96 protein-coding genes and 1 pseudogene are annotated in these 101,324 nt (G+C 59.4%); 46 read left to right on the forward strand and 51 right to left on the reverse strand.

Features of this window, described 5'->3' with window-relative positions:
• Positions 1–122 precede the first annotated feature (122 nt).
• The 5 genes from EFD56_RS25565 to hemP are packed head-to-tail and all read right to left on the reverse strand — an operon-like array spanning position 123 to position 4,250.
• Complete coding sequence (locus EFD56_RS25565) at positions 123–917, reverse strand: heme ABC transporter ATP-binding protein (RefSeq protein WP_037140936.1); 795 nt, start codon at positions 915–917, stop codon at positions 123–125.
• Positions 918–940: 23 nt separating this feature from the next.
• Positions 941–2,053, reverse strand: coding sequence for a FecCD family ABC transporter permease (locus EFD56_RS25570; protein ID WP_126906628.1), 1,113 nt, complete (start codon positions 2,051–2,053; stop codon positions 941–943).
• A 2-nt stretch (positions 2,054–2,055) separates the two neighbouring features.
• On the reverse strand, positions 2,056–2,985 hold the full coding sequence (locus tag EFD56_RS25575; protein ID WP_126906629.1) for a heme/hemin ABC transporter substrate-binding protein: 930 nt from the start codon (positions 2,983–2,985) through the stop codon (positions 2,056–2,058).
• 11 nt (positions 2,986–2,996) lie between these two features.
• Positions 2,997–4,046: a hemin-degrading factor gene (locus EFD56_RS25580; RefSeq protein ID WP_126906630.1), complete on the reverse strand. Its 1,050-nt coding sequence runs from the start codon at positions 4,044–4,046 to the stop codon at positions 2,997–2,999.
• A gap of 21 nt (positions 4,047–4,067) precedes the next feature.
• Positions 4,068–4,250: a hemin uptake protein HemP gene (hemP, locus tag EFD56_RS25585; RefSeq protein ID WP_010008382.1), complete on the reverse strand. Its 183-nt coding sequence runs from the start codon at positions 4,248–4,250 to the stop codon at positions 4,068–4,070.
• Between the two features lie 178 nt (positions 4,251–4,428).
• Here hemP and EFD56_RS25590 point away from each other — a divergent pair, with 178 nt between their 5' ends.
• From EFD56_RS25590 to hmuQ, 5 genes are all read left to right on the forward strand, one after another.
• Positions 4,429–4,854 (forward strand): hypothetical protein, encoded by a 426-nt coding sequence (locus tag EFD56_RS25590; protein WP_126906631.1) that lies wholly within the window; start codon positions 4,429–4,431, stop codon positions 4,852–4,854.
• A 57-nt stretch (positions 4,855–4,911) separates the two neighbouring features.
• Positions 4,912–6,195 carry a cell envelope integrity protein TolA gene (gene tolA, locus EFD56_RS25595; protein WP_126906632.1) on the forward strand — a complete coding sequence of 428 codons (1,284 nt, stop codon included), beginning with the start codon at positions 4,912–4,914 and terminating at the stop codon, positions 6,193–6,195.
• Positions 6,196–6,303: 108 nt separating this feature from the next.
• On the forward strand, positions 6,304–6,711 hold the full coding sequence (locus EFD56_RS25600; RefSeq protein WP_126906633.1) for a DUF2325 domain-containing protein: 408 nt from the start codon (positions 6,304–6,306) through the stop codon (positions 6,709–6,711).
• A complete protein-coding gene (locus EFD56_RS25605) occupies positions 6,708–6,980 on the forward strand; it encodes a hypothetical protein (RefSeq protein WP_126906634.1) in 273 nt (90 codons plus the stop codon). Before EFD56_RS25600 ends, EFD56_RS25605 begins: the two co-directional genes overlap by 4 nt.
• Before the next feature lie 9 nt (positions 6,981–6,989).
• Complete coding sequence (gene hmuQ / locus EFD56_RS25610; RefSeq protein ID WP_126906635.1) at positions 6,990–7,304, forward strand: heme-degrading protein HmuQ; 315 nt, start codon at positions 6,990–6,992, stop codon at positions 7,302–7,304.
• A 66-nt stretch (positions 7,305–7,370) separates the two neighbouring features.
• Here the strand turns inward: hmuQ and EFD56_RS25615 are convergent, their stop codons facing one another.
• A complete protein-coding gene (locus tag EFD56_RS25615; protein ID WP_064818848.1) occupies positions 7,371–7,742 on the reverse strand; it encodes a DUF423 domain-containing protein in 372 nt (123 codons plus the stop codon).
• Complete coding sequence (locus EFD56_RS25620) at positions 7,739–8,146, reverse strand: group II truncated hemoglobin (protein WP_126906685.1); 408 nt, start codon at positions 8,144–8,146, stop codon at positions 7,739–7,741. Before EFD56_RS25620 ends, EFD56_RS25615 begins: the two co-directional genes overlap by 4 nt.
• A 167-nt stretch (positions 8,147–8,313) precedes the next feature.
• Here EFD56_RS25620 and EFD56_RS25625 point away from each other — a divergent pair, with 167 nt between their 5' ends.
• From EFD56_RS25625 to EFD56_RS25655, 7 genes are all read left to right on the forward strand, one after another.
• Complete coding sequence (locus tag EFD56_RS25625) at positions 8,314–8,877, forward strand: TetR/AcrR family transcriptional regulator (RefSeq protein ID WP_126906636.1); 564 nt, start codon at positions 8,314–8,316, stop codon at positions 8,875–8,877.
• A gap of 18 nt (positions 8,878–8,895) precedes the next feature.
• Positions 8,896–9,237, forward strand: coding sequence for a DMT family transporter (locus EFD56_RS25630; protein WP_126906637.1), 342 nt, complete (start codon positions 8,896–8,898; stop codon positions 9,235–9,237).
• Positions 9,238–9,431: 194 nt separating this feature from the next.
• Positions 9,432–10,217, forward strand: a complete 786-nt coding sequence (locus EFD56_RS25635; protein WP_126906638.1) for a ThuA domain-containing protein — start codon at positions 9,432–9,434, stop codon at positions 10,215–10,217.
• 9 nt (positions 10,218–10,226) lie between these two features.
• On the forward strand, positions 10,227–11,270 hold the full coding sequence (locus EFD56_RS25640; RefSeq protein ID WP_126906639.1) for a Gfo/Idh/MocA family protein: 1,044 nt from the start codon (positions 10,227–10,229) through the stop codon (positions 11,268–11,270).
• Between the two features lie 140 nt (positions 11,271–11,410).
• Positions 11,411–11,848 (forward strand): EamA family transporter, encoded by a 438-nt coding sequence (locus EFD56_RS25645; RefSeq protein WP_126906640.1) that lies wholly within the window; start codon positions 11,411–11,413, stop codon positions 11,846–11,848.
• 105 nt (positions 11,849–11,953) lie between these two features.
• A complete protein-coding gene (locus tag EFD56_RS25650; RefSeq protein WP_126906641.1) occupies positions 11,954–13,489 on the forward strand; it encodes a tetratricopeptide repeat protein in 1,536 nt (511 codons plus the stop codon).
• Between the two features lie 99 nt (positions 13,490–13,588).
• Positions 13,589–13,801, forward strand: coding sequence for a hypothetical protein (locus tag EFD56_RS25655; protein ID WP_037140900.1), 213 nt, complete (start codon positions 13,589–13,591; stop codon positions 13,799–13,801).
• Here EFD56_RS25655 and EFD56_RS25660 read toward each other — a convergent pair whose 3' ends face one another.
• The 6 genes from EFD56_RS25660 to EFD56_RS25685 form a co-directional block, all read right to left on the reverse strand.
• On the reverse strand, positions 13,802–14,197 hold the full coding sequence (locus tag EFD56_RS25660) for a DUF1236 domain-containing protein (RefSeq protein ID WP_037116617.1): 396 nt from the start codon (positions 14,195–14,197) through the stop codon (positions 13,802–13,804).
• Between the two features lie 116 nt (positions 14,198–14,313).
• A complete protein-coding gene (locus EFD56_RS25665) occupies positions 14,314–15,426 on the reverse strand; it encodes an ABC transporter permease (protein ID WP_037140897.1) in 1,113 nt (370 codons plus the stop codon).
• A 1-nt stretch (position 15,427) separates the two neighbouring features.
• A complete protein-coding gene (locus EFD56_RS25670; protein WP_126906642.1) occupies positions 15,428–16,555 on the reverse strand; it encodes an ABC transporter permease in 1,128 nt (375 codons plus the stop codon).
• Positions 16,552–18,297 carry an ATP-binding cassette domain-containing protein gene (locus EFD56_RS25675; RefSeq protein ID WP_126906643.1) on the reverse strand — a complete coding sequence of 582 codons (1,746 nt, stop codon included), beginning with the start codon at positions 18,295–18,297 and terminating at the stop codon, positions 16,552–16,554. The genes EFD56_RS25670 and EFD56_RS25675 overlap by 4 nt, the downstream gene beginning before the upstream one ends.
• Positions 18,294–19,307, reverse strand: a complete 1,014-nt coding sequence (gene hlyD, locus EFD56_RS25680) for a secretion protein HlyD (RefSeq protein WP_037116615.1) — start codon at positions 19,305–19,307, stop codon at positions 18,294–18,296. The genes EFD56_RS25675 and hlyD overlap by 4 nt, the downstream gene beginning before the upstream one ends.
• The gene (locus EFD56_RS25685; protein ID WP_126906644.1) at positions 19,304–20,005 is read right to left on the reverse strand and encodes a CerR family C-terminal domain-containing protein; all 702 of its coding nucleotides are present in this window, start codon (positions 20,003–20,005) and stop codon (positions 19,304–19,306) included. The genes hlyD and EFD56_RS25685 overlap by 4 nt, the downstream gene beginning before the upstream one ends.
• Positions 20,006–20,778: 773 nt before the next feature.
• On the opposite strand from EFD56_RS25685, the gene EFD56_RS25695 reads away from it, so the two are divergent.
• Positions 20,779–21,093 carry a hypothetical protein gene (locus EFD56_RS25695; protein WP_004676406.1) on the forward strand — a complete coding sequence of 105 codons (315 nt, stop codon included), beginning with the start codon at positions 20,779–20,781 and terminating at the stop codon, positions 21,091–21,093.
• A gap of 30 nt (positions 21,094–21,123) precedes the next feature.
• Here the strand turns inward: EFD56_RS25695 and EFD56_RS25700 are convergent, their stop codons facing one another.
• Entirely contained in the window at positions 21,124–22,140 is a 1,017-nt protein-coding gene (locus EFD56_RS25700) for an NAD-dependent epimerase/dehydratase family protein (protein ID WP_126906645.1), read from the reverse strand.
• Between the two features lie 272 nt (positions 22,141–22,412).
• On the opposite strand from EFD56_RS25700, the gene EFD56_RS25705 reads away from it, so the two are divergent.
• Positions 22,413–23,363 carry an endonuclease/exonuclease/phosphatase family protein gene (locus EFD56_RS25705; RefSeq protein ID WP_126906646.1) on the forward strand — a complete coding sequence of 317 codons (951 nt, stop codon included), beginning with the start codon at positions 22,413–22,415 and terminating at the stop codon, positions 23,361–23,363.
• Positions 23,364–23,375: 12 nt separating this feature from the next.
• Here the strand turns inward: EFD56_RS25705 and EFD56_RS25710 are convergent, their stop codons facing one another.
• From EFD56_RS25710 to EFD56_RS32965, 3 genes are all read right to left on the reverse strand, one after another.
• The gene (locus EFD56_RS25710) at positions 23,376–23,681 is read right to left on the reverse strand and encodes a hypothetical protein (protein ID WP_037140878.1); all 306 of its coding nucleotides are present in this window, start codon (positions 23,679–23,681) and stop codon (positions 23,376–23,378) included.
• Positions 23,682–23,814: 133 nt separating this feature from the next.
• Positions 23,815–25,242, reverse strand: coding sequence for a mannose-1-phosphate guanylyltransferase/mannose-6-phosphate isomerase (locus EFD56_RS32960; RefSeq protein WP_064818833.1), 1,428 nt, complete (start codon positions 25,240–25,242; stop codon positions 23,815–23,817).
• A gap of 39 nt (positions 25,243–25,281) precedes the next feature.
• Complete coding sequence (locus EFD56_RS32965; RefSeq protein ID WP_183819969.1) at positions 25,282–26,709, reverse strand: phosphomannomutase; 1,428 nt, start codon at positions 26,707–26,709, stop codon at positions 25,282–25,284.
• A gap of 228 nt (positions 26,710–26,937) precedes the next feature.
• Between EFD56_RS32965 and ung the strand changes: the two genes are divergently transcribed.
• The 3 genes from ung (at position 26,938) to EFD56_RS25730 (ending at position 29,323) form a co-directional block, all read left to right on the forward strand.
• Positions 26,938–27,639, forward strand: coding sequence for a uracil-DNA glycosylase (gene ung, locus EFD56_RS25720; protein ID WP_126906647.1), 702 nt, complete (start codon positions 26,938–26,940; stop codon positions 27,637–27,639).
• 135 nt (positions 27,640–27,774) lie between these two features.
• Positions 27,775–28,707: a VOC family protein gene (locus EFD56_RS25725; RefSeq protein WP_126906686.1), complete on the forward strand. Its 933-nt coding sequence runs from the start codon at positions 27,775–27,777 to the stop codon at positions 28,705–28,707.
• Positions 28,708–28,717: 10 nt separating this feature from the next.
• Positions 28,718–29,323 carry an alpha/beta hydrolase gene (locus tag EFD56_RS25730; protein WP_126906648.1) on the forward strand — a complete coding sequence of 202 codons (606 nt, stop codon included), beginning with the start codon at positions 28,718–28,720 and terminating at the stop codon, positions 29,321–29,323.
• A 315-nt stretch (positions 29,324–29,638) separates the two neighbouring features.
• Here EFD56_RS25730 and EFD56_RS25735 read toward each other — a convergent pair whose 3' ends face one another.
• Positions 29,639–29,881: a KTSC domain-containing protein gene (locus EFD56_RS25735; RefSeq protein ID WP_012484916.1), complete on the reverse strand. Its 243-nt coding sequence runs from the start codon at positions 29,879–29,881 to the stop codon at positions 29,639–29,641.
• A gap of 294 nt (positions 29,882–30,175) precedes the next feature.
• On the opposite strand from EFD56_RS25735, the gene EFD56_RS25745 reads away from it, so the two are divergent.
• Together EFD56_RS25745 and EFD56_RS25750 are read left to right on the forward strand one after the other, a co-directional pair.
• A complete protein-coding gene (locus EFD56_RS25745) occupies positions 30,176–30,541 on the forward strand; it encodes a hypothetical protein (RefSeq protein WP_126906687.1) in 366 nt (121 codons plus the stop codon).
• Between the two features lie 72 nt (positions 30,542–30,613).
• Complete coding sequence (locus tag EFD56_RS25750) at positions 30,614–31,405, forward strand: metallophosphoesterase (RefSeq protein ID WP_037116596.1); 792 nt, start codon at positions 30,614–30,616, stop codon at positions 31,403–31,405.
• A gap of 173 nt (positions 31,406–31,578) precedes the next feature.
• Here EFD56_RS25750 and EFD56_RS25755 read toward each other — a convergent pair whose 3' ends face one another.
• Both EFD56_RS25755 and EFD56_RS25760 read right to left on the reverse strand, forming a co-directional pair.
• Positions 31,579–32,907, reverse strand: coding sequence for a UDP-glucose dehydrogenase family protein (locus EFD56_RS25755; protein WP_041683749.1), 1,329 nt, complete (start codon positions 32,905–32,907; stop codon positions 31,579–31,581).
• Between the two features lie 322 nt (positions 32,908–33,229).
• Positions 33,230–33,829, reverse strand: a complete 600-nt coding sequence (locus tag EFD56_RS25760; protein WP_126906650.1) for a transglutaminase-like cysteine peptidase — start codon at positions 33,827–33,829, stop codon at positions 33,230–33,232.
• Between the two features lie 305 nt (positions 33,830–34,134).
• On the opposite strand from EFD56_RS25760, the gene EFD56_RS25765 reads away from it, so the two are divergent.
• From EFD56_RS25765 to EFD56_RS25785, 5 genes are all read left to right on the forward strand, one after another.
• Entirely contained in the window at positions 34,135–35,562 is a 1,428-nt protein-coding gene (locus EFD56_RS25765) for an O-antigen ligase family protein (RefSeq protein ID WP_064818827.1), read from the forward strand.
• A gap of 285 nt (positions 35,563–35,847) precedes the next feature.
• Positions 35,848–37,059, forward strand: coding sequence for a polysaccharide biosynthesis/export family protein (locus EFD56_RS25770; protein ID WP_012484909.1), 1,212 nt, complete (start codon positions 35,848–35,850; stop codon positions 37,057–37,059).
• 80 nt (positions 37,060–37,139) lie between these two features.
• Positions 37,140–37,847: a sugar transporter gene (locus tag EFD56_RS25775; RefSeq protein ID WP_126906651.1), complete on the forward strand. Its 708-nt coding sequence runs from the start codon at positions 37,140–37,142 to the stop codon at positions 37,845–37,847.
• A 51-nt stretch (positions 37,848–37,898) separates the two neighbouring features.
• The gene (locus EFD56_RS25780) at positions 37,899–40,172 is read left to right on the forward strand and encodes a polysaccharide biosynthesis tyrosine autokinase (protein WP_004676372.1); all 2,274 of its coding nucleotides are present in this window, start codon (positions 37,899–37,901) and stop codon (positions 40,170–40,172) included.
• Positions 40,172–40,876: a hypothetical protein gene (locus EFD56_RS25785; protein WP_126906652.1), complete on the forward strand. Its 705-nt coding sequence runs from the start codon at positions 40,172–40,174 to the stop codon at positions 40,874–40,876. The genes EFD56_RS25780 and EFD56_RS25785 overlap by 1 nt, the downstream gene beginning before the upstream one ends.
• A 187-nt stretch (positions 40,877–41,063) precedes the next feature.
• On the opposite strand, the gene rapA2 is transcribed toward EFD56_RS25785, so the two are convergent.
• Positions 41,064–41,768, reverse strand: a complete 705-nt coding sequence (gene rapA2 / locus EFD56_RS25790; RefSeq protein WP_064818825.1) for a calcium-binding lectin RapA2 — start codon at positions 41,766–41,768, stop codon at positions 41,064–41,066.
• A gap of 673 nt (positions 41,769–42,441) precedes the next feature.
• Between rapA2 and EFD56_RS25795 the strand changes: the two genes are divergently transcribed.
• The 4 genes from EFD56_RS25795 (at position 42,442) to EFD56_RS25810 (ending at position 48,425) form a co-directional block, all read left to right on the forward strand.
• Complete coding sequence (locus EFD56_RS25795; protein WP_126906653.1) at positions 42,442–43,998, forward strand: right-handed parallel beta-helix repeat-containing protein; 1,557 nt, start codon at positions 42,442–42,444, stop codon at positions 43,996–43,998.
• A 479-nt stretch (positions 43,999–44,477) separates the two neighbouring features.
• The gene (locus EFD56_RS25800) at positions 44,478–46,241 is read left to right on the forward strand and encodes a type I secretion system permease/ATPase (RefSeq protein WP_126906654.1); all 1,764 of its coding nucleotides are present in this window, start codon (positions 44,478–44,480) and stop codon (positions 46,239–46,241) included.
• 14 nt (positions 46,242–46,255) lie between these two features.
• Positions 46,256–47,596 (forward strand): HlyD family type I secretion periplasmic adaptor subunit, encoded by a 1,341-nt coding sequence (locus EFD56_RS25805; RefSeq protein WP_016733854.1) that lies wholly within the window; start codon positions 46,256–46,258, stop codon positions 47,594–47,596.
• 133 nt (positions 47,597–47,729) lie between these two features.
• The gene (locus EFD56_RS25810) at positions 47,730–48,425 is read left to right on the forward strand and encodes an SGNH/GDSL hydrolase family protein (protein ID WP_085743063.1); all 696 of its coding nucleotides are present in this window, start codon (positions 47,730–47,732) and stop codon (positions 48,423–48,425) included.
• A 19-nt stretch (positions 48,426–48,444) separates the two neighbouring features.
• Here the strand turns inward: EFD56_RS25810 and EFD56_RS25815 are convergent, their stop codons facing one another.
• The 14 genes from EFD56_RS25815 to EFD56_RS25880 form a co-directional block, all read right to left on the reverse strand.
• Positions 48,445–48,921, reverse strand: coding sequence for a glycosyltransferase (locus EFD56_RS25815; RefSeq protein ID WP_126906655.1), 477 nt, complete (start codon positions 48,919–48,921; stop codon positions 48,445–48,447).
• On the reverse strand, positions 48,918–49,376 hold the full coding sequence (locus tag EFD56_RS25820; RefSeq protein ID WP_016733851.1) for a glycosyltransferase family protein: 459 nt from the start codon (positions 49,374–49,376) through the stop codon (positions 48,918–48,920). The genes EFD56_RS25815 and EFD56_RS25820 overlap by 4 nt, the downstream gene beginning before the upstream one ends.
• A 109-nt stretch (positions 49,377–49,485) precedes the next feature.
• A complete protein-coding gene (locus EFD56_RS25825; protein WP_126906656.1) occupies positions 49,486–50,865 on the reverse strand; it encodes an O-antigen ligase family protein in 1,380 nt (459 codons plus the stop codon).
• Between the two features lie 24 nt (positions 50,866–50,889).
• Positions 50,890–51,873 (reverse strand): glycosyltransferase family A protein, encoded by a 984-nt coding sequence (locus EFD56_RS25830; protein WP_126906657.1) that lies wholly within the window; start codon positions 51,871–51,873, stop codon positions 50,890–50,892.
• The gene (locus EFD56_RS25835; protein WP_126906658.1) at positions 51,870–52,754 is read right to left on the reverse strand and encodes a glycosyltransferase family 2 protein; all 885 of its coding nucleotides are present in this window, start codon (positions 52,752–52,754) and stop codon (positions 51,870–51,872) included. Before EFD56_RS25835 ends, EFD56_RS25830 begins: the two co-directional genes overlap by 4 nt.
• Before the next feature lie 24 nt (positions 52,755–52,778).
• Entirely contained in the window at positions 52,779–53,726 is a 948-nt protein-coding gene (locus EFD56_RS25840) for a glycosyltransferase family 2 protein (protein WP_126906659.1), read from the reverse strand.
• 40 nt (positions 53,727–53,766) lie between these two features.
• Complete coding sequence (locus tag EFD56_RS25845) at positions 53,767–55,287, reverse strand: lipopolysaccharide biosynthesis protein (protein ID WP_126906660.1); 1,521 nt, start codon at positions 55,285–55,287, stop codon at positions 53,767–53,769.
• A complete protein-coding gene (locus EFD56_RS25850) occupies positions 55,284–56,627 on the reverse strand; it encodes a polysaccharide pyruvyl transferase family protein (RefSeq protein WP_126906661.1) in 1,344 nt (447 codons plus the stop codon). The genes EFD56_RS25845 and EFD56_RS25850 overlap by 4 nt, the downstream gene beginning before the upstream one ends.
• 55 nt (positions 56,628–56,682) lie before the next feature.
• Entirely contained in the window at positions 56,683–57,942 is a 1,260-nt protein-coding gene (locus tag EFD56_RS25855) for a glycosyltransferase (RefSeq protein ID WP_126906662.1), read from the reverse strand.
• Positions 57,939–59,033, reverse strand: coding sequence for a glycosyltransferase (locus EFD56_RS25860; RefSeq protein ID WP_126906663.1), 1,095 nt, complete (start codon positions 59,031–59,033; stop codon positions 57,939–57,941). The genes EFD56_RS25855 and EFD56_RS25860 overlap by 4 nt, the downstream gene beginning before the upstream one ends.
• Positions 59,030–59,983: a glycosyltransferase gene (locus EFD56_RS25865; RefSeq protein ID WP_126906664.1), complete on the reverse strand. Its 954-nt coding sequence runs from the start codon at positions 59,981–59,983 to the stop codon at positions 59,030–59,032. Before EFD56_RS25865 ends, EFD56_RS25860 begins: the two co-directional genes overlap by 4 nt.
• The gene (locus EFD56_RS25870; RefSeq protein WP_225882756.1) at positions 59,980–60,504 is read right to left on the reverse strand and encodes an acyltransferase; all 525 of its coding nucleotides are present in this window, start codon (positions 60,502–60,504) and stop codon (positions 59,980–59,982) included. The genes EFD56_RS25865 and EFD56_RS25870 overlap by 4 nt, the downstream gene beginning before the upstream one ends.
• Positions 60,504–61,655 (reverse strand): glycosyltransferase, encoded by a 1,152-nt coding sequence (locus EFD56_RS25875; protein ID WP_126906665.1) that lies wholly within the window; start codon positions 61,653–61,655, stop codon positions 60,504–60,506. Before EFD56_RS25875 ends, EFD56_RS25870 begins: the two co-directional genes overlap by 1 nt.
• Positions 61,656–61,686: 31 nt before the next feature.
• On the reverse strand, positions 61,687–62,760 hold the full coding sequence (locus EFD56_RS25880) for an endo-1,4-beta-xylanase (protein WP_126906666.1): 1,074 nt from the start codon (positions 62,758–62,760) through the stop codon (positions 61,687–61,689).
• Between the two features lie 255 nt (positions 62,761–63,015).
• On the opposite strand from EFD56_RS25880, the gene EFD56_RS25885 reads away from it, so the two are divergent.
• Positions 63,016–63,198 (forward strand): hypothetical protein, encoded by a 183-nt coding sequence (locus EFD56_RS25885; protein WP_225882757.1) that lies wholly within the window; start codon positions 63,016–63,018, stop codon positions 63,196–63,198.
• A gap of 57 nt (positions 63,199–63,255) precedes the next feature.
• On the opposite strand, the gene EFD56_RS25890 is transcribed toward EFD56_RS25885, so the two are convergent.
• Entirely contained in the window at positions 63,256–64,104 is an 849-nt protein-coding gene (locus EFD56_RS25890; protein WP_126906667.1) for a DUF6030 family protein, read from the reverse strand.
• A 417-nt stretch (positions 64,105–64,521) separates the two neighbouring features.
• Between EFD56_RS25890 and EFD56_RS25895 the strand changes: the two genes are divergently transcribed.
• The 8 genes from EFD56_RS25895 to EFD56_RS25930 all read left to right on the forward strand — a co-directional run bounded on the left by EFD56_RS25895 (position 64,522) and on the right by EFD56_RS25930 (position 70,800).
• On the forward strand, positions 64,522–65,154 hold the full coding sequence (locus EFD56_RS25895) for a class I SAM-dependent methyltransferase (protein ID WP_037116565.1): 633 nt from the start codon (positions 64,522–64,524) through the stop codon (positions 65,152–65,154).
• A gap of 209 nt (positions 65,155–65,363) precedes the next feature.
• Complete coding sequence (locus EFD56_RS25900; protein ID WP_010025368.1) at positions 65,364–65,789, forward strand: helix-turn-helix domain-containing protein; 426 nt, start codon at positions 65,364–65,366, stop codon at positions 65,787–65,789.
• A 9-nt stretch (positions 65,790–65,798) separates the two neighbouring features.
• Positions 65,799–67,643: a peptide antibiotic resistance protein gene (locus EFD56_RS25905; RefSeq protein ID WP_126906668.1), complete on the forward strand. Its 1,845-nt coding sequence runs from the start codon at positions 65,799–65,801 to the stop codon at positions 67,641–67,643.
• Positions 67,644–67,663: 20 nt separating this feature from the next.
• A complete protein-coding gene (locus EFD56_RS25910; protein ID WP_009999342.1) occupies positions 67,664–67,876 on the forward strand; it encodes a hypothetical protein in 213 nt (70 codons plus the stop codon).
• 42 nt (positions 67,877–67,918) lie between these two features.
• Positions 67,919–69,094 carry a YcaO-like family protein gene (locus EFD56_RS25915; protein ID WP_126906669.1) on the forward strand — a complete coding sequence of 392 codons (1,176 nt, stop codon included), beginning with the start codon at positions 67,919–67,921 and terminating at the stop codon, positions 69,092–69,094.
• Positions 69,091–69,798 carry a TfuA-like protein gene (locus tag EFD56_RS25920; RefSeq protein WP_126906670.1) on the forward strand — a complete coding sequence of 236 codons (708 nt, stop codon included), beginning with the start codon at positions 69,091–69,093 and terminating at the stop codon, positions 69,796–69,798. Before EFD56_RS25915 ends, EFD56_RS25920 begins: the two co-directional genes overlap by 4 nt.
• Positions 69,799–69,900: 102 nt before the next feature.
• Positions 69,901–70,149: a hypothetical protein gene (locus EFD56_RS25925; RefSeq protein ID WP_126906671.1), complete on the forward strand. Its 249-nt coding sequence runs from the start codon at positions 69,901–69,903 to the stop codon at positions 70,147–70,149.
• A gap of 162 nt (positions 70,150–70,311) precedes the next feature.
• Positions 70,312–70,800 (forward strand): hypothetical protein, encoded by a 489-nt coding sequence (locus EFD56_RS25930; RefSeq protein WP_064818813.1) that lies wholly within the window; start codon positions 70,312–70,314, stop codon positions 70,798–70,800.
• A 530-nt stretch (positions 70,801–71,330) separates the two neighbouring features.
• Here EFD56_RS25930 and EFD56_RS25935 read toward each other — a convergent pair.
• The 8 genes from EFD56_RS25935 to ampC form a co-directional block, all read right to left on the reverse strand.
• A complete protein-coding gene (locus tag EFD56_RS25935) occupies positions 71,331–71,537 on the reverse strand; it encodes a hypothetical protein (protein ID WP_004676311.1) in 207 nt (68 codons plus the stop codon).
• Between the two features lie 1,186 nt (positions 71,538–72,723).
• Positions 72,724–73,833 (reverse strand): glycosyltransferase family 2 protein, encoded by a 1,110-nt coding sequence (locus tag EFD56_RS25940; protein WP_004676304.1) that lies wholly within the window; start codon positions 73,831–73,833, stop codon positions 72,724–72,726.
• 5 nt (positions 73,834–73,838) lie between these two features.
• Complete coding sequence (locus EFD56_RS25945; RefSeq protein WP_126906672.1) at positions 73,839–75,590, reverse strand: ABC transporter ATP-binding protein; 1,752 nt, start codon at positions 75,588–75,590, stop codon at positions 73,839–73,841.
• Positions 75,583–76,662 carry a glycosyltransferase family 2 protein gene (locus EFD56_RS25950; protein ID WP_126906673.1) on the reverse strand — a complete coding sequence of 360 codons (1,080 nt, stop codon included), beginning with the start codon at positions 76,660–76,662 and terminating at the stop codon, positions 75,583–75,585. Before EFD56_RS25950 ends, EFD56_RS25945 begins: the two co-directional genes overlap by 8 nt.
• Entirely contained in the window at positions 76,659–79,658 is a 3,000-nt protein-coding gene (locus EFD56_RS25955; RefSeq protein ID WP_184347092.1) for a trifunctional glycosyltransferase/class I SAM-dependent methyltransferase/polysaccharide deacetylase, read from the reverse strand. The genes EFD56_RS25950 and EFD56_RS25955 overlap by 4 nt, the downstream gene beginning before the upstream one ends.
• On the reverse strand, positions 79,652–80,830 hold the full coding sequence (locus EFD56_RS25960) for a glycosyltransferase family 2 protein (RefSeq protein ID WP_126906674.1): 1,179 nt from the start codon (positions 80,828–80,830) through the stop codon (positions 79,652–79,654). Before EFD56_RS25960 ends, EFD56_RS25955 begins: the two co-directional genes overlap by 7 nt.
• A gap of 85 nt (positions 80,831–80,915) precedes the next feature.
• On the reverse strand, positions 80,916–81,869 hold the full coding sequence (locus EFD56_RS25965) for an NAD-dependent epimerase/dehydratase family protein (protein ID WP_037116536.1): 954 nt from the start codon (positions 81,867–81,869) through the stop codon (positions 80,916–80,918).
• A 372-nt stretch (positions 81,870–82,241) separates the two neighbouring features.
• Positions 82,242–83,402, reverse strand: a complete 1,161-nt coding sequence (gene ampC / locus EFD56_RS25970; protein WP_281040057.1) for a class C beta-lactamase — start codon at positions 83,400–83,402, stop codon at positions 82,242–82,244.
• A gap of 123 nt (positions 83,403–83,525) precedes the next feature.
• Between ampC and EFD56_RS25975 the strand changes: the two genes are divergently transcribed.
• The gene (locus EFD56_RS25975) at positions 83,526–84,395 is read left to right on the forward strand and encodes a LysR family transcriptional regulator (RefSeq protein WP_126906676.1); all 870 of its coding nucleotides are present in this window, start codon (positions 83,526–83,528) and stop codon (positions 84,393–84,395) included.
• A gap of 39 nt (positions 84,396–84,434) precedes the next feature.
• Here EFD56_RS25975 and EFD56_RS25980 read toward each other — a convergent pair whose 3' ends face one another.
• Together EFD56_RS25980 and EFD56_RS25985 are read right to left on the reverse strand one after the other, a co-directional pair.
• Complete coding sequence (locus EFD56_RS25980) at positions 84,435–85,427, reverse strand: sugar-binding protein (protein WP_016733826.1); 993 nt, start codon at positions 85,425–85,427, stop codon at positions 84,435–84,437.
• 43 nt (positions 85,428–85,470) lie between these two features.
• Positions 85,471–86,451, reverse strand: a complete 981-nt coding sequence (locus tag EFD56_RS25985) for an NAD-dependent epimerase/dehydratase family protein (protein WP_126906677.1) — start codon at positions 86,449–86,451, stop codon at positions 85,471–85,473.
• 78 nt (positions 86,452–86,529) lie between these two features.
• Between EFD56_RS25985 and EFD56_RS25990 the strand changes: the two genes are divergently transcribed.
• A complete protein-coding gene (locus EFD56_RS25990; protein ID WP_126906678.1) occupies positions 86,530–87,450 on the forward strand; it encodes an ATP-binding cassette domain-containing protein in 921 nt (306 codons plus the stop codon).
• A gap of 40 nt (positions 87,451–87,490) precedes the next feature.
• Positions 87,491–88,489 (forward strand): ABC transporter permease, encoded by a 999-nt coding sequence (locus EFD56_RS25995; RefSeq protein WP_004676291.1) that lies wholly within the window; start codon positions 87,491–87,493, stop codon positions 88,487–88,489.
• A 148-nt stretch (positions 88,490–88,637) separates the two neighbouring features.
• On the opposite strand, the gene EFD56_RS26000 is transcribed toward EFD56_RS25995, so the two are convergent.
• On the reverse strand, positions 88,638–88,961 hold the full coding sequence (locus tag EFD56_RS26000) for a hypothetical protein (protein ID WP_126906679.1): 324 nt from the start codon (positions 88,959–88,961) through the stop codon (positions 88,638–88,640).
• A gap of 201 nt (positions 88,962–89,162) precedes the next feature.
• On the opposite strand from EFD56_RS26000, the gene EFD56_RS33495 reads away from it, so the two are divergent.
• Positions 89,163–89,285 (forward strand): hypothetical protein, encoded by a 123-nt coding sequence (locus tag EFD56_RS33495; protein ID WP_016733822.1) that lies wholly within the window; start codon positions 89,163–89,165, stop codon positions 89,283–89,285.
• Positions 89,286–89,353: 68 nt separating this feature from the next.
• Here the strand turns inward: EFD56_RS33495 and EFD56_RS26005 are convergent, their stop codons facing one another.
• Positions 89,354–89,680 carry a GYD domain-containing protein gene (locus EFD56_RS26005; RefSeq protein ID WP_064835481.1) on the reverse strand — a complete coding sequence of 109 codons (327 nt, stop codon included), beginning with the start codon at positions 89,678–89,680 and terminating at the stop codon, positions 89,354–89,356.
• 269 nt (positions 89,681–89,949) lie between these two features.
• Between EFD56_RS26005 and EFD56_RS26010 the strand changes: the two genes are divergently transcribed.
• The gene (locus EFD56_RS26010; protein WP_245440640.1) at positions 89,950–90,438 is read left to right on the forward strand and encodes a YegJ family protein; all 489 of its coding nucleotides are present in this window, start codon (positions 89,950–89,952) and stop codon (positions 90,436–90,438) included.
• Positions 90,439–90,732: 294 nt separating this feature from the next.
• Here the strand turns inward: EFD56_RS26010 and EFD56_RS26015 are convergent, their stop codons facing one another.
• The gene (locus EFD56_RS26015; RefSeq protein WP_425376311.1) at positions 90,733–92,142 is read right to left on the reverse strand and encodes a peptidoglycan L,D-endopeptidase MepK; all 1,410 of its coding nucleotides are present in this window, start codon (positions 92,140–92,142) and stop codon (positions 90,733–90,735) included.
• Positions 92,143–92,445: 303 nt separating this feature from the next.
• Between EFD56_RS26015 and EFD56_RS26020 the strand changes: the two genes are divergently transcribed.
• The gene (locus tag EFD56_RS26020; RefSeq protein WP_126906691.1) at positions 92,446–93,348 is read left to right on the forward strand and encodes a GNAT family N-acetyltransferase; all 903 of its coding nucleotides are present in this window, start codon (positions 92,446–92,448) and stop codon (positions 93,346–93,348) included.
• A 44-nt stretch (positions 93,349–93,392) separates the two neighbouring features.
• Here the strand turns inward: EFD56_RS26020 and EFD56_RS26025 are convergent, their stop codons facing one another.
• Together EFD56_RS26025 and EFD56_RS26030 are read right to left on the reverse strand one after the other, a co-directional pair.
• Complete coding sequence (locus EFD56_RS26025; RefSeq protein ID WP_126906681.1) at positions 93,393–95,375, reverse strand: acyltransferase family protein; 1,983 nt, start codon at positions 95,373–95,375, stop codon at positions 93,393–93,395.
• Positions 95,376–96,007: 632 nt separating this feature from the next.
• Positions 96,008–96,688 carry an SOS response-associated peptidase gene (locus tag EFD56_RS26030; RefSeq protein ID WP_126906682.1) on the reverse strand — a complete coding sequence of 227 codons (681 nt, stop codon included), beginning with the start codon at positions 96,686–96,688 and terminating at the stop codon, positions 96,008–96,010.
• Between the two features lie 145 nt (positions 96,689–96,833).
• On the opposite strand from EFD56_RS26030, the pseudogene EFD56_RS33240 reads away from it, so the two are divergent.
• The 3 genes and pseudogenes from EFD56_RS33240 to EFD56_RS26045 all read left to right on the forward strand — a co-directional run.
• Positions 96,834–96,920: pseudogene (locus tag EFD56_RS33240) on the forward strand (histidine kinase); the annotation flags it as partial.
• 394 nt (positions 96,921–97,314) lie between these two features.
• On the forward strand, positions 97,315–98,409 hold the full coding sequence (locus tag EFD56_RS26040) for a glycosyltransferase family 4 protein (protein ID WP_126906683.1): 1,095 nt from the start codon (positions 97,315–97,317) through the stop codon (positions 98,407–98,409).
• Positions 98,410–98,416: 7 nt separating this feature from the next.
• On the forward strand, positions 98,417–100,630 hold the full coding sequence (locus EFD56_RS26045) for an amylo-alpha-1,6-glucosidase (protein ID WP_126906684.1): 2,214 nt from the start codon (positions 98,417–98,419) through the stop codon (positions 100,628–100,630).
• Positions 100,631–101,324: the final 694 nt, after the last annotated feature.

The following is a 101,324-nucleotide window of genomic DNA, read 5'->3' on the forward strand; positions in this document are numbered from 1 at the left end:
CTATTTTGTATTGCTCGACGGATTGCCTCTGTCGTCGTGGCGCTCCCGTGTAAAACCTGGCCCATAGTGCTTCCCTCCATGCCAAGGAAAATATTGCACCATCAAATGCCGGGACTAAACACCTAGCGCCGGGGAACGGCGCTGTGAGCGAGCACGAAGGGCGTATCGTCGGGCGGCACCTGGTTGATGCGCAGGGCGCAGCCGAAGACCGAGAACATGATGCCGTCGGTCAACACGTCGCGGATGCTTCCGACGGCAGCGAGGCGCCCTGACTTCATCAGCACGACGCGGTCGGCAAAGAGGGCCGTCAGGTTGAGGTCGTGCATGACGGCGATGACGCCGCCGCCGCGTTCGCAGAAATTGCGGGCGAGCGTCATGATGGTCAGCTGGTGGCTGATGTCGAGGCTTGAGACCGGCTCGTCGAGCAGCAGCCAGCAGGGTTTGCCGTCGACGACGGGCTCGGCGATCTGGCAGAGCACGCGGGCAAGCTGCACGCGCTGCTGCTCGCCGCCCGAGAGGTCCTGATAGAAGCGGCCTTCGAAGCCGGTAAGGTCGACGGAGGCAAGTGCCGCCGCCGCCGTCTGATCGGCCTTGTCGGGATTGAGATTGAGGCCCGAGGTCAGGCCCATGCGGACGATCTCACGTACGGTGAAGGGAAAGGAGATGGTGCTGGCCTGCGGCAGCACGCCGCGAATGGCGGCAAGCTGCCAGGGTTTCAGCCCCTTCACCTCGTCGCCGCCGATGCGCACCGAGCCGCCATAGGCAAGCTCGCCTGATATCGCTTTCATCGTCGTCGTCTTGCCGGAGCCGTTCGGCCCGGCGATCGCCGTCAACTCGCCGGCCTTTGCGGTGAAGGCGACATCGCTGATGATTGATTTGCCGGAAAGGCGCACGGAGAGGCCGGACACTTCGATCATCTGCACGTCACTCACAATGGTGCTCAAAGGGCAAGGCGCGAACGCTGCCTCAGCAGGATCCACAGGAAGAACGGCCCACCGACCGCCGCGGTGATGATGCCGATCGGCAGTTCGGCCGGGGCGACCAGGGTGCGCGCTAGCACGTCTGCGAAGATCAGCAGCGATCCGCCGAGAAGGGCTGCGGCCGGCAGCAGGAAACGATGGTCCGGCCCGATCGCCATGCGCAGGATATGCGGCACGACGATGCCGACGAAGCCGATGCCGCCGCTGACGGCGACGGAGGCGCCGCTCGCCGCCGCGACGCCGACGATCGCGATATTTTTCAGCCGCTGCACTGGGGTGCCCATATGAAAGGCGGCGGCCTCACCGAGCGTGATCGCATTGAGGCCGCGGGCCATGAAGGGCAGGGCGGTGAAGGACAGAAGGATGATCGGGCCGGCGGCGGCGATCTTCGTCCATGTGGCGCCGGCCAGCGAACCCATGCTCCAGAAGGTCAGGTCGCGCAGCTGCTGGTCGTTGGCCATGTAGATCAGCAGGCCAGTCAGGGCGAGCGTGAGCGCGCCCAGCGCGATGCCGGCAAGCAGCATCGTCGCCACCGAGGTCTGGCCGTGACGGGTGGCGATCCTGTAGAGCAGCAGCGTCGTGACCAGCCCGCCGATAAAGGCGGCCGCCGGCAGGGCATAGATGCCGAGAAGCGCCTGGAGCGGTGCCGCGAGGCCGCTGCCGAGCACGATCATGGCGACGGCGCCGAGACTCGCGCCGGAGGAGACGCCGACGAGACCGGGATCGGCCAGCGGATTGCGGAACAGACCCTGCATCACAGTGCCGGAGACGGCCAGCGAGGCGCCGATCAGGAAGCCGAGGATCGTGCGGGGAAGGCGGATATCGACGATGATGATCCGGTCACGGACGCTGAGCGCCGGCTCGAAGCCGGCGATGTTGCCGATGACGTCGAGGATCGCAGCATCCGAGGCGCCTGTCGTTACCGAAAGCAGCATCGAGAAGGCTGAGCCGGCGACAAGCAGCGCGATCGCCAGCACGGCAAGCCGCGTCCGGTCGCCCGCCCGTCTGGTTTCGCCGATCTCTGCCATCGCAAAGCGTCGCTCTCGTTGCGTCATGGCTTGCGGCAGGGCCATGATCAGCCCCCGTAGATCGCCGCGTTGAGCTCACGTGCGGCGGCTGCCGTGCGCGGGCCGAAGCCGAGCAGGTAGATGCCGTCCATCCGGACGATCGCCTTCTTCTCGCCGGCCGGCGTCAGCGCGATCGCCGGCTGGGTCAGCAGGTCCTCATTCCCAGTGCCGGCGCCATCGCCGCGGTCCATCATCAGGATGATGTCGGGCTTGGCTTCGATGATCGCCTCGTCCGCCAGCGGCTTATAGCCGGGGAATGCGCCGACGGCATTGACGGCGCCGGCAAGCTGGATGATGCCGTCGGCCGCCGTGCCGGTGCCCGAGGCCATGATCCGGCCGTTCTGGGCGCTCAGGATGAAAAGAACGCGCTTGCGGTCGGCTTCCGGGCGTTTTTCGGCATCGGCGATCGCCGCGTCGAGATCGGCCGCGACCTTTCCTTTAAGCGCCTTCGCCTTGTCGGGCACGCCAAGCAGCGCGCCGACGCGATCGATCTTGGCGATAATGCCGTCGCGGGTGAACGCGCTCGGCACGGTCTCGAAGGGCACGCTGGCATTCTTCAGCACGGCTAGCGCCTCCTTTGGGCCCGAACCCTCGACGGCGATGATCGCCGTCGGGTTCATGGCGAGGATGCCTTCCGGCGAAAGCGCGCGCATATAGCCGACATTGGGCAGTTTCAGCGCGGCTGCTGGATAGGTGCTCGTCGTGTCGCGGGCGATCAGCCGGCTTTCCTCGCCGAGTGCATAGACAATCTCGGTGATATCACCGCCGACCGAAACCAGGCGCGACGTGTCGAGCTTCTTGTCCTCGGCGTGGGCGGCGCGGACAAAGGCGATGCCTTTGACCGCCGGCGCCGAAGGGATCAGCGGCAGCGCCATGACGGCCGCCGTCAGGGCCAGTTGCCAGGGTCGAATCCCTCGCAGATTGTTACGCATCGTCATCGGCGCGATCCTTATGCGGCCACACTTGCCGCCCGCGGCAAGCTTTCGATGATCTCGCGCCACTCCACGCGTTCGTCCGAGCCTTCCTGCCGCTTGCCGAAGAACTGGATGATCATCTCGCCGTCGGCATTGTAGGCCTCGAGCGAAGTGACGTGGCCGTCGCTGGTTGGCTTGCGCACGGCCCAGGTCTCGGCGATGTGATCCTGGCGCAGATGCAGATGGAAGGTCGGGTCCATGATATTGATCCATGGACCCATCGCCTGGACGTTGAAGATCGGGCCGGAATGGATCTGGACGATGCCGTCATTGGCGACGAAACACATGATCGGCACGCCCGATTTCACCGAGGCATGCATCATCTCGGCCGTCGCGCTGTGGTCGAGCTTCCAGGCGTAGTCGTCGCCGACCGTGCGGATCGCCGCTTGGCGGCCGATCTTCAGGCGCTTGAGCATGCCGAAGAATTCGTGGGTATCGGTGAGCCTGCTCCAGTTGTCGCGCAGCTCGTCGCGGCTGACTTCGGCGGTTTCATCGACGATATTTGAGGTCCCGGCCTCGACGAAATCCTGCGACTGGTCTTCCAGCCTCAACACGGCGACCATCGCATGATAGGCCTCGACATTGGAATTCGGGCGCAAGTGCACCTTGTGCACGGCGTTGCCCGCCCGGTCGAAATATTGCAGGCTGAGGCGCTCCTGATCGCCATCCGTCTTGGAGACGGCGAAGCCATGTTCCCAGCGGCTCGGGAAGATGCGCAGGTCGATATTCTCACCGAGAACGATGGCGGCCTGCACGCCGCTTTTGATGTTTTCGAAGATGCCGATCTTTTCGTGCACGGCACTTTCGTTGCGCGACAGCGCCATCACTTCGCCGAGGCTCGCCACGCGTTCGAGAAATTTCAGCGCGCTGCCATCGATGCGGGTGACGCTGATGCCGGTTTCGGCGGCGACGAGGGCTGCCTCGGAAATCTTCAGCCGGGCGGCGATATCGCGCTCGCGCATCTTCGGGTTGTCGGCGCGAAACGCACGGATTTCAGCTGGCGCCGGTCTTTTCTGCTCAGTCATGTCTTACCTTACTTATTGGCCCTATTTATTGAGGATGAGCTTGCCCTGGCGGGTGATCTTCAGGCGGTAGGTGAGCCCGTCATGTCTGATCATGATCTCGTTCGTGCCGCGGAAGAGATCCGCGCTTTCGACGACCCGCTGTTGCGCCGCCGGCTCGCTAGGCACCGGCGCATGCTTAAAGCTATCTGGCTTTTCAACCATCATTTCGGCTGGCAATTCCGTGAGGCCGGGGATCGGTGGGCTCCCAGCTGTGGTGACAATTAACTTGACTTTCTTACTCATAGTTTTTTAAAGACGCAATAGGATACTAATGCAGTCAAGTTTTTGAGATTGCTGAAATGAAGCTGCCTGACGGCGGCCTGTGATAGTGGCGGAGAAGCATATGACGATCAGGTTTGCGGCTGCTGCAGCCGGCTTATTGATGGTGGTTGCGGGCGTATGCCAGGCACAGGAGACGGCGCCGGCAGCCTCTCTCGATGTCGAGCTCAACGCGCTGGTGCCCTCGCAGAAGGGCTGCATGATGACCTTCGTCGCGCTCAACCAGCTGCCCGCCGCCATCAACAAGGTCTCGTTCGAACTCGCCTTCTTCAACGACAGGAACGCTGTCGCCCGCATCACCATTCTCGATTTCCGGGATCTGCCGCAGGGCAAGAAGCGCGTGCGCCAGTTCGACATGCCGCATGTCAAATGCGAGAGCGTAACCCGCATCCTGATCAACGACACGCCTGTCTGCGACGGGCCGGCTGCCGGCGAATGCATGAAGGGTCTCGTCACCCGTTCGCAGATTTCCGTTCCCTTCGAGGGCTAAGATAACGCCGGGGATGAACCCCGGCGGACATTTTTCAAGCTGTCCGAGGCGTAGACAATGGCGATTTCAGCGAAAACCAGATCGAGACAGGTGCTCATCGGGGAGGCGGAGGCCGGCGGCAGCCTGAACGACAATATGCCCGGCATGCATCCCGGCCATGAGCTTTCCGAACTGCGCAACGCGCCGCGGCAGCCGGCCGGTGAAACGGTAATCCACTACGCGCGTTTCGCGCAGATATCCTCCTTTCCCGACCATCCGGAAACCGTGCCGGCCGCCCCCGCTTCCGCTCCGCCGATGGATGCGGCGGTGGAAAAACAGGAAGACGAGAAGAAACCGGTGCGGCGACGGGTGGCGCTGAGTTGCTTTTGCTCGCTAATTTTCCATGCGACGTTGGCCGCAGTGCTGATCGTTGCCTTTCCCCACATCCCGGAAGAAGCAATTGAGGAAGCCGGGGAAGCCGTCAGCGTCGTCATGTATGGCAATTCCGACGTCGACCAGACCGCTGCAGGCGAGACCGATGTGACCGTACAGGAAGAAATCATTCCGGAGGCGGTAGAGCCGGAGACAATCCAGCCGACCGAAGTCTCGCCTGTAGAAGCTCAGGATACGATTCAGCAAGCCCCTTCTCCAGAGGTAACGCGCGTTTCGCCGGAGACTGCAGCGGCGGTCGAGCCGGAAATCCTCGTCTCTGAAGTTCCAGCGGAAACTGCCGTCGCACAGCCGATGTCGACGGTCGTTCCCGAGGAGCAGAAGCCTTTTGACGAGATACCCCCGGCAGTTCAACCATCCGAGACGCCTCCTGTCGCCGTCGAGCCCGAGGAGGTCAAGCCCGTCGAAACGGCCGAGGTGCAGCCCGAGCCAGACGTGCCGGAGGAGGTCGTGACGCCGAAGCCGAAACCGAAAGCGGTGACTGAGGAAAAGCCGAAACCGGTCGAGAAAAAGCGGCCGCCTAAAAAGACTGCTGGGTCGAAGGGCGAAGCGCAGCAGGATTCTACGCGTGGTGTCGCGGAAGGTAATCCTTCACCACTGTCAGATCAAAACTCGCGCACCGCCGGGAACAACAGTGGAATCGGAACTGCAGCCTTTGCCAATTATGACGGAAAGGTCCGTAGCCGTATTCGTCGTGCGATGAGGACACCTCGCAGTGTCGAAGGGACTGTCGTCGTCTCGTTTTCCGTGAATGGCAGCGGCGGCTTGACGTCCGTGCGCGTGGTCAACGGATCCGGCGTTCCGGAAATCGATCGGCTTGCTGTCGATGCCGTCAGGCGCGCAGCACCATTCGGTCCAACGCCGGGTGGAAACGGAAGGAACTTTATGGCGGTGCCGATCGAGGTCGAATAAATATGATAATAATAATCAACTTTATACTTTACTCCAAAAATCAAGTTTAATAAGGTCCACCCGCACACGCAGGAATCGTGTGACGATCAACGAGCGAACGGGTGGTATATGGCTCGCAAGGGCAAGAAGGGATCGAACCGGGAGATCCGCGACAGCGCGGGCGAGGAGGCTGGTGAGGCATCCCCCGGACGGTCCAAACTGGATGGCCGCAGTTTTCTCTATGTCGGCGGCCGCGACTGCCAGGTGGCGCATCTTCGCCAAATCTGCAGCAATTTCGGCGCCGAGCTCATTCATCACGACGGCGGCTTGCGTGAAGCGGTTTCCCGCATTGATACCGTGCTGCCTTCGGTCGACTGCGTCTTCTGCCCGATCGACTGTATCAGCCACGATGCCTGTTTGCGGGTGAAGACCGGCTGCAAGAAATTCGGCAAGGCATTCATCCCGCTGCGCAACGGCAGCAAGTCCAGCCTGGAGCGTGCGCTGCAGACGATGAACGAACGAGACAATTCCCGATGAACGACCACCGCCTCGACGGCTTCACCATGATCGGTCTGCACAAGCTCGCCGCACAGAGCGGCGACGGCCTCGTGCCCGAGCTTTACGCACTTTTTCAGCAGCATGCCGAACGCCGGCAGATCTATCACAACGTGATGCTGTTCCCGACCTGGGAGGTGCGCATGCCGGGAGAAGCGACGACGAGACCGCTTGGCCCGGCAGCGGCAAACGGCAATAATATCCTTGCCTTTCCCTCGCATGCCGCGAGGATGGGCAAGAGGAAGGCGTAAGGAGATTTCATGTATATCGCAATGAACCGCTTCAAGGTCGTAACCGGGACCGAGGGCGATTTCGAGACCGTCTGGCGCAATCGCGATTCCAGCCTGGCCGAGGTGCCCGGTTTCGTCGAATTCCGTCTTCTGCGCGGCAAGTTCAACGAAGAGGAGGGCTATACGCTCTATTCCTCGCACACAGTCTGGACGAGCGAAGAGGATTTTCAGAACTGGACGAAGTCCGAGAATTTCCGCGCCGCGCATCGCAATGCCGGCGACGGCAAGGCGATGTATAAGGGGCCGCCGGTCTTCGAAGGCTTCAACGTGGTTGAGGGCGTTTAAAGCGTAGCGATTGTGGGCGCCATTCCTGCTTGCTTCCCCTTCTCCCCGGCGGGGAGAAGGCGACGTCTACGAGCGAACCCGCAAGACGCAGCCCGCCGCAACGGCCAGCCATCCAAGCATCATCGACCAGCCACCGGTCGGGGCGGCATAAGGGAAGAGGCCGGCGCCGGTAAAGCGCAGCGTGACGAGGTCACCCGCAAAGAGCAGCGTTCCCAAGATCATAAGAAAACCGGCCAGCCAGGCGGTTTTGAGCCTTGCCGTGCCGAGAGCCAATGCCAGCAGGGCAGGGGCATGCGCGAGACACATGGCGGATGCGGAAGCCGCGAGATTGGCTTCCCCGCCGCCATGGGCGGCAAGGGCGGCGAGCGCCACGCCGGCCACGCCGAACAGGCCGGCAAAGAGATAGAGCACCGGTTCCAGACGCGCATTCAGGCTCATGGTTGTTCCTCGATCGGGGCCTTGTTCTGCATGTGATAGGCAAGGCATTCGACCGGCGCCCAGATCAGATCGCGCAACGCCTGGCTGGCGATCGTCTCATCGAGCGCGCGGCGGAAGCAGAGCAGCCATTCGTCGCGCTCGACCGGGCCGATCTCGGCGACGAAATGGCGGCTGCGCAGGCGCGGATGGCCGCGCTTGTCGGTATAGAGCAGCGGGCCGCCGAGATAGCCGGTCATGTATTCGTAGAATTTCTCTTCGCTGCCTTGAAGGCTCGGCGGGTGCACGGCGCGCACATAGCTTGCCTCCGGCAGCGTATCCATCAGTGCATAGAAGCGGTGCGTCAGTGCCCGTACGGCGGGATCGCCGCCGATCGCTTCATATAGAGTGGTGACCTTTTCCGTCACGGAACCATCCCAGCTGTCATTCACCGTCCGCCGATCTTCATGCACCGGGTGGAATAGGATCGCAACTGTCATCAAGTTGCCGCGGCATTTCGCGCATAATGCCTGCGTCGCAGGGGTTCTCGCCGATTCTTCTTGACAAAACCGTCCGGACGGTATCTTTGTGTTTCATGTCGAACGCTCATCATCGCAAGAAACAACCGGCTCGCGTGCGCCAGCAATTGCTGGATGTCGCCGCGCGTCTTGCGGCGAGCGAAGGCATGGCCGCGGTCACACTCGACGCGGTGTCGACCGCCTCCAGCGTCAGCAAGGGCGGGCTGTTGCATCATTTCCCGACGAAGAATGCGCTGCTCGATGCGCTGTTCGAGAGCCTGCTCGAAAAATTCGACGCCGAAATAGGGGAGCTGATGCGCGGCGATCCGCTGCCGCAGGGCCGTTTCACCCGCGCCTATGTCAGGGCGGTATCCGGCCTCAAGGATCGCCCCGACGATTCCAGGAGTTGGACGCAGGTGACGATCGCGCTCCTTGCCGAACCCCGGCTGCGCCTACGCTGGCGCCAATGGGTGCAGGCGCGGGCAGAGGAATATGTCGGTACCGACTCCTCGCTCGACGCACAGATCGTGCGTTTTGCCGCCGACGGGCTTTGGTTCGCGGACACGCTGGAAAGCCACGATATCGACAGTGCCCTGAGGCGCGATCTCATCGGCCGCCTTGTGGAACTGACGGGCAAGTAATCCGAAAGGGAATTCTTGATGAACCAGGCCGTCGTTTACGGGCTGCTTTTTGCAGCCATCGTCCTCGAAGTTATCGGCACGACCGCGCTGCAATTGTCGCAGCAGTTCACCCGCATCGGGCCGACGGCACTTGTCGTTGCCTGTTATGCGGCGGCCTTCTACTGCCTGTCGCTGACCCTGAAGAGCATTCCTGTCGGTATTGCCTATGCGATTTGGAGCGCTTTGGGAATCGTCCTGATTTCTTCGGTGGGTCTCGTCTTCTTCAAGCAGCGCCTCGACCTGCCGGCGGTCATCGGCCTGGGTCTGATCATATCCGGCGTCGTCGTCGTCAACCTGTTCTCGAAATCCGTTTCGCATTGATTTTGCTGCGATAATTTGGAAGCCTCCTTCGAGACGTGCGAGACAAATTTTCCCCTTTGTCAAATTCCTGACAAAGGGCTATGTGTTGCTTGGACGTGGAGGAGATTGAGGCGCACCCAGCGCCTTTTTCCAAAGCGCTTTGAATTCTGCTTTTCCCGCCTGCTCGATACTTCCAGCTTCCAGAGGAGCACATCATGACCATTCGCACCATTGTGTGGGGTGAAAACATTCATGAAACTACCAATGCAATCGTCCGCGGCATCTATCCCGAGGGCATGCACACGACGATCGCCAATGCGTTGAATGCCGATCCCGCGATCTCAGCGACGACGGCGACACTGCAGGAGCCGGAACATGGGCTGAGCGAGGCCCGCCTGGCCGAAACCGACGTGCTGACCTGGTGGGGCCATAAGGATCATGGCGCGGTCTCCGACGTCATCGTCGAGCGCGTTGCCAAACGCGTCTGGGAGGGCATGGGCCTGCTGGTGCTGCATTCCGGCCATTTCTCCAAGATTTTCAAGCGGCTGATGGGCACGCCCTGCGCGCTGAAATGGCGTGAGGCGGGCGAACGCGAGCGGCTGTGGACGATCAACCCGCGCCATCCGATCGCCGCCGGCATCGGTGAGCATTTCGAGCTGGAAAACGAGGAAATGTACGGCGAGCAGTTCTCGGTGCCGGAGCCGCTGGAAACAGTGTTCATCTCCTGGTTCCAGGGCGGCGAAGTGTTCCGCTCGGGCCTGACCTGGCGGCGCGGCGCCGGCAACATCTTCTATTTCCGCCCCGGCCACGAGACCTATCCGACCTATCACGACGCCACCGTCCAGAAGGTGCTGATCAATGGCGTCAAGTGGGCCTATAACCCCGAGGGCGCGTTGACTGCCATTATCGACGCTCCAAATGTGCCGGTAGAGAAGGCGCTGGAGCCGATCGTCGAACGCGGCCCGAAACTGCACCAGGCCGGCGAAGCCGGTTACCGCTGAGGAGCATTCATGCGACTACTCGTTCTTGGCACTGGCGTGATGGCCAAAAACCAGCTCACCCACTTCAGCAAAATCGACGGTGTGACTGTTGTGGGCGCCGTCGACACCGATCCCGACCGGCTCTCCGCCTTCGCCGACAAGTTCGGCATCGAAAAGCGGTTTCTGACGCTGGATGAGGCCATCGCCTGGGGCGAATTCGATGCGGCGACGAATATCACCCCCGATCGCATCCATCACCCGACCACGCTGGCGCTGATCGCCGCCGGCAAACATGTGCTCTGCGAGAAGCCGCTGGCCGAAAACTATCCGAAGGCGCTGGAGATGACGGAAGCGGCCGAAAAGGCCGGTGTCATCAACATGGTCAATCTCACCTACCGCAACGTGGCGCCGCTGCAGCGCGCCCGCGAGATGGTGCTATCGGGCGAGCTCGGCACGATCAAGCATGTGGAGGCTTCCTATCTCCAGAGCTGGCTGGTCTCGCGCGCCTGGGGCGACTGGCGCACCGAATCGACCTGGCTGTGGCGGCTTTCCACCGGCCACGGCTCGAACGGCGTGCTCGGCGATGTCGGCATCCACATCCTCGATTTCGCCGCCTATGGTGCGGCGACCGACATCGACCATGTCTTTGCGCGGCTGAAGACCTTCAACAAGGCGCCGGGCGGCCAGATCGGCGAGTATATGCTCGACGCCAATGACAGCTTCACCATGGCGGTCGATTTCGCCAACGGCGCGCTCGGCGTCATCCATGCCAGCCGCTGGGCGACGGGCCATCTGAACGAGCTGAAGCTGCGCATCTACGGCGAAAAGGGCAGCCTCGAGGTCATCCATCGTCCGGCCGGATCCGAACTGCGCGGCTGCCTCGGCGACGCTGTCGAGACGGCGACGTGGAAGGAGATCGAGGTCCCCTCAGTGCCGACCAACTATCAGCGTTTTGCCGAGGCGGTGGCAAGCGGCATCCAGCCCGACCCGAATTTCCGCCACGCCGCCAACCTGCAGAAGGTGCTCGACCTTGCCATGGAGACCGAGCGCGAGCGGCGCGAGCTGAAGGTCTGATCGAGATATGGAACCGCTTGCGATGCGAGCGTCGTCAGCGGTTCCCTGCCTGAGATCTTCGTAAGCTATTCTGTATTCTGGTTTTTCCTGTCTATGGTAGGTTTGATGCCGATGGGCATTACAAGGCGAGGGCAAGCCGCATGAAAAGCCTTCTCACGACCTGGCCGCTTTGGGCGCTTCTTTCCGCCGGCTTCGCAGCACTCACGGCGATTTTCGCCAAGGTCGGCGTCGAGAACGTGAATTCCGATTTCGCGACCTTCATTCGCACCATCGTCATCCTGCTGGCGGCGGGAATGATGATCTATGTGACCGGCAATTGGCAGGAGCCATCTTCGGTGTCGGGCAGGACTTGGCTCTTCCTTGTGCTCTCCGGCCTTGCCACCGGCGCCTCCTGGATCTGCTATTTCCGGGCTTTGAAGCTCGGTGATGCCGCGCGTGTGGCACCGATCGACAAACTATCGGTCGTCTTCGTGGCGGTTTTTGCGGTGCTCTTCCTGGGCGAGCGCCTGACGCTTCCGAACTGGCTTGGCATCATCATGATTGCCGGAGGCGCCGTGCTCGTCGCCTACAGGGCCTGAACCCGGGAGAAGGCATAAAGCTGTAAGGCTGGTTCCGACGACGGCTTTTCCCTGCGGGGCGTCGAGCCGCTTTGGATCTGCTATATTTTCGCGTTATGCTTCCATATGGGCAGCTCGACGCTTTCCTTCGGTCCGTTCCTTTACGATCCCGCGACAGGAAGCCTGCGGCGGGAGGGCAAACCTGTTGCGACGGGGCAGCGGCCGGCGGCCCTGCTTGGCCGGCTGCTGGAAGCCGAGGGGCGGGTCGTTACCAAGGCGGATTTGATGGAGCGGGCCTGGCCGGGGCTTGCCGTCGAGGAAGGCAACCTCACGGTGCAGATCGCCGCTCTCCGGAAGCTTCTCGGGGCAAGACCCGATGGGATGGACTGGATCGTCACCGTTCCAAGGGTCGGCTATCGCCTGCCGCGTCAGGACGATGCCGCGTCGGCGCCCGCAGGCCCGCAGCCGCCGACCGTGGCGGTTCTTCCCTTCGTCAATCTCGGCGGCGATGCCGATCAGGATTACTTCGCCGACGGCGTGGTGACTGACATCATCACGGCGCTGGCGCGCTTCCGTTCCTTTTCGGTCGTCTCGCGCAACTCCGCCTTCGTCTACAAGGGGCGCAGCATCGATGTCAGGGAGGTGGCGGCCCAGCTTGGGGTGCGCTACGTGCTCGAAGGCAGCATCCGGCGTGAAGGTTCGCAGGTGCGCATCAACGTGCAGCTGGTTGACGGCGTGACGGCGGCCAATCTCTGGGCCGATCATTTCGAAGACGGCATCGGCGGCATGTTCGCCTTTCAGGATCATATCACAGAGCGGGTCGCCTCGACCGTCGAGCCGACGATCGAAATCGCCGAAATCCAGAGATCACGGCGCGACCGGCCAAACAGCCCGGCGGTTTACGATCTCTATCTGCGTGCGCTTGCCGCAATCATCGACGAGTCGATCGAAAACAATGCCATCGCCTATGGCCTGCTGCAGCAGGCGCTCGCCATCGAGCCGGAAAATCCGATGATCCTGTCGCACGCCGCCTGGGCGCTCGAACATCGCATCGCCATGGGCTGGCCGCGGCTTGGAGAGGACGACGTGGCGGAATGCGTCAGTCTCGCGCGGCGCGGTCTCCAGTACTCCGGCGGCGATCCCCGCGTGATGGCGCATTGCGGCATGGCATTGGTGCAGGCCGGCAAGGATTATGAAGGCGGCATGGCCGTGCTGGAGGCGGCCGCGGCCGCCAATCCCAACGATCTTTTCGTCGCGGCCTGCTCCGGCACCGCCGCCTTGCACTGCGGCGATATCGATCGCGCGCTCGAGCGCCTGCATCGCGCTTTGAGGCTGGGGCCGCGCGATCCGGATGCGCGGTTTTCGCTGACCGCCATCGCCATGGCCGAGCTTATCCGCGGCAATTACGAGGCGGCGATTTCCTATGCGTCGCGCTCGCTGGCCCTCAATGCCCATTTCGATCCGACCTACTGGATGCTGATCGCCGCCCATGCGCATCTCGGCCATATCGAGGAGGCGCGGCGGTTCCTGCATGCGCTTGAGGCGATCGCGCCCGATGTAACGCTGGAGAGGATCGTGGCGGGGCAGCCGGCCAAAGATCCGCGACGTTTCGCGCCGGTTCTGGACGGTCTGGCGCGTGCCGGGATGCGGGCGCGCGCGTAGGTTTTTGGAAGTTTTTGCAGCTTTTCGCCGAACCTTTAAGGACGCAGCCGCATTGCCTGCGCCACTCTCATCCCATCGACCGGGATGGAGGATCGGCTCATGCTTTCCAGCCTTACGATTCTATCGCTCAAACAGGGCAAGCTTTACGGCGAGCATATGCCGGTCGAGGCGCTGCCGTCCGGCTTCAGGCTGCCACGGCTCCTCGCCGTCCCATTGTCGCCAATCGGCCGTTGGCGCAAGCGCCCGAAAAGCAGCCCCGCCGAAGCGGGGCCGAAGGTTGCCGAGCCGCAACAGGCGGCACCGGCTGCTTGATTATTCGATGACCTGTACGACGCGGTGGGTGCGAGGTTCGACGATCACATGCTGATTGTTGATGACCGTGTAGGCGTATTTCGGGTTATCTGGCACCGGGGTAACGACGACATCGGCCGGGAGCGGCTTGCCGACGACGATAGGCTCCTGAACCACCACCCGGGCGGTCGGGGCAGGCTGCTGCTGGACATAGGTGACGACCTCGCGCGGCGGCGGATCGACGACGGCGCCGGCGACACCGCCGGCTATGCCGCCAACGGCAGCACCCACGGGGCCGCCGACGATGGCGCCGGTGATGGCGCCGCCAGCGGCACCGGTGACAGCGCCATCAGCAAGCGCGTTGGTGGCGAAAGACGAAAGCGCAAGGGCGCCGGAGACAAGTAGAATCTTGTACATTTTGCTTCTCCTTTGCTGGGGTTGCGTCTGGGTAACGACGTCGCCCGGCCGATGTTCCGGCAGGAGATTCACGCTTTGGAAGCCCGGTTCACATTCTGTGAGGCGGCCGAAACGCCTCATTCCAGGCGACGGCGGAAGAGCCAGGCAGCGGCGCTGAGGGTGACGACGGCGATCAGTGCGAGCGGGATCGTCTGGTTTATCACCTCGCTCAAGGGAATGTCCTTGAGGAAGACGCCTTTGACGATCACCAGGAAATAACGCAGCGGATTGATGAAGGTTATCGGCTGCAGCCAGCCCGGCATGTTCTCGATCGGCGTCGCGAAGCCCGAAAGCAGCATGGCCGGCACCATGAACAGGAAGGCGCCGAGGATCGCCTGCTGTTGCGTCATCGACAGCGCCGAGATGAAGAGGCCGAGGCCGGCGACCGAGCCGAGATAGAAGACCGCACTCCCGTAAAGCAGGAAGAGCGAGCCGCGCAGCGGCACTTCGAAGAGGAAGACGGCGGCCAGGATATAGACGGTGATATGGAAGAGGCCGATCATCATCGGCGGGATCAGCTTGCCGATCAGGATCTCGTGCATGCGCAGCGGCGAGACCATCAGCTGGTCGAAAGTGCCGAGCTCGCGTTCGCGGGCAATGGAGAGAGCTGTCACGATCAGGCCGATCAGAAGCGCGATGCTGGCGATCAGGTTCGGCACCATGAACCATTGATAGGTCAGGTTCGGGTTGAACCAGTTGCGCGGCACCGATGACACCATGCCGGCGCCGGCGCGCTTGCCTGCCGGCGTTTCGGCGGCAAGGGTGCCGCTGATCTGCGAGAGGTAACCTGCAACGATCTGCGAGGCGTTGGAGCGGCGGCCGTCGAGCACCATCTGCAGGTCGGCCGGGGCTCCCGCCTCGATATTGCGCGAGAAATCCGGGCCGATCTCGACGGCCGCGATCACCGTCTGGTTATCGATCGCCACGCGGACTTCGCCCTGGTTGGCGGCGATCTCGATATGGCGGAAGGTCGGCGCGCCATCGATGCGCTCGATCAGTTCTTGGCCCCAATGGCCGCTGTCGCGGTTGAGGATCATGACGTCGACGTTACGCACCTCGAGTGTGGCGGCATAGGAAAAGACCAGAAGCTGGACGATCGGCGGGCCGATCAGGATGGCGCGGCCCTTGGGGTCGCGCAGCACGGCGAGCAGTTCCTTGACGATGAGCGCGTAGAGCCTCGTCCATCCCATCTCAGCCGATCCTCTTTCTGGTGCTGCGGGCCGCCAGCACGAACATGATGGCGCCGATCGCCAACATGACGGCGATCGCCTTTGCGAACATCGGCCAGATGTCGCCGGCGAGGAACACCGTCTGCAGGCTGGGGATCAGATAACGCGCCGGCACGATGAAGGTGATCCACTGGATCACTTGGGGCATGGAGTTGATCTCGAACAGGAAGCCCGAGAGCAGGAAGGCCGGCAGGAAGGCGGAGATCAGCGCCAGCTGCGAGGCGAGGAACTGGTTCTTGGTCGCCGTCGAGATTAAAAGCCCCTGGCCGAGAGCCGGGATCAGGAAAGCGGCCGAAAGCGCGTATAGCGCGGCGACGGAGCCGCGGAACGGCACGCCGAAGAGAAAGACCGCAAGCAGCACGCAGAGTGTCATCGAGGTGAGGCCGAGCAGGAAATAGGGCAGGATCTTGCCGGCGAGCAGTTCGACCGCCGTCACCGGCGTCGCCATCAACGCCTCCATCGTGCCGCGCTCCCATTCGCGGGCGACGACGAGCGAGGTCAGAAGCGTGCCGACCAGCGTCATGACGATGGCGATCGAACCGGGCACGAGAAAATTGCGGCTGGTGAGCTCCGGATTGAACCAGAAGCGCTGCTCGACCGAGATGGCGGGACTATGGGAGGCGACGTCCGCCTGCCGCTGCTGCTCCCAGTTGGCGACGGCGCCCTGCGCATAATTCTGGACGAAGTTTGCCGTGTTCGGGTCGGAGCCGTCGACGGTCACCTGGATGGCGGGATGGTTGCCGGCGGTGTAATCCGTCGTGAAATTGGCCGGGATCACGACGATGCCGCGCACCTTGCCGAGCACGAGATCTTCTTCGAAGAGGCGCCGGTCGCGGCCGACAGCCACATCGAAATAGCGTGACGCCTGGAAGCTCGCCGCGAGATCCTGCGTCAGCGGCGTCATCTCCTCGATCACGAGGCCGATGCGGGTGCGGGTGGTATCGAGCGAGACGCCGTAGCCGAAGAGGAAGAGCAGGATCAGCGGCAGCACGAAGGCGATAAGGATGCTGCTCGGATCACGGATCGCCTGAAAGCTCTCCTTGCGAACCAGGGCAAAAAGACGCCGAAGCCGGCCGGAGGAGGCGCTCATGCCGCATCCTCCGCTTCCGATTGCTGGACGAGCGCAATGAAGGCGTCTTCCATCGTCGGGTCCGGCTGCTCCTTGGTCGCGACGCGGGCCTTCAATTCATCGGGGGAGCCGAGTGCGATCGAGCGGCCGCGGTAGATCAGCGAAATGCGGTCGCAATATTCCGCCTCGTCCATGAAATGGGTGGTGACGAGCACGGTAACGCCCTTTTCCACCAATCCGTTGATGTGCGTCCAGAACTCGCGCCGGGTGATCGGATCGACGCCGGAGGTCGGTTCGTCCAGGAAGAGGGCGCGCGGCTCGTGCATGACGGCGCAGGCGAGCGCCAGGCGCTGCTTGAGGCCGAGCGGCAGGTCCTTGGCGGGCTCGCGAGCGTGGCGGTCGAAATCGAAGATATCGGCCATCAGTTGGATGCGTTCGCGCTTGCGCGACCCGCGAAGGCCATAGACGCCGGCGAAGAATTCGAGGTTCTGCGTGACCGTCAGATCGCTATAGAGCGAGAATTTCTGCGCCATGTAGCCGAGCTGGTTGCGGGCTTTTCCGGCATCGCGACGAAGATCGAAACCGGCGACGCGGCCTTCGCCGCCAGTCGGCTTCAACAGGCCGCAGAGCATTTTGAAGGTGGTGGATTTGCCGGCACCGTTCGGGCCGAGCAGGCCGAAGATCTCGCCGCGGCGGATATCGAAGCTGATATCGTCGGCGGCGGTGAAATCGCCGAAGCGCTTGGTCAGACCCCTGGCCTCGATCACCGGCCGGTCGCCCTCGGCCGTGAGCGGCGCTTGCGCCTCGGCGAGCCGGGAGCGACCGCCGGGGCCGCCGCCCAGCATATCGACGAAAGCATCTTCGAAGCGGGGCGGGGCAGGGGCAAGCGATGCGCCGTCGCCGGCCTTGTCGATATCGGGCTTCTTGTCCTTGGCCGCCACCAGGCGGATCGCCTCGCCCTGGATCACGCCGTCGACGACGCCATCGGCCTGCAGCAATTCGGCAAGCACCTGCCGCCGGCGTCCCGTGACGCCCGAGACCCTGAAGACCCGGTTGTCGACGCGTTCGGTCATCTCCATCGGTTTTCCCGAGAAGAGCAGCTTTCCCTGGTTCAAGAGCAGCACATGGTCGCAGGCTTCCGCTTCGTCCAGATAAGCGGTCGACCAGAGAACGCCGATGCCTTCTTTCGTCAGGTTCTCGACCATTTTCCAGAGGTCGCGGCGCGAGATCGGGTCGACGCCGACGCCCGGCTCGTCGAGCAGCAGCAGGCGCGGCTTTTTCAGAAGCGCGCAGGCAAGGCCGAGCTTCTGCTTCATGCCGCCGGAGAGTTTGCCGGCCAGCCGGCCGGTGAAGCGTTTGAGGTCGGTGAAGGTTAGCAACTCGTCGAAGGCGCCCGCCCGCTCGCTCTTCGGCAGGCCGCGCAAATCGGCATAGAGATCGAGATTCTCCTGCACCGAGAGGTCTTCATAGAGGCCGAAGCGCTGCGGCATGTAGCCGATCGCCGCCTGGATGCCGGCGGCATTCTTCCTGGTATCGAAGCCGAGAACCTCCACCGTGCCCGCATCCGACAGCATCAGGCCTGTCATCAGGCGGATTAGCGTCGTCTTGCCGGCGCCGTCAGGGCCGACCAGGCCAGTGATCGCGCCGCCGGCGATTGTGCCGGAAACAGCATCGAGCGCAGGGGGAGCGTCGCCGAAGCATTTGGTGACGGCGTCGATCCGGACGAGCGGCTTGTCGTCCCAACCTGTCTGGGGGGCGGTCATCGCCCGCCTGCCGCAGGCGTGGAAAGGCGGACGGTGACCGGCATGCCCTGGCGCAGATCCGGGCCGGGCTTGTCGATGACGATCCTCAGGCGGTAGACGAGATCGGTCCTGAGTTCCGGCGTCTCCACCGATTTCGGGGTGAACTCGGCGACCGGCGAGATGAAGCCGATCGTGCCCTCATAAGGTTTGTCGGGCGCCGTATCGGAGGCAACGGAAACCTTCATGCCGGGATGGAGGCGGCCGAGATCGGGCTCGGCGACGTAGCTGCGCACCCAGACCGGCTCGGTCAGGGAGAGGACGAAGACGGTATCGGCCGGTGAGACGATCGCGCCATTTTCCCGCACACGCGAGAGGATGACGCCGTCGTTCGGGGCGTGAAGCTCGGTATCGGCAAGCGAGGTGTGGGCCGAGGCCAGTGTCGCCTCGGCTGCCTTCAGCTGCGCGTCGGCGGCGGCGATATCCTCGTTGCGCGAGCCTTCCTGCAACAGCTTCAGCGCTTCCCTGGCCGACTGTGAGCGGGCGGCGGCCATCGCCTTTGCGGCGGTCGCCTGATCGAGGCTCGCCTCGGAAATGGTGCCCTGCGGGCGAAGCTGGCGGGCGCGGTCATAGGCGAGGTTGGCATTCTGCAGATCGGCGAGGCTTTCATCATAGGCGGCGCGCGCCTGGGCAATCTCGGTCGGCCGCGGGCCTGCCTTCAGCTTGTCGAGCGTGGCCCGAAGTGCGGCCGCATTGGCGTCGGCCGACCGGACGGCAAGTTCATTGGGGGTGGCGTCGAGCTTCGCCAGGACCGCCCCGCTTTTGACGACGTCGCCCTCGTCGACGCGGAGTTCGGAGAGACGTCCGCTGACACGGAAGCCGAGCGATACCTGGCGGATGTCGACATTGCCGTAGAGCACGAATTCACGGCGGGTCTCGGGGAGCCAGCCGAACTTTTCCGGCAGGCCGTACCACCAGGCGGCGGCGCCTGCTGCGATGAGGAAAATGATGGCCAGCGGAAGAATGCGCTTCATGCCGCACCTCCTTTCGACTGGCCGATGACGTCGACCAGCTCGGCGGCAAGCCCGCGCAAGATTTGCACCTGCTCCGGGCCGACCACCTCCCATTCCATCTGGGCAAGCACGGCAGCATGAGTGACGCGAAAGACGAGGATGCTGCCGAGAAGGCTGAAGGTGCGCAGGCGCACATGTTCCGAACCGGGGTCCTCTCCAAGGATGGCGGCGATCAGCCGCCGGCCGATCTCGATCATCGGCCGCATGATGCCTTGGTAGACCCTCGTGAAGGCTTCTGTCGGCTCCATCTGCTCGCGGATCAGAAAGCGTGCCCAGGATTCGGATTCCTTGCCGACGAAAAGCGTCACCATGGTCTGGAGAACGTCCGTCAGAAAGCGCCGGGCCTCGGCTTCGCCAAGCGCCTTGCCTGCGGCATCCAGGGCCAGCAGATGCGCGCCGATGCGCGCCCTCATGTCGCCGACATGGGTGTCGATGCGGGCCATCAGATATTCGGCGGTGGCGATGTAGAGGCCTTCCTTGCTGCCGAAATAATAGGGGATAGCTTGCAGGTTGACGCCGGCCGCCTCGGTCAGCTGACGGGTCGATGCGCCGTCGAAGCCATAGCGGCCAAAGACGTCGAGGGCGGCGGAAAGCATCTTCTGGCGCGCGACATCGGCGCGTGCCGAGGCTGGTGGTAGATTGGCCTTTTCCTTGCTCATGAAGATCGTGTAACATGGAACAGAAAATAAGTCAATCGATTGATTATTTTTGGCATGCAGGCCGTAACGTCGCGGTCCTGTGACGGGCCGATCTCGATCGATTTCCATATTCGGGGATAAGCAAAGGCAAAGAGGCGCGGGGACGGACCTCTCAGGGTTCTCGGGGTGAGAAGGGAAACCAAGCCTGTCTGGCTGCCAACAGGGAAGCGTACTATCGCTAATTTTCACGATGCTGATATGTCTGGCGTCGGCCGGTTGCAAAACAGGCGGCCACGGCTTTCCGTTGCTTGACCGGCCATGTTTTGACACAAAACCGCCTTGCTCTGTCCGTATCGCCGGTTCGATGCGTATTCAGATCTATATTATCGCGCTCCTGCTGAGCGCCATTATGTGGTCGATCTCGTTCGATGCGGCGCGAGAATCCTATCATGCTGCCCAGAGTGCGGGATTGATGCCCAATTTGCACATCAACAAGAAGCTGGATCGCATTCTCTAGACTGCGGGCCAGTGTCCACATCAATTGGCATTGCGCGCTCGGTCGAGGCGTAGCGGCCGGCGGAGGCATTTGCCATGTGCCCCGGGCGCTTCTCGGTCCTCAAATCCGAGAAAGCCGGAGAAAGTCAAATTTCGTAAAATTTGACTAGTCCGCTTAAAAACCCTGCAAATCCTGGCGTGTAGAGTGGTCTCATGAAAGCGACCGAGGCGTGGACAGAGGCGTCGATCGTTTGGAGCCGAGCGGAGAAAGCCCGCCGATCCGCCAATGGGGACCAGACATGCACAGAACACTTGCCGCCATCGCCTTGACTTTGACCGTCACTGCCGCCGCCGGGCCAGCCTTTGCCATCGGCCCCGCCAGCCTTGCACGCGACCTGATGTACACCTCTGCCATCGGCCATTCGCCCGAGGTTCCGCTGACGACACGCGCCGGGTTCGTACGGCCGGGTGTTCCCTTCGTTCTGCGCAGTCCGGCAGCGGTCGAAGCCGAAGGCTACCAGCTTAGGACCTATGCACAGAACCTGACCGACGTCGTCGACTATATGTTCTCGACGACCGTCGAGGCGGTGCAGGCGGCTGCGCTTCTCCGTTGAAGCCTATCGCGACTTCAGATCGACCTGCGGTCAGCGGTCCAGTTCGCCGCGCGCGTCGAGATACCAGTCGACGAACGCTTTGACACCGACGTCCAAGGTCGTATCCGGCTTGTATCCGGTTAGCGCGACGAGCAGGTCGGGGGCTGCGAACGTGCGCGGCACGTCGCCCTTCTGCATCGCCAGCATCAGCCGAATTGCAGGCCGCCCGAGTGTCTTTTCCACCGTCTCGACGAAATCCATCAGGCTGACCGGCTGGCCGCCGCCGATATTGACGACACGGAAGGGCGCCTGACGCGAAAGCGTTTCGACCGCTGCGTCGTCGAGGCGATTTTCCTCGCCGGGCGCAATTGCCGACAATCTGACGATCGCTTCGACGAGATCATCGATATAGGTGAAATCGCGGCTCATATTGCCTTCGCCGTAGATCTCGATCGGCTGGCCCTCCAGCATGTTCTTGGCGAATTTGAACAGCGCCATATCGGGCCGGCCCCATGGACCATAGACGGTGAAGAAGCGGAAGGCCGTGGTCGGAATCTTGTGAAGATGGGCATAGCTGTGCGCCATCAGTTCCATCGATTTCTTCGTCGCGGCGTAAATGGTCAGCGGCTCGTCGGCGCGATCGGTCTCGCGGAAGGGGACGGTGGCGTTGGCGCCATAGATCGATGATGTCGAGGCCAGCATCAGATGGCGGACTTCGACCCGCCGGGCGATTTCCATGATGTTCCACGAGCCTTCGACGTTCGAATGGATGTAGGCTTCGGGATTTTCCAGGCTGTAGCGGACGCCGGCCTGGGCGGCGAGGTGGATCAGGATGTCGGGCTTGGCCGCGAGGACAGCCGCCTCCAGCGCCGGCCGGTCCTCGAGCATTGATATGACCGGTTTGAAGGCCGGAAACTGGGAGAGGGCCGCATGGCGCATCTCCTTGAGCTTGACGTTGTAATAGGGCGTGAGGCCGTCGAAGCCCGTTACCTCATGCCCCTCCTGCAGCAGGCGCCTGGCCAGATGAAAACCGATGAAACCGGCCGTCCCTGTAATGAAGTAGCGCATTCCCACCTTTTCTTGGCCCCTGCCGACGGCGTAGAGCCGATTCCGTATCACGTGCGCCCCCCTTACAAGATAAGAAGAGGCTGAGTCGATAGGCGTTTGAGGGAGAAGACTGCAGCCTACCTGCGGGTTTTACGGGCGTCGGCGCGTTCTGCTTGGCGGATGCCATCGATACTGCTCATCTGCCAAGACGAGGGCCGATCGCCATGCTGCATTGCAACATAGCGGACGGCATGTTATGCCCGCCCAGACTTCGGCAAGCGGAATCAGGATCGATGCGAGATATAATCTATTGGATTCTCTGCGCATTTCTGACCCTTGCCGTTGCGATTGTGTCGCTGCGCTATGTCACGAACTTTTGGCTGTTGTCCTTTGTCTACAGCTTTCAGATTCATGTCGGGATCATTTTTGTTGCCGCCAGTCTCGTCATTCTGGCAGTCAAAAGGCAGATCTACGGCCTGGTTCTTCTGCTCGCCTCGCTTTTTCTCACTGCTCACGGTTTCGTCATGCTGCGCGAATTTGCACAGGATGAGCAGCGGACGGGTGCCGCGCCGCTTTTCCGTCTGATGTCGTTTAACATCGCCATCGACAACTGGAAAAACTCGACGGCCCTTGCCGACATGGTGATCGCTTCGAACGCCGATGTCGTCAATTTGCTTGAAGCCAAGCCGCTGACATTTCATCTGCAGCGATTGTTCAAGGCCTATCCCTACCATATCGGCTGCGACAACGGCAAAGATAGCTGTGATACGCTGGTCCTGTCCAAACGGCCGTTCGTGATGCGGCAGGTGGCAAGCATCGGCAGTCTCAGGAAAGACAGGCTGGTCGTATCAAGTGTCGACTTCGGCGGCCAGGCCATCAATATCGCGTCGGCGCATCTGTCGAAACCCTATTACGACGACTACCAGATGGGCGAACTCGATGACCTCGGCAAGGCCCTCGGTACGATTTCCGGCCCTCTGGTGCTGTCCGGCGACTTCAATTCGTCGGCGATCGCGCCCAGCATCCAGGGTCTTCTGCGCGGCCAGAAACTCCAGACGCTTGCACCGGAACCGGCGACATGGCCGATCGCTGCCGGCGCCTTCGGGATCGCCATCGACCACATATTCGCGCGCGCGCCGCTTCGCCTGATCTCACTCAAACGTCTCGATGACAATCTCGGCTCGAACCATTCCGGACTGATCGCCGAATTCGTTCTCGACCAGGAAACCTCACCGGCGAGGTGACGCCGGCGGCAGTCAGAATCTCGTCCGGCCGCCTTTCCGGTCGATCATCTGGAAGGTCTTGCCGTCGGTCTTCACGCTGACGCAGTCCTTCGACTTGTTGGGAAACAGAACGCAGACCTGGCCGTTGTCTATCTTGTAGCCATTCTTGTTGCCCTCGCGATATTCGTAGCCGTTGCTGCTTTCTTTCAGCTCCGACGTGCCAGGCAGGTGCTGACGAATTTCCGTCTCGCTTGCAGCGCGCATATTCGCCGTCTGGGAGAACGCCATGGCCGGCAGCATCAGTGAAAGAAATCCGACGAGGGCGGGCAGGATACGCATCAGGGGATAACTCCGGTCATGTCTGTCGGCGCCCTCATTCTACGAGAACCCCGAGAGGAAATTCAACAGCAATGCTGATCGGGACGGAATTGGCGGCGCGTTGCCTTGGGCCGCCAGCTGTTCCAGGCCAGCCTTATGTTCTTCCGAACTCGTCGACAATGCGGATGATGTCGTCCTCGCCAAGATAGGAGCCCGTCTGTACCTCGATCAGTTCGAGGACGATCTTGCCGGGGTTGGCGAGACGATGGACTTCGCCGAGCGGGATGTAGACACTTTCGTTCTCGCGCAGCATGCGCACATTCTCACCAACCGTCACTTCGGCCGTTCCCTTGACGACGACCCAGTGTTCGGAGCGGTGGTGGTGTTTTTGCAGCGAAAGCTTCTTGCCCGGCGTGACGAAGATGCGCTTCACCTGGAAGCGATCGCCGTTGAAGATCGAGGTATAGCCGCCCCAGGGGCGGTAGGACGTCGGATGCGTTTCGGTGAACTTCGCCGTCGCCGACGAGGAGGCCAGCATCTTGACCAATTGTCCGACGTTCTGGCTGTCCTTGAGCGGGCCGACGTAGACCGCGTCCTCGCTGGCGATAACGGCGACATCCTCCATGCCCTGGACGGCAAGATGCACGCCATGGGTCATGACCAGCGAATTGCGGGTGTTGACTACGGTCGTGTTCGCGGCAGCGACATTGCCGTTGTCGTCGCGTTTTCCTGATTTCCAGACGGCATCCCAGCTGCCCATGTCAGACCAGCGGAACGGCGAGGGGACGACGGCGGCCTTCGCGGTCTTTTCCATGATCGCATAGTCGATCGAGATATCCGGGCTCTTGGCGAAATGATCGGCATCGAGGCGGGTGAAATCGAGGTCGCGGCTTGCCTTGGAAACGGCCTTGCTCGCGGCTTTGAGCACCTCCGGCGCATATTCCTGCAGTTCGGCAAGAAGTTCCGTTACCGGGAACATGAAGATGCCCGAATTCCAGTAGAAGCCGCCGTCGGCGAGCATCCGCTGGGCTTCTTCCAGCGCCGGTTTCTCGACGAAGCGGCTCACCTTGTGGGCGCCGTTCTCCAGCGCGTCGCCGATCTCGATATAGCCGTAGCCCGTCGCCGGTTCGGTCGGGTTGATCCCGAAGGTGACAAGCCTGCCGTCGACAGCCGCCTCGCGGGCAATGCGGATACAGTCGAAATAGCTCTTATCGGCGAGAATCTCGTGATCCGAAGCGAGCATCTGGATGATGGCATTCTTGCCGAAAAGGTCGGCAGCCAGCGTCGCTGCGGCAGCGACCGCCGCGGCAGTATTACGGGCGACCGGTTCGAGCAGAACGGCGGCAAGCGGACGGGCGAGCTCGCGCGCCTGCTCGGCAACCAGAAAGCGGAACTCTTCATTTGTGACGATGATCGGGGCTTCATAGAGCTCGGGATCGGAAACGCGTTCGAGCGTGTCCTGAAACAGCGTCTTGTCGCCCACGAACTGGATGAATTGTTTCGGCGCGGTGGCACGGGAAAGCGGCCAGAGCCGCGTGCCTTTGCCGCCGGCCATGATCACGGGAACGATTTTCTGCGTCATAGGCGGGTTCCTTGAAATAAACGGCTTATTCGTTGCATGTTAGCGGCCGGCTGCCCAGCCTCTTATTCTGTCGAGCCCGCTGTGCAGCAGGTCGCGGGCTGCGGATTCGCTCGCTGCTTCCACGTAGCAGCGCATTTCCGGAGCATTGCCGGATGGGCGGAAATGGATGATCCGGCCATCGGTCAGTGTCACCCGCAGCCCATCGATATCGGATTTTGTCGCTACCGTGCCGATCGGCTGCAGGAAGGAGGCAAGATTTTCATCCGCGGCGCGCAGATGTTCCATCAATGCCGCGCTCGTCTCGACCGGGAAATTCTCCAGACGATCGGCGGCGGCAAAGGGCAGCTTATAAGAGGCGGCAACCGCAGAAAGCGGTTGCCTGCGAGCGGCCGCGACCGACAGGACTGCCAGCATCGGAATACAACAATCACGCGTCGGCAGGGCGCGCAGGTTCCGGCCATTGACATCGAAGGTGGTTGCCGTCAGCAAGCCGCCATTGGCTTCAAAGCCCATAACGTTATCCTCGCCGGCTGCCACTGCCTCATCCATGCCCGAAATGACGAAGGGCGAACCGACACGCGTGCGCCTGACGGCGAAAGTGCCGGCTGCCTCGATGCCGGAATTGGAGGTCACCGGCGTCACCACCGTGCGGGCCTGCAGGAAGTTGGCGGCGACAAGGCCGAGAAGGTCGCCGCGCAAGGGTGTGCCGGTTTCATCCGCGACCAGAGGGCGGTCGCCGTCGCCGTCGGTCGAAACGATTGCATCGAGGTTGTGCTCGACGACCCAGCGCCTCATCAGCGCGATCGTCTCATCGGAAACGGCTTCGGTGTCGACCGGGATGAAACTTTCCGAACGGCCGAGGGCGATGAGCTCGGCACCGTAGTGGGCGAGGACGTCGATCAGGAAATCGCGAGCGACCGTGCTGTGCTGGTAGACGCCGATCTTCAGCCCGGACAGCGCGCCTTGCGGAAGCAGGGCCGTATTGCGTTCGAAAAACAGCTGCCGGCAGATTGCCTCATGGTCTTCGATCTTGGCCGGCGGCGCCTCGATCAGCGCTTGGCCGTTTCGTTCGATCTCGGCTGCCTGTGCGGTGATCGCCGCCTCGTCCGATTTGTCGATCTCGCCATCCGGGCGATAGAATTTGATGCCGTTGCGGTCTGCCGGGATATGCGAGCCCGTGACCATCAGGCAGGCGGCCTTGCTTTCGAGGCCATAAAGGGCCAGCGCCGGCGTCGGCACATTGCCGCAGTCGAAGACACGGAAGCCGAGTGCCGTCAGCGCACCGGCACAGTTCGCCGAGATTTCAGGGCTTGAATCGCGAAAGTCGCGTCCGATCAGAATGACGTCGCCGGCCCGTGCTTTGCCGGTCTCCAGCAGATATTTGCCGAACGCGGTGGCGTAGAGGGCGGAGGCGCGTCCCTTGAGGTCGACGGAAAGTCCACGAAGGCCGCTCGTGCCAAATTTCATGTGAAGACAAGCTCCGATTGTCATGACCAAAGTTCTACTCAGCCCGCCAGCCGGCGTAAATACCGAAGCAGGCTTATAGTTAAACACGGAAGGTGAAGCCACCAACAAGGTTGCGCCCACTCGCCAGGTTTCGAGGGGCCGCCGCGAGACCGACAGCCATTGCGGCATCAGGCCATTTTGTTAGAACCGTATATATCCATTGTTTTGTCCTATATCGAGGGTTTGCCGATGAGCGATACATCCGTCAGTCTCGAGGAGAGCTGGAAGTCCGCCCTCGAGGGGGAGTTCTCAAGTCCCTACATGCAGCAGCTCAAATCCTTCCTGGTCGCGCAGAAGCAGGTGGGAAAACGGATATTTCCCAAAGGCAGCGAATATTTCCGTGCTCTTGACCTGACACCGATTGCCAACGTCAAGGCCGTGATCCTCGGCCAGGATCCCTATCATGGGCTAGGGCAGGCGCATGGATTATGTTTCAGCGTCCGGCCCGGCGTGCGCATACCGCCCTCGCTCGTCAATATCTACAAGGAGATGGAGGCCGATCTTGGTATAGTGCCGGCGCGTCACGGTTTTCTCGAGCATTGGGCGCGGCAGGGCGTGCTGCTGCTGAACAGCGTGCTGACAGTCGAGGAAGGGCAGGCGGCGGCCCATCAGGGCAAGGGTTGGGAACGCTTCACCGATGCCGTCATTCGCAAGGTCAACGACGAATGCGAATCCGCCGTCTTCATGCTCTGGGGTTCTTATGCCCAACGCAAGGCCGCTTTTGTCGATACGGCGCGGCATATGGTGCTCAAAGCGCCGCATCCGTCGCCGCTTTCAGCCCATAATGGTTTTTTTGGCTGCAAGCATTTTTCCAAGGCGAATGCCTTCCTGCAGTCCCGCGGGCGGACGCCGATCGACTGGCAGTTGCCGGTCGATCCTCACGGCTCTTAAATTGAACGCAAGTGGATCAGCGTTCACAAAAAGGAGACAATGCGTTTTGGTCTCAACGTCTATTCCGAAGGCCTAACCGAGCGCATTTATGATCCATCGAAAGCCCGCAAGCGGCGGGCGAGAAAGGGGTCTCACATGCTCGATCAGATCAAGGGTCTGCACCACGTCACGTCGATGGCGGAGGACGCCCGCACCAACAATCGGTTCTTTACCCATGCGCTTGGCCTTCGCCGGGTCAAGAAGACTGTGAATTTCGACGCCCCGGATGTCTATCATCTCTATTATGGTGACGAGACGGGTGCGCCAGGCACGATCATGACCTATTTCCCGTTTCCGAAGATGGCGCAGGGCCGGCCTGGCACCGGCGAGGTCGGTACGACGGTGTTTTCCGTTCCGCAAGGCTCGCTCGGCTTCTGGAACGATCGCTTTGCCGCACTCGGCGTCGGCGGCTTGAAGAGCGATGAAAGCTTCGGCGAAAAGCGCCTGAACTTCGCCGGTCCCGACGGTGACGGCTTCGCGCTCGTCGAAGTCAAGGACGATGGCCGCCAGCCGTGGACGCATGGCGGCATCAGCGAGGATCATGCCATTCGCGGCTTCCACTCCGTCGCGATGCGGCTGAGGGATGAGGGCGCTACGGCCGAACTGCTGAAGTTCATGGGCTATGAAGTCGCCGAGGAAAAGGATGGGGTCAAACGGCTGATCAAGCCTGACGGCAACGGCGCGCATCTCATCGACCTTGAGACCATGCCGAGCATTGCCCGCGCGCTTCCCGGCGCCGGCTCTGTCCACCATGTCGCGTTTGCGGTTGAAAACCGTGAAAAGCAGCTCGAAGTGCGCAAGGCGCTGATGGACACCGGCTATCAGGTGACACCGGTGATCGACCGAGATTATTTCTGGGCGATCTATTTCCGTACGCCAGGTGGCGTTCTGTTCGAGGTCGCGACCAATGAACCCGGCTTCAACCGCGACGAGGATACGGCCCATCTCGGTGAGGCCTTGAAGCTGCCGCAGCAGCACGCCCATCTTCGGGCGCTGCTCGAGCAGCATCTGCAGCCGCTCGAGGCGTAAGGAGAGGGGCATGACCGAAACTGGATATGTGCACCGGCTGCATGCCGGCGCACCTGGCAAACCAATTCTGATCGTGTTGCACGGCACCGGCGGCGACGAAAACCAGCTCTTTGATTTCGGCCGCCAGCTGCTGCCGGAAGCAACGGTTCTTGCTCCGCGCGGCGATGTTTCCGAACATGGCGCTGCGCGGTTCTTCCGGCGCAGCGGTGAGGGGGTCTACGACATGGCCGACCTTTCACGGGCGACGGAGAAGATGGCGGCCTATGTCAAGGCAGCCGCTGACGAGCATCAGTCTTCCCGAATTCTCGGCCTGGGCTTTTCGAATGGTGCCAATATTCTTGCCAATGTGCTGATCGAGAAGGGTATCTTCGACCTGGCGGTTCTGATGCACCCACTCATTCCGTTTCAACCGGAAGCCAGCTCGACATTGGCGGGAAGGAAGGTGCTGGTGACGGCCGGGCGGCGGGATCCGATCGCTCCGGTGGCCTTAACCGAAGCATTGTCGCAACACCTCAAAGGCCGCGGCGCCGAGATCGGCACGGTCTGGCATCCCGGTGGCCATGAGATCGCGCCGCTCGAGATCGATGCAGTTCGCGATCTCTTCAGCGGTTATTGATCGATTGCGCCGTTAATCGGAGACAGCCGAATTGCGGGGCCGGCGAAAACCGGTCCCGCATCGCTCAAACGACGATTTGGCATCGCCAATCGAGATGCCACCAAAAGTGCTCTATCTCTTTGGGATTCGCGGAAAGGACGCTGCAGCACTTTCAATGCCCGCAGCGTGCCCTCCGAAATGCGCTTCCGATTTTCGGGGCGATGCTGGAGCATAATGCCAAAAAGTGTGAGCGGTTTTCCCACGACATCATGCTCTTACTCTTCAATTTAGAACAGGATTCAGATTTAGGCCGACTGGGCCTAAATCGTCCATGTTCTAGGGACGAGGAGGATATTTGCCCCTGATTGCCTTCATATAAAAATTCCCCGGTGACTCCGCCATCGTCAAGCCGACGACGACACCTTTGGGAACGCCTTCATATTCTCGCCTCTGACCGTTGGTCAGATAGACCCGTAGATGCCGGCTGTCTTCGTCGTAGGTAATCGCCTCGATAAGTTTCGAATCAACCGCAGTTTCCACTTTGCACCCCGCAGTTTTGGACCTGAGATTCTTGATCAAGAATGTTATTCGCGCTCGCAACGCGCCATCTTTATGCTGTGTCGCAAGGTCGTCAAGCATGATCTGCTTTAACGTTCATTTTTTCCGGGAGGCTCTCGTTTTGGTTGATTTATACAGCTTTTTCGAAGACCTTGCCTGTGGAAAATTGACAGTCCCCCAGTTCTTCCAAGCGCAGAAATATTGAGCGATGCAGCTAAATTTTGCAGGATAGGATAGATAAGGACAAGATTAACCAAGCGTTAACTGACATATATTAAATCACTGAGAAATATTAATCGAAACATCTTCTTGATTATGGATCAATACGAAGCGCTGTTGTTCGCGGCAGCCATTCTGCCATGCCCGGCAAGCGGCCTGGGGACGCCTAACCACGTGCCGCCGGCAGCCGATCGGCAGATGCGATTCCTTACATTCTCGTCGGTCCATCGCGGCGCGAAAATCGTTCGAGCGCTTGGCGCCCAGATGGTGAACATCCAGGAGACGCTTGCGCTTTCGAGCGGGTGCGACAAGGATGAACGGTTTCCGGCCGCGCCCAGCCGTGCGAAGCTGGCGTGGGCGGTTCAGCACGATGGCGATAGGTTCGTCGTTTTGAATGTGGCAATAGGTTCAGGCTACAATGTCGACGCGGTCGTGATCAGGCCAACTTCTTATGAACACTAAGCTTCGTGCCGTTGCGCGATGGGTGAGAACTGGATCAGTTCCGACAGCCCGTCACGCGGCCGGGTCTCACAAATGGGTTACATGTTCAACTATCTCGTCCCGTGGCGACAACAGATACCGATATTGACTGGCAGCCATCAGAAGCGCGCTCGGCTGACATTTGCCGAGGGCGATTTCGCCGCGGTCTATGCGATGAGCGACGTCCACGGATGTTATAGCGAGCTCGTCGATGCGCATCGCCGCATCGAAGCGGATGCCGAGCGCATTCAGGGACCGAAACTCATTCTCCTGCTCGGCGATTATGTCGATCGCGGACCGGATTCGAGCGCAGTGCTGGAGTTCCTGAGCAAGCCGCCGCCGCCGGGATTTCAGCGTCTCGCTCTGTGTGGCAATCACGATGCCGAGCTGGTGAAGCTCTATCGCAAACCGACGCGCATTCTTGAATGGCTTGGTTTTGCCGGGACGGAGACGCTGAATTCATACGGCATCGACATCGAGCATCTGCTGCAATCGGCGGCTGGAAGCGATATGATCGCCCGCGTCATCCACAACATGATACCGGAGCGGCATATCCAATTCCTGGAATCGCTGCCGATCATGCTGCGGATGGGAAGGGTCGTCTTTGTCCATGCGGGCATCAGACCCGGCATCGATCTCAAGAAACAGAAGGACAGCGACCTTATGTGGATCCGCCAGCCCTTTCTGGACGAAGGACCGCAGCTTCCTGTCCTTGTGATTCATGGGCACACCCCGGCGCGAATCCCGACCTTCGGTCCGCAACGTATCGGTATCGATACCGCGGTTTCGGCAACGGGCCGCCTGACCGTGCTAACGATCAAAGGGACGCGCGTCGGAATCCTGTAGACATGAGAGCATGGTGTCGTGCGATACGTGCTTGCGGTGTTTGACGACGCGCTGTTGCTGCTTTTTCACCCATGTCGTTCGGAGCTACGGCAAGCCTCCGCACGGCATGCATTAAAAAACGCCGCGGGATTTAAATTCCGCGGCGTCAGGATGTTGCACCTCAGTAGACTTTATCAGGAGTTGGTCGTTTCCTGGAAGAGATTGGTGCCGATACCGGTATAGGTAAAGCCGTGTTTGCGGATTTCGTCGCTGCGGTAGATATTGCGCAGGTCGACCAGGACCGGAGCCCGCATCGACTGCTTCAGGCGATTGAAATCGAGTGCACGGAACTGGTTCCATTCGGTGACGATGACCAGCGCGTCCGCGCCAGCGGCTGCTTCATAGGGACCGCTCGCATATTCGATATTCTCGATGACCTTGCGGGCGTTCTCCATGCCTTCGGGATCGTAGCCGACCACCTGGGCTCCATTGTCCTGCAGGGTCTGGATGATGGCTATGGCCGGGCTGTCGCGCATGTCGTCGGTGTTCGGCTTGAAGGTCAGGCCGAGAATCGCGATCTTCTTGCCGCGAATGTCGCCGCCGACCGCCGAAATCACCTTGCGTCCCATCGCCCGCTTGCGGTTGTCGTTGATCGAGATCGTCGTTTCGATAAGACGGACCGGTGCGTCGAAATCCTGGGCGGTCTTGGCGAGGGCCAGCGTATCCTTGGGGAAGCACGAGCCGCCGTAACCGGGGCCGGCGTGCAGGAACTTGCCGCCGATACGGCCGTCGAGACCGATGCCGCGCGAAACGTCCTGGACATTCGCATCAACCCGCTCGCAGAGATCGGCGATCTCGTTGATGAAGGTGATCTTCATCGCCAGGAAGGCGTTGGCAGCATACTTGATCAGTTCGGAGGTGCGGCGGGACGTGAAGACCAGCGGCGCCTGGTTGAGATAAAGCGGCCGATAGACTTCGGTCATGGCTTCGCGCGCCCGGTCGTCGTTCAGGCCGACGACGATGCGGTCGGGACGCTTGAAATCTTCGATCGCCGCGCCCTCGCGGAGAAACTCGGGATTGGAAACGACAGCGACATCGGCTGTGGGATTGGTTTCGCGGATGATGCGCTCAACCTCATCCCCGGTGCCAACCGGCACCGTCGACTTGGTGACGACGACGGTGAAGCCTTCCACGTAGGTTGCGATCTCGCGTGCAGCCGCATAAACATAGGAGAGATCGGCATGGCCGTCGCCGCGCCGGGAGGGCGTACCGACCGCGATGAACACGACGTCGGCGCCGCGAACGCTTTCGCCGACATCCGTCGAAAAGGACAGGCGGCCGGTGCTGGTGTTTTCGGCGACCAATTGATCGAGACCTGGCTCGTAAATCGGAATGCGGCCTTCGCGAAGGGCCTCGATCTTACTCAGATCCTTGTCGACGCAGATGACGTCGTGGCCGAAATCCGCAAAGCAAACGCCTGAAACGAGGCCGACATAGCCTGATCCAATCATTGTGATGCGCATATTTCCCTCAAATCATTAGAGTAGAACGTCATGCTGCGTCGCAGCATGGGCCCCGTCATACTTAATCTGGCCGAAAAGACAACATCGAAGATCGCCTTTGTGGCCCATATCGGAATTCCAACTCGGGGCACAGCGACCCGCGTCAGCTGCCCTGTCGACAGCAAAAACATAGGTTTGTGTGGGGGATATGACAAGTCGAGCCGGCATCGGAGCTGGCTCGACCTCAACCCCGGGACGGGTGAAATTAATTATTTAGATGGGGGCGTTGCGGCGGCTCAGGCTCGTCACGGCCTTGCCGGAATTGCCCCAGCCGCGCCGGTTTTCACAGGCGATACCAGACATAAGGGTCGGTATCCGATTGAATTTTGTCCCAGCGCAGATCGGTATCGCGCCAGTTCTTGATGCTGCTTTTCCTGTTGTCGAGCACCAGGTCGCCCTTGTCGGTTCTGACCACGAGGACCGCATGTCCTTCGCCGGAGGGCGTATAAGCCGTTGCAATCCGCAAAGCGCGCGACGACCAGCCCATTGCCATCAGCCGACTGCGCTTGGTCAGCGCAAAATCCTCACAGTCGCCGCTGCGGACATTCACCTTCCAGACATCGCCGTTCAGTTCGTTGCGGGAGTCGTTTCTGCCGATCATCGTACGATTGACGGTGTTGTTGACATCCTTCAACTGCAGCATTTCCCTGTCCGTCAGCGTGATGACCGACAAACCATTGTTGTCGCGGCATTCGGCGGGGTTCTGGGCGCAGAACAGCACCTGAGCGAAAGGCGGAATGATCGTTCCTTTTTCAGAGATATAGCTCACTGCCGAACCGCTGGTCAGGCCGCGGGCAAAGCCTGCGGGGCCGGCGGCGAACGCAGAGCAGGCATTCGTTGCTGTAAAAGCCAGTGTCAGAAGTGTAACGAACGTCTTCTTCATCTCTTAATCCCCGTTCAGGGCAACCGATTGAGATCAGGCTTGCCTTTTTTCTCAGTCAATGGCATGGCGGATCAGTGATCTGCCAAGTATTGGGCGCAGAACGTCTGTCCCGTTTCTGCTGCTTGAAGGGAGCATAATCGGGGCCGGTCTCGATTGGCTTAAGCCTTTCGCGACAATTTTAAACGATGTGGAATTCTGTCGCACTTTAACACGCAAGTGTTTGATATGCAACTTATGTTAGTACGAGTATATTAACCGTATTGGTTGTATCTCTCTCGAATGCCGCGGCTGGTGAGCGAATCGAAATGTTATCCAACCTCATCAACGGGCAGGTCCTGCGGGAGACAATCCTCTTTGCCTTCATTGGTCTTGTAGTATTAACGCTCATTCCGTTCGGAAGCGTCACGCCGTTTCCTTTCGCCTTTGCTGCGATCGGGATGTTTGCTCTGGCCATAATTGCGGGGCTGCTGTTTGGAGAGCCGAGGCAGGCCGGATGGGTGTTCAGCGTGGCTCTGTTTCTGCTGGTCGTGCTGACGGGGTGGACGTTCGTCCAGACAGTCGAATTGCCAGCCAATTGGCTGGCAAACCCCGCCTGGAGCGCTGCGCGTGAACTGGCGGGCGTTCAATACGCGGCGATCTCCGTCGAGCCGGCCGACACGCTTGCCTCGATTCTCTGGGTGGCTCTGCCTTTCGTGACTTTCCTGACCGGACTGGTGTTATGCGATACCGATCAACGGGCGCGGAAAGTGCTGGCCAGCCTAGGGCTCACGGCGGGCGTGATTGCGGTTTTCAGTCTGATACAATTTTCGATGTTTCCCAACGTCCTGATCGTCATCGAAAAACACGCCTACCTCGACAGCCTGACGGCCGTGTTCGTCAACCGCAATACCGCCGCGACGTTCCTCGGGGTAGGCACGCTGCTCATGATGACCGTGGTCAGAGACATTGCCCGTTCCTATTCCAATCATCCGCCCGGCGAGCCGGGCCGAAACGTTCTTCTCTTGAGAGTGTGGATCTACATTCTGCTGTTGTGCGCGTGTTTCACCGCGCTGATGCTGAGCCGATCACGCGCTGGGATATTCGCGACCTTTGTTGCCGCTCTCATCTATTTTCCATGGCTCGTCATCTCCTGGAACAGCTCCAGGCGCCATATGAGGCGAACGCCAAGATGGCGGTCGATAGTGAAGCTTCTTTCGGCGATGACTTTCGTCGTCCTGTTGCTGAGCATGTTTGCCGGCCAGGCGATTTTGCGCGCGCAACAGCGGCGTCTTGAGGATGACGATCGTTTCTGCATCCTGCCCGGTATTTGGCGTGCCATTTCGGATCATTGGGTGACGGGGACGGGTCTTGGCACCTTCCGCACCGTATTTTCCGCCTATCGCGATCCGGCCTGTGGCATTTTCGGGATCTTCGATCGCGCTCATAATTTCTATCTCGAAGGATTTCTGGGCCTCGGAATCATATTTCCGATCGCGGCGATCATTGCCTTCTCGGTGCTTGTCAGAGTGTTTTGGCGGGGGCTCGCTCAAAGGCGCCGCCTGAGACATTATGTTCTTCTTGGTCTGGCGGCGACGGTATTGGTCGCCCTTCATGCCGCGGTTGATTTTTCGCTGCAAATACCAGGCTTTGCAGTATTTTTCGCCGCTTTCCTCAGCGCCGTTGTCGCCATCAGCCTTGGACGCAATGGCAGCGAAGCGGAACGGCAATATGTGCGGCCGGTCGATGGTCGATGATTGAACAGATGGTTTCATGAAGGTTTTTCGAAAATACCGATTGGGGGGTAACGCGCTGTTGACTCTGAAACGCAAGAGATTTTATAGCGGGGGCAGCCTTCAGGCCGTTGCCGGCAACAGAGAAGCCGGATTGCAGCGTATTCGCTTGGTGAAGGGCTTGGCGTTGCCAGCCCGCCACAGTTAGAGGATTGTTAATCCGCCTACAGTGATTATTGGTCAGGGATTGTCTTGTATTTTGTAAGATTGCGAGGCAGTAGCTTCAGGGGCGTCAACACAGGTTATTCTATGGGTTGTTTTCCTATCGGTAGTACACGCGTCGCCATTGTTGTAGCGCTAACGAGTATATTGGCAAGCTGCACGTCCTTGCCAAGATCCGGTCCCGATCACAAAGACGTTGATCGAGATGCGGCAGTGAAAGTCACAACGAAGGAGCGTCGCGTCGGTATCGACTACGCCCTGGTTGATCTCAGCAAGAACGTCCTGCCATATTTTACCACTCCGCAGCCGACCTCCTTCAAAGGGTTTGGCGGTGGTCGCGGCGGGGCACCTGAAATTCCGCTTGGTTATGGCGACGTCGTCCAGGTTGCCATCTTCGAAGCTCAGTCCGGGGGGTTGTTCATTCCGTCGGATGCCGGCAGCCGACCCGGCAATTATATCAATCTGCCGGAGCAGACCATCGATCGAAACGGAACGATCACGATCCCCTATGCCGGTCGCGTTCCGGCCGCCGGTCGCCTGAAGGAGACTGTGGAGCAGGACGTCGAAGATCGGCTGGCCAGCCGGGCGATCGAGCCGCAGGTGGTTATTACGACAACGACCAGCCGCTCCAGCCAGGTGGCCGTGCTCGGTGACGTCAACAATCCTCAGCGCATCACGATCAGCCCGGCCGGTGAGCGCGTTCTCGATGTCATTTCCGCCGCAGGCGGCTTGACGACCAACAATATCGAAACGAATGTGACGCTGCAGCGCCGCGGCAAGACGGCAACGGTCGCCTACAATACGCTGCTGAAGAATCCGGCGGAGAATATCTATGTGGCGCCGAATGATACGGTCTCGGTCGATCATGAGCGCCGCACTTATCTTGCACTCGGCGCCGCCGGCGTCAGCGGCCGTTTCGATTTCGAAGAATCCGACCTGACCCTCGGAGAGGCGATCGCCAAGGCCGGCGGCCTGCGCGACGACCGTGCGGATCCGGCTCAGGTTCTGCTCTATCGCCTTGTGGCTAAGAAGACGCTTGCGGCGATGCATGTGGATACGACAAGATTTGCGGGTGAGACGGTTCCGGTGATCGTCCGCGCCAACATGCGTGACCCGGCAACCTTGTTTGCCGCTCAGCAATTCAAGATGGAAGACAAGGATATTATCTATATTTCCAATTCGGACTCTGTTGAATTGGTCAAGTTCCTTGACATCGTAAACTCGGTATCGTCCTCTGTTGCCGGAGTGACGGACGATGCCCGAGATACCCGTAACGCGGTACAAGATCTTGGCAATTGATTGAAATAGGCGGCGTCGGTCGAAGCGATCGACGCCGCACTCTGTTTCTGTTAGCGGATTTGATGAAGGAAACCGTTGATATGGCAAGGTCTGGTGTTTATCGTAAGCTTGCATATGGCGGGATTGCCCTTGCAATGTTTGCCGGCATGAATTCAAGCGCGTTCGCGGCGGCCTGCCTGGGTCCGGCAAGTCTCACTCCCGTCGACGTCAGCGGCTTTACGGCCAATCCGGCCATTCTGCTCGAGATGTCCGATCCTCTGGTCCTGTCGTCACGTGTTCGCGCGCTGGTCGGCAGCAGCAACGACGCCCTGTCGCCGGTGATCGAGCAGGCCAAGAAGGCCAGCGCGCTGCAGATGGCGGCGATCGGCTCTGGTCTCGGGCGGGCTGCAAACAGCTGCCAGGTGACCGACCCGCAATTCAAGCTGGCGATCGAAAAGGCTGTGGCCGAAGCGGCTAGTGCCGATCCCAACCTGGCGCCGTTGCTGGCCGCCTTTGCCAAGGTTCTCGCCGAAGGCGGCACTGCGGCGCTCGGCCCGGCCGGTGCAAGCGCGGCTGCCGCACCCGGTATCGGCAATGACGGGTCAATTGGGCGGACGGGTCCGGGTTCGGATGACGGCACGCCTTTCGACGGCGCCGCGACGACCGCCGGTACGCTGCGGGCTTCGAATGCCGGCGCCAGCGATGACTCGTCTTCGACCACGACAACAATAGTCAGCACAAACGGGGCGGGGCAGTCGTCAACCGACCCGACGCAATCGACGAGTCAGAGCGTGCCCGTCACACAATAGCTGGATTTGCCTGTAGATCTTAGCGCTTGACGCCTTTGTTGGAGATCGAAATTGCTGTCGCCAGATAAACTTACGCCGCGTATCGACCCCTCCCGCGATACGGGAAACGAAGCTGATTTCATCGATTTCGACAAGCTGATTGCCATTGCTCGCCGGCAATGGCGGATCGTTGCGGCTTGTGCTTTCGCCTTTGCCATTCTCGGCATCGTTTATGTCCTGACAGCTGTGCCGGTTTATACCTCCGACACGAGCGTGTTGATCGACCGCAGCGACAATCAGGTCATCAATCAGCTCGCCGCTTTCGGCCAACTGGACGATGACGAAGGCACGGTTCTCAGCCAGGTCGAGCTGTTGAAGTCCGATACGATCGCCTATGCGGTTGTCGACAAGCTGAAGCTGGTCGACAACCCGGTATTCAACGCACCGAAAAACTCGCTCTTTTCTGTCGCGACGCTGAAGTCTCTGGTGAATTTTCGTTCCTGGTTTGCCGATGATGCGGCTGTCGCACCGGACCCGCAAGCGCAACGGAGAGCGGCCGCAGAAACGGTCGCGGGCAATATCGACGTCGAACGCGTGGGCAAATCCTACGTTCTCGATGTCAGCTACACCTCGCAGTCGCCGGACTTGGCGCGAGACATCGCCGCCGCCATTGCCGACGTTTACATGGTCGATAAGCTCAATTCCAAATACGAGGCGACACGCCGAGCCGGCGAGTGGCTGCAGGAGCGTATAGAAGAGCTGCGGCAACAGGCACTGGACACCGACCTCGCGGTGCAGAAATTCCGCAGCGAGCATGGGCTTGTCGAGTCAGGATCCGGCACGCTGCTCAGCGAACAGCAGCTCTCCGAGCTCAACAGCCAGTTGATCACTGCCCAGGCCGCGACGGCGCAGGCCGAGGCGAAATATGCCCGCATCAAGTCGATCATCCAGGCCAAGCAGACCGATGCGATCGTGACCGACGTGCTCGACAGCTCGATTTCGAACGATCTTCGCAAGAAATATCTGGAAGCGTCGAAGCTTGAGGCCGAAATCGAGGCACGGCTTGGACCGGACCACGTCCAGGCGGTGCGGCTGCGTGCCGAAATGGCCGAATATGAACGGCTGATGTTCGACGAACTCAATCGTATCGCCGAAAGCTATCAGAGCGAGCTGCAGGTTGCGCAATCCCGCGAGAAATCGCTGCGCGACAGCGTTGACCAGGCAACGGGCGTAGCCGCAACGGCAGGCGAGACCCAGGTTCAGCTTCGTGAGCTTGAGCGGACGCGCGATACCTACAAGAACCTCTATCAGAACTTCCTGACGCGTTATCAGGAGGCGATCCAGCAGCAGAGCTTCCCGATTACCGCCGCGCGTATCATCACGATCGCGGAGACGCCGACGAAGCCGAGCGCGCCGAAGAGAAGCCTCGTTGTTGCTTTTGCCATGTTCCTGGGATGTGCGTTCGGCAGCGGCATCGGCGCTTTCCGCGAATTCCGCGATCGCTTCTTCCGCACCGGTGACGATGTCAAGGATATGCTCGACGTCGAGTCTCTCGGTGTCATGCCGCTGATTGAGAACAACGTCGAGGATCCGACCCTTGTCGATCCGGGCAATCCACGCAGCATCGCCAGGGGCGGCAAGACGACGACCTATGTCGAGGAGCATCCGCTATCGGCATTCGCCGAGACGCTTCGAAGCGCGAAGATCGCCATCGATATCAGCGCGGCGGATCAGCGGTGCAAGGTCATCGGCGTCGTGTCGAGCCTGCCGGGCGAGGGCAAGTCGACGACAGCCATCAACTTTGCCAAGCTTTTGGCAATGCAGGGCGCACGTTGCCTGCTGATCGACGGCGATATGCGAAATCCCGGAGCGACCCGGGCGATCGGCCGCCATGCCGAAGCCGGCTTGCTTGAAGCAATCGTCGATAACCGCCCGCTCAAGGATCTCATCCTGCTCGATCCCAAAACGAAGCTTGCATTCCTGCCGACGGTGGCGCGATACCGCGTTCCGCACTCTTCGGAGCTGCTGGCCTCGCGCGGCATGGATCAGCTGCTTGAAATGGCGCGCCAGAGCTTCGATTACATTATCGTCGACTTGCCGCCGCTCGCCCCTGTGGTCGACGCGCGCGCCATTAACCCGAAGCTCGATGCCGTCGTATTCGTGATCGAGTGGGGCAAGACCTCGCGCAAGGTGGTTCAGTCGACCCTGTTGTCCGAGCCGGATCTCTATACCAAATGCGTCGGCGCGATATTGACCAAGGTCGATCCGTCACAGATGAAGCTTTACCGGACATTCGGCTCCAGCGAATACTACTATAAGCGCTATTCGCGATACTACACCGAGTGATGCGCGGCGGTCTGCTGGTTTCGCCTGCAAGGATCGTTTTCCTTATCGTCACCGCGGTCTTCGCGGTGCTGGCCAGCCGAGAACTCTATGCGTCGATAAGAACGGCCAGCATCTCGATCGTTGCGGAAAGGATCGAGCGCGGCGACACTGTCACGAATGACATCGCGGCTAGATATGCGGCGCGCGCCATCGACGTGGTTGACGGACATTATTGCCGATCGGACATTGTCGCTGCCGGCGTCACGCTGGTTCTGGCGCAGCTCGATCGGCAGAACGTCAATATCAACTACGACGCCTGGGTCGCCGCGGCCTCGAATGCCCGCCGCTATCTGCAATATGCGCTCTCCTGCATGCCGACCAACAGCAATTTTTGGCTTCGTCTCGCCGCTGTTCAGTCGACAATTTCCGAAGAGCCGCTTGCGATTGCAGAAATGATGAAACGTTCGGTCGTCCTCGCGCCCTATGACGAGTCCATTGTGTTGACCCGGTTTTATTTCTGGAACGATTTCACCGGTGCAACACTTTCGGCGGCCAGCAGCGCCGTTGACGGCGATCTGACAACGATGTTGAAACTCGGCGACCGCTGCAGGGTGAATGCCACCATGAAAGCCATCAGCCCGCAGCTCCGTCCGGCCTTCGATCGGATCTGGGCAAGTGTCGGGGAAGGGGCAACGGCACGGTTTCGACAGCGCTGCAGCCGGTGATCACGGTTGCAAAGTTTCGATGATGGAAGCTGGCGCCCTGAATCGGTTGTGCCTATGACCGAAGGAGCTGGGTGACGCAGCTTCGGTCGCCATCGAAGCGGCGAATGGTTCGGAACATTTTACCTTCATACGACGACAACGCCCGCTGCTTGTGCGGCGGGCGTTGTTTCTTGATGGTTGTCGATGATCAGACGCTCGCGCCGGAAACGACGTCGGTGCCTGTGATGTTGAGCGTCAGCACGCCGACGTCCGTGTGGCCTTGGCCATCAGAGATCTTGTAGTACTGGACGGTTTCGGTGACGTGATCGCCGGGCGCGATATCCTGCGTCAGCTCATAGGTGAAGTCGCCATTCGCCTTGACGTGGAACGTGCCATAGGTACCGGCAATATCGGTGATGGCGCCGCTATTGCCGTTGACACTCGTGCCGTCGAACTGGCGAAGGAAGAGGTGACCATTGTCGCCCGGAATGTCGTTGGCCAGCGCGTTGCCGCTGATCAGATCGCCTTCGTTGAAGCTGTAATGGTCGTCGACCGCGACCGGCTTGACTTGGGTTACGCCCTGAATGTTGAGGGTGAACAGGCCCATATCGGTATGGCCGGCGCCGTCGGAGATCTTGTAGGAAACCTTCTCCTGAATCAGTTCGCCGTTGGTGAAGCCGATCTTGGCGGCATCGCTCAGTACATAGGTGTAGCTGCCGTCGGCCTTGACGTAGAAGGTGCCGTAATCGCCCTGGATCGTGGTGACTTGGCCGGGTTGTTTGGCGCCGACGCTCTGCTGGTCGAAGGCGCGCAGGAAAAGGTTGCCGCTAGATGTATCGTTGCTGAGCAGGTTTCCGGAAATAACGTCGGTTTCCAGAAAAGTTGCAGTATCGTCGGTTGCGTGAATAGCCATATGCCTCTCTCCTTGAAATTGATCTTCGCCGGTCATTTTTGACTTCAGCGAGCCGGCCGATTAATGATGTCTTAATAATGAGAGTCAAGCGCATGGTTAACAACAGATTGATGTCCGAGAGTGTATTTTATCAATAATGACACGCGTACAATTTGCATAAGGCGATGAAATGCTTGAATAATATCGCTTTAATAATAAGTGATTGTCTCATGTTGTCATATTGCCGCGGATCTTTCTTCTCGCTGAAAGAATTTTTATTCGCAAGCAAACGTAATGAATTTGGATTATCATGTATTGGCTTGCTAAAGCGCCGTTTAATCAGTTTGGATTATGGGCTGTTTCTGCAAGTTCTGGCGGAGAAGAGGAGGGCAGTGCCAGTTGTATTACTATCAAATGGGGCTGGTTTTCAGGAAGTGATGCCCTAACGCGGCAATGGGCAACCCAAATCCTGCTCGCTCGGGGTCGGAGCTTGGTAACTGCGTCCGGCGGAGTAAACCGGCATGCAGCCGCGCCGCTGCAACCTTGTCGTGACGAAGTATACTGAGTACACCCGGATATTTATATTGAGGATGCAAGAATTATTGCGAGATATCACGCATTTTAGTGTTTCATTTTAGCAGCCGGAGAGAGGTCGGCGGTTAGAAGGTTTTCCATTACCTTGGGAGATCGCAGCATGACCGTCTATTACGTGAATTCAGTGACAGGGTCCGACAATAACAAGGGAACCAGTGAGAGTTCAGCCTTCGCGACATTGTCTGCTGTTGAAGCCTTGAAGCTCAATCCGGGCGATAGCGTGCTGCTTGCCGCCGGAAGCGTGTTTAACGAACAGTTCGACCTGAAATATTCCGGCAGCGTCAGCGCTCCGATCACCATCGGCAGCTATGGCATTGGTGACGTGCCGGTCATTCACAGCAGCAATGACGGGATCCACGGTTCCAAGGCGTCGAATATCATCATCGAGAACATCAAGATCGCCGATACCGGCGCCAACGCGATTTATGCGGGCAGTGTCTCGAACTGGACTGTGCGCAATGTCGAAGTGTCGAATACCGGCCTCTCGGGAAAGCCGGGATCGGTCAGCTTCCAGAGCAGCCAGAACATCACGATCGAGAACAGCACATTGACCGGCGTGCATTCCGACGGCATCTGGATGGACAAGGTCAAGGGCATCACTCTCGTCAACAATACGGTCACCAACAGCCAGGGCAGTGCTGCCGACGCCATCCAGCTCAACGACAGCAGCAATATCCTCGTCAAGGACAATCATCTCGAGCAGACCGAAACCAACAGCGCCAAGGGTGTGCTGGTGCTGATCCGGGCGCAGGACGCGGTGGTCGAGGGCAATACGCTGGTGGGCGGCGGCTTTGGGCTGAGCGCGCAGGCGGGCACGAATATCACCATTCACGACAACGACATCTCGGGATATGGCGGCTACAGCTGGTCCTACGGCATCGGCCTCGGCGATCAGGGCAACGCGACAAACTACGATATCAGCGGCAACTATCTGCACGGGGGCGTATACGGCGTGCTGATCAGTGCCATCGGCAATCCCGCTTATGTCCGCGAGAATATCATTATTCATGACAATGTTTTCGATGATCTGTCGTCGTCGGCGCTGAAGGTCGACAAGCCCGCCTCGGGTTCCTTCTATGACAATATCGTCGACAGTGCGGTGTCGACGCTGACGATGCCCGCCACAATCGCTGCCCTGAACACGTTCTCCATCGGCGAAAGTAAGACGCTCGAGCAAGCGCAGGCCGAAATCGACAGCGCCGCCAGCAGCAGCACGACCGGCGATACGCAGGTCAGCTCTCCTGCGCCTGTGGCGGAACCGCTGATCGCCCCCGCGCCTGCCGCCACCGCAAAGATTGTCGCCGTGCATGACAGCCTGAAGATTGCGGAAGATGCCGGCGGCGCCTATCACGGCAACCTGCTTGAGAACGACAATGCGAGCAACGGCACGATCCTCCTTCGCAGGTTCGGCGACAGCGCGGTCGACAAGCACGGCCTGACGCTGACCGGGAAATACGGCGTCATTCACGTGGAAAGCGATGGCGACTACAGTTACACGGTCGATGCCGCCAAACTCGCCGGCCTCAGCGGCAAGGTCAGCGAATCCTTCCAATACAAGATCTCCGATGGCGCCTCCCATATCGACGCCGACAGCTTGACCGTCTCCATCAATGTCGACACATTCCACAGCAGCCACGTCTCACACTTGCTTTCCTGACGTTGACGCGGCTCCGGCATGTTCGCCGCCGGAAGCGCTCGATTCCGTTCCTTGCCCCGGCGAGTCCGGTGTGACGGACCGAGATGCGGCGGACAAACGGCGGCAAATGTTTCGCCATCGCCAGATAAATCTAACTATAGATTGCATTTATAGTTAATGCGCCAGTAGATAACGAAAGCTGAACCTGCCACGCTTTCGCCGCTTTGGATCATTATTGGGCGACTTACGCTTTTCACTTGCTTGCGTCGGTATGATTATCGTACCGTTAAGTTAGAGCCTCTGAAATTGTTCGTGATAAATTTGTATTTTTGGTCACGTTTCGGTGGGATTCATGTAATAGTGTAGGAGCGTGCCAACGGAGTCGGCGAGGGTGCCGGGTCCGAGGGTAGCCATGTCAATGATTGGGCCTGAGGGGCCTGCAACTGCAGTGCGGACGGGCGTATTCGCTGCGTCTGCGTGCGGCAGGAGAGGATTGCTTCGTGTTTCAGAGTTCAACAGCTGACGTCAATGAACCGTCTAAGGCCTTGCGGAAATGCAAAAGCGGATTGATCTTCATTGGCATAGCCAGCGCGCTTATCAATATCCTCTATCTCACAAGTTCATTCTTTATGCTTGAGGTGTATGACAGGGTTATTCCCAGCAAAAGCATACCGACGCTGGCCGCTCTGGCAATTCTTGCGCTAACTCTTTACGCCTTCCAGGGAGCCTTCGAAGTTCTCAGGAGCAGAATGCTCGTTCGCGTCGCCGGTGCGCTCGACGAGATGATGAACGGGCGGGTGTTTCGGGCGCTCATCAGGGCGCCGCTGAAGGTCAAGATCGGCGGCGACGGGCTGCAGCCCTTGCGGGATTTCGATCAGATCAGGACCTTTCTGTCCGGCATGGGGCCGACGGCGATGTTCGATCTGCCGTGGCTTCCCTTCTATATCGTCATCTGTTTCCTGTTTCATCCGGCGATCGGATATATCGCTATCGGTGGGTCGCTGGTCCTCGCCATCCTGACGTTCCTGACCAACCAAGGCACGCGTACGCTCTCCAAACGGCAGTCGGAGGCCGGCAATATGCGCAACGCTTTTGCGCAGAGCTCGATCCGTAACTCCGAGGTCATTCACGCCATGGGCATGGCGGGCACCATGGGCGAGATCTGGGATCGCAAGAACGGCGAATACCGGCAAATCACCCGGCAGGCATCGGATGTCGGCAACGGATATGCGACGCTTTCGAAGATTTTCCGTATCGCTCTGCAATCGGGAACGTTGGCGACCGGCGCCATCCTCGTCATTCAGGGACAGGCCTCTTCGGGCATCATCATCGCCGGCTCCATCCTGACATCCCGCGCTCTGGCACCGGTGGAAGCGGCAATCGGAAATTGGCGCGGTTTCGTGTCCGCCCAGCAGAGCTGGGGTCGGCTGTCGAACCTGCTGAAGACAATTCCGGAGATCCCGGCTCCGCTGACGCTTGCGGCGCCCAGCAAGCAGGTGACGGTCGAGGGTGTGGCCAGCGGACCGCCGGCCGGCCAGCGGCTGGTCATTTCCGATGTCAGCTTCGGTCTGCGCGCAGGCAGCGCGCTCGGCGTCATCGGCTACAGCGCCTCGGGCAAGTCGTCGCTGGCGCGAGCGATGATGGGAATCTGGCCGACGGTCAGGGGATCCATTCGCCTGGACGGCGCGGCACTCGATCAGTGGGACGGCGACGCACTTGGCCGCCATATCGGTTACCTCCCGCAGGACGTGGAGCTTTTCTCGGGCACCGTCGCGCAGAATATCTGCCGCTTCGCCAAGGACATGTCGCCGGAGGCCGTGGTTGCGGCAGCGCGAGCGGCCCGTGTTCACGATCTCATTCTGCGTCTGCCGAACGGTTACGAGACCGAAATCGGCGAGGGTGGTGCGTCGCTTTCGGCCGGTCAGAGACAGCGTATCGCCCTTGCGAGAGCGCTTTACGGTGAACCGTTTCTGGTCGTGCTCGACGAGCCGAATTCCAACCTCGATGAGGAAGGCGAGCGGGCGCTGAGCGCTGCGATCATGAGCGTGCGGGCACGCGGCGGCATTGTCGTCGTCATCGCGCATCGCTCCGGCGTTCTGGCCGTGTGCGACGTCGTGCTGATGATGCAGGAGGGCAGAATGATCGCATTCGGCCCCAAGGAAGAAGTTCTGGCGCGGGTCAGCCGGCCGGAAGCGGCGCGCACTTCGATTGCCGAGCGCGTGGCTCAGCTCAAAGTCGTGGTCGATGGAAATGCGGCCGAATAGGCCGGAAGGACGACATGAACAAAATTACCAATGAATCGAAACGGTCCCTCAACCGTCACGTCGCCGTAGTCGGCGCACTGTCCATCGCGCTGGTGTGCGGCATCGGCGGTTGGGCGGCGACGACCGAGCTTTCCAGTGCCGTCATCGGCGAAGGCGTGGTCGTCGTCGACGGCGACGTCAAGAAGATCCAGCACCCGACCGGTGGCATCGTGTCGAAACTCCTGGTCGCCGAAAATGACCATGTGTCGGCTGGACAGGTGTTGATACGGCTCGATGGAACGTCGACGAGAGCGCAGCTCTCGATCGTCGAAAGCACGCTGGCGCAGCTTTATGCGCGTCGTGCCCGTCTCAAGGCTGAACGGATCGGCGCCGATTCGTTCGAGGTCGAAGAAAACATCAGCGATTTGATGACATCAAGCGCTGCCGCATCCAACACGACGGCGTCCAGAAATGCCGCACAGGATCTTCTCGACGGCGAACAGAAATTGTTTGACAGCCGCAAGTCGGCGCTCGTCGGAATGAAGAGCCAGCTGGCGTCGCGCAAGGATCAACTGGGCGAACAGATCAAGGGTCTGGTCGTTCAGATCAACGCCACCAATGATTCCCTCGGCCTGATCGAACAGGAACTGGAGGGCGTCGATGCGCTCTACAAGAAGGGACTGGTGACACTTCAGCGCTTGAACGCTCTCAAGCGTGCACGCGCCGAGCTTCAGGGCAATAGCGGCCAGGAAATCGCCGCAAAGGCGGAGGCCGAGGGCAAGGCGATCGAAATCGATCGCCAGTCGATCCAGCTGGATGAAGATCGTCGTTCGGAGATTGCGAAAGAACTGACCGATGTCGAGGCGAAGATAGCCGAAAATGAAGAGCGCCGTGAAACCGCGCTCGATCAGCTCCGCCGTCTCGATATCACCGCTCCGTTGAGCGGCAGGGTGCACGAACTTGCCGTTCATACGGTGAACGGCGTCATTGAGCCGGGCCAGACGCTGATGCTCGTCGTTCCCGAAAACGACGATCTGACCGTCCAGGCGAAGGTTTCTACCCGGGATATCGACCAGCTCCATGTCGGCCAATCCGTCGATGTGCGGTTCAGCGCCTTTGATCAGCGCACGACGCCCGACGTGCGGGCCGAAATCACCTCGATTGCGCCTGATATCGTCAAGGATGAGCGAACCGGGATCAGCTACTATCCACTGCGCGTCAAGCCGGAGTCCGAAAGCCTCGCGAAGCTGAAGTCGATCAAGCTCTATCCCGGTATGCCGGCCGAAGTCTTCATCAAGATTGGCGACCGGACCGTCATCTCCTATCTGACGAAACCGCTGACGGACCAGATGCAGCACGTCTTTCGTGAGGAGTGATCGGCGGCTTCGGCGCGCCGCCGCTGCATATTGTCGCCACCTCAGGCAAGCTTTACCTTCTGGCTGAAGGCAAAGCTTGCCTTGCGCCATACTGGCGGGTGACGGACAGCTCCCGCCGCGATATGGTCTCTTCATGATATGTTTGCGGCTTTGGCGAGCGGTGCCGATGGAGAGGCGACCGGCATGGACGCTGGTTCTGTTTTTGGCCTGCCTCGTCGTGGTTTCAACGACGGGCAAGAGTGATGCCGAGAACCTTCCGCCAGTGAAAATAGTGGCTTTCGGAACATCGCTGACAGCGCGCGGGGGATGGCAGGCCGGACTTGAGGCAAAGCTTGCCGCCTGCCTGCAGAGACCCGTCAGGGTCGACAGCGTCGCAAAGAGCGGCGAGACGTCGGCCTGGGCTTTGACCCAGCTGGACCGCGTCGTTGCCGAAGAGCCGGATATCATTCTGATCGAGCTCTACGCCAATGACGCAACCGTGCACCGGTTCGTGTCGCTAGCGCAAAGCCGAAGGAATATCGGCGAGATCCTCGATCAGTTGCATCGGCGCCTGCCGCGGGCGCGGATCATTCTCATGGCGATGAATCCGTTTTCGGGACTGCGGGGGCTGATCCGTCCCTTCGTCGGCAGTTATATCTCGGCTCATCAGGCGGAGGCACAGAAGCGCGGTCTGGAGTTCGTCGATCACCGGCCCGGCTGGGAGCGCCTGAACCCGGATGAACTGGCCGCCGCGATCCCCGACGGAGCGCATCCGCGGCCAGACGTTGCTGCCAGGATCATCGTGCCCGAACTTGTCGGACACATCGCCGGCCGCGACTGCGGAGAATAGTCTGCGGCCGGTCGCGGGCTCAGCCTGCCGCGAGATAACCCTTCAGATAGTTGACCAGCGACGTCCGACCGACATCGGACGGATCTTCATGGGAGGGGCTGCTGAGGTCCTGAAGGAGATAGTCTTTGAGTTCGTCATCGTCATGCGCGACATAGATGCCTGGCCGGTCGATGAGCTGGCTGACGGTCGCAAGCTGATGATCGTTTCTGTGTTCGCCAAGGGCTGCCTTGCGGGGGACGAGAATGATCGGTTTGCCGAAACGTTTCGCCGTGAGCACGGTGCCGATGCCCGCGTGAGAGACGATCACGCTCGCCTCGCGAAAGATCCGGTCGAAGTCGGCAGGGTCGATATTCTTGATCCATTTCATGTTCTCGGGCGTGTACGTGCCCTTGCCGATCTGCGCCAGAACCGGCTTGGTCAATTCTTTGGCGAAGGCGTCGACCGATTTGACGAGGCGATCGAACGGCAGCTGCGTTCCGACGGTGACCAGGATCAAAGGACGGCTCCTGCATAATGCGGGCCGTCCGGCCGCGACAGATGTTGCCATTGCGTGAGCCAGAGCGTCGCGATATGGCCGGCCAGTTTTCCCGAAAGGGACAGCTTTTCGACATTGGCGACGCTATCGATCCAGATCGTGCGCTTGCCCGTCAATTTGCCGGCGAGCAGGCAAAAAAGCCCGGGCGCGGCACCGGTGGAGATGATGACGTCGGGCCTGTGCTTGATGACGATGGCGAAAGCGCTGAAAAAACACCGGATCGACATGGTGATCGAGTCGCGGCTGCAATCGGGAAGGACCAGTCCGTCCCGAATGTCGTATTTGGAAAGCAGCCCCGGGATCGTGGTTGCAAAGATGATGTCGCAGCCCTCGAAGGCGCTGCGCATGGTCATCAGCTGTTCCCAATGGCCGCCCCCTGACGACGCAGCGAGAACCTTCAATTTTTTCTCAGCCATAGACAGGACCTCATATTCTGAATTGCGTTAAATGTGATCCGGATTGAAACGGACGTCAATTTGCTGTTCGGATAGCGTACATATCTGGTCGCTTGCCAGGACGCGAATGTTAACTCTGTACCGCCGCTCTTCGACCAGAATTCGGCAAGGCGGCTTTCCGTGGCCTCATTCTGAAGGAACTGGGCAAGGGATCTTTCGGCAGACATACCACCATCAGCGGCCAGAGCACGACAGGCGCCAACATCAGTCCAGCCTCCATCATCGCGCCGATCATGATCATCAGGATAATTGCGACTTCTTTGGCCTGAACTTCGTTCAAGGCGGCCCCTGCCGAGACCATCGTAATACGTTGACCGAGGCGTTTGAACAAGAACAAGACCCAAGCGATCGTTCCGGGCACTCCGATGTTGAGCGCAAGTTCCAGGTAGGTGTTGTGCGTCGATCTCGCGTCGAATGTCACGTGAACAAATTGCGCCATGATGTCAGGTTGCCGAAACAGAGCGAAACCGTAGCCGAAAATAGGGTTGTCATAGACAAGCGGTATCAACTGCTCCCAGATGTTCGTTCGTCCTGAGAAGGTCAGGTCCTTGCCGAACGCATCTGCAATCATCTGCGCAGCGCCCAGATAGGCAGTGGCGCCAATGAAACCGAGGATAAGGCAGAGAAAAAACAGGAAAAAGGATCGTACGCCGGAATTGCCGATCTTGAACATTCCTTTCAGGCCGGCGAGCGTCGCGAGGCCCATGGCCAGCATGACGACGGCCGTCGACGAGCGCGAGACGCCAATCAACAACAGCATCAGCAGCAAAGCCGCCCAACGAAGCAGCATCCGATATCGAAGCCTGGAGGATGGTAAGCCGATTGAAACCACCACAATGAACGCGACGGCAAAGAACTGGCCCATCGTGTTCTTGTGATAAAACAGTCCTTTGACCATCCCGGCATAGGAACCGCCCATAATGGCGTAGCGCGGAAAGACCACCGTATACAGCACATTGGCAAAGACGGCGAAGATGGCGAAGTTTTGAAGCAGCCTGAACGTTTCGACACTGCCGTAGCGACGTCTGTAAAGCAGTGGCGCGATCGTCAGGGTCAGCACGGCGGCGATACCGCGCGCGGACGCGCCAAAGCTGATCGACAAAGCAAGGGAAGCGAGCGAAAAGGCGGCGACAACGATGACGAGGATCGGGATCCTGCGAAAATAGGAGAGAAAACGGTTGGGCTCCAAAATAAAATAGAGGCCGATCATTGGAATCAGCGAATAGAGCATCAGCTTCTGCGGAAGCGGATCCACAGCAGCATCTTCATCGAAACTCGAGGGGTAGCCGTACCACATGGCGGTTGCACGCAAGAGCGTGAGATAGAGCATGACTGTGAGGAGCCCGCGGACCAGTGTCTCCTTCTTGATGCCGTGGCGTGGCCGCGACCATACGGCGTGGCGCGTCGGGCCGATCTCCTCGGCCGGAACATAAGAAGGGCTGTAACTCATCCGAGGTCGCTCCCGCAAACGATACTAGAGGGCGGCATTTGGTTTGTATTCCTGGTATGCATGTCCGAGGATCCCGTTGACCATGCCAGCGCCGCGCAGCACGTGGGTCAGCGCCCGCATGCCCCAATAGGGTGAAATAGCGATCGCCGGCAGCATGGCCAGCCCGAGTATTACTCTCGAGGCGCCGTAGGCCGCGCGATAGAGCCGGCGTTTGAGATTGCCGTGCAGGACCTCGCTGACTGCGAAAGTGTTGCCGAGTCGGTATTGCCGTTGCAACACCCACTTCCAGGTCATGCGGCTGGCGGGAACGATATCATAAACGAGCGCTTTGTCAGCCCAGAAAACCTGCATCCCACGGCGAATGGCCTGATTGAAGAAGAGATAATCGGTGCCCCCAGTGAAGCGCATCTTCTCTTCGAAGCGCAGATTCCATGAGCGGATCAGCGGATAATCGAACATGACATTGTTCGAGGCCGCATAGGAAATGCGTTGACCGTCCTTGTTCTTCTTGCGCTCGAAAACCTTCGCTTTGATGAAATATTCCGGCGGGTTGTCGGGATAGACCGGCTGGACGGGACCGTAGACGCAATCGGCGCGGTTTTTCTCCCGGGTCTCCAGCATGGCATCAAGCCAGCCATCGACCGGCCATTCGTCATCGTCGAGAAAACAGAAGAGGTCGGTGCCGGCAGGGGCTGAATCCATGGCGCGGTTACGCGCAAAAGGTATGCCCTGGTTCGGCTCGACGACATAGATCAGATCATAGGCGCCCGTCCGGCCAAAGCCCTCGACGGTGGTTCTGGCGCTGCCGGCCGCATCATTGTCGACGATTACCATGGTCAGATGATAGGGGCGAGCCGGATGCCTGGTCTGGCGCGTCATCACGTCAAGCAGCTTGGCGATCCCGTCCAGCCGCCGATAGGTCAGCACACCGACGGCGATGTTCAACGGCGACAAGCCTGGCTGACCGGCTTCGGCCGACGAATGCGGGAAGGGGTCTTGCCGGTTCATGACTGTCCTCCGCGCAAGATATTTCCCAGACGCTTGCGCGCGGCCATCAAGGCCACTTCGATTGCGGCATCCTGGCCGAACGGACCGCCGGCGACGGTATTACGGGCCTCGCTGCGAAGTTTGAGCAGCGATGTCGTTTGCGCGATACCACCGGCTACCAGGCTCTTGCCGAGTGCCTGCAGCCCATCATAGCGGCGCGCCAGTTCCAGCCCGGTGGCGATCATGATCCGCGGGCGAAGCGTCTTTGCGCGGCTCGTGCCGGTGTAGCGGTTCGACGCATGAATGCGTTGGAATGTCAGCGGCGTCTCGATGATGGCGCCGCGGCCGAGATAGGCCGCCGCGAACTTGATATAATTGTCGCTGAGAACGACATCCGTCGCCACGGACATCGGCAATATCTGGGACAGCAGGGCGCGGCGGAAACTCAAGCCGGATGTCGGCACCGGAAGCGAGGGGAAACCGCCTTTGCGCAACGTGTCCCGCTTGTCGAACAGCGTCACCTGCAACTCCCCGGGAGGCTGGTCGTCTTCTTTGGTCGTCACGCGGTCGAAGCACCAGTCGATCTCGTTGCGGTCATAGATTTCGGCGATCCGCGCCAGTTTGCCGGGCAGGAACGCATCGTCGGCGTCGAGGAGAAAGAGGATATCCCCGCTCGCCGCGTCAAAACCGGCATTGAAGCTCGAGGCTTGGCCGCCGTTTTCCTTCAGCACGGACCGAATGCGCGTCCCGTACGAAGCGAGGATCACCCTCGAATCATCCGTGGAGCCGTCGTCGACCACGACGACCTCGAAGTCCGGATAGTTCTGCGACAGAACGCTGTCGATGCATGGGCGCAGGAACTGCCCATAATTGAAATTGTTGATCAGCACCGAGAGTTTCAAATTACCGTCTCCTAGCCCAATCCATCACCGTGCGAGTGTCTGAGGCGCATACCGGCGAATCCCGGCCCGATAGCCACGCATGTAGTAATATTTCCAGATCGCCCAGAAACGTTTTTTCGACTGCGGGAGAAGGTAAAGCATGGCCGCCCGAAGAGCCCATTGGGCACTTTCTATCCAGGTTTTCACTGGCACCCCTGCGATTCGTGGCCCGGTCGGAACATCCTGGGGAAAAAGTGCGGGCACGCCGTATCCAAGTCGCTCGCCGCGTTGCTGAACCCACTGATCGTTGACGCTGGACGCGGGAATCCAGTGATGCACGGCGGCTTCGGCGCAACGGTAGGCTTTCACTCCCCGCGCCGAAAGACGCATGATTATCTCTTGGTCTTCGCCCATTGCGAACAGACCTCCCGGCAGCGGTCCGATATCTTCCCTATACCGAATGTCGGCACCGAGAACGCTCCGCCGAATGGTGGTATTTGGTCCCCACACCTTCGTTGGGTCGCACGGTCCGCTAACCGGCTCGTCCACGATGGCAAATGTCGATCCCATAGGAATCCATTCAAGCAGCGGATTTCCCCTTGGGGACACCTCCCAATCGGGAATAATTCTTCCGCCGAAAATGCCATACTGCGGATTGGCATCTGCGCAGGTGGCGATAGCGCGAAGCCATTGGGGTTCAGCGCGTATATCATCGTCGGTAAATACGATAAGAGTTCCACGTATTTTCTCAAGCGCGGCGTTAAGCGCGCTCGATTTACCCGGTTGCGAATGTTTCAAGATTAGCAGCGGAAGGTGTTCGCGGTACGTTTCCAGCATCTCGACCGTGTCGTCTGAGCTGTTATTGTCGACAGCGATCAGTTCCCACTGGTCGTGCGGCAGATCCTGTCGGAGAAAAGACTCCAAGGTGTGCTTCAGCCGACGGCTTGCGCCGTTGTAAGATGAAAAGACGACGCTGATTTTGGGATTTGTCATGCGTCTTGGACTCCCTTTTGAAACCCCACGGCGCTGCGTCTCATACGGATCTATGGTGCGGCTTTTTGAAACGTCCCAATGCGCTAGAGCCTGCTTTCAGTATTTCCGGCTCGATACCAATTTGCGATCGACCGCTCATCACCCAAAGTAAGGCATGGGAACAGCAATAGACACTGCCTCCTAGCACTACAGTTTCGATTAGCATCTTCGCTGCGATGAAGTTGGTTGTTATCGGGTCCGAAAAATTTCGCAACGCCAGCAGCGCGATTACCATAGCGCCACCGCTGACCCACGAGCGCCAGGTTACGAACAATTGCCGCCATGGACTGAGCCCGGTCAGAGATCTGACAAGGTAGAAATTGACAACCGACACAATCACGCCGCCGGATATCACTCGAGCAACGAGCAGGCCGGTAAGACCGAAGAAATAAAGGCCGGCCAGCACGATTGGGACTCGAAATGTGAGAAGTACGATGCCCCTGTTGAACAGATTTCGTGTGGCGCCCAATGCATAGGCAAGAGCGTTTGATGGGCCAAACACGATCTGCATTCCAAGTACCGGCGCGATGAATTGAATGACCGTGACAGCAATCCCCCATTTGGGGCCGAGCGTCAGATAGACGAACGGTTCGGCTACCAGTGCAAGGCCAACGCCCATCGGAAATCCGACTGCAAATAGCGATGCCTGACTTTTCTGAAAGGCTTCATTCAACCTTGTTTTATTTCCTGCTAATTTGGCAAAGCTGGGAAATAAAACTCGTTCCAACGGCTGAAATGCGGACTGAGTGATCATTGCGGCAATGTTGTTGCCGACATTATACGCACCGAAGCTTGCAATCCCGAGCATGCCACCGGCCAGAAAATTATCGAAACGGTTTCCTATGATTGTGACGAATTGATTCAGTGTAACCCATACCGAAAAATTGGTGAGCTTTCGCCACGAGACCAACGTAAAATGGGGAATATACGGTGCCCGTATGTAAGTGGCGGAGATGGCAGTGATCGATGCGGCCAATGCTCCGGCCACAATTGCCCAATAACTCTTTGTCAGCCAAGCTATGCCGACCGCCACCACCAGTTGTGCCGTATAGTTCAGCGCCTCGTTCTTTGCGACCGTGCCGAACTCAAGTTCCTTCGAGAAGGTCACGTAATATGGGCTTCCCAGACCACTTAAAAGCGGGCGTACGGACAGGCCGGCGCAAACGCCGATAAGCCTCGGATCGTTGTAAAGGTGAGCCATGACAAAGCCGCTGATTATCATGGCAATCGCCAGCAAAACGCCGCGAATTGCTCCAAGCGTAAATGCCGTATGGAAATCTTCTTCCTTAACATCTTGATGGTGAATGAGCGCATTTGCCAAGGACAAATCCGTCACTGACGTCAGGATGACCAGCAACGTTGTCCCCAATGCTACGAGCCCGAAATCCGCCGGCACGAGGATCCGCGCAAGGATGATCGTCATGGCAAGATTTGCAAGTCGACCATAGAAAACACCTGACATCAGCCAGAACGACGCTTGAAGTGTCTTTGCGCCTATTTGTTTGGGTGCGGTTGTCATCATGAGGCCTGCTTTAATGATCGTACGCCAGTTCCAGTCTGGGACGCTTGTGACGCTAGGGATGCCTGAATGAGTGGTCCTGCCGACCAAGCTGATAGAGACTGCTCGCGAATTTTGGGGGCGGCGGCTCGAAAAAACTCGTCCAAATGGTCGGTGAATTCAAGCGCTCGTTCGGTAAAGCTTGTGGGGTCAATGTGCGATATGTCTGTTACCCATCGGCTCTGAGATAGGCCGTTATACAGTTCCGTCGTTTTGAATTCATATGAGATTGGAAGCACCGGCACTCCGGCACACAGCGACAAAATGGCCATATGCATTCTCGTCGAGATCACAAAATCAAAATCGGCAACCTTTTCGAGCAGAGCATCGGGGCCATAGAACTTCGAATCCACGAAAACCGATCTTCGGACTCCGACGTCTAGTTCATTGGCAATCTCTTGGGCGACGATGGAGTCGTCATAGTGGTATTCGGGGATACCCTGACATGTCGACAAAAACGTGACTTCTGCGTTCTTCGTTTTTACGAGAGCTGAAATCGCTTGAGAAACTGCACTTTTATACCGAGTCATGCCTTCTTTCGGCGAAAGCCCGTCAAAGTGAGCCCAATCACGAACTGAAACAGCGACCCTTAGTTTATCCGGTTGTTTCGATCCCCGCCGCTTTGACAGACGCTCCATATCTGCAAAAGCAAAAACGCTGTCGGAGATCACCTTCAGACGGTCGTGCTCGACGCCGATAGCACGCAAGTTGCCCTCGGATTTTACGTCTCTCAAAAGGGTCAACTTGGCTTGGTCTATAATGGATTTAATTCGGTTCCGGTTGTCCGGCTTATTGAACGGGCCAAGCGACTGCGTGAACAGGACCAACGGCTTTCTGAGCATTAAATCCTTTTCAAACTCTTCAAGACGGGTCGAAAGATCGTAATGCTCAACGAGATAGGTACCTCCCGTGGATACAATGAGATCGGCCTTGGCATAGAGTCCGATATTTGCACGTAGCTGCTCGCTCAGAAGCGGACTCCAGCCAACGTCTCCGCTCTTTCGCGCCAAATTCAGCAACCTGCGGAATTCAAATTTCTTCAACCGGTCGATATTCCGGCGTAGCCGTATCGCCAACCGCTTCCCAACGAAGGGAAGTGAAATCGATCGTGTTGCCGCCAGAGTAGTTGTCAACGGTCGGAATTTAGTGTCCGTATAGTATTTCGCGGAGATCTCCGGATTACTGTCAAATACAACAAATTCGACTTGCTCACCAAACGTGCGACGCAAAATTCGCATGATTGCCAGCATAATCGCCGCGTCACCGGCATTCAAACAAACGGTGTTTTCTATCAAAATCAACATAGCGACCTGTCAGATCCTTTGGTTTGAAGCCGTTGAAAGATTCGCTTCAACTTCATCATCTTATGCCGCTAAGTGCAGCGAAGAGTTTCTTAGCCTGTTTTTCTTCGTTATAACTTTCTTCGATAATCTCGCGTCCTTCGCGTCCCATCGATGCAATCCTTTCGGAGCTTGTCGCAAGCGCTTGCATGGCTGTGCTTAAAGCTTCCACATCCCGTTCAGGTACCAGCAAGCCAGATTTTCCGTCTGCGACCAATTCGGGAATACCGCTATGATGTGTGCTAATAACGGCGAGCCCCATAGCCATGGCTTCCATGATTGCAACCGGTATGCCTTCCATATCGCCGTCGGTAGCAGTCACACTCGGCAGCACGAATACGTGTGCTTCATCCAGAAGTGCGCGCACCTCGTCGTGTCGAAGACTGCCATGCAAAACGAGTCGATCGCCCAGCTGACAACGATCTGCCAGCGCGGAAATGTCATCGAAGAGCGGTCCAGATCCTATCAAGTCGAGCCGAATATCGAGATCGGGGCGACTTGTGACCAGACGCGCAAACGCCTCGAGGACATAACGGTGTCCCTTTTTTTCGGTCATGCGACCTACCGAGATGAACCGTAAGGTCTCCTCCGGCCGTTTCGCTCTTTCCTTGAAGCGAAACGCACTGCAATCGATCCCAAGGCGTTGGGTACGGATCTTCTCTGGCGCTGCGCCGAGTTCGATGAGGCGGCGATGCCAAAGATCGCTGATCGGCAGTAGAAGATCGGCTTGCTCGAACAGATCGCGGTATATGTCGGCGGGCTTGTCCTGCATGTACTGGGTAATGTCATAGCCGTGAAAAACCACGGAAAGACGAGCTGTACCGAGTCCAAGCCTCTTCAGATCCGCCACGAGGCGACCGGCTGTACCAAAATGGCAGTGGATCACAGGCTTCTGGCCCTTGGGCTGCAATTTGGCGGCCATTTTGAGCTTCAACGAAAATGGTATGTCCCGCAGCCCGTCAATCCGATTTCTGCTCCCGGCACGCAACGTAGCGCCAAAGCTTGCATCGCATTCCATCATTGCCCGAGCCGCCTGCAAGACCCTCCTAGATCGCGGCGGGCGCACACCCGGCGACAGAACAAAATCCACGGCGTTGGAGAATCCATATTTTTCCGGCAGGTCGGATGTCCCGATTTCCGCGTGTCGTAGCGCGACAACCCGAACTCTCGCCCCTTGGTCGCGGAGGCTGCGCATTTCATTGAACACGAAGGTTTGGCTGAGCTCCGGATAGTTCAAGCTGAAATAGACAACATTCAATTCAGGCGTCATCGTATTCATTGGCGGATACCGGCTCCCCGTATGGTTTCCGAATAAATTCTCTCGTAATTCGAAAGCATCGAATCCATCGAAAATTGGCGCGCTCTGTCACGGCAATCACGGCGTGACAATTGGCTTGCTCGAACAAAAACCTGCTGGAAATCCGTATTCGCATTTCGGTCGACGAGAACGCCGCTGTTTTCGTCCACGATTTCAGGCGCCGCACCGCTTCGATAGGCTACTATCGGCGTGCCGCATGCCAAAGCTTCCACAAACGTAAGGCCGAACGGCTCGTCCCAGTCTGGCAAAAATACCGCGACGGATGCCCTGCCAATCGCCACTGAGAGCTCGGAATGATCCGCCAAGCCGTGATAGACAGCGCGTTCGGGATCGAGCAGCGGTTTCACCACGCCTTCGAAATACGACAGGTCTTCAACCAGTCCGTACAGCGAGATGGAAAACCCGGCGTCTAGGGCAGCTCGGATCGCTACGTGGGGGGCTTTTTGTCGGTTAAGTCGGCCGTACCATATGGCGGTTTTTTTCGGATCGGGCGTTTCGTTGAACTCCCAGTTGCTTATTTCGACCCCATTATACGCCACCTTGCTATCGATATAAGCCTGCCAAGACTGTTGCAGAAATCGCGAAACACAGACGAAATCCGATCCTTTTCTGGATTTCGCGATTTTAGCGCCTTCAACCACTTCCTTGAACACGGGAGTATGGATCGTCGTTACCACCGGGGCGCCTAAACGATTTGCGTTCGCCAAAGGGTACTTCGAGAGCGAATTGTTGTGCACTATATCGAATTGAAGGGCTCGAACCGAATCCACCATGCGGGAATAAGCACGATCCGCAATTCGGTTTCTTTGAAAACGCCTATATTTCTCGATCCATCTTTCTTCCCGTTTCTGCAAATGCTCGGCGCTGAGCACTGAGCTTTCCACGATTGGATGGAGAGGCAACGAGTCGTCGCTATCGGCGGCGGCGAAAAGACTTACGTCATGACCACGGCTGACAAGACCGCGAGTGAGAAACCAAAGCTGTGATTCAATGCCCCCTCGAAATGGCTTTGCGATTGGGTGTTGAATGGGTGCGACAATGGCTATCTTCATGCTGGATCGCCCGTCAAGGCGTCCCCGCCGTGCGACCCCAGAGACTTGATCTTGCGAAAATTCCCGAGCCGTCTTCGATATTCCCACGCGGACTTGAACCGGGTTTCCGTGTTGCCTATCCGCTGCAGCAAAATATATCTAAGAAAGGCATATGCTAATAGTGCGGTGGATTTCGCTGGAATTCCGAGTATGAAGATGCGCTCCTTGAACCAAGCAGGCATGGTCACTGGCTGCCCCAGCCCATAACGCTCCGCCCGCCCCAGTATCCATTTCTCGGAAAGATAGTCGGCAGGCACGATATGCCCGACGACGGCGGTGTCGGTATGATATGCTTTTTTATCGACACTGATGGCAAACATTGTGTCCTGGCCCATCGCGTATTGAGCAACACTAGCATTGGGACCCAATTCCGCATTGCCACGATAGCTGTCGCCTAAGCTCGTCCGACGATAGGCGCAGTTCGGACCATGAACCCAGGCGCTGGGTATTTCACCCACCGGTACCTTCGAATTGTCGGCATACAGAATGTTAAGCGGCGCCCATTTAACAATCCATTCGGGAGGCGTTACGGCCCAGGCAGGTTTGATGAGCCCACTGAACACATTGAAATCGGACATTTCTTCCGAAATCCGTACAAACGCCTCGATCCAATCGGGTTCGGGGATAATGTCATCATCGGTAAAGATAACAAGCTCGCCCTCCAGATGCTTAAAGCCGGTTGCGAGCGCGTTTTCTTTTCCCTGCCTGGGCTCGAAGTAAATCTCAAGCGGCAGCCGGTCTTTGAACGCATTCAAGATTGCCCGCGTATTGTCCTTACTATTATTGTCCACTGCGACAATCTTCCATTGATCATGCGGAAGAGTGGCCTTCGTCAGTGCTTCCAACATCAACGGCAATGTCCTTTCGCCATTGTAGGTCGCAAAGAGAATCGTTGCCTTCAGCGTGCTCATCTTGCGCCTCCCGCCACATCGGAAGGCCAGTCAGCTACTTTGGATTCCACGTCGGTTCGATAACCGCTTCCTTCCTTCATGCGTCCGTAACGGGATATGATTTCAATGTCGCTGCGGATTATCTTTGCCGGGTTGCCGGCGACGAGCGAGCGCGGCGGCACGCTCTTGGTCACCACCGAGCCGGAGCCGATGACGCATTCGTCGCCGATTTCGACGCCGGGCAGAATGATGCTGCGGGCGCCGATGAAGCAGCGCTTGCCGATCCTGGTGTGCAGATAGAGGCCGCGCGTGAGGTCGTGGGTCAGGATCGCGGCTTCGAAGGCGACATAGGTCTCCGCGCCGATATGCAATCCTTTCGGATTGGTCTTATCGAACCGCACGCTCAACGAAAAGCTGGCGGTCGGATCGATGTCCATTCCCCAGAATTTCGTATAGTAGAGCCACTTGGCCCTGACGATTCCGTTCCGGAGCGGCCGAAATACGTTCAGTCCCCACTTCGGCTTCTTTCCTGTCTGCACCATCAAGTCCGACCCCGGCTGGAAAATTCGTCTAGCACGGAACTGTAATAGTCCTCGAGCATCCCCGTTTGGCGACGTATGTCGAAACGCTCGGCCACCAGAAGCGGTGCCCGCGCGCTGAAGCTTGTCCACAGGGCGTGGTCGTTGAGCAGCCTTCCGACCGCTTCCGCCATTCCCGCGACGTCCCGCTCCTCCACGAGATAGCCAGTTTTCCCCTCCTCGATCGCTTCGCCTACGCCTCCCGAGCGAAATGCGACGACCGGAGTGCCGACGGCCTCGGCCTCGAGATTGGCGAGGCCGAACGCTTCTGCGTGACCATTGTCGAGGGTCACGCTGCCGTGGAGATAAAGCTCTGCACTGGCCAGCAGGTCCCTTATCTCAGTCTGCGACAGATTTTCATGGATCGTGACGCTTGGCAAGGAACGACGCGCCAGCGCCTCGATTTCCTCTTTCAGCGGTCCCTGACCCACCATGACGAATTCGACCGGCGTGCCGGTCGCCGCCACACGCGACAGCGCGTCGATCATGAAGCGGTGGCCCTTATAGTCGACGAAACGGGCGATGGAAACCACCAGTCCCTTTTTTCGGGGACGAGGCTCCATTTTGAAGAGATCGAGATCGATGCCGATGTGGTGGCGATAGACGCGGTCGGCACGGAAGCCGAGCGCCAGCAGCCGGTCGCGGATGAAGTCGGAAACGGCGATGTTCCAGCTATTCCAGCCGGCCATCTCGCTCCGGCCCTTGGCGAAAAAGCGCACCTGATTGAAGCCGCCCGGCTTTTTCGGATCGCCGCGATAGGTGGCGTCGAAGCCGTGAAACGTGGTGACGAGCGGCTTGCCGGCGGCTCGCGCTAAGGGTCCGATGACATAGCCGTTCTTGCCGAAATGCGCGTGAACGAGATCGGCTTGATCGATCGCGGGAAAGAGGAAAGGCAGGCCGATCTGTGGAATTTTCAACAGCAGTTCACCGGCACGTGCGATCGGCGACCGGCGGATGTCGTGAACCGGAACGGTGGATTTTTTCGTGTGGGCCGAGGAAATGCGCGTGCCGGCAAGAATTTCAGCCTCGAACGAACGAAAAGCTACCGCTTGATTGAGAACAAATGCCTGGCTGGCAGGCAGAAATTTCTCCACATAAATAACTGCCTTTTTCATGAATCTGTCGACGTCTCCGTTGTGTTGCGCATCACATCGCCTCTATTGCCTGCCTGACGCCATCAGTTGAACTGCGCGGCGCGTTGTTGTCATCGTAGAGATTAATGCGCTTCGTGCAGGCTCCATCGGCATCGGTCTCCGTTTCATCGGGCTCGCCGTATTTCTCCGACATGCCCCATACGGTGACGCCTTTCAAGTCGCCGTGTTCGGCCGCCACGGTGATCACGTCGCGGAAAATATCGGCGTAGGCGGCCGGCGTGAAGCCTTGGTCATGCTTCAGGAAGTGGCAGGATGCATCGAGTTCGGTGATATAGACACCAATGCCCATGTCCTTCAGAGCCGCGCAGAATCGCCTCATTCCTTCCGGATCTATCCGGTCGAGACCCGGGCGGAAATGCGCCTGCAGCCCGACCGCGTTGATCGGGGTCTGCCTGGCGACGAGATCCTCGACGATCTTGAGAATGTGCCCGCGCTTTTGTTCGAAGGTGGCGGATTTTTTCTCAAGATGCGTTTCGTTGAGAACCAGCGTCGCAGCCGGATTGGTCTCGTGCGCCATATCGAAACTCATGCGAATATAATCGTCGCCAAGAAGGCGTCGGAAAACACAATTCCGCAGGTCGGGCGCATCATACTCCAACGGCTCGTTCACCACATCCCAGGCATCGATCGACCCCTTATAGCGAGCGACAACCTGTTTTATATGACGGTTCATGACTGCCCGAAGGGCTCGCGCGTCGGTGATCTCTGACACCCAATCCGGGACGCGATACCAGATCAGTGTATGCCCATAAACCCTCATGTTGTTTTTTCGCGCGAATGCAACCATCCTGTCGGCGCCCCCGAAGGAAAAAACGCCGGGACTCTTTTCCGTCGCTTTCCACTTCAATTCATTGCGCGGCGTTATCGAATTGACGTTGTCGACATAGAGCTCGCAGGCGGCCGGGTCGCTGATATTCTGCAGGTCGATTGCCGATCCGAACCGGAACGATTTGCTGTCGGCAAGGGCGCGCAGCCCTGGTTGCGCCGGAACCCTGGCCAGCACCGCGCCCGCGTGGAGACACGACAGCGCGAGCGGAACCGAAGCGAGGAAACGTCTTCTGTTCATTCTATCCCTCACCGCGGGCTTTTTTCATGTCCGCGATGGAACTTGCGGCAGCCGGGACGGTTGGCCGCGGTTCCGTCCTGATCCGCGTTTGCTTTGTCGGAGTAATGCAACCTCAAATATACTTTCCTAGGAACGAATACTGGCGGATCCGCTAGACTTTTCAGCCTGCGCCAAGATATAGATCTTCCCGGAGGACGCTCGTGATGGAAGACTGGTTCAGCTACGTGATGAGCTTTTTTCATATTGCATTGCAAAATGCCGCTTTTTTTATGGCGACCCTTCCAAACGCTCTCTCGTCTCGATGACCTGCAGTTCGCAGCCGTTGTTTTCAGCGACTTCGGCGGCGAGGACGGCAGCGAACGACCAAGCGGCGACAGTTTGAAAGAGCTTTACAATATTCTGGCCCGGCACGACGACGATGCAAGTCGCATGGCCTGATAGACTGATTCATCGCGTGCGGCCTCGGCCAGCGCCCGCCGCTCTTCATTTCCGATTTTATTGCGCTGATGCCGGCGCTGGTTGCGCGGGGTCGGTCTCGACCGTCGGCTCCGGCGATGGAAGCCAGGTTCTGTCGGAAAAATAATTTCTCGTTCTCGTTTGAGGTCCCGAGGCTGCATCCAGCGAGAGCGTGAAATTGTAGCGGTCAGGATTGAGCACCTCGCGGCTGAAGGTGATGCTGGCGCCGAAGCCGTCTTCCTTGATGTCCTTCAGATTCTTGATTGCGTTCAGCGCCTCATGAAAATCGAGCCATTGCGGTTGATTCAGCATGACCTCGAAAATCCGCAGGATGTTGGGGTCGAGCTGGCCATTCTGGTCGGTCTGCGGATTGACGATCTTCACGCGCATATTGCTGATCGTGCCTGCGGCGTCGCCGCGAACGATGACGAAGATGGAACTGGGAAGCTGATCCTTTTCACGTTTGCCGCTGTGTTCGAAATAGCATTCGAAGGTATTGGCGTTGAAGCTCGCTGCCGCCCATTCGCTGGTTTGGATACCGGCGTCGCGCAGGGCCGCGCACATGGCCGCTCCTGATACGCGCCACGTCCGCAGAAAGGCTGATGCGGTCTGCGCCGTGGGCGGTTCGGTGGCATGTAAGGGAAGCCTGACGGAGGCCGAGGGCGCCGGGCGGGGAAGCGCCTTCGGCGGCGGCGGCTTGACCTCATAGGAAAAGAGACCGAAGCCGAAATAGCGATCGATCGTCCTCAGGTGCTTCATATCGTTGGAAAGAAGCACGGTTCCGATGACAAGCGAGACGGAAATCGTCAGCAGCAACCAGAAGACCACGGGAATCCGCGGTTTTCCCACTGGCTGTTTCGCATATGCGGGCGACGAGTTCTCGGGCAAGCTTATCTTCTCCGGATACCCGAGAAGGTTTCGATCGGGCTGTCTAGATCCAGCAGTATACATCCATCCGTTAAATATCTTTGGCTTGCTGTTCGTCATTCTGCCGCGTCGGGAGGGGCATCGGCAAGAAGCGCGTTCTTCATATTGCGGAGCGCCTTGAGGTCCCCGCCTCTCCAATGCACCGACGCCTGTGGCACAGCGAAGATCGCGGATGATCCGCGGCCGTGACTTGCGGGCAGGTCACTGCAGTCATTTGTCGATACTGCCGAATTTACCTTGCATTCGCGCAAAGGTTAAAATTTTTATTGCAAAACCACAGGTTATATTCTTAGCCGGCATTCGGTTTTGCCGGATTTTACCCAATTTTCGACGTATTTTTCTATAGGGTCTGCCGTGCCATTGCAGAAGGGGACGGATATGTCCGTCGAGCTGGACGCCACCACCTATATCCATGCCAAACCGGCAACTGCGCATTCTTACATCCTGCCAGCTGTGCTTGGGGTGTTGGAGCGCCATTTCGCCGGCTCTGCGAAGGGCGCTGTCTTCGATCTCGGATGTGGCGCGGGCGGGGCGGCCGCAACGCTTGCGGAAAAGGGATATTGTGTCGTCGGCGTCGATCCTTCGAGCGATGGCATCGCCAAGGCCAATGTCAATTACCCCGGGCTGCGGCTGAATGTTGGTTCGGGCTATGATCAGCTTTCCGGAGAATACGGCACCTTCGATGCTGTGATCAGCCTGGAAGTGGTCGAGCATGTCTATGATCCCAAGGCTTTCACCTCGACAATGTATGATCTGGTCAAGCCTGGCGGCATCGCCGTGGTATCGACGCCCTATCACGGCTATCTGAAGAACCTCGCTTTGGCGGCGCTTGGGAAAATGGATGATCACTTCATGCCGCTAAAGGATCATGGACATATCAAGTTCTGGTCGAGAAACACCCTGGGCACGCTGCTGCTTGATGCCGGTTTCGGCAGTATTCGTTTTGAATATGTCGGAAGGATACCTGCTTTGGCCAAGTCGATGATCGCCGTGGCCGAAAAGCCTCTTTAGGGAGGCGGGGCTGCGGAGCCTGGTCTGGCTTGCTCAATTAGATACACCTTATATTTAGGTCATGGCACGCGCCTGTGGTAATCCACAGGTTGTTTCTATTGTGCGCTGCGCTAAAAAAAATCCTTACAAAATATTTACTTTTAGTTGCATTCTTGCTCAAATTCTCCATTATACAGCGGGCGTGCAGATAAAGCGGGAGACCTATTCACATGAAGGCCAAATCGCCGAATTCGATCGACGTCTATGTTGGCAACCGCGTGAGAGTTCGGCGGAAGACGCTCGGGATGACCCAGCATGGTTTGGCTGAACTTCTGGGCATTACCTTTCAGCAGATTCAAAAATACGAAAAAGGAACGAATCGCATCGGCGCCAGCCGTCTTCAGCGCATTTCCGAGATCCTTCGCGTGCCCGTCGGCTTTTTCTTCGAGAACGGCGGCTCCGGACCGATCGAAGGTGAGACGAGCGAGTTGAACAAATTCCTGTCGTCGAAGGAAGGACTGGCGCTCAACAAGGCGTTTATCGCCATCGAGGATCCGAATATCAGGCAAAAACTGGTGGCGCTGGCCAAAAGCCTGGCGGTTACGGGCTTGCCCGACATCGACAGCGAGCTGCAGGATCCGGTGGTGCACAACTGAGGATGGATCGTGTTTCATCTGCAGACATTCGGCGATCTGCGGTTGACCGAGACGAATGGCGAACCAGTTCGCTATCCGATCAAAGGTCTGTTGATGATGGCCCATATCTATGCCGGGGCGAGCCATGAGCTCAGCCGCTATGAACTGGCACAGTTTCTATGGAGCGACGTCGAGCCGGAATTGGCGCGGCTCAATCTGCGCAAAATGTTGTCTCGTATCCGCGAGATGGACGGCGGACGCGCCGAACTAGCCTTCGATTTCACCGCCACGACGGTTCGTCTTAACACGCAGGTGGTTTCCAGCGACCTGGATGTCTTTCGAGCCGGTGGTGCGCCGCTGGACCGGCTGCACGCGATCGCCGAACTGACCCAGCGCGGTTTCATCGGAAATATCAAGCCGGCGACAAAGCCGATCGACGCGTGGATCAGGGCGCAGCGGGACGTCCAGGCGCTGCAAATGCGTCAAGCCTTGCTGGAGGCCTTGCCCGAGGTGCAGAAACCCGGCGCGGCGCGCATCATTTCTCGCGCCGCCCTGCAACTCCTCGAGCGGGATCCGAATGACGAGCAGGTGAGGGCGCTGCTGCACCAGCTCTCCGGCGGCTCGTCGTTCGGCGAGAGACTGGCAAATGGCGACGTCCACCCAAAGGTGGAGGTGAAGCGTTCCGAGCTTGCCAGTCAGTCGACCGAGATCGAAAGCATATCGGCGGGGCCGCTGATCCTGCCGCGTCTGGTGTTGCTTCCCCCGACAGCCAAGCATGCCGATGCCGGACTTGCCCTTGCCAACGCCCTGATCGAAGACGTCACCATAGAATTGTGCGCGCTTCGAAACATTTCCATTGTCGCGCCGCATACGGCCGGCCAGATCCGCCGTGACTCCGAGAAGGCGGCCGTGGTCGCCAGGCACTCGATCGCCTATCTTCTGGACACCCGATTTTCCGAAGAGGGGTTGTTCGCGCAGCTGATCTATTTTCCGACGGACGAGATTATCTGGGCCAACCGCTTTGCGATGGACCCCGATATATTGCCGCGGCAGAGGCGGTTGATCGCCCAGCAGTTGACCGTGTCGGTGGCCCGCGAGCTGGCTGAGAACGAGGAAGAACGGTTACGCTTCGAAGCCAATCCTGGGGCCTACCACGCCTATCTCGTCGGCTCGAGCCTGATGAGCAAGCTGACATTGCCGCATATCCGCCGGGCAAGGAAGGCGTTCAAACAGTCGCTGTCGTATAAGGCGGATTTCTCCGCCTCGTTTACCGGACTGGCAAGAACCTTCACCAGCGAATGGCTCGTCCGGGCGCAGGGAAATGCCGAGCTGCTGCAGCTGGCGGAGCAGCATGCGCTTCGCGCAATCGAGCGGGATCCGCAATCGGCGGCAGGCCATCGTGAGCTTGGGGTCACCAAGCTTTACCTCGGCGATGTCGATGCGAGCGTCGCGGCCCTTCATCTGGCTGAGGAGCTCAGCCCGCATTTTGCCGATGTCATCTATAGCCATGCTGACACGCTCGTGCACGCGTCCCGCCCCGGCGACGCGCTCGCCAAGATCAGAAAAGCAATTTCGCTCAATCCGATCGCGCCTGACGCCTATCTCTGGTGTGCCGCGGGGGCCAGTTTCTTTCTGGAACAGTATGAGGAGGCCATCGCCTATGTCGAGGCGATGAAAGACAAAGCGCCGGCCCATCGCATCGCCGCGGCCAGTTGCGCAATGATCGGCGATCGGAAACGGGCACTCTTCCATCGGCAACGCGCCGAAAGCATCAACCCGGTGTTCGACGTCGAGAAGTGGCTCGCCATCGTTCCATTCAAGGAGCATTGGCAAAAAGAGCTATATCGGGAGGGCCTGTTGAAGGCCGGGTTTTAACAATAGCTGAGGGGCATTACATGGCGAAAGCCGTTATCATAGGAATACCGGGTGAGGCGGGTCTCTGGCTCGCCGATCTCAATGCGGGCACGGTTACGCAGCTCAGCCCGACGGGGGATCTGGCGACTGCGAGCAGCCTGCGCAAAGCTGGTGGTACGTTCGTGAAGAGCGTCGATTTTGCTGTCGCCGTCTCGTCGGCACAGGTCGCTCTTTCCGGCCACGTCGACGGCTGATCCGGCATTCTGACGGACCAGTCCATATATTCCGACAGGATCATATCGCCGCGGGAAACCCTTTCCCGCGTCGAGCCCTTGTTGGCCAGGTTCGGCATAACCCGGGTTGCGCGTCACACCGGGCTGGACGACGTCGGAATCCCCGTCTGGTGCGCCTATACCCCGAATTCGCGATCGATCGTGATTGCCCAGGGGAAAGGCCTGACCGATATCGATGCCAAAGTGTCCACGGTCATGGAAGCCCTGGAGCGGGCCGTTGCGGGCGAACCTTTCGTCGATCGGTTCCGCGGCAGCGCGTCCGGCCTGCGGGCGATGGGATACGAGATCGATAGGCTGGACTGCCTGATCGCCATCCATAAACCCGAGCTCGGCCCAGACGAGGAGACGGATTGGGTGGCCGGCATCGATTTGCTCACCGGCGAGCAGATTTATATCCCTTTTGAAGCGGTGGTTCTCGACCGTACGCGCGATGCCCGATACTGGATGTCATCGGACGGCCTGGCCTCGGGAAACAACCTCGAGGAAGCGATTTTTCACGGTGTGCTCGAGCGGATCGAGCGGGACGCCCATGTGCTGTGGCAAGTCGGCGCGGAAGCGGATCGTTATGCCGGTTGCGTCGATCCCTGCGGCTTCCAGGATCGCGCCCTGAACGAGTTGGTCGGCAAGATCGAAGCGTCGGGATTGGCGCTCAGGCTCTTCGATATCACCAGCGACATTGCCATTCCCTGCTTCACCGCCATGCTGGGCCCCGGAGATTGTGTTCTAGACCCGCGGCATCGCCACGGCGGCAGGGACATCCGCCTCGTCGAGGTGACCGGCGGCACCGGGGCCCATCCCTCTCCCGTGCGCGCGGCCATTCGGGCGGTAACGGAAGCCGCGCAATCGCGGCTCACCTATATCAGCGGAGCCAGGGACGATATTTCACCGACCACCTTTACACGATCCTTGCCGCCGCTGCTGCGGCGAGCCTTCGAGGCAGTCCCCGGATCGCCGCGCCCAGCGCCAGAACATCGGCCAGGGGATCTGGCGCAGATGCTGCAGCATGTGCTGGAGGCCTTGCGAACGAAAGGGATCGGTTCGGTCATCGCCGTACGCCTCAGCGAGGACACGCTTCCCTTCAGCGTCGTCAAGATGGTTATTCCCGCGCTTGAAAATCCGGAAGGGGAGCGTGCCCGGCAGTTAGGAACAAGGGCGCTGGCGAGGGCGATCGGCTTTTGAAGATCATCTTCGCAGGACCAAGTCTTCCCGACGCAGCCGCGCTTGCCGGCGAGGCGATATGCGTCCTGCCGCCTGCGACGCAGGGGGATGTTCTGGCTGCGGCGGAGCAGGGTGCCAATGTCATCGGTCTGATCGACGGCGGCTTCGAATATGCCGCGCCGGTCTGGCATAAGGAAATTCTCCGCGCCCTCTCGCTTGGCGTGACGGTTCTGGGGGCGGCAAGCATGGGTGCGCTGCGGGCTGCAGAATGCCATTCGTTCGGCATGATCGGGATCGGCCGCATCTTCGAAGATTACCGCTCGGGCCGGCTGATCGATGATGCCGCCGTCGCGCTCGTGCATGCGCCGCGCGGACTCGGCAGCAAACCGTTGACGATACCGCTCGTCAATGTCAGCGCCACGCTCGATGTCATGGAAAGGAATGAACTGTTCCCGGAAGGGGTGCGCCGGGAGCTGGAAAATGCCGCGAGCGCCGTCTTCTTCAAGAGGCGGACGTGGCGGGCGATCGTCGAGCAATGCGCCGGCATAGCGCCGCCGGATCGCGCCAAACTATTGACGGCCCTTGTCGCGCATTCCGTCGATCAAAAACGCATCGATGCGCTGGAGTTATTAAAAGCGGTGCAGGCCGCCGCCGATCTCCGCGTGAATGCTGATTTGTCCTGGAAATTGCACGAGACCGCATTTCCTACACGGCCCGCTTTGTGAATCAAAAGCGGCAGTCGTCACCGAGAGTTGTGTCACGCTTTTTTCACGGGCTCGGCGACGCCAGCCCGCGTAATATTCCTTCAGTTCGTTGGAGAAATGGGCATGGGCGTGACATCGGTTGCTAACTTAAATGCAGACCTGGGGGCGGAAGAGGGTCTGGACGAACTGCTCGCACTGGCGCGAATGATCGCCTATGCGCGACAGGTCGCTCAGGATGTCAAACTGCAATTCGCGACGAATTGCCTCGATCTTGCTCTCGAGGCGGTGAAGCAGGAAGTCGGCGAGGGGCTGACCAGGGATCTGGCGGAATTGAGCTCCCCGGTCCCGCAAGTGAGCGTAAAGAGACATTAGTCTGGCTTTCGGAGCTCTCGAAGGACGAGGTCGGCCACCAACGACCGCGGCCGAAGTCGCGCAAATCGCAGGGGATTGACTCACCTCGGAGACTACGGTCTTCTCTTCCGGGTTGAGGGGTGGTGCATGAAATTCAGCTGCTTTGTGCGAGGCGGGAAAAACATGTCACGCTCTCTTCCTGCGGTCGCTGCTCTTCTCGCCCTGATCCCGGCCGCCGGCCATGCCAGCGAAGCGCGGGGAAAATTGGCGCCTCCGGCTGCGAATGGCTGTGTGGAAGTCAGCGGAACGGCCTTGACCGGAATGGCCGGAGGACCGGCATATTCGGCAGCCGAGCTCAAATGCGGCGCAAAGCTCTTGCTGGTGCTGCAGCGCCAGACCGGCAGGAATGGAAACCTTCCCGTCTGGAGCACGATCGATCAAGTGACGATTGCCAAGCCCAGTCCCCGCCACGAACTTCTGCAACCGGGCTATTGCTCGTCGAGCCGGTTTCCTGAGGACTCTGTCTTTGCGCTCGGCAGGATGGTGGAACAGCCGGATGGCTCCTATCGATCGGAGAACGTGGTCAAAGCCTGGAGGGTCGATATCAAGCGCGAAAGACTGGCCGCGATACCCGTCGATGGTCTGCTTTGCGCGCTGGACCCGGCCGATTGACTGGGGGCGGCAACACACTTCGCGAAAAAGGCCGCGCCCCGTTCTTCGACCTCAATCTGAGGCATCCCGCCGGGGCAAGGGCGGTCACTGGTGGCGGGATGAATGCAAGAAGCAAGGCTGCGCGTCCTTCGAGGCTCCGGCCCTTGGCCTACGCACCTCAGGATGAGGGAGGTTGGAGGATGCCGCGCTGACAATTACGCCTGGCGGAGAAATGCCGCGGGCCTCTCCGCCCTCATCCTGAGGTGCCCCGCAGGGACCTCGAAGGGCGAGGGCGGCCACTGGCCGTGCGGCAATGGATGGGCGCTGCCCGGATGGAGGCGGCCCGCAATCGACCAGGTTATAGCTTGGAGAAATCCGGGGTGGGTCCTGGGCCGCTGCCGCATATTCGGGCGGTATTCGATACCCGGCGCAAATAGACCTTTAAAACGAATGGTAAGCGGTTTCGTTGACGTTGTCTCCGGGCGGGGAGACGGCGGCGAGTTTTGTTCAGCGCTCGTCTGATGATCGGCCGAGCCGGCCGATCGCTGCTCTCAATGGGTCAAATTGCGCTTCTGGGCCAGCAGTAAAATGTAATCGTCGGCAATGTCCGCGATGGCCATTGCGACTTCCGCCGGATCGCACCCCTCGACCTTCGTGTTTGCAATGAACTGATAAACCGCCTTCTCGATCTGTTTGCGGCAGATCATCACGCGTTCATCGTAGCCAAATTCCGGAATCTGCGATGCCATATCACTCATCAGGTCAGCTCCTCACTACTTGCAGTGAACATGACACAAATTATAAGTTGAGCAAGCAAATGCTTTATCAAAGGTTAATTCGGCGACGAGGTGCGACCATTTCGACACAGATTGGTCAGTCAACAGCCATTTCGATGTGTCGAATTGAGTGAAGTCATTCGCGCAGGCGGATTGACTGTTCATGCCGGGAGCCGCTCGATGAGAGGGGGTGTCTCTGAGCCTGCGGCTCTTTGGTGTCGGGCCGCCTGGCGGATTTGAAGTGACCGGTCGAAGGCTTGCCAATGCCGGTCTGTCCGCTGCGGGGTGACTTGCCATTATCCTTTGATATGTCAAGAGGTTAAACCTCCGTTCGCCTTCATGATCGTCATTCTTCGAAGTTGAATTCTGTTGCCCACTTCCGAGGCCAGCTCATGCCGGGATCGTCGAATTTAGTCCTGGCTGTTCCTTCCCTAGTGTTGCCTTGCCGCGTCGTTGCGACGAAGGAAGGGAGGGAAAAAATGTGAGGATCTCTTATGTTTTTCGACCAGAATGTAAGGCGGTTGCCGTTGGGCGGCATGTGCAATAACTTTAGATATAAATTAAGATAAAATTAAAATTTTATCAAAAGGTAAATATATATATTTCAGATGCCGGTTGTACTTAAGTTTCTGTTTTGTGATGACTGGCTATCTTATGGTTAATAACGGCAAGATGTGCCTATTTCAATAATAAAGATGATCTAGTCTATCACTTTATAATAATGACATTATCTCTATGGGGGCGCATTGCTGTCGCGTAATGTCAGCGCCAAGCGGAAGCACTTGGCGTTGGGCGCGTGCCCGATCATTGCTTGCGGATATACAGGTTTTGCGCAAGGCCATCGCAACAGGGGATATCGCTGTCGGCGCAGCACTTCTTTTCCGATGCAGCGATCATAACGGTCGCCCTGCGACAACCCATCCCTCAAAAAGCTGAGGACCCGCCGGGGTGGATGACGGGTCCTCTGGTAGGATTGCTTGCACAGTGCGTAGCTATGATTGCGCTTAATCTTGATATTGTCACAGCTTATTAGCGGAGGATTATAGTTTCCCACAGTTTTGTCATTTTCGCGACGGAAAATATTTTATGTGGCGTTCGATTTGTACTGGATATTTAAGGAATAGTTGACAATGGAGCGGAGGTGCCGGCCTTCAGAGCCGGAAATACTCTATCTCCTCGAGATCGCAGCGCAATCTCCGCCGCAACGGTCGATCTCCGACAAGCGCCGGAACAAGGCTTTCGTTCGAAAACGCGACCATCCGCCCACCAGCGGTATAACAGGATCCATTTCCTCGAATTTCCTGAAATTTGTCTGCTTTTGCCGCCGGAACGGCGGGGCTTTCGACAACACCCTGTTTGCGGCCCTGGCGGCTTTTGAAAAGATCAGTTTGGTTATGACACTGGCAGCAAGCAATGGACTATGATGATAGACGTACTTGAGCGAGATTGCGGCGCTGTGCCAATCTTTCAAAGCCGCAAATTTTGAGAATGCATAGAGGTGGGCCGAGGCGCGGGCGCAGCTGACGACGAAAGCAGGAAGCTGCGGATTGCGCGCGACGCATCGCTCATAGACGGCCAGAAGCGATTGCGCCATTCGGGATCTGTCGGCAGACATGGCCGCAGCATGAACGCGATAGCCCACCAGCCCGAGTGGCACTGCCTCGATCTTGAAATGCTCGGCGGTGCGAAGTTCGAAATCGAAGTCTTCGCATCCTCCGATTCCCTGATTGGCATAGCTCGGATCGTAGCCGCCGATCTTGTCGATGACGGCACGGCGCACCATGAAGCCGCTGCCATTGCCGACGAAGCGGAAGACGAGATGGCGGATCAGAATGGACTCGCGAGCGCTGAGCGACGAGCCGGACCGCGTGCAATATCCCTCGGAATCGACGAAACGGTGAAGGGCATAAACGGCACCCCAGGCCTCGGGCAGCGGATGGAGCGCCGACAGCATTCTTTCGACATACGTCGGATGCCAGAGGTCGTCTGCATCAAGGAAGGCGAGATAGCCGGCCTTCGATGCTGCGATCCCGGTATTGCGCGCCGCGGCGACGCCGCGGTTTTCCGTCGAAAGAAGCTTGATCCTCGGATCGGCAGCGGCGAAGCGGCGGCAGATGGAGGTTGTCTCATCGGTCGAGCCGTCGTCGACGACAATGATCTCCAGCGCCTTGTGGGTCTGATCGATGACGGACCGAAGCGTCTGGTCAATATAGTCGCTGGCATTGTAGGCGGGGATCACCACCGCGACCAAAATTTCTGACGTGCTCGACATCTCCATCGCCGTCACCCGAGTTTGGTTGCGAGTGTTGGCGGGCGAAGATCGATCTGGTTCCTCATCATCCTGGCGACCGCAGGGCGGTGGCTGACGACGATCAGCGTTCGGCCGGGATCTTCCTTGATTGCCGAAAACACCCGCATCTCGGTATTTTCATCGAGCGCACTCGTGGCTTCGTCCAGGAGCAGGATCTGCGGCCGGCCGGCCAGCGCACGCGCCAGGCCGATGCGCTGGCGCTGTCCGCCTGAAAGCCGCACCGCCTCGTCGCCCAGCCATTCGTCGAAGCCTTCCGGCAGGTTTTCGATGAATTCCGTGGCGCAGGCGACATCGGCGGCCCACCTGACGTCCTCATCGGAGATATCGCGACGGAAGCGGATGTTGTCGAAGACCGTGCCCTCCATCAGTTCGACATCCTGGCCCGAGACCGAGAGCAGGTGCAGCCAGCTCGCGCGGTCGACATCGGCGAGGTCCCTGCCGTCGATGGTGATCCGGCCTCGCGTCGGCCGGGTGAGATCGAGGATCATGTTCAGGATTGTCGTTTTGCCGGAGCCGCTTGGCCCGGTCAGAGCCGTCGTTTCGCCTGCCTTGATCGAGAAGTTGAGGTTTTGAACGGCCGGCGCGTTCGCCTGCTCATAGGTGAAGGAGACGTCGTGGAAGACGATGGCTTCCGCCAGGCGGGGGACCGGAACACCTTGCGCGGCCTGCTTGGCGTCGTCCTTTTCGGAAAGCAGCGCCAGCACGTTCTGCAGCGACGCTTCCATCTCGTAAAGACGCAGGATCTGGGAGTCGAATCCCTTGATATGCGGCTGAAGCCTGTAAAGAAGGATGGTGGCCGAAAGCGCTGCCTTGAAATCCACCGGCAGGAATTCCGAGGACAGGATGATCGTCAGGATGATCCCGAAGGTGAGGATTTCGCTCAACAGCGAGGTCGCCGCCCCCATCCAGTCCGAGTGGCGCCAGGTCCGGCCGACCTCGCTGGAAAGTGCTGCGAAGAGCTGCTGGTGGCGCTGCTCGAGACCGAAGCTTTTGACCGCCTTCAAGGTCTGCAGCGTCGTCCAGCTCAGCTGCGTCAAGGCTTCGACGGCGGCCAGTGCCGAAACGCCGAGGCGCCGATAGGCGCCGGCAAACAAGCCCAAGGCGAAGTTATGGACGAAGCCGAAGACAAGCCCGAGCAAGGCGATCGGCCAGGCCAAGACGAGCATGCCGATGCCGAAGATGACGATCGTGCCGAAATTGACACCCAGACGCACCAGGCTCGCATGTGCCGAGGATACCGCATAGGCTTCCGTGGCGATCACATTCATCAGATCGCTGCGTTCATAGTGCTGAAAGCGCTGGAACGGGATAGTCAGGATTTTGGCGTAGAGGCGGTCGCGCATGCGATCGCTGATCTTGTGGTTGATCGCGCTTGTGATCAGCGAATTGACGAATCCCAGAAGAATGCGCAGCAGGATGGAGCCGATGAGGATGCCAATCAGCACCGGTTTGGAAAGGCTGAGATCAAGGCCGCCGAAAAACGCCGGAAGCCCGGCAACGGCGGAGCCGGAACCTGGTCTCTGCTGGCCAAGAACAAAGACGAGGCTCACCAGAAAGGTGATGCCGACCATCTCCGAAAAACCGGTGAGGATGCCGAGGATGATCATCACCGTCATTTTCAGCCGCAGCGCCGGCACGAGCTGAAGAAGCTCGCGGTAGCGGGCCGCGATGACCATGTTGTAGGCGCCGGCCGGGCGGGAGGTGGATTTCCGAAACCTATTCATTGTCGGCCATCCGCGACAATGTCGGGCTGTGCACCCCGCCGAGCGGCGTGAAACGATTGCTGAACGGGGTGCCGGCCTCAGGAACGGCGGCACCCGCCAAGCGAGTCTTCGATCGGGAAGGCTTTCGCAGGATCTGTCTTGCGATGCGCACGCCATGGCGTTTTGCCAGACGAAAGCTCTGCTGCAGGCCATGAACAATCAGCTGCGGGCCATATTGCATCGCCATCATCGGCGCCAGCTTCTTGATCTGGGCATAATCGCGGTTTGCAAGGGCCTTGTTGAAATACCAGTGCGTCGTGTGAAATTTGGCGGTCTGGATATCGCGCCTCAGATCCGGGTAGCGCTCGATGATCGGCGCCATCACCAGGGCGTGGGATTGCAGCATCCGATAGGCGTTGCTCGACATGTTTCCCCGGGTGAAGCGATAGCCGGTTAGGAAATCCGGAACCAGCGCAAAGGGCAGGCTCTCGGCCAAGGCGAGATAGAGCTTCAGATCCTCGCAGCCCTCGGCGCCGCTGTCGCGCAGGCCGGCGTCGTAGCCGCCGCAGCGCAGAACCTCGGCGCGCGGCATCAGCGGCGTGCTGCCATTGCCGATGAAGTTCTCCCGCAGCAGCGGTTCGAAGATGTTGCCTTCATGCAGGACCGGGCGTGAATGGCCGAAAATGACGCCGTTTTCGTCGATTGCCGCATACCAGTTGTAGGCGACGCCATGGGCGCCGGGATATTTTCGCAGCGACTGCAGTTGGCGCTCGATCTTCTCGGGATGCCATATGTCGTCGGCGTCGACAGGGGCGACATAGACGCCCCGCGCCTCGGTGATGCCGTGATTGCGGGCCCGGGCAACGCCGCCATTGACCTGCCGGAGGACTCGGACACGGCGGTCGGTGAGGCTGTAGTCGCTCGCAAGCGCGAAGGTGCCGTCCCGCGATCCGTCATCGACCACAAGGATTTGGAGCTTGTCGTAGGTTTGGTTCGAGACGCTTTGCAACGTTTCGAGAAGCGTCTTTTCGGCGTTGTAGGCCGGGATGACGACGGTGATCAGGGGGGGCGCTGCGGTGCTGATGATTGTCATCCGATAAAGGCTCCGGGCAGGCCCATCAGTGCGGGGAAGGCTTCAAGCGGCCGGTCGCCACGAACTTCGAGGCGCGGCAGGCCGAAGACATTGTCGGAAAAGGCGGCCGTCGCGGCGCGTGTGGTGAAGCCGATCGTGTAGCCGGCAAGGGAAAGAATGCCCGGTGCCCTGAAGTCGGTGGCACCGTAGGGCAGCGCGATCGAAACCACGGGGCTGCCCAGGCGGCTTTCCAGCGCATGGCGCGACCGCAGCGCTTCGGTGAGCAAGGCATCGTTTTCCATCGCGCTCGCCGGCGTGTGGGAGGCGAGATGGGAGCCGAAGCTGATGCCTTTCTGCTGCAGTTCCTGCATATCCGGCCACGCCATCAGCGCCGCCGGCTCGCCATAGGCGCAATCCCAGTCCGAGCGGCCGCCGACCTTGTCGGTGACGACGAAGACGTCGGCGCTGAAATCATTCTCGGCCAGGATCGGGAAGGCGTTGGTGCGGAAATCCAGATAGGCATCGTCGAAGGTCAGCATGACGGGCCTGCCCCGGATCGGCTTGCCGCTGCGCAAGAGATTGGCGAGCGTCGGCGCGGTCACGGCGTAATAGCCGTGCCGGCGCAGGAATTGCAACTGCTTGCGGAACATCTCCGGCGGCGTGCGGAAGCGCCGCAGCGCGGCGGGGCCGTCCTCGGCGATCCGGTGATACATCAGGATAGGGATGGAGGTCGTCACCTCGGTTGCCCATGCCGTCTCGCGCGCGATGCCCGCCGGTCCTGAGATGATGTGCTTTGCCACATCGACGTCCAGCGGCGTCCCATGCGTCTCGACCCGCAGGACGGAATCGGCCACGGTGGCTTTGCGGAAGCGGTGGATGGCATAAAGCGCGGTGTCGATCGTCTCTTCGAGGGCAAGCCCCGCCTGTTCGGTCAGAACCCGTCTGATCGTCGCGACCCCGAAGGGATGGTCCCAATCGAAACCGGATCGCCCGGGCTCGTCCTGGCGCAGATGCGGATGTGCGGTGATCAGACATCCCCCCGGCTTCAGCGCCGCCGCCATCTTGCGGCAGACATCCGCAAGCATCTCCTCATCCTTCATGTAATAGAGCACTTCCGAACAGATGATGAGATCCTGATCGGGGGGGAGCTGTTGTCTGACGAAGTCGAGAACCCGGAGCTCGACATTGGAGAGATCGCGGCAGCGCTTGGATGCCCTGTCGATCGCCCGCTGCGAAATATCGGTGGCCGTCACCCGGCCGACCGCGCGCGCCAGTTTCTCGGTGAAGATCCCCTCGGCGCAGGCAAGTTCCAGAGCCGTTTCGGTTCCCTGAGGGATCAGGCTCATTGTCTGGGCATATTTGACCTGCTCGTAGACCGAGAGGTAATTCCATGGATCCGGCCGTTCGAAAATCTGCTCCCAATAGTCTTCCGCCGACTGCGCCTGCGGAGCCGGCTTTTCTTTCCGCGGCGCCGCGCCGGCTGCATGTCGCACCGGCGGCAAGCCGCGTTCGAGGCCGCGCAGGATGTCGGAGAGCCGGGCATCATTATCCTGACTGTCGCCCGGCGCTTGGGCCAGGACGGCATTGCGGCCAGTCCGCACCAGCAGCTTTTCGAGGCGAGCCCGCCGCTGGCCACTGCGGAGAATGAGGCCGCCGAAGGTTCGGTAGCCGCGCAATGCCTCCTTCGTCCACGCAGCGGCATAGGTGAGCGTGCGCTGTTGCTCGAGATCTTCTCCCGCCTGCATTTCCTGTATGATCAGCCGGATCTGCGCCCGGATCGACAGATCGCCCCAGAGCGGCCCGACGAAGGTGCCAACATGCTGTTCTCCCGAGAAGGCGTGCATTATAAGCGTGTCGGCCTGCTCAGCCTTGCCGATCCTGGAAAGCCTGTTGAGGTCGACGCTAACCACCTGGATACTGCCGAGGGTGAAGGAGCGCGAAAGGTTCGCAGCCGTTAGCCGCCAGGTGGCCTGTTCCAGGATCTTCCGCCCGGTGCCGGGGAAGGAATGTCGCTGGATCAGGTCGACAAGCGAAAGAAAAGTCGGCTGCCAGGTGTCGAGTGAATCGATGAGGTCATCGGGCTGATTGGCCAATAGCCCGGTCCGCAACCCGTGCATGATGACGTTGACAAAAAAGCTCTCATAGCCCGCCGCATCCGTCATGTCGGGCAGGAGCGCGGCCAGGGCCCCAATATCCAAGGTCGGATCGTGCTTGGCCGCCAGGACCCAGGCGAGCATGCGCAGTCTGCTGATGGCGGGCGTGACCCATCCGGTCTCCGTACCCTCGGCCTGCAAACCGTGCTGCATGAGCAGCGCCTCGGCCTTCGTCGTCACGCAAATGGCGTCACGCACCAGTTTCGCCGGATCGCCGGAAAGCGAGCCCGGCTTCATGCGATAGAAAGCCAGGCAGGCGTCGACGCGGCGAAATTCTGCCCCTGCAAAGGCCATGCGCAGCCAGAGATCCCACTCCTCGCAGGTCTGCAGGCTCTCATCCATGCCGCCAACCCGTTCGAAAAGGCTTTTGGGGAAGACCACCGTATGAATGGCGAGCGCGCAGAAGGACGAGAATTCGCGCTTGGCGGCATCGCCGGCAAGCAGCGGCGCCTGTTCCACCGGCATCAGCCGGCCGTCCGGGGCGACGCGGCGGTAGGAGCAATAGGCGATGGCGGGCGGCGATCCATCCGCCGCCATCGGCAGCATGGTTTCGATGAAGGCCGGATCCAGCCAGTCGTCGGCATCGAGCATGCAGAGCAGGGGGGCGGCGGCCAGGCGGGCGGCATGGTTTCTGGCCGCCGCAGCACCTGTATTGGCCTGGCGGGCGGCGACAATGCGGCTGTCGGCTGCGGCAAGCGCCTCAACCAGCTCCCAGGTGCGGTCGCTCGAACCGTCGTCGACCACCACCGCCTGCCAGTTCGCTTTCGTCTGCCGCTGCAGGCTGGCGAGCGCTTCGGCAAGCGTGTCCTGTGCATTGTATGCAGGAATGAGGAAGGAAATTTCCGGCGCCATAGCTGTCACCATGCGCGCATCTTCCAGCGGCGCAGGACGTAGAGCGCGCCGTTGACGCTGCCGAGCATCTCCTGCTTCAGGAAGAAATCGTGCGAAGTGGCGCCCCTGCGCAGACGTTTGCGCAGCCTGCCGGCGAAATATTTCGGGAACGAGATGAGGATGCGCCGGAGATTGCCGCCGTTGCCGGTGTTCTGATACTGCACCAGCAGCGCGGCGATATGGCCGCTCATATATTGCTCGATCTGCCTGGCGAGCCCCTTCATATCCTTGCGATGAAAGTGCCAGGAGACGGCGGTCGGCTCGTAACGGCAGACATGGCCGTGATGCAGCAGGCGGTTCCAATATTCGGAGTCGCCCGAGCAGCCGGCCGCCCCCATATCGAGGCGGACGTCGAACAGGCCGATCTCGTCGAATACCTTCCGGCGGAAGGCCTGGCTTGCGCCGGCGCCGATCGTCCAGACCGGCGCGCCGTAGCGCCTGTGGCTGTCGTAGAAATCCCGGCCGAAATCCTGCCTGATGTAACCGCGGCCGAAACCCCAGTGCTTTTCGAAGATGAACTGCGCCGGCGTTGCCAGTTCTCCGGGCAGGATCAGGCCGGTGACGCAGCCGATCTCCGGCCGGTCGAACGCCTTCATCAGGTTCTCCAGCCATCGCTGGTGGAGAACGACGTCGTCGTCGGAAAAAGCGACGAATTCGGTTTTCGCCGCACGGATGGCAGCATTGCGGGCAAAATCCAGCCCGACCCGGTCTTCGCGGACATAGGTGGCGCCTGCTTCCTCGACCACGCGGCGGGTCGCTTCGCCTGAAGAGGCATTGTCGACCACGATGATTTCGGCCGGCTTCAGCGATTGTTCGGGGATCGAGGCGAGGCACCGGCGCAGCTCTTCCGGCCGGTCCTTGGTGCAGATCAGAATGCTGACATTGCGATTTTGAAGAGGCTGCTGGGCGACCTCACGCGCATGCGCAAGCGTATCCGGCCGCACGGCACGTCCGGCAAGCTCGGCCGCGGCTTCAGGCCGGTCGACATAGGCCTGTCCGACGGGGAGGCCGTCGGCGAGAAAGACCGCCAACCCGGCCGATATCGGCGCGGTGACGGCATCCGACTGATGCGATGCGAGATCGAGATAGTGAATCGGCACGGGGAAATTGACAGTCGCCAGATCGGACGGAATGATTTCCTGCATCGTTACTCTCTCAACGCGCCACGAGCACAGGCTGGCACAAGGCCCTGCCCGGAATGCGGGAAGGGCCTTAAAACCGCGGCGGTTATCAGGCCGCCCCCACCTTTATCTTTTCTCTGAACCAGTCGAGCGTCATCGCCACGCCCTGTTCGTAGCTGACCTTGCACGACCACTCGGGCATGACGGCGTAGGCGCGCGTCAGGTCCGGCCGCCTGTTGGTCGGATCCTGCGGCGGCGACGGCTCAAAGACGATCGGCACGCCGCCGACCAGCTTGGAAACATATTTTGCGACTTCGAGAACGGTGATCTCGCGGTCGTTGCCGATATTTAGGGGGCCCTTGTAGTCGGTCTCGTTGATCCAGAAATAGCGGGCGAAACCATCGACGATGTCGTCGACATAACCCCAGCTGCGCGACTGCTTGCCGTCGCCGAATACGGTGATCGGGCGGCCCGAAAGCGCCTGAGTGACGAAATTGGAGACGGCGCGGCCGTCGTCGGGCCGGGTGCGCGGACCGTAAATATTGAAGGGGCGGATAACCTTGACGTTCAGCCCCTTGGTGCGCTGCATCTCGAACAGCAGCGCTTCGGTGCATCTCTTGCTCTCGTCGTAGGACGAGCGCGGGCCGGTACAGTCGACCTGCCCCTTGTAGGATTCCGGCTGCGGCGACACCAGAGGATCGCCGTAGATTTCCGAGGAGGAGGTGTAACCGAAGCGCCCGCCCTTCTTCAACAGATCGAGAAGCCGGAAGGCGCCGAGCAGGTTCGCCGAAATCGTCCGCTTCGGTTCCTTCATGTACCAGGGCGGCGATGCGGGGGAGGCGAGATGGTAGATCTCGTCGAATTTTTCCGAGGTCTGCAAGGTCTCGACGTCCGATCTCACGAAGTGAAAGCGCGGATCTCTGATGTGCGAAATATTCTCGAAAAGTCCTGTCCAGAGATTGTCAACAACGACGAGCTTCTGAACGTCGTTCCTAAGCAAAAGCCGATCGCATAGATGCGAACCGATGAACCCTGCTCCGCCAGATATCAATACACTTTTCACTGGATTGTGCCTCTTGACTTGAAGAAAGGTGATTATCCATTAGCATCACCTGTAAGAACTGGCAATTACCTCGAAGAATGCGAGAAAATACTCGCTCATTAATCTTAATTATTAATGCGTGTTACCCCAGGTAGTATTGTCCCTGTTGAAGGGCGGGGCAGCGAACAGGGCAATGCAGCTGCTGCCGTCCCGCTCGATTTGTGTATTTCGCAAGATTGTGGCCCTGTTGCGTCGCAGCATATTCCTCTTCTCTATCACACGGGCGAAGGCGCACATCGGGCTAAAGTCCGACTCTCGAGTAGGGCGCGTCGGTTCGGATGGTGGCAGGACGCGGCAGGCAGCCTGCTCCCGCCTCCGTGGCGCTGTTTTCGATCAATCGATCGCAAGCGCCGTCAATACACGATAGGCCGCGGCAACCCGATCCTCATTGGGGTAGTTTTTGTTGGCCAGGATGACGAGGCCGACGCGCTTGCTGGGAATGAAGGCGACATAGGCGCCGAAGCCATTGGTCGAGCCGGTTTTGTTGATCCAGACATCGCCGCGAGGCGCCATCGGGGGTTGCAGAGCGGCGACCGAGGTGGTCTTCAGCATTGCCGGCGAATTGCCCTCAAGCAGGCTCTGCAGGGGGACAGGATAGGCATATTGCTCCCAGATCAGATCCTGGACCATCGCCCCGACGCTGTAATAACCGGTGTGGGTCTTGTCGATCGCCTGCTGCAGTTTTCCGTCGAGCTTCGCCATGCCCATATTGGCGCAGACGAAGCGGATCATGTCGCCGGCGGTGGACCTTACCCCATAGGCCTCGGCAGACAGCAGGGCCGGCGTCAGCCTTGCCGGCTCGCCGCTGCGCTTATAACCCTGGGCGTAATCGCCCTGCCTCGCCTTCGGCACGCTGAGATAGGTGCTGCTCAAGCCGAGCGCGGAAAACAGCCTGCCTTCCATCAGATCCGCGAAATCGCCGCGCATGGCTTTCGCCGTGATGAAGCCGAGCATGCCGATGCTCGGATTGGCATAGCTGCGCCGGGTTCCGGCCGCGTAGGAGGGGCGCCAGGCCGCGAGATATGCCATCAGCTGGCCTTCGCTTTTGAGATCGTCGGGCACCTGCAGCGGAAAACCGCCGGCCGTATGGGTGCCGAGGTCGATCAGCGCGACATCACCGAACGGTCTTCCCTTCATCGCAGGAAGATGTTTGGCCACCGGGTCGGACAAAGAGAGCTCTCCCGTCGCCTCGGCGTAGGAGGCGAGCGTCGCGGTGAAGGTCTTGCTGATCGAGCCAAGTTCGAAGAGCGTGGTCGGCGCCACCGGTCTGCCCGTCTCCTTTGATTCGACGCCGTAGGTGAAGATATGATCGCGGCCGCCGACGGTGATGCCGACGGCCACCCCGGGAATGGCGTATTTTTCCATGATCGGCTTGATCGCCGCATCCGCGATCGCTCGCACCTCCGCCTCATCGGCGGCAAAGCCGCTTGCTGCAGCGCATGCCGAGATCAAAGCTGCCGACAAAAATTTTATGCCAAGGTTTCTCACAATCATCCTCCACATCGCCAGGGCGGTCGCCACAAGCGCAAAATGCGCCCTGGAAGGCGATTAGCGGCCCTGTTTTCCAGGGGCAAACGATGATATCTCGCAGCAGCTGCAAGAAATTCTCGGGCTTCGATGGTTCGCCAATTCCTCCCCTTGAACGGCCTCAGAGCCTTCGAAGCCTCGGCACGGCATCTGAGCTTTACCCGCGCCGCAATCGAGCTCTGCGTCACTCAGGCGGCCGTCAGTCAGCAGGTCAAGGGGCTGGAAAAGCGGCTCGGCGTCGCGCTGTTCCAGCGTCTGCCGCGCGGCCTGAAAATCACCGCGGAAGGCGAGGCGCTGCTGCCGACAGTGACCGCCTCCTTCGACCAAATGGCGACGACGCTCGACCGGATCGAGGCCGGACAGGTCCGTGAATTGCTGTTCCTCGGCGTCGTCGGCACCTTCGCGGTCGGCTGGCTCCTGCCGAGGCTTGCCGATTTCCAGCGCCAGCATCCCTTCATCGACATACGGGTTTCCACCAACAATAACCGCGTCGATCCCGCCGCCGAGGGGCTCGACTTTGCCATTCGCTTCGGCAGCGGTTCATGGCACGGCACCGAGGCGCAGCACCTGTTCGAGGCGCCGCTCTCGGCCCTCTGCATCCCCGAACTGGCCGACGATCTGCGGACGCCGGCAGATCTTGCCGGGGCAACGCTGCTGCGCAGCTACCGCGCGGATGAATGGAGCACCTGGTTTGCCGCCGCCGGGGTGCCGCCGGCGGCACAGGTCAATGCCGGCATCGTCTTCGATTCCTCCGTCGCCATGATGGAGGCCGCCCTGCAGGGGCTCGGCGTCGCGCTGGCGCCGCCCTCGATGTTCTCCAGGCACCTCTCGTCAGGTGCGATCGTTCAGCCCTTTACCCCCACCATATCGCTCGGAAGCTACTGGCTGACACGTCTGCAGTCACGGCCGGTCACCCCGGCCATGCGCGCCTTTTCCGATTGGCTCTTTGCGCAAGCGTGATGTCCAGAGCGCCCGCTCGCGCGGACGCTCCCAGCCGCATCACTTCTGAATGCAGGTATCCACTGTATCCTTGGTGCACTCATCAAGCCCGGTGAAGACAGGATCGTCGACCTTCTTGCCGGCGATCAGGTCCATCATCACGGTCGGCGCCTTGTAGCCCATTTCGAACGGCCGCTGGCCGACCAGCGCGGTCACCAGACCCTCCTTGGCGATCGCCACTTCGTCGCCGATCGTGTCGGCGGCGCCGATGACGAAGTCGTTCTTGGCGATCTTGTCTGCCATCGGCTTGAACAGGTCGCGATAGGGCTGCGGGGCGCCGAACAGCGGCCAGCCGCCCATGATGCCGAAGGCGTCGAGATCGGGATTGGCGGCGAGGATGTCGGTCATCGCCTGCACGCCCTTGGCGCCGTCGTCATTGGTAAAGACCGGGCAGCCGGCCACCTCGGTCCAGCCGCCTTCGCCCTTCAGGGCATCGAGCCCTTTCTTGCCGCTCAGCGTATCGCGCATGCCCTGGGCACGGCGCAGAATATTGTCGGCGCCGGGATTGCCTTCGATGGTGCAGATCTTGCCGCCCTTCGGCTTGGCCTTCTTGATATATTCGCCGATCTTGGCGCCCATCAGATAGTTGTCGGTGCCGAGATAGGTCTTGCGCAAAGCGGAATCCTCGGCCGCCAGATCGGCGTCGAGCGTCATGACGGGAACGCTCGGATTGGCGGTCTTCAACGTCTGGGCGATCAGCTTGGCGTTCGACGGCGAGATGGCGATCGCCGCCGTATCCGCCTTGCCAAGCATATCCTGGACGATCTGCGCCTCGCCGGCTTCATCGGAGGTCGATGCCGGGCCGGTGTAGAAGCATTCATATTCGGCGGATGCGTTTTCCTTGTTCCACTTCTGGCAACCCTGGTTGATCGCCTCGAAGAACGGGTTGTCGAGGCCCTTGACGACGATGACGAGCTGCTTCTTGGCGGCCATGGCCTCGCCGGCCGTGAACGCCAGGACTGCGGCAGCTGTCAGCAATAATGCCTTCCTCATAGCTTCCTCCCTTTGAAAGCGGGCACGATTGCCCGCCGCGTAATCAACCGGGATACCAGACGATACGAGGCTCCTCCCCTGAACGCCGGTATTCCCAGGCTGAATCGATGAGCTTTTCCAGATCGTAGACGGGGCGCCAGTCCAGCAGGTATTTCGCCTTGCTGTTGTCCATCCAGTTGGAGTGGAACTGGCTTGCAATGTCGACCGAGCCGAGCCCGCGCGTGCGGGCGAGATAGGCGGCGACTTCCCCATAATCGACGGGACGATCCATCGCGATATTGAAGAGCTCTCCCTTGGCGCGCGGATTGTCGATCGCCGCCAATATCGCCGAAACCAGATCGTCGACATGCACGAAGTTGCGCTTCAGCGGCCGCCCGTCGGCATCGTGCAGCAGCGGCACCGTACCCGCGCGGGCGTATCGTTCGGCCTCGGCCGGGGAGACGAACGTCTTCCAGTCCGGCCCGCCGAACAGATCGTCGCCGAAGGAGAGGGTGAATTTGAAATCATCCTTCTCCATGATCCAGGGCGCGCGCAGGCAGCAGGTATTGATGCCGTACTGGATGGCAAACTGCTCCAGCATCACCTCTTCCAGCACCTTGGAAAGCGCGTAGCAGCCGGGATAGGCGCGATGCGGCGTGGCCTCGGTCACCGGCCCGTCGTGGCGATAGAAGAAATGGCCGAGGCCTGCGTCGCCGCCGATTAGGATGAATTGCTCGGCCGTCGGGCTGGTGCGGAAGGCTTCGAGCAGCCAGAACAGCCCTTTGACCGTCACATCCATGACGGTGTCGGGCGTCTCTTTGCAGGTGGCGAGATGCAGCACATGGGTGACGCCCTCCATCGCCGAGGCCACGACAGCGCTGTCGGCGATCGAACCCTTGACCACATCGATGCGGTCGGTCTCTTCAAGCGCGCGATTATGGCAAAGCGCGCGAATGCGTGCATTGGAAAATCTCGGCTCGTCAAGCAGCCCAGTTATGAAGCGCCGCCCGACCTTGCCCGTAGCCCCGGTGACAAGGATCAGCATACCTCTCTCCCAGTAACAGCTAATATCCGCGCGTTTCCGGCGTCAATCCGTATTTATCGTACAAAATAGATTTTTGTGATGTGGGGCCGTTTTAGCGGACATTTGATTGACGATTCCTGGTGCTTTTGCATTAATGAAGATAATCGCTTTTCCGGGAGGAGATCGGCCGAGCGAGATCGCAGGCGTCCAACCGGCAGCCGGGTATCGGCAGCCGGCGGCGAAGGCAGGCCTGCAGGTTCGTGGGAGGGTGGTCGGCTGGCAGCGGTTCTCGAACTCACCAATATCTCGAAACATTTCGGCGCCATCCAGGCGGTCAACGACGTGTCGTTCACGCTCGAAGCCGGCCAGGTCGTCGGCCTGATGGGCGATAACGGCGCGGGAAAGAGCACGCTGGTCAAGATGATCGCCGGCAATTTCCGCCCGAGCGAAGGCACGATGCGCCTCGAGGGCAAGGAGATCGTCATGCATCGCCCGGTCGAGGCGCGCCAGCACGGCATCGAGATCGTCCATCAGGATCTGGCGCTCTGCAATAATCTGACGGCGGCCGCCAATGTCTTCCTCGGGCGCGAACTGCGCCGCGGCATCGGCCCGTTCCGCATCCTCGATTACAAGACGATGTACCGGCGGGCCGGCGAGATCTTCAAGGAGCTGAAATCGGAAACCCGCCCGCGTGATCTCGTCAAGCAAATGTCGGGCGGCCAGCGGCAGGCGGTGGCGATCGGGCGCACCATGCTGTCGGAGGCGAAGATCGTGCTGATGGACGAGCCGACCGCGGCCATTTCGGTCCGCCAGGTGGCCGAAGTCCTCAACCTGATCCGCGAGCTGCGCGACCGCGGCATCGCGGTCGTCCTGATCAGCCACCGTATGCCCGACGTTTTCACCGTCGCCGATCGGGTGATCGTCATGCGCCGCGGCCGGAAAGTCGCCGACAAAGCGATCGCGGCAAGTTCGCCGGAGGAAGTGACGGGTCTTATCACGGGCGCCATCGAACAGGTCTGATCGGCGCAGCTTGGTTCACGGGCAGAAAAGAAGGTCAATAATGGCAGTCACCCTCGACCAGACGATTGCACAGAGAGAGCGAAGCCGGCTGTCGGAGTTCGTCGGCAGCCAGACCTTCTGGGTGCTGATCGCCGTCATTCTCGCGTGCCTCTTCCTCTCCGTCGCCACAGATTCCTTCGCGACGGCGAAGAACCTCTACAATATCACCCGCAACGTCACCTTCGTCGCCATCATCGCGCTCGGCATGACGCTCGTCATCATCACCGGCGGCATCGATCTGTCGGTCGGCTCGGTGCTCTGCCTCTGCAGCATGGTGCTCGCGGTCACCATGCATGCCGGTTACGGCATCGAGATCGGCATAGCGGCGGCGATCGGCACGGCGCTCGTGGTCGGCGCCTTCAACGGCGTGATGATCGCCTATCTCGATTTTCCGCCTTTCGTGGTCACGCTCGGCATGCTGTCTGTGGCGCGCAGCCTCGCGATGGTCGCCTCCAACAACACCGTCGTCTTCCAGTTCGGCCCCGATCACGACAAGCTGCTGGCACTCGGCGGCGGCGCCTGGTTTCTCGGCATCGCCAACCCCGTCCTCTACATGGTCATCCTGGCGCTCTTGACCGGCTTCGTGCTGCGTTGGACGCGCTTCGGCCGCTATATCTTCGCGATCGGCGGCAATGAGCATGCCGCCACGCTCACCGGCGTTCCCGTGCGCAGCATCAAGGTCGCCGTCTATATGATCTCGGCGCTCTCGGCCGGCATTGCCGGCATCGTCCAGACCGGCTGGCTCGGCGCCGTCACCACCAATATCGGCGCCGGCATGGAGCTGCAGGTCATTGCCGCCGCTGTCATCGGCGGCGCCAACTTGGCCGGCGGCGTCGGCACCGCCTTCGGCGCCCTGGTCGGCGCGGCGCTGATCGAGGTGATCCGCAACAGCCTCGGCCTGCTTGGCATCAACGCCTTCTGGCAGGGGACGTTTATCGGCGGGGCGATCGTGCTGGCGGTGCTGTTCGACCGGATTCGCAATCTCAGGCAGAGCGAGTAGGGGCGACGACGCCATTGCTGACATCCGGACCGACATTGCTCTCTGCTGGGCATGTCACGGAGATATCGGCGCAAGCTGGCCTACCATGGCCGGGTGGCCTGCAGCATTTCCAGTCGCAACGTTCGGCGATCAAACCCCGACCGTGCCCTCAGGGGCGCGGATCCTCATAGCCCTCCAACTCGGGGCATCCCCTGATGTTGGCGAAGCCGATCACTCGCCGGTCGCCCGATTGATCCAGACCTCTGAGCACGATGACATTCTCATCCTGCTGTATGATCTCGCTGCGATAGATGCCGGCCCGAAGCGCCAGATTTCTTGCCTGGCTTATATTGCATTGCCCGGGCCCTGGCGTGACGTGCCAGTATCTCGTGCCCTGGCCATCCGTCTGCCATCCGCCAGAGGCGGCGAATGCCGGCGCGCCGAACAGCAGTATGGCAGAGGACAATATCAAGCCGCCTGGAACCAGTTTCATGTAACCTCCGTCTGTCGACGTTTCAGGGCTCGTCGCCACTCCGCTTGCCCCGGTTGCAATAGATGACCGAGTTTCCCTTGGCGTCGTCACAGTAGATGGATCGCGCTAACACGATGCTAACGCGGGTCAGCGGCAACGAGATGGTGTCGCCCCGTATGCTGCCATGCTTACTCCGGGAGTGTTGCGCCTGATGAATGGCCAATGGATTGCGCCGTTTCCACCAATATCGTCAGCCGCCAACTCGCCGACGATATCGGTACCGTCTTCGGCACACTGGTCGGAGCGGCGCTGATCGAAGTGATCCGCGACAGCCTCGGCGAGTAGGCGACGACGCCTTTAGTCGTCAGCTCGCATAGCAGCAGCGAAACCGGCTTTCGGAAAGGGCGGTCGGCCTACGCCGCCGGTGGACGATAGCGGATCGTCTTCGCCTTTTCCAAGGCCTGGATCGTATCCTCGACGTCGAGAAGGACAGTGGTCTCGATAGAGCGGAGAGCCCCTCCAGCGCCGATCGCAAGCGTGACAGCCGCCATCGAGACGTTGTCGGGCGCTTCCCACAAATTCCAGCCGTCATGCTCGCCGAAGGCGTACCAGAACCCATGGAGCTTTCCGCCCACGGATTCGATGTAGCTGCGGGCTGCATCCCGGCGATCCTCGGGGTTTTCGATCATGCGCCCCCAGGTCTCGGGCGTGTAGCTGAAACGCGTGAGATACATGGCCATGGTTTGCCTCCTCCGCCAGAGTACAGTAAACGCTCAAGCCGAAGGGAACGCCAGTCATTCGATGTGGGTACGAGGCTTTCCCGCGCTTCGACCGCAGAGAGGCAAAGATGTTCCAGCATCGGAACGCTAGCAGCGGCGGCGCCGGTGCATCAAGCCGATATTGAAGATCAACCGGAGATAGCTATGTTGCGTCGTATAGTCACAACGATTTAAGGCCCCATCGAATGTTGCGCAGTGTCATTTCACTCCTCTCAATGCTTGTGCTCTCCATGTCGGTCATTCCCGCCGAACGCGCGCGCGCCCAAGACAATCCCAATGTCCAGAAGATCGCGCCCGGCGATCCGGCCATGGCCAAGGCCCATGAGAAATCGATAAGGGAGCTGGACGGCTTCTTCGAGAAACTGCAAAACCCACCGGCGGGAACCGATAATTACAGCCTCAAGCTCGGTTTCAAGGACAAGGATAAGGGCGTGGCGCTGACCACCGACCAGATGGCGCCGGAGGTAGAATTCATGTGGGTCTACCAGATCGAGGCGTCGGGTGATCATTTCACCGCACTTCTTGGCGATAGGCCGGAATACATCCACAACATCAAGCAAGGGGATCGCGTCGAGTTCGCGAAGTCGGATATCTTCGACTGGCTCTATGTCGAGAATGGGAAAATCAAGGGCAACTATACCGCCTGCCCGCTGCTCTTGGCCGGACCGAAAGAACAGTTGGATCAATATCGCGAAATCTACGGCATCGTCTGCGACTGACCGCAAGCCGGCTGGACGCGGCAAAAGAAAGCCCCGCCGAAACGGGGCAATGAGGGGAAAGGACGGGATCGCCAGGAAGGAAGAGCGGACGTACCCAAAATGGGGCCACCTGTGCGATCCCGCGGTTATAACGGGGAGCTATCCCCTGGGTTCCCGTACCCTTTCGAACCAAGCGAGACGCCTCAAAACTGGCCGCCCGCCGCCATCCCTCGAAGCCTTCTGCCTGCGGCTGGCGTGAGAAAGACATCCGAACGTTGTTGCCACGGGCGCAGCGCATCAGCCTGACGACTGAGGTCAACCCTCCGGAGGCGATGTAAACCGGCTGGCATCGAACGGGCCTCCGGCGGCGATCGTGGTCACCTGTTTCGCTGACGTCGCGACTGCCTCTCGATGGACCGTGCGGGGCGAGACACGCGGCGCGCTCAATCCTGTCGCTTCGCCTGGAGAATGCAGCGCCCATTTCATCAGCGCCGCCTCGGACGTCGAACTCAGGAAATTGGCTTCCTCCCAGGAAGCGGTCATCGGCAGCGAGGCGATGATACGAGCGGCCGGCCTGGCGGCCTCCGGGGCAGCAAGGCGGGGATGGAAGCGGGCGTGAACAGGCAATGCCGAGGTCTGGTTTTCCGCAAGTGCGGCAATCGAGCCGATCGAGGCCGTCTTGAGTTCTGTATCGGGGCTCGTCTCATGCGCAAGGGAAGGCGGGCGCATCGCCGGTATTGGAATCGGCAAGGGTGAAACATCCGATGCGGCGCCATTGTCATCCCGCTCGCCCGCGCCGGTCTGCAGCGCGAGCGCGTTCAACGCCCGGCTTTTCGGCGTCGGCAGAAGCGCCGTCACGAGCTTGCCGTCGGTGGTGTCTCCGCCCCGCATGGTCGGGCCTGCCGCGTCATCGTCTTCTCCGGCGGTGCTGGCGATCTCGATCGCGGTGGGGCCGACGCGCTTTCGGTAGTCCGCAACCGCCTGATTATATCCCGGCAGCGGCCGGCCATCGGCCGGAAGATGCATCGTCTGTCCGTTCGGGAAGATCCGGGCAAGTTCCTGCCGCGACATGCGCGGCCAGGCCCTGACATTGCCGACATCGAGATGGACGAAGGGCGATCCTGAGGTCGGATAATATCCGACACCGCCAACCTGCATCTGCATGGCAATCGCCCGCAGCGTCGAAAGCTTCACACCGGGAACGTAGAAATCCATCGCCTTGCCCAGCATGTGCTGGCTCTTCTTGGCGACCCCGGTGATGCGCGAGCGGTTGCGCAGCATGTTGTTGGTGGCAGGCGAGCGATAGGCCGAAACGACATGGATGTAATCCTTGCCGCCGCTGCGCTTGTACACCTCCCAGACCAGGTCGAGCAGCCGCGGATCCATCCGGGTCGGCTCGTTCCTCCGCCAGTCGCGCAGGAACCGATTGATCTGTGCGAGCCCTTTGGGATCGAATTTTCCATCCCGCTTATAGGTAATCGTCGCCTTCTCGCCCGTGTGGGTAAAGAACAGCTTCAGGGCGCGGTCTTCGGCTGAGGCGAAGGATGCGGTGCCGACGAGCGCGGGAAACGCAAGCAGAGCCGGCAGAATGGTCTGTGTTGCAACGCGTTTTACACGCGACAGAAGCGCGGCAATTCCGCCCGACAATCCTTGTCTTGAATTCGTCAACACCACCAACCGTCCTACCCCAAACACGCGATGACGGGCGGGAAACGCCGCATCCATCAGGCTCAATAAAGCCAGCTTATGGTCAACAAATTACTAACGAATGGGTGTGGAAGTTCGGTCAACGTCAATGTTGGATTTTGGAGATCGGCCGCCCAGCAAGGAAATTGACGCAGCCGATAGGACGAAACTGACGACTCCTGTGTTATCGTCACAGTCTCAGCGTTGGAAGATCGTGCCGGTGGCTGAAGCATCGAGCCTGCGTTCTCCCTGCGCGGCCTAAGCGCCAGACGCGAAGAGGCTTACGTGGAGGCGACCATCCGTCCCCTCGCGGCCAATCGCGAAAGATTATGGGGTTATCCGATGCCGCCTGTCTACAGGCCTGCCCGGCCGGAAGATTTGGCCGCCAGCGATGCGCTGGTGGTCGCCAGCATCAACGAGCTGACTGTCCGCCATGGCTTCGGACCGATGGCGATGCCAAGCTCTCCAAACTTTCAGCTGTTTTCGCTCAAGGATGATCCGGACGGCCTGTGGCTCGCCGAAGAAGCCGGCGAAATTGTCGGCTTTGCCTGGAGCTGGGTTTGCGGCGATGTCTGGTTCCTCGCCCAGCTGTTCGTCAATCCCGCCCGACAAGGGCAGGGTATCGGCAATGCGCTGTTGGAACGAACCCTCGCGCACGCCCGAAAATCGGGCGCAACGCATAAGGCTCTGATCACCTTCACCTTCAATCGCGTCTCGCAGGGGCTTTATATCAGGCATGGCCTCTTTCCGAAGATGCCGGTCTACTTCTTTACTGCCGAGCGCGAGCGGCTGAGACGGACATTGCCGCAAGTGCCGTTGCGCGCCGTCGCGATCGATAACAGTGCTGCCACCATGGCGAACCTTGGCGCGATCGATTGCCGTGCCATCGGCGTCTCGCGCGAGAAACATCACCGCTATTTGTTCGATGATCCGGCGATCAAGGGGCTCTTGCTCCATGCCGGTAATGATCTGGTCGGCTACTGCTATGTCGGCGTCAACGGACATATTGGTCCGCTCGCCGTGAAGCGAGCCGACGTTCTTCACGATGCCTTTGCGGCGGCCTTGGCGCTGGCGGCAGATGGCTCTGCCGAGAAGATTTCGGCGTTCCTGCCGGGCACATGCGACAGCGCCTTGAGCCTTGCCGTCGATCAAGGCATGCGGATCAGCTTTCCGATGCTGTTGATGGCATCGCCCGGCTATGGCGACTGGACGCAGTATCTGCCGCGAAATCCGGGTTTCATGTGATCAAAAGGGCTCTTGTCTCACCGTCGTTCCGGGCGTCAGGCCGCCTACTCTGATGGAGACGCGGAAGACGCGGGGCCGGCGTGCGGCTGAGAACTTGCAGTTCGTTCGGCTTGCCGATCGTGCGGCTGTACCAGGAAATCGAGAAGGCCGGTGCCCCTGAGGTCGGCGGCTCTCTTTTCCAGAATGTCGCCAAGCAAGGTCGTCAGAAATTCCGCTGTCAGATGGCCCCAGTCCGTCATGAACGGAACACCCCCGCTGCTGGTGAGGCACTTCTGCTTGTCGTAATCGCAGTGAAGCTTGATGATATCGATGTAATTGAATGCAAGATCCGACGGGTAAAAGGGCAGCTTCGTTATCGTCTGGTTGGCCGGCGGATAGGTTGCCAACCGCAGGCACGTGGAGGCATCGGATTTGGTCTGAAACATCAGCCCCAGGCACGAGTGCAATCGATCCAGCTGGAAATAATTTCCGAAAACGAAAATTTTCGCGTTGTCCGAATGGCTTTTCATCCAGGAAATAAGCTCAAACCGGAACGGGTTCACGGTGTACTCAAAAGGCTGATTACTCGCGAGGAAAATCGCTTTCGTTCGGCTGAGCAATGACTTGTCGTTGATGTATTTTTCAAAGGGAATGCAGTACTTGTCGTAGATGCTGGCGCGAGACGGGGCCTGAACCTTGTCGTTCTTGATTTCCACCATGCAGTTCAAGTAGCTGATCGCCACGACCTGGTATCGGTCGGCGTCGATGTAATTTTTGAGCGCGACTGACCAGTTTCTGGCGAACGAATCTCCGATGATGAAGATGATCGGCTTTTCTGGCTGAATGTTGTCGTTCAAGCTCAGAAAAGTGCTCTCGAGTCGTGCTTCATTCGCCTGCGCGGCAGGGGAATAGACCTGATCCAGCCGGTGCGGAAAACCGGCCATGGTGATTACCGACACGACAGCAGTCGTGATGGTTGCAACTGATGAGCCCAGGGAGATCCAGAAGGCGCGGTTTCTCCTGGTGTAGCGGAAGGGCCTTTCGATGACGACGAAGCCGACGACCGCGACCAGGGCGGTCGCTGCAACGGCAAGAAACTTGTCGCCGTTGGTAAAATCCACGCTTGTCAGCCGCGCGAAGGCGAAGACCGGATAATGCCACAGGTAAAGGGAGTAGGAGACGATCCCGGTGAGCGCTGCGGGCCGAGACGCCAACAGGCGCCCGACCGTGTTCTTCTGACTGGCGAACGCCAGCACCAGGCAGGTCCCGATGACGGGGATGACAGTGAGCCGGCCAGGATGAACCGTGTCCTTCCCGAAAAAGATCAGGGAACCAAGCACGAGCGCAAGCCCGGCCGCCGCAAGCAACGGCTGGGGGCGCGCGCGTCCGCGCTTCACCTCGTAATAGGCAAGTAGTGTTCCGGCCAGAAGTTCCCAGGCCCGGGTGAGCGGCGAGTAAAAGGCCTGTTGCTGATCATACCGCACCGTGAGGACACAGAACGCAAAGCTTAAGGCTGCCATGAGCAACGCGCACGCCAAAAACCTTGATTTCAAATATCGGCGCGTGATCAGCAATAAGAGCGGAAAGGCGATATAAAATTGCTCTTCGACGCTCAACGACCAGGTGTGCAGAAAGGGCTTGAGAAGGGTATCCGGCTCCCCGTACTGGGCCGCGGTGAAATAGAAATAGATGTTCGATCCAAACAGGAGCGACGAACCGATGGAATTGGCGAAATCCAGCAGTTCCGATGGCAATAAGAGGTAATAGGCGAAGGGCATTGTCGCGAAGATGACCGCGAACAAGGCCGGCAGAATTCTCCGCGCACGCCGCGTATAGAATCTAAGGAAATCGATACGCCCCGTTGCTTCGATTTCCGTCAGCAGAATCTGGGAAATCAGGAAGCCGCTGATCACGAAGAACACATCGACGCCGATGTACCCGCCCCGCAGCAAGGTGTGGCCGGCAACCGTGAACTCGGCGTGATAAAGAATAACCGCGATCACCGATATGGCCCTTAAGCCATCGATCTCTGGTCGATAAACCTTCAATGCCAGCGCCTGCCTTCGATATCGAGAGCGTAAGGTTGTCGCGCCCAAGAGTGGCGCTTTTGGGCTGCCTAACACAGAGAGGTTGGCGGAGAAACAGCATCGCCTGATAAAAAATTCGCGGGTGGGGCCAATTTCAGTGTTTATTTCTGGTGCCGATGTAAATCGGCGTTGCGCGGTGTCCAGCAAAATCCAGGCGGTTCTGACCTGAGCTACCTCCGCGAGAGTGGCCCCCGGGAGCGCCTGTCGCTGCTATCTCAGACCTCGACTAAGCTTAGCGCGGCCTGTTCCAAGTCGAACAAAAATAGCCCCGCTGAAGGCGGGGCAAATTGGAAAAGGTCGGGATCGCAAAGCAAGGAAAGGGATGCGGACCGGCCCTGGGTACAGGGCCTCTTTGCGATCCCACTGCACTAACCAAAGCCGACTGGCCTGGTTCCCGTACGGTATTGGACCGAAGGTCCCGCAGTATCGGAGCCCAATCAACGAAACGCCCCGCCAGGACGGGGCATTTCGTATTACCCAATGCCGCCTTAGTCAGAGATGTTAACGGAGGAGTGCGGCAGGTTGAAAGGATGACATAGTTTGAAAGATCGTCAATTTACCTAAAATTGTTAATCAGAATGCCGAGTTAATCTTTAATTTATATCAACTCTACTTAGGATTTCGGGGCCGGCCCTCCTGGCATTACCTACGCGGCGCGCGACCGGCCACATCGTCATCGCTTTGGCGTCGAATGGCTTCATCAGGTCATGTGGATCTGGATCTGCAGATAGCCAACGCTCATAATCCTCGGGACGAAGCACGACCGGCATGCGATTGTGGATCGTCGCAATCGTGTCGTTTGGTGCACAGGTTGCGACGGCAAATGTGCGGATGTCGATGCCGACCGGATGGCGCCAAACTTCCCAAATGCCCGCCAGGGCGAAAGTCGATCGATCCTTCAAGGCGACAGCGTACGGTTGATTGCTCTCGCTCCATTCGATGAAGCCACTGATCGGAACCAGGCAGCGGCGCGACCGGTAAGCATCCCGGAACATGTGATGAGTGGCCATCGTGTCGCCGCGCACGATTGCCGGTGCCTGGCGGCGTGGGTCCATCCCCGTCGGCATGAAGCCCCAGCGGGCGATAGCAAAGGCAGGCCTCGACCTCTCTCCCTGCCGCGCATTGTCCTGGATGATGATGTGGTAAACTTCGGCCGGAGCGCCATTGTAACGAGGGAGCCGATCACCGAGGTCATCCACCTTACCCTGCTCAGCAAAGCTGAAGCTTTCTGCCAGCTCTTGAAAAGACTGACTAACATAGATGCGGCGGCACATGCGTTAATCCGTATGCATTATCACGTACTCCAAAATGGGCCATCGCTGAAAGACGTCAATACAAAAGTAGATCTACTGGATTCTTGATCGGCGGCGCAAAGTTGTTAGGCAACCTTGCGGTTGTACTGGACCGGTCCGGATCTAATTCGAAGTGAAGCACGACTTTCCAGCTATTGGGCAGCGTACCTTCCTCGTCGACGCTCGACGCATCCTGCATCCCGACGACAACAGCCCCAAGTTTACATAGAGATTGCCGGTCGAGATATTCCTTGCAATCACGACGACAATCGAACGAGGCAACAACTTGCGGGAATTGCTATTCATGGCTGACTTCACCCTCTTCTTCGAGGACAGCGGGCATTACACGCCATCGTTCCTACAATGATCTAGATGTAATCGAACCTTGTCCGCGTTGCGCCGTTATCCGGTCATGAAGTGTACAATGTCCTGTAACGAAACTCTGGAAGCATGAGGCTACACAGTAACGACGTCGATGTCTTCACGCCGCAACATCGAATTGCTCTGTCAATCTCTTCAAAGCTTGCCGCCCCGCTCGGTTTCAGCAGCTTGCCTGCTGGCGTGTCGGTCTGCGGTCATGGTTCGTTGCTCTTTTGAGGAGAATTGCCATGAAGATCGCTCAAATTGCGCCGCTTGCAGAAAGCGTTCCGCCTAGGCTTTATGGCGGAACTGAACGTATTGTTTCCTTTCTCTGTGAAGAACTCGTCGCGAAGGGCCACGACGTGACCCTCTTTGCCAGCGGCGATTCCGTCACCGGCGCGAAGCTGATACCATGTTCGGATGCCGCACTGAGGCTCAATCCGGCGGTCAAGGATCACCTGCCGTATCACATCCTCATGCTTGAGCAGGTTCGCCGCCGGGCCAGTGAGTTCGATGTCCTGCATTTTCACATTGATATGCTGCACTTCCCGTTGATTCACGATTTCGCCGATCGAGCGGTTACTACCCTGCACGGGCGCCTGGATCTGCCCGACCTGCGTTCTTTCTACCAAGTTTTCGCAGAGGTTCCGCTGGTGTCAGTCTCGAACGATCAGCGCCGACCGATGCCACCAGTTAATTGGTCCGGAACGGTCTATCATGGTTTGCCGCCAAACCTGTTGCCGTTCACCGAAATGCCGAATGGCAATTACCTCGCCTTTCTCGGCCGCATCGCGCCCGAGAAACGCCCCGACCGCGCAATCGAGATCGCCAACCGAACCGGAATGCCCTTGAAGATTGCGGCAAAAATCGACGCGGCTGACAAAACCTACTGGGAGACGGTGATCGAACCGATGGTCAAAGGTCATCAGAATGTCGAATTCATCGGCGAGATCAACGACGACCAGAAGGCAGATTTTCTCGGCAACGCCCGTGCGCTGCTCTTTCCGATAGACTGGCCGGAACCCTTCGGGTTGGTCATGATCGAGGCGATGGCCTGCGGCACCCCCGTCATCGCCTTCCGACGAGGTTCGGCGCCCGAGTTAGTTGACAACGATGTCTCCGGCATTCTTGTGGATAATGTCGCCGAAGCCGTTGAGAATATCGAATGGGCGCTGAAGCTTGATCGCAGCGGAGTGCGGAGAGCTTTCGAGAAACGCTTCACCGCTGAACGAATGGCTACGGATTACCTGGACATATATCGGCAGTTGCCTGGTGTTCAGCCAAAGATCCCTCGACTGCGCCATTCCAAGAGCTATGCCGTTGGTACGGAGCTCATCAATTGATCAGAGGATGGGAAAAATGCCGATCGATTCCTCCGACAGTCTCCCAGCGCCGGCGGCCTCAGGTACGCCGATCGCTCAGTTTATGATACCGGCAACCGCTTCCCTCCAGGAGCGACAGCCACTGATCCTGAAACACGGCGATACATTCGGCGTTTTCGATCACAATGGTGACATCTTTTCTGGACCGGACAGTCCGGAGGGGATTTTCCATCGCGACACGCGCTATCTCTCTCACCTCACCTTGGCGATAAATGGCCAGAGGCCGATGCTGCTGTCCTCGACATTGCGCGACGACAATGCCACGCTCACATGCGACCTGACCAATCCCGATCTTTTCGACACAGCCGGAAAACTCATTATCGGCCACGATCAGGTGCATCTTCGACGCACCCGTTTCCTGTGGAACTCGCGTTGTCACGAACGGCTGACGGTGCGCAACTACCACGAAGCTCCGCAGTACGTTCGCATCGAGATTGCATTTGCAGCAGACTTCGCCGACCTCTTCGAGGTACGTGGAACTGCGAGGGCCAAGCGGGGCCAACATCTGAAGCCGATCGTCAAGGGCGAGGCAATCCTTCTTTCCTATGAAGGTCTCGACCATCGTCGGCGGTCGACGAGAGTCTCTTTCGATCCTCCCCCAGACGGATCCGACGATGGGCTCGTCCGATACGACCTGCGGCTTGCGCCGCACGAAACCCGCTCATTGTTCATCGAAATCGCATGCGATCCGGGAGAAGACGAAAAATCGCGCCACTGGTCCTTCTTCTTCGCCTTGCGTGACGCCCGGCGTGCCCTTCGAACCTTGTCCTCGAAAACGGCTTCGATCCTTACTTCCAACGAGATCTTCAACGAGGCAGCACGACGATGCGCGGCGGATCTGCATATGTTGGTGACCGACATGCCGGAGGGACCCTATCCCTACGCAGGCATTCCGTGGTTCAGCACCGTCTTCGGGCGGGACGCACTCATAACGGCCATGCAGACACTTTGGCTCGAACCGGAGATCGCCGGTGGCGTTCTAGGTTATCTGGCGGCAAACCAGGCGAAGGAATTAGATCCGGCCCGCGACGCGGAGCCTGGGAAAATTCTGCACGAGGTCCGTTGCGGAGAAATGGCCGAGTTGGGCGAGGTTCCGTTTCGTCGCTACTACGGCAGTATCGATTCCACACCGCTGTTCGTCATGCTGGCCGGCGACTATGTCAAACGGACCGGCGACCTTGAGACCATCAAACGTATTCTGCCTCAGATCGAGGCGGCATTATCATGGATCGAGGATTACGGCGACCGTGACGGCGATGGCTTCGTCGAGTATGGCCGACTGACTGAGGAAGGCTTGATCAATCAGGCCTGGAAAGACAGTCATGATTCCGTTTTCCATGCCGACGGACGTCTGGCCAAGGGGCCGATCGCAATTGCCGAAGTCCAAGCCTATGTTTACGGTGCCTGGAAGGCTGCGGCAGAAATATTCCAGCGCTGCGGGAAATCAGGCCGCGCATCGGCTCTGCTTGCGAGGGCAGACCAACTACGCCTCGCCTTCGACGAACACTTTTTCGACGAGGAGCTTGGTACCTATGTCCTGGCACTCGACGGCGATAAGCGACCTTGCAGAGTTCGATCGTCAAATGCGGGCCATGCGCTATTTACCGGTATCGCCTATCAGGAGCGAGCCGAACAGGTTGCGCGCACCTTGATGAGCGCGTCATCGTTCTGTGGTTGGGGCATTCGAACCGTCGCCTCAACCGAGGCGCGCTATAACCCGATGAGTTATCACAACGGCTCGATTTGGCCGCACGACAACGCCTTGATCGCCAAGGGTCTCGCGGTCTATGGCTATCGAACCGCAGCGGCGAGAATATTCGATGGCCTCTTTGCGGCGTCTACTTATATCGATCTGCGGCGGCTTCCCGAACTTTTCTGCGGGTTGTCGCGTCAGCGAGCGCAGGGCCCGACTTTTTATCCAGTGGCCTGCTCCCCTCAAGCCTGGGCGGCGGCAGCACCGCTCTTCCTCTTACAATCATGCCTTGGCCTCGATTTCGATCCGAAGACGTTACAGATCAGCTTTCATGAGCCGCAGCTTCCCGCGTTTCTTGACGAAGTCGTGTTGCGGCGCCTGCGGATCGGCGCCGGCTCCGCGGATATCGCATTGCGCCGCTCCGGCCGCCAGGTCGTGGTCGATGTCTTTGATCGCAAAGGCGATATCCGGATCGTCACGACTGTATAACATCATGACTGCGCCCATCTTTACTGAAAAACGGCGATAATGCTGCTCTCAACAGCATGTCCGTGAACTTCTGCACTGTCACCCAGCACATCGGATTAGCCGATGCCGATCTCCTAGTCGAATACCGATGCTTTTCGTTTCAGATGAAGGACGTTCGTCCGTATTTGGCGCGTCATGCCCACAACGCGGAAGCGGCTCCGCGGAAAAAATCTATTTGTTACTACTCCCTCGCGTGACTGCTCCCACGGTAGCGCCCTGAAAACGGGTGAAAGGCGACAGCGTGATGACGACGGCGCCACGGTTCAGAACACGAACATGCCGCGACCGCGGGGTGCGAGCCGGCGCATCGCCGGCTCAGCAAATTCAAAGCCTTCGACTTGGAATTGTCGGAGAGCGCACAGAGCCTGCGATCTACTGTATCGATTTCTTCCCTTGTGCGTTTATTGAGAAAGTTGGAAGCTGTTTGCGCGAAGGAATGATGAAGCAAGCCGTGAGCATCGGGGAGGCGAGGCTGTGGCAGGAATCATCAAAGATAGAACAACCAATAGGTTGATACGCGGCCTTCCTGTAAGCCCACGGTGAAGGCCGTCTTGCGATAGAGGGCTTCTGACTGCCAGTCCTAGTGGTAACACTAGGAGTAGTCATATGACGAAGCATCCAATTGAGGTGATCACGTCTGTAGAGCGCCGTCGGC

This window comes from Rhizobium phaseoli (assembly GCF_003985125.1).
GTDB classification, from domain to species: Bacteria; Pseudomonadota; Alphaproteobacteria; order Rhizobiales; family Rhizobiaceae; genus Rhizobium; species Rhizobium phaseoli.

Bases quoted from the DNA above. Each gene is read 5' to 3' on its own strand.
- EFD56_RS25565 (WP_037140936.1), bottom strand. From the start codon at position 917: ATGATCGAAGTGTCCGGCCTCTCCGTGCGCCTTTCCGGCAAATCAATC.
- EFD56_RS25570 (WP_126906628.1), bottom strand. From the start codon at position 2,053: ATGGCCCTGCCGCAAGCCATGACGCAACGAGAGCGACGCTTTGCGATG.
- EFD56_RS25575 (WP_126906629.1), bottom strand. From the start codon at position 2,985: ATGACGATGCGTAACAATCTGCGAGGGATTCGACCCTGGCAACTGGCC.
- EFD56_RS25580 (WP_126906630.1), bottom strand. From the start codon at position 4,046: ATGACTGAGCAGAAAAGACCGGCGCCAGCTGAAATCCGTGCGTTTCGC.
- hemP (WP_010008382.1), bottom strand. From the start codon at position 4,250: ATGATGGTTGAAAAGCCAGATAGCTTTAAGCATGCGCCGGTGCCTAGC.
- EFD56_RS25590 (WP_126906631.1), top strand. From the start codon at position 4,429: ATGACGATCAGGTTTGCGGCTGCTGCAGCCGGCTTATTGATGGTGGTT.
- tolA (WP_126906632.1), top strand. From the start codon at position 4,912: ATGGCGATTTCAGCGAAAACCAGATCGAGACAGGTGCTCATCGGGGAG.
- EFD56_RS25600 (WP_126906633.1), top strand. From the start codon at position 6,304: ATGGCTCGCAAGGGCAAGAAGGGATCGAACCGGGAGATCCGCGACAGC.
- EFD56_RS25605 (WP_126906634.1), top strand. From the start codon at position 6,708: ATGAACGACCACCGCCTCGACGGCTTCACCATGATCGGTCTGCACAAG.
- hmuQ (WP_126906635.1), top strand. From the start codon at position 6,990: ATGTATATCGCAATGAACCGCTTCAAGGTCGTAACCGGGACCGAGGGC.
- EFD56_RS25615 (WP_064818848.1), bottom strand. From the start codon at position 7,742: ATGAGCCTGAATGCGCGTCTGGAACCGGTGCTCTATCTCTTTGCCGGC.
- EFD56_RS25625 (WP_126906636.1), top strand. From the start codon at position 8,314: ATGTCGAACGCTCATCATCGCAAGAAACAACCGGCTCGCGTGCGCCAG.
- EFD56_RS25630 (WP_126906637.1), top strand. From the start codon at position 8,896: ATGAACCAGGCCGTCGTTTACGGGCTGCTTTTTGCAGCCATCGTCCTC.
- EFD56_RS25635 (WP_126906638.1), top strand. From the start codon at position 9,432: ATGACCATTCGCACCATTGTGTGGGGTGAAAACATTCATGAAACTACC.
- EFD56_RS25640 (WP_126906639.1), top strand. From the start codon at position 10,227: ATGCGACTACTCGTTCTTGGCACTGGCGTGATGGCCAAAAACCAGCTC.
- EFD56_RS25645 (WP_126906640.1), top strand. From the start codon at position 11,411: ATGAAAAGCCTTCTCACGACCTGGCCGCTTTGGGCGCTTCTTTCCGCC.
- EFD56_RS25650 (WP_126906641.1), top strand. From the start codon at position 11,954: ATGGGCAGCTCGACGCTTTCCTTCGGTCCGTTCCTTTACGATCCCGCG.
- EFD56_RS25655 (WP_037140900.1), top strand. From the start codon at position 13,589: ATGCTTTCCAGCCTTACGATTCTATCGCTCAAACAGGGCAAGCTTTAC.
- EFD56_RS25660 (WP_037116617.1), bottom strand. From the start codon at position 14,197: ATGTACAAGATTCTACTTGTCTCCGGCGCCCTTGCGCTTTCGTCTTTC.
- EFD56_RS25665 (WP_037140897.1), bottom strand. From the start codon at position 15,426: ATGGGATGGACGAGGCTCTACGCGCTCATCGTCAAGGAACTGCTCGCC.
- EFD56_RS25670 (WP_126906642.1), bottom strand. From the start codon at position 16,555: ATGAGCGCCTCCTCCGGCCGGCTTCGGCGTCTTTTTGCCCTGGTTCGC.
- EFD56_RS25675 (WP_126906643.1), bottom strand. From the start codon at position 18,297: ATGACCGCCCCCCAGACAGGTTGGGACGACAAGCCGCTCGTCCGGATC.
- hlyD (WP_037116615.1), bottom strand. From the start codon at position 19,307: ATGAAGCGCATTCTTCCGCTGGCCATCATTTTCCTCATCGCAGCAGGC.
- EFD56_RS25685 (WP_126906644.1), bottom strand. From the start codon at position 20,005: ATGAGCAAGGAAAAGGCCAATCTACCACCAGCCTCGGCACGCGCCGAT.
- EFD56_RS25695 (WP_004676406.1), top strand. From the start codon at position 20,779: ATGCACAGAACACTTGCCGCCATCGCCTTGACTTTGACCGTCACTGCC.
- EFD56_RS25700 (WP_126906645.1), bottom strand. From the start codon at position 22,140: ATGCGCTACTTCATTACAGGGACGGCCGGTTTCATCGGTTTTCATCTG.
- EFD56_RS25705 (WP_126906646.1), top strand. From the start codon at position 22,413: ATGCGAGATATAATCTATTGGATTCTCTGCGCATTTCTGACCCTTGCC.
- EFD56_RS25710 (WP_037140878.1), bottom strand. From the start codon at position 23,681: ATGCGTATCCTGCCCGCCCTCGTCGGATTTCTTTCACTGATGCTGCCG.
- EFD56_RS32960 (WP_064818833.1), bottom strand. From the start codon at position 25,242: ATGACGCAGAAAATCGTTCCCGTGATCATGGCCGGCGGCAAAGGCACG.
- EFD56_RS32965 (WP_183819969.1), bottom strand. From the start codon at position 26,709: ATGAAATTTGGCACGAGCGGCCTTCGTGGACTTTCCGTCGACCTCAAG.
- ung (WP_126906647.1), top strand. From the start codon at position 26,938: ATGAGCGATACATCCGTCAGTCTCGAGGAGAGCTGGAAGTCCGCCCTC.
- EFD56_RS25725 (WP_126906686.1), top strand. From the start codon at position 27,775: ATGCTCGATCAGATCAAGGGTCTGCACCACGTCACGTCGATGGCGGAG.
- EFD56_RS25730 (WP_126906648.1), top strand. From the start codon at position 28,718: ATGACCGAAACTGGATATGTGCACCGGCTGCATGCCGGCGCACCTGGC.
- EFD56_RS25745 (WP_126906687.1), top strand. From the start codon at position 30,176: ATGGATCAATACGAAGCGCTGTTGTTCGCGGCAGCCATTCTGCCATGC.
- EFD56_RS25750 (WP_037116596.1), top strand. From the start codon at position 30,614: ATGGGTTACATGTTCAACTATCTCGTCCCGTGGCGACAACAGATACCG.
- EFD56_RS25755 (WP_041683749.1), bottom strand. From the start codon at position 32,907: ATGCGCATCACAATGATTGGATCAGGCTATGTCGGCCTCGTTTCAGGC.
- EFD56_RS25760 (WP_126906650.1), bottom strand. From the start codon at position 33,829: ATGAAGAAGACGTTCGTTACACTTCTGACACTGGCTTTTACAGCAACG.
- EFD56_RS25765 (WP_064818827.1), top strand. From the start codon at position 34,135: ATGTTATCCAACCTCATCAACGGGCAGGTCCTGCGGGAGACAATCCTC.
- EFD56_RS25770 (WP_012484909.1), top strand. From the start codon at position 35,848: ATGGGTTGTTTTCCTATCGGTAGTACACGCGTCGCCATTGTTGTAGCG.
- EFD56_RS25775 (WP_126906651.1), top strand. From the start codon at position 37,140: ATGGCAAGGTCTGGTGTTTATCGTAAGCTTGCATATGGCGGGATTGCC.
- EFD56_RS25785 (WP_126906652.1), top strand. From the start codon at position 40,172: ATGCGCGGCGGTCTGCTGGTTTCGCCTGCAAGGATCGTTTTCCTTATC.
- rapA2 (WP_064818825.1), bottom strand. From the start codon at position 41,768: ATGGCTATTCACGCAACCGACGATACTGCAACTTTTCTGGAAACCGAC.
- EFD56_RS25795 (WP_126906653.1), top strand. From the start codon at position 42,442: ATGACCGTCTATTACGTGAATTCAGTGACAGGGTCCGACAATAACAAG.
- EFD56_RS25805 (WP_016733854.1), top strand. From the start codon at position 46,256: ATGAACAAAATTACCAATGAATCGAAACGGTCCCTCAACCGTCACGTC.
- EFD56_RS25810 (WP_085743063.1), top strand. From the start codon at position 47,730: ATGATATGTTTGCGGCTTTGGCGAGCGGTGCCGATGGAGAGGCGACCG.
- EFD56_RS25820 (WP_016733851.1), bottom strand. From the start codon at position 49,376: ATGGCTGAGAAAAAATTGAAGGTTCTCGCTGCGTCGTCAGGGGGCGGC.
- EFD56_RS25825 (WP_126906656.1), bottom strand. From the start codon at position 50,865: ATGAGTTACAGCCCTTCTTATGTTCCGGCCGAGGAGATCGGCCCGACG.
- EFD56_RS25830 (WP_126906657.1), bottom strand. From the start codon at position 51,873: ATGAACCGGCAAGACCCCTTCCCGCATTCGTCGGCCGAAGCCGGTCAG.
- EFD56_RS25840 (WP_126906659.1), bottom strand. From the start codon at position 53,726: ATGACAAATCCCAAAATCAGCGTCGTCTTTTCATCTTACAACGGCGCA.
- EFD56_RS25845 (WP_126906660.1), bottom strand. From the start codon at position 55,287: ATGATGACAACCGCACCCAAACAAATAGGCGCAAAGACACTTCAAGCG.
- EFD56_RS25850 (WP_126906661.1), bottom strand. From the start codon at position 56,627: ATGTTGATTTTGATAGAAAACACCGTTTGTTTGAATGCCGGTGACGCG.
- EFD56_RS25855 (WP_126906662.1), bottom strand. From the start codon at position 57,942: ATGAATACGATGACGCCTGAATTGAATGTTGTCTATTTCAGCTTGAAC.
- EFD56_RS25860 (WP_126906663.1), bottom strand. From the start codon at position 59,033: ATGAAGATAGCCATTGTCGCACCCATTCAACACCCAATCGCAAAGCCA.
- EFD56_RS25865 (WP_126906664.1), bottom strand. From the start codon at position 59,983: ATGAGCACGCTGAAGGCAACGATTCTCTTTGCGACCTACAATGGCGAA.
- EFD56_RS25870 (WP_225882756.1), bottom strand. From the start codon at position 60,504: ATGGTGCAGACAGGAAAGAAGCCGAAGTGGGGACTGAACGTATTTCGG.
- EFD56_RS25875 (WP_126906665.1), bottom strand. From the start codon at position 61,655: ATGAAAAAGGCAGTTATTTATGTGGAGAAATTTCTGCCTGCCAGCCAG.
- EFD56_RS25880 (WP_126906666.1), bottom strand. From the start codon at position 62,760: ATGAACAGAAGACGTTTCCTCGCTTCGGTTCCGCTCGCGCTGTCGTGT.
- EFD56_RS25885 (WP_225882757.1), top strand. From the start codon at position 63,016: ATGCCGCTTTTTTTATGGCGACCCTTCCAAACGCTCTCTCGTCTCGAT.
- EFD56_RS25895 (WP_037116565.1), top strand. From the start codon at position 64,522: ATGTCCGTCGAGCTGGACGCCACCACCTATATCCATGCCAAACCGGCA.
- EFD56_RS25900 (WP_010025368.1), top strand. From the start codon at position 65,364: ATGAAGGCCAAATCGCCGAATTCGATCGACGTCTATGTTGGCAACCGC.
- EFD56_RS25910 (WP_009999342.1), top strand. From the start codon at position 67,664: ATGGCGAAAGCCGTTATCATAGGAATACCGGGTGAGGCGGGTCTCTGG.
- EFD56_RS25925 (WP_126906671.1), top strand. From the start codon at position 69,901: ATGGGCGTGACATCGGTTGCTAACTTAAATGCAGACCTGGGGGCGGAA.
- EFD56_RS25930 (WP_064818813.1), top strand. From the start codon at position 70,312: ATGTCACGCTCTCTTCCTGCGGTCGCTGCTCTTCTCGCCCTGATCCCG.
- EFD56_RS25935 (WP_004676311.1), bottom strand. From the start codon at position 71,537: ATGAGTGATATGGCATCGCAGATTCCGGAATTTGGCTACGATGAACGC.
- EFD56_RS25940 (WP_004676304.1), bottom strand. From the start codon at position 73,833: ATGGAGATGTCGAGCACGTCAGAAATTTTGGTCGCGGTGGTGATCCCC.
- EFD56_RS25945 (WP_126906672.1), bottom strand. From the start codon at position 75,590: ATGAATAGGTTTCGGAAATCCACCTCCCGCCCGGCCGGCGCCTACAAC.
- EFD56_RS25950 (WP_126906673.1), bottom strand. From the start codon at position 76,662: ATGACAATCATCAGCACCGCAGCGCCCCCCCTGATCACCGTCGTCATC.
- EFD56_RS25955 (WP_184347092.1), bottom strand. From the start codon at position 79,658: ATGGTGACAGCTATGGCGCCGGAAATTTCCTTCCTCATTCCTGCATAC.
- EFD56_RS25960 (WP_126906674.1), bottom strand. From the start codon at position 80,830: ATGCAGGAAATCATTCCGTCCGATCTGGCGACTGTCAATTTCCCCGTG.
- ampC (WP_281040057.1), bottom strand. From the start codon at position 83,402: ATGATTGTGAGAAACCTTGGCATAAAATTTTTGTCGGCAGCTTTGATC.
- EFD56_RS25975 (WP_126906676.1), top strand. From the start codon at position 83,526: ATGGTTCGCCAATTCCTCCCCTTGAACGGCCTCAGAGCCTTCGAAGCC.
- EFD56_RS25980 (WP_016733826.1), bottom strand. From the start codon at position 85,427: ATGAGGAAGGCATTATTGCTGACAGCTGCCGCAGTCCTGGCGTTCACG.
- EFD56_RS25985 (WP_126906677.1), bottom strand. From the start codon at position 86,451: ATGCTGATCCTTGTCACCGGGGCTACGGGCAAGGTCGGGCGGCGCTTC.
- EFD56_RS25990 (WP_126906678.1), top strand. From the start codon at position 86,530: ATGTGGGGCCGTTTTAGCGGACATTTGATTGACGATTCCTGGTGCTTT.
- EFD56_RS25995 (WP_004676291.1), top strand. From the start codon at position 87,491: ATGGCAGTCACCCTCGACCAGACGATTGCACAGAGAGAGCGAAGCCGG.
- EFD56_RS26000 (WP_126906679.1), bottom strand. From the start codon at position 88,961: ATGAAACTGGTTCCAGGCGGCTTGATATTGTCCTCTGCCATACTGCTG.
- EFD56_RS33495 (WP_016733822.1), top strand. From the start codon at position 89,163: ATGGATTGCGCCGTTTCCACCAATATCGTCAGCCGCCAACTCGCCGAC.
- EFD56_RS26005 (WP_064835481.1), bottom strand. From the start codon at position 89,680: ATGGCCATGTATCTCACGCGTTTCAGCTACACGCCCGAGACCTGGGGG.
- EFD56_RS26010 (WP_245440640.1), top strand. From the start codon at position 89,950: ATGTCGGTCATTCCCGCCGAACGCGCGCGCGCCCAAGACAATCCCAAT.
- EFD56_RS26015 (WP_425376311.1), bottom strand. From the start codon at position 92,142: ATGGATGCGGCGTTTCCCGCCCGTCATCGCGTGTTTGGGGTAGGACGG.
- EFD56_RS26020 (WP_126906691.1), top strand. From the start codon at position 92,446: ATGCCGCCTGTCTACAGGCCTGCCCGGCCGGAAGATTTGGCCGCCAGC.
- EFD56_RS26030 (WP_126906682.1), bottom strand. From the start codon at position 96,688: ATGTGCCGCCGCATCTATGTTAGTCAGTCTTTTCAAGAGCTGGCAGAA.
- EFD56_RS26040 (WP_126906683.1), top strand. From the start codon at position 97,315: ATGAAGATCGCTCAAATTGCGCCGCTTGCAGAAAGCGTTCCGCCTAGG.
- EFD56_RS26045 (WP_126906684.1), top strand. From the start codon at position 98,417: ATGGGAAAAATGCCGATCGATTCCTCCGACAGTCTCCCAGCGCCGGCG.